Here is a 113,834-nt window from a genome sequence, read left to right as displayed (position 1 = left end):
GAAGTCGAGCGTCGCCCGCTCCAGCGACTTGCGCTCGCGCTTGCGCAGGGAGCCCACGGCCAGCACGCTCAGGCCCCGGCTCGTGAACACGTGCTCCGCGGCACGCCGCACGTCGGCACGAGTCACCGAGAGCAGCTGCGCTCGGCGCTCCGCGAGCTTGGGCGCGACGTCCGTGAGCACCCCGGACGCGACGAAGGTCGCCAGCTCACCCGGGTCGTCGAGCATCGCCTCGAAGTGCCAGCCCAGCCGGGCGCGCACCTTGTCGAGCTCCGCGTCGGTCGGGCCCTGATCCCGGAGCTCGCGTACCAGCGCGAACAGCTCCCCCAACAGCTCCTCCGCGCGTTCGTGGGTCGCCTCCGCCGCCAGGTCGAAGATGCCTCCGGAGACGTAGGCCTCGTAGCCCGCCGAGACGTCGTAGCAGAGCCCTTTCTCGTCGCAGATGCGGTGGTAGAGCCGCGTGGACATGCCGTCGTCGAGCACGCGGAGCAGGATGTCCGTCGCCGGCTCGAGCGGGTGCAGGTCGGGCGGCGCGCGGAACGCGACCCGGAGCTCGGTCTGGCTCCCGGCGTGGTCCACGTAACGAAAGCGCGGGGCGGTCTGCTCGGCCAGCGCCGGCGTGCTCGGCGCCGCGCCACGCGCGAGCCCCGCGAACACCCTCGCCACCTCGTCGAGCACCGCGCCGGCGTCCACCGGACCGGCGATGCAGAGCACGGTGTTGGCTCCGACATAGAGCGCGTCGTGGTAGCGGCGGAGCTTCTTCTCGTCCACCGCTTCCAGGTTTTCGGGCGTGCCGACGATGGGCCGGCCCAGCGGGTGATCGCCGAAGCACAGCGTCCGGATCAGCTCGTCGGCGCCCACGGGCTCGCCGTCGTCGTCCAGGCTCTCCAGGATCTCCTCGCCGACGATGCCCTTCTCGATCTCGATCTGGCTGAAGAGCGGCGTCCGGTAAACCTCCGCGAAGAGCGGCAGGGTCTTCGCGAACGACTCGACCGGCACGGAGATGGCCATGCTGCCGTGGTCCACGTAGGTCGAGGCTCCCAGCGTGCCGCCCAGGCTCTCGAAGGCGTCGGCCTGAGCGTGCGCGGAGGGGTGGCGCTCGGTGCCGCGGTACAGCATGTGCTCGAGGAAGTGGCTGACGCCGTTGTCCTCCGGGGGCTCGTAGGCCGGACCCGTGCGCAGCTGAGCGTTCACGACCACGCGGTGCACGCCGCGCATCGGCACCACGATGGCGCGCAGGCCGCTGTCGAGAGCGCGCTCCTCGAAGCGGAGCTCGTCGAGCTTCAACCGTCTCCCGAGCCGTCGTCGGCGGAGGTATCCTCGAGCAGCCGCTGGTCGTAGGTGATCTTGTCCTTCACCTTGCTGCGCAGCGCCGCGATGTAGCGCACGACGGCGTCCTGCTCCTTGGCCACCCGCAGGCCGCGCAGGATGGCCAGGCGGTCCTTGGCGAAGTCTTCCTTCTTGGCCAAGGTCTTCTCCTTGAGCTGGAGCACGGCGAAGCCCGTCGTGGTCCTGACCGGCTTGTCCACCAGCGCGTCCACGTCCTTCAGCTCGAACAGCTTGGCGGCCGGCGCCTCGCCGGGCATCGGGCTCTCGATGGGGCTGCCAGCGATGCTGAAAGGTGCGGTGATCTCCACCTTGGGGCGGAGCGCATCCTCCAACGCCGGCGGCTCGGCGGCGGGCTTCGGCGCCGCAGGCGCCTCGACCCCGGGCATCATCACGGGCTTCTTGGGCGCGCGCCGTCCGGCGTACTCGAGCGCCAGCTCCTTGGCGGCGTCCTCGAGCTTGGCGCCGCCCTTGGCCTTCTCGATCAGCTTGTCGGCGAACTCCTTGGCGAGCTCGGTGGCCATGGCCGGCACGGCCATGCGCCGCGCGGTCGCGCGCTTGCCGGTCTTCTCGACGTCTTTCTCCGCAAGAAGTCCGTGGAACTTGAGCACGTGGAAGCCGCGCTTCGACTCGAGGACCTCGGAGACCTGGCCGGCCTTCATGGTCTTGACGGCGTCGAGCAGCTCCTTGGCGCCGGGGCCGTAGCTCTCGTCCAGGCAGCCGATGTCGGCGGCGCCTTCGCTCGCGGACTTTGCCACGACTTCGAAGGCCTCGCCCTTCTTGATGCGGTCGAGCGCGCTCTGCACCTGCTGGCGCTTCTCGGTCTTGGTGGCGTCGCCGGACTCTTCCTCGACGGAGGCCACGACCTCGCTGACCAGCGGGCACTCCGCTTTCCAGCTGGCCTGAGCCTGCTTCCAGGCGTCATCGACCTGCTTCTGGTTCTTGAGCGCCCAGTCGTCCACGGCGCCGTCCGAGGCGTCCACCACCCACTTGCCGAACCACTCCCGTTGGACGGAGACGACGCGGGCCACGGCCTTCGAGCGCTCGCGCTCCCACTGCGCGTAGGCCTCGGTCTCGGAGACGCGGACCCGCGAGCGCACCAGATCGCGGACGCGCTGCGCCACCACCTCGCGGCGCTGCATCTCCTTGAACTCCTTGGGGCTGCGGTTCGTGGTGTTGCGCACGACCCGCTCGTAGATCTTGTAGTCGAACTCGCTCGTCTGGGCGCTCTTCACCGGCAGGAGCCGGACCATCTCCTGGCTGATCCCAAGCGAGTAGCCCAGCCAGTCCAGCTGGTGGTAGGGCACCGACACGCGGGCGCGGCCGGACGACAGCTCTTCGTCGAGCTCCTCCTCGCTCACCCCGACCCCGAGCCGCGCGGCCTCTTTGAGCAAGAGCTCGCGCTCGACGAAGCCGTCCATGACGACCTTGCGCAGGCCCATCTCCTTGACCTTCTTCTGCGGGAGCTCGCGGGGGACGATCAGCCCGAAGGCCGCGAAGTACTCCTTGCGGTCGATGCAGCTCTCCAGGAGCTTCACCGCGCACTCGCGGGAGATGCCCGCGCCGCCCTCGCGCCCGGGGCGGAACTCCATGATGAAGACGACGATGATCGCGAAGACGATCCCGCCGATGATGATCTGGCCGCCTCCACCTTTGCGAAAGAACGACAGCATGGCTCTGGGGTGCGCGCCTCGAGGGGGCGCGCGAAGGGCGACGGACCTACCACGCTCCCCCGGGCTGGTCTACGTCCCGCCTCGGGTCGCGACTTTCGGCCACTCCAGCGCGACCCGCAGCTCCGGCATCAGCTCCGCGGCGTCGCCGATGGCGCGCTCGTAGGCGACCTCGTACCAGGTGTCGAGCACGCGGGTCTTGTCGCCGGGGTCGTGGATGGGCACGACGGTGGTGCTCGCCTCGGTGTAACCCCGGAGCTGCCCAGGTTGACCCAAGCGGCGCGCGTGCCCGAACAATCCCTCTGGACTTTCACCTTGGAAATCACACGCTTGCGCGCGAAAGACGACCCGAATCCCCAGCGAGCCGTCCTGCGACAGCACGCTGACGCCGCTGTCCATGATCAGGTTGTCGCGAACGCGGTCGGCCAGCATCACTCGATCAACCAGCGTCCGGTAGATCTCGAGACCCTCGCTAAGCAGCAGCTTTTTCAGCTCTTGGGGGGTCGGGGGCGGCATGTGGCTTGCAGCGTGGTGGGGGAGCTTAGTCCATCCGGAGGCCGGGTGCCTTCCCAGTTTCTCGCGATGGTCAACGATTTTCGATGATTAGCGACAACCCCCGCTCTTCGAAGCCAGCGTTAGAAACTTCGCAGACCACGCTCCCAGCGTCAAGGCGGGTCGGACTCGGAGGTCATGCCGCGCGCTCCCGAATCTTCGCGCGGCGGACGCATCCGAGGAGGAGGTTTGATATGTTCACCCGGATCGTGAGCGGCCAAGACTCGACACCCCCGTCCGGAGCGGGGTCGAACGCGCACAGCACGCGCCGCCAAACCGGCGGGGCGCGGCGTGAGGCGTCCGACAGGGTCAGGCTCTTCGGCAAGGACTCGGAGGTCGAGGGCTGGACGCTCAACGTCAGCCGCGGCGGTGTGCGGATCATCGTCGAGGACCGCGTAGAGGTCGGCAACGAATACGAGATCTCGCTGGGAGACGAGGAGCATGTCCGCCGGCCCTGCCGCATCGTCTGGGTCCAAGAGGAGGCCGACGGGCAGATCTGCGGCGTGCAGTTCCTCGACACCAACACCGGGCCCCCGCCTCCAGGCACCATCCCGCCTGCGCCGGACTCGAAGAGCGGGTGAGCCGCGCGGTCGAGCTGCTCGGCGACGACGGACCGCTGGCGGCGTCGCTCCCGCACTACGAGTCGCGTCCCGGGCAGCTCCAGATGGCGGCAGCCGTGGAGCGGGCGCTCGCCGACCAGCGCATCTTGTTGTGCGAGGCAGGAACAGGCACGGGCAAGACGCTGGCCTACCTGGTTCCGGCCATCCTCAGCGGGAAGAAGGTCGTGGTCTCGACCGCCACGCGCGCGCTACAGGAGCAGATCGCGACCCGCGACCTGCCGCTGATCGAGGAGCACCTGGGCCTCGACGCCCAGGCCGCGGTGATGAAGGGGCTCGGCAACTACCTGTGCCTGCGCCGCTTCGAGGAGCAGCGCTACCAGACCTTGGATCCGTCCCGCGAAGCCGCGCTCGTGCACATCGAAGAGTGGCGACAGCGGACGCTGAGCGGGGACGTGAGCGAGCTCGGCGAGCTGCCGGAGGACGACCCCATCTGGCGCGACGTCACCTCGTCGAGCGACACTCGCGTGGGCCCGGGCTGCAAACACTTCGACGAGTGCTTCGTCACGCGCATGCGTCGCGACGCCGAAGCGGCGCGCCTGGTGATCGTCAATCACCACCTGTTCTTCGCGGATCTGGCGCTGCGCGGGCCGCACCCGGGGCGCGTCTTGCCGGACTACGACGCCGTCATCTTCGACGAGGCGCACCAGCTCGAGGACATCGCCACGGACTTCTTCGGCGTGCGGGTGTCGAGCGCGCGCATCGAGGCCATCCTGAAAGACCTGGAGCGGATCCTGGTCGGTGCGTCGGAGCCGGCTCTGGGCGCCGGCGCCATCCAAGGGGCGCGGCGCGCTTCGGATGCGTTCTGGGCGCGGCTCGCCGTGCAGGCCGAGGCGAGCACGAGCCCGGACGCCCGCGTCGCCATCGAGCGCGACGTCTGGAGCGGCGAGCTGGCGGCGCGCTGGCACGAGCTCGACTCCGCGCTCGAGGGCGTCGTCGGGCTGGCGGAGTCGACGCGCGGGCGCCTGACCGCGGGGAGCTCGCGCTTGCGCCAAGACCCGCGGGCCGTCGCCGACGCGCTCGAGATCGCTTCGCGCCGGGTGACCTCGCTGCGCGAGCAGCTCGCCGTGGCCATCGACGGCGGGCCGGGGCGCGTCACCTGGCTCGAGGCCGGCGCGCGGAGCTGGACCTTGTCCTCGACGCCGGTGGACGTCTCCGGGTTGTTCCGCGATCTGGTGTTCGAGAGCGTGCCGGCGGTGGTGCTCACCAGCGCGACCCTGGCCACGGGCGCGCTGCGCCCGGACGAGAGCCCGTTTGCGTACCTGCGCGCGCGCCTCGGGCTCGACGGTGACCGCGTAGAGGTGAACGAAGCGCTGATCGACTCGCCCTTCGACTTCCCGAACAACGCGCTGTTCTACACGCCGCGAGACCTGCCGGAGCCGAGCGACCCGGCGTTCATCGAGCTGGCGTCGCGCCGCATCGTGGAGCTCACGGAGCTCACCGACGGCGGCGCGTTCGTGCTCACGACCAGCCTGCGCTCGATGCGTGGCCTCCACGCCGCCCTGCGCGGCCGGCTCGGCGGGCGCGAGCTGCTGTTGCAGGGCGAGGCGCCCAAGAGCGCGCTCCTCGAGCGCTTCCGCAGCGACGGACGCGCGGTGCTGGTGGCCACGTCCAGCTTCTGGGAGGGCGTGGACATCCCCGGGCACGCGCTCCGGCTGGTGGTGCTGGAGAAGATCCCGTTCGCGGTGCCGACCGATCCCATCGTGCGCGCGCGCTCCGCGCGCCTGGAGGAGCAGGGCGAGAACCCGTTCATGAAGCTGTTCGTGCCCGCGGCGGCGCTGGCGCTGAAGCAGGGCTTCGGCCGCTTGATCCGCACGCGCGCCGACTTCGGCGTGGTGGCGCTGTTCGACGATCGCGTCCACCGGAAGAGCTACGGAAAGCGGGTGCTGGCGGCGTTGCCTCCGGCCCGGCGCACCGACGACCTCGCCATGGTGAGGCGCTTCTGGGCCGAGCGCTCGTGATAGAAGCGGACCGGGATGCTGCCCTTCGCAGACGCCTTCCGCGAGCTCGGCCTGCTCGGCCGGCTCGACGTGTTGCCCGTCCCGAGCGGCTACCCCAGCCCCAAGCACGTGAACCTGGTGCTCCGGCGCCATGCCGGGCAGACGACGCTGTTCGAGTGCGGGCCGGCGCGACCCGACGTGGTGGAGGAGACGCGGCGCGCGCTCGAGGCCCACGGCGTGCGCCGCCTCGACGCGCTGTGCCTCACGCACTGTCACGGTGACCATGCGGGCAGCGCGGGCCTCGTCGCCGGTCACGGGCGGCCGGCCGGTGAGCGCGCGCCAATCTACCTGCACTCGGCGGGCTATCGCTTCCTGACCCACCCGGAGGCCGCGTTCCTCAACGAGACCTACGAGATCTTCCAGACCCGTGCGCACTGGGGGCTGCACGAGTACAACGCCTTCAGCGACGAGCAGATGCTGAACAACGCGCTCCGCAAGCGCTTCAGCGGCTACTTCGCCAAGACGCCCAAGCGCGCGCTCTCGTTCGTGGACAGGGGCGCGCTTCCTCCGGGCATCTTGGCGCTGGCCACGCCCGGTCACTCGTTGGACTGCGTGCTCTACTACGACCCCGAGCTCGGCGTGGCGGTGCCCGGTGACACCATCATCTGCACCGGCCTCGTCGACAAGCCGGAGACGCTCGCATACGTGATCCCGATCTTCACCGTCGCCGGGCAGGCGTATTCGGCGGCGTACGAGCGCTTCCTCGACAGTATCCGCGTGCTCCGGCGCTTCTTCGAGACCCACGAGGTGCGCGCCGTGCTGGCGCCGCACGGCAAGTTCGCGGTGACGCGCCCGCTCGAGTGGGTGAGCTTCGCCGAGGCGTATTTCCAGGGCATCTACCGCGCGCTGCTCGAGGGCTTCTTCGGCGAGCCGGCGCGGCGCGCCGAGCCTTTCCGCGCTTGCGATCTGAACGCCTTCATCCCGAGCGCGGGCTCTCACCCGATCTCGACCCCGAGCCACACCTTCGGCATGTTGTGTACGCTGGCGGACGAGGGCTATCTGTCGCTCGAGGAGCACCCGCGCACGCGGCAGATCACCTTCCGACTCGAGGAGATGCCGCCGGCGGACTACGTGGAGAGGCGCCTCGCGGAGCCGGTAGAGAGGCTCGCGCTCCTGGGCTAAGGGAGACCCGGCAGGCAGTGCCCGGTCTCGGCATCCATCCTGCACAAGCCGACCTCTTTGCACTGCTTGGAGCGCCGGCAATCCTGCTGCGACCGGGCCACGCACGTCTTCAGCGTGGCGCTGTAGCCGCAGCGCCCCGCGTTCGGGCACACCTCGCCCTTTCGGCACAGCTCGGGGCTCGCGACGCAACCCGAGTCGGCATCGAAGTCGCACTCGCCATCCTCGCGGCAGGCCTGCGACGACTGGCAAGTCTCCCGGGTCGCCGTGCAGCGGCGCCCATCCTGCGAGGGCACGCAGCGCCCGGAGTACGGGCACTGGGAAGAAGCTCGACAGCTCTCGGCATCGACGCCGCACTTCCCGTCCGGCAAGTCGACGCACTTTCCGAACTTCGTGCAGTCGTCGCTCGAGGCGCAGCGCGGAGCAGCGGCAGCCGCCGATGCGGAGGGCGCCGGCCCCGCGCTGGCGGAGGGAGCCGCCTCGGGCGGGGCTGTCGGGGCCGCGGAAGGTGCTGCGACGGGCGTCGCTGTCGGTGCCGGAGTGACGGGTCCGTCAGGCGGGGGCGTGGCGGTGCCGCAGGAGAGGAGCCCGATCGTTCCGAGCAGTAGCGGCGCGGACGGAGGCCACTTCATGAGCCGAGCGTAGCGTCGAGCTCTACGATCTGGCGAGCGCGATCACGCCACGCGCGCTTCCAGAGCCCAGGCCGCCGGCGGCGGTGTGGAACGACGCCGCGCGGGCGGCGTGCTCGCGCGTTGGGCGCGCAGGGCGTTCAGGTCCACCTCCAGCAGGTGACAGCCGTTGCGAGCCGCCGCGCGTGCAGCGCGCCGCGCGTTGTCGCGCCAGGCCGCGGCGGCGCGGGCGCCGAACAGCTCGGTCGCCAGCGGCTCGAGCGGCCAGCGATCGCCGCTGAGCAGCAGCGCGAGCCAGTCGGTGAACTCCGCAGGTACGTAGCCTCCCGCCAGGCCGTCTCCTCCCCACGCCGGCAGCGCGCGCTCGGCGCCCGGCAGCGCGAGCCCCTGGGTTGCGTCGGCCGTGGAGCCGAGCAAGTGCCGCACCGCGCGCGACAAGTGGCGCACCGTTGCGGGAGCGGGCTGGCCGGTGAAGCGCTCCGGGTGCGCGAGCAGCCCGAGCGAGCGCCCGACACCCTCACCCCACGAAGGACCGAGCGTCGCCGCGAGCAACGCGACCTCGCTCCAGATGCGGCGCGCGTATTCGCTGGAGTCCTGCTCCGACCCGCTGTCGAGCGCGCGCGAGCGCAAGCTGAGCGCGCCATCGAGCCGCGCGGCGATGCCGGCCGCGCGTTGCACCGTGCGCTCTCGGTCACCGGTCGAGCCGGGCACACGTGCGGCCAGGCCGAGCGCGATGCTCTCGCGCTTGCGTGGCTCAGCGACGTAGCGCGCGACGCCGTCGAGCAGCGACGGTTCGACGAGCACGAGCAAGCGCTGCTGGGCCGACATGTGGGCGGATGTAGCAACGCCCGTGCCGCCCTGGCGCTTCCAGGGATCGCGGGGTTGCCGCGGCGACCGCCAACCAGAGGTTTGCCCCGCGGGTTGTCACAGGGCGCGCAACGTCTTGGCCGCTTCCGCCTCGAACCAGCGCTTCACCTCGGTCCAGTGCGCCCGAGTGAGGCCCCGCGGAAACGCGGTGTCGCCGTCCGCGTCTTCGAACCAAGTGAGAGCCCGAACCACGTGGTACAGGTCCGCCTCGGCGGTGCCGAACTTCTTCTGGTAGTCGCGCAGCGCGTTTCGCAGGGGAGACCGCGTTCGCGTGAGGATCTCGTGCAGGTCCCAGAAGTCGCGTCGCAGCCCCCGGCGCGCGATGGCCGCGAGCTTCATGACGGCCAGGTCTCGGAGACTCGCGATTCGCACGCCATCCGGGCCCGCCGCCGGCCGCGCGAGCGGGCGGTAGGGATACACCACGAAGTCGAGCACTGCGCCGCTCACTCTGACCTTCAACGTCGCGTCGGACTGAGCGACCACGGTGGCTCCGAGGTCGGCGATGGCTCGCCGCCGCAGCACGTCGAGGTCCAGCTCGGGCGTGCTCGAGAAGAAGTCGAGATCGTTCGAGCGACGGTGGCCGAGATGAAACGCCACCGCGACGCCGCCCGCGAGGTACAGCTGGTCGAGGATGCCCGAGCCGCTCAGTCGTGCCAGGGCGCGACGCTGCGCAGGCGAGAGCGGCGCGACGGCGCCCATGTCTCCTCCTTGGCGTTCAGGACGACGCGCCAGAACGCGAGAGTTCGCGCCGAGAGCTCGGCGTGTCCCCCTTCCCGAAAGAAGCGTCGGATGCGCGCAAGCCCGTAGCGCCGGATGCACCACCTCACGTCCGCCAGCGTTCCGTGCTCCAAGGCCCGCGCGAGGATCAGACGAGAGTCCCTCGTCGGCTCGAGAGTCACCAGATCGATGTCCGGGAACAGCGGGGCGAGGGCCTTCGGGAGCGACACGGAGGCTCGAAGTCTACCCTGCCGGGTGGTTCAACGCTTCCCGCGCTTCTTCTTCGCGGGCTTGGCCGTCTTCGCCCTCTTCGCGGCCTTGGCGGGCTTCGCAGCCTTGGGCTTCTTCGCGGCCTTGGGCTTCTTCGCAGCCTTGGGCTTCTCCGCAGCCTTGGGCTTCTTCGCAGCCTTGGGCTTCTTCGCGGCCTTGGGCTTCTCCGCAGCCTTGGGCTTCTTCGCAGCCTTGGGCTCCTTCGCAGCCTTGGGCTTCTTCGCAGGCTTGGCGGGCTTCGCAGCCTTGGCAGGCTTGGCGGGCTTCGCTGCCTTGGCAGGCTTGGCGGGCTTCGCTGCCTTGGCAGGCTTGGCGGGTCGCGGTGCGCTCTCTGCGTCGCCACGGCCCACCGTGCCACCGCGCCGGCGCGCGAGCGTCTCGTTCACCTTCGCGTCGAGCACCGAGAACTCGAACGGCTTGTCCACGTAGGCGTCCGCGCCGTAGAGCGGCGAGGTCATTTCATTCAGGTGCTCGCCGATGCCGGTGAGCATCACCACGCCGGTGTGCGCGAGCGAGACGGCCTCGCGGATCTTGCGACACACCTCCCAGCCGCTCATGCCGGGCATCATCACGTCGAGCACGACCAAGTCGGGCAGGTGCTCGTGCGCGAGCTCCCACGCTTCGTCGCCGTCCGAGGCTTCGACCACGCGGTAGCCCTTGCGCTTCAGATGCCCGACCACGAGAGCGCGCGTGCTCGGCTCGTCGTCCGCAACCAGAACCAGCGTCTTCGTCTCGTCGGCCATGCTCGCTCCTGTTCCCGAATCGGGGCCCAATGTGAGACCAGCGGCGCGCGTGGGGTCAAGCGCGTCACGCATTCCCGTAGCTGGCCGAAGCACGCCCGGGGCCGGCCCCGCCCAATGCGGGTCGCCCCCACCGGGTCCATGAAGGCGACATCCCTCCCCAAAAGGCCGCTAAGGCCCCGAACTCCCAGGCCTTCGGGCCGGCGCGCGGCGCTGATCGGGAGCGCCCCGGTGCGCGGTGGACGCGCTACCATTCCCCCCTAACCTCGGGTCCAGCGAAAGCGGACGGAACTTTCGTGCGTTACAACCGTCAAGTCGAGAGCCTCACGTGAACCCGTCCGACCGCGACGCCTCCCTTTCGAGCCTGCGGCGTACCGCGCTCTGGACCGCGCTCCGTCTGCGCATCGACCAGACACTGTCGCGGGCGTTCCTGCTTCTGCCGCTGCCGCTGCTCTTCGCGGTCGGGGCGCTGACCTACATCAAGGTGGCGCGCCCCGCGGCCGACACCATCCAGACGCTCGCCTTCGCCGGGATGGTGCCGCTGCTGGTGTTCCTGATCGGCACGGCTCACGCCTGGCTCAAGGCCCGGCCCGAGCACATCGGCGCCCTGGCCCTGGACCGCCACCACGGGCTCCACGACCGCATCACGAGCGCGCTCTCGTTCTCGGAGCTGCCGCCGACCGAGCGCTCGCCGCTGATGAACGCCGCCATCGAGGACGCCGTGGTGCAGGCCAAGCAGCTCAAGCCGCGCCGTGCCGCGCCATTTCACGTGCCGCGGGAGCTGCCGGTGGTCGGTCTCTTGATCGCGGGCCTGGTCGGCGTGGCGCTGCTCGAGGTGCGGACCACCAAGATCCTCCCGCCCGACAAGAGCTTCGAGCCCATGGTGATGAGCCCGGACGACATCGAGCTCTTCAAGGACATGGCGAAGGAGCTGGAGGAGAAGAGCAAAGACCCCGAGGTCCAGTCGGCGGTGCGCAAGTTCAACCAGCTCATCGAGGACATCGCCGATCGGCGTCTGGACCGCAGCGAGGTGTTCAAGCGCCTGGAGGAGATGGAGCGCGAGCTCATGAAGGGCGCCGAGGCGGACAAGGAGGCCCTGGAAGAGGGCCTGAAGAGCCTGGCCAACGAGCTCGAGAAGAGCGAGCTCTCCAAGCCCATCGCCCAGCCGCTGAAGCAGAAGAACCTGGCGGACGCCGAGAAGGCCATGCGCGAGCTGGCCGAGAAGCTGAAGAACAAGCAGAAGCCGCCCAGCAAGGCCGAGCTCGACAAGCTGCGCGAGGCGGTGAAGAAGGCCAGCGAGAAGAGCAGCGAGAACCTCAAGAAGCTGGAGGCCGAGCGCCAGAAGGCCGAAGAGGAGCAGAAGCGCCTGCTCAAGAAGAAGCAGGAGAACGACGGCGGCCTGTCGGAGAGCGACAAGAGCCTGCTCAAGAAGAAGGAGCGCCAGCTCGAGCGCCTGGACCGCGAGAAGGACCAAGCCAAGCGCGCGCAGCGCCAGCTCTCCAAGCTCGATCGCGAGCTGGCCAAGGCGGCCGAGGACCTGCTCAAGGAGATGGGCGCCTCGGCGGAGGACTTCGAGAAGGCCGCCGAAGACCTCAACCGCATGGCGCAGGAGGAGATGACCGATCAGGAGAAGGAGGAGCTCCGCCGCCGCCTCCAGGAGATGCGCGAGGTGATGCGCCAGCAGGGCAAGGGCGGCAAGGAGCGCATGCAGCGCATGCTCAAGTTCGGGCAGAAGGCCCGCGGCGGCAAAGGTGGCCAGCAGGGCGGCGAGGAAGACGGCGAGGGACAGGGCAAGAAGGGCCAGGGGATGAAGCCCGGCGAGGGTGGCGACTTGGTGATGGGGCCCGGCTCCGGCGGCAAGTCGATCCCGATCCCGGGCATGGGCCAAGGCCAGGGTCAGGGCCAAGGCCAGGGTCAGGGTCAGGGCCAAGGTCAGGGCCAAGGCCAGGGCGAAGGCGGCGGCGACAAGCCCGGCGGCGAGGGCGCCGGCAAAGGTGGCGAGAGCTGGGGCACCGGCCACGACGAGAACTTGAAGGGTGAGGCGAGCAACCTGAAGGGCAGCACCAAGGACGTCACCGCCGCGGCGCAGGACACAGGCCAGGGCGGCGCTTCCAGCCAGGTGATCTACGGCGCCGCGCAGCGCGGCTTCGTCGGTCGGGGCTACAAGAAGGTCTACACGGACTACAAGACCGTGGCCGAGCGGGTGATGAACGAGGACCAGATCCCGCCGGGGTATCGCTTCTACGTGCAGCGGTACTTCCAGCTCATCCGGCCCAGGGACTGATGCGGGAGCGCGCGCGACGGCGAGGGCGGGCGCGTGCTGCGCGCTCGCCCGATTGATTCACGGACTCGAAAGAGGGCAGATGTCGGAAGAAGAAGCCAAGGCAGATATCGAGAAGTTCCGCCAGAAGATCGGCGCGCTGCGCGAGGAGATCGCCCGCGTCATCGTCGGGCATCGCGAGGTCGTGGACGGCGTGATCACCTGCATGCTGGCCGGGTCCCACGCGCTGCTCGAGGGCGTGCCGGGTCTCGGCAAGACCATGCTGGTGCGTACGCTGGCCGAGTCGGTGGGCCTGAACTTCACCCGCATCCAGTTCACGCCGGATCTGATGCCGGCGGACATCATCGGCACGACGGTGATCGAGGAGAGCTCGAGCGGGAAGCACATCTTCGAGTTCCGGAAGGGCCCGGTGTTCGCCAACATCGTGCTGGCCGACGAGATCAACCGCGCCACGCCGAAGACGCAGAGCGCGCTGCTCGAAGCCATGCAGGAGCACCGCGTGACGGTGGGCCGCACGACCTACACCATCGAGGAGCCGTACTTCGTGCTCGCCACGCAGAACCCGCTGGAGATGGAGGGCACCTACCCCTTGCCGGAGGCGCAGCTCGACCGGTTCTTCTTCAAGCTTCAAGTGCCGTTCCCCAGCCGTGAGGAGCTGCACAGCATCATCGAGCGCACGACCACGGAGTACGTCGCGAAGGTCGAGCCGGTGGTGAGCGCCGAGGACATCTTGGGCATGCAGAAGCTGGTGCGCACCGTGCCCGTCGCGCGCCACGTGCAGGACTACGCGGTGCGCCTGCTCCAGGCCACGCACCCGGACGGTCCGGACGCGCCGGAAAAGGTGCGGCGCTTCGCCCGCGTGGGGGCCTCGCCCCGCGGCGCACAGGCGGTGCTCCTGGCGGCCAAGATCCGCGCGCTGTTCGAGGGGCGCTTCGCGGCCAGCGTGGACGACGTGAAGGCGAGCGCGGCCCCGGCTCTGCGCCACCGCATGCTGCTCAACTTCGAGGGCGAAGCGGAGGGCGTGAAGACGGACGACTGCATCCGGGAGATCCTCGAAGAGCTTCCCGAAGCCAAGACCTGAGCCGGCATGGGAGTCCTGGACGTCTTCAAGCGCGCGGCCGCGCCGGTCTCCCGGCGTCTGGGACCGGTGTCGCGGCGCTTCGGCATGCAGAAGCCGGAGAAGGCGGACCTCTTCGACGACGACTTCCAGAAGAAGCTCGAGACGCTGGCAATCGTCAGCCGCCGCGTGTTCGCCGGGCGTCAGCGCGCCGATCGCCGCACCAAGAAGAAGGGCAGCGGCATCGAGTTCGCCGATCACCGCGACTACACCGCGGGTGACGACTTCCGCAGCGTGGACTGGAACATCTACCAGCGTTTCGGCCGCCTGCTCGTGCGCCTGTACGAGGAGGAAGAAGACCTCAGCATCTACTTCATCGTGGACACCTCCACGAGCATGGGCTTCGGCGACGGCCGGAAGTTCGACCAGGCCCGGCGCCTGGCGGCGGCGCTCGCCTACGTGGGCCTGGCGAACCTGGATCGCGTGACCATCGTCGCGGCCACGGACGAGATCGTGGCGCGCATGCCCACCACCCGCGGCAAGGGGCGCATCTTCAAGGTCTTCGACTTCCTGCGCCGCATCCACTGCGACGGACAGACGGGCCTCGCGGACAGCCTGAAGACCTTCGTGGCGCAGCACAAACGCCGCGGCCTGGCCGTGCTGATCAGCGACCTATACGACCCGGCCGGCTTCGAGGCGGGCATCAACGTGCTCCGCTACAACAAGTTCGAGCCCTATGTGCTGCACATCGTCGATCCGGCGGAGGCGCACCCGACGCTCAAGGGCGACGTGCGCATCTACGACTGCGAGACGGGCGAAGAGCGCGAGGTGACGGTCACGGCGAAGATGCTGGAGCGCATGGAGCGTGCCTGGAACGAGTACAAGGACGAGATCGAGCGCTTCTGCACCAAGCACCAGGTGCCCTATTTCGCTGCTGACGTGGACACACCCTTCGACGAGCTGGTGCTCCGGGTGTTCCGCCGCGGAGGGTTTCTGCGCTGATGTTGTTCGCCGGCCTGCCCTTCGCGACGCTCGTCACCATCGCCGCCGTGGCCGGCGGGCTCACCACGCTGTTCTACATCCTGAAGCTGCGCCGCCGCCCGGTGGCGGTGCCGTTCAGCCGCATCTGGGAGCGCATCCTACGCGACAAGGAGGCGACCAGCTGGTGGTCGCGACTCAAGCGCCTGCTCTCCCTGCTCTTGCAGCTCGCGCTGCTCACGCTGCTCATCCTGGCGCTCGGGGATCCGCGCATCACCGGCAGCCTGATCCAGGGCCGTAACATCGTGGTGTTGGTGGACGCCAGCGCCAGCATGAAGGCCACGGACGTGAAGCCCACGCGCTTGGCTCAGGCCAAGAGCGAGGTGAAGAAGCTGGTGCGCGGGATCGGCGGCTCCGATCGCATGATCATCGCGCAGATGGACGCCGCGATCATGCCGCTCTCGACCATGACCGGCGAGGTCGGCGATCTGGACGTGGCGGTCGATCAGCTGCGGGCGACCGACACCCGCGCGGACGTGAAGCGCGGGCTGCGCTTCGCGCTCGACAGCCTGCGCGGGCTCAGCAAGCCGGAGATCGTGCTGGTCAGCGACGGCGCCGTGGGTGATCCCAAGCTCCTGAGCGAGGGGCTGGACTTCGAGGGCGTGGAGCTGCGCTACGTGCCGGTGGGCAAGAGCGGCAAGAACGTCGCGGTCACCGGCTTCTCGGTGCGGCGCTACCCGCTGGACAAGGCGCGCTACGAGGTGATGCTCGAGGTCACCAACACCAACGACGAGCCGGTGGACGTGGAGCTCACGCTGATCGGCGACGGTCAGACCGTGGACGTGACCCGGCTCTCGCTCCAGCCGAACGAGCGCCTGCCGCGCTTCTACAAGGATCTGGCCGGTGCCAGCCGCACGCTGGAGGCCAAGCTCAAGCTGGCCAGCGGCGAGAGCGACGACCTGCCCGCGGACGACCACGCCTACGCGCTGATGCCCGAGCGCCGCCGGGCGCGCGTGCTGGTGGTCACGCCCGGCAACACCTACCTGGAAGCTACGCTCCTGCTCGACGAGTACCTGGACGTGACCAGCGTCGCGCCCGCCAAGTACCCGCCGCCCGGCAACTTCGACGTCACCATCTTCGACGGCGTCGCGCCCGCGCTGGCGCCCAACACCGGCGGCTCGCTCTACCTGAACCCTCCGGACGAAGGCAGCCCGGTGAAGCTCGGACGCGGCCTCACGGAGTTCGGCTTCGACGTCTGGGACAAGAAGCACCCCATCGTGCGCTGGATGAGCATGGGCGACATCCAGGTCGCCAAGGGCTTCTCGTTCAAGCCGGAGAAGGAGGACAAGGTAATCGGCGCCAGCGAGGCTGGGCCCATCCTGGTCGCGGGCCGGCGCAGCGGGCGCAAGTTCGTGGCGCTGGGGTTCGATCCGCGAGACTCGGATTTCGTGCTGCGCGTGGCCTGGCCGCTCTTCGTGCTCAACACCATCAACGACTTCATCGAGGAGGACACCTCCTACGTTTCTTCGTTCTTCACCGGCGACGTCTGGCACATCCCGGCGCCGAGCGGTGCGGAGGTCGCGACGCTGAAGTCGCCGGACGGCAAGACGCACAGCGTGCCGATCAAAGAGGGCCGCGCCGTGCACCTGGGGGACCAGGCCGGGTTCTACGAGCTCGTCGTCAAGACCGAGCCGGAGCCGACCACCAGCATGTTCGCCGCCAACCTCTCGAACATCGACGAGAGCCGGATCAAGCCGAGCGACACGCTGGAGCTCGGCGGCAAGCCGACGGCGCTGCCCAGCGGCTTCGATCCGGGGATGCGCCGGGAGATCTGGCTCTACCTTCTGCTCGCCGCGCTCATCGTCTCGACCATCGAATGGTTCACGTATCACAAGAGGCTGACGGTATGAGCGTGGAGCAAGAGAATTGCGCCACGGCGCCACGACGCCACGAACGCCACGAAGAGAAGAGAAATTCTTTGTTCGGAGAGTTCGGAGCGCGCTTCGCGCCGTTATTGGAAATGCTGCCCGTTGCGTCGTTGCGTCGTTGCGTCGTTGCGCAGAATTGTGTTCGTGAGGGAAGCGCATGACCCCCCGCGTCAAGAAGCTCCTCTGGGGGGCGTTCATCCTCGGCGTAGGCGTGCTCTTGTTCTGGGCCTACCAGCGCTACGTCGTCGGGCCCCACGCGCCGGCCTTCAAGTGGGTGAGGGAGGGCAAGAACTACGAGCTGCTCGAGCCGCGCACGATCGGGCTGGTCCTGATCACGCCGCTGCTCCTGTTCGTCATCGGCCGCTCGCTCGCGGATCTGCCCTGGCAGCAGCGCATCTTGGCCGTGCTGTTCCGGGTGGCGTTCATCGCGCTCATATCGCTGGGGCTGGCGCGACTGGCGCGCACCGCCGAGACCTCGAAGGTGGCCACGGTGTTCGTGGTGGACGTCAGCGACTCCGTCGAAGATCCCTCGCTGGAGGACGCGAAGAAGACCATCGAGGCGGCCATCGACGCCCGCGGCAAGGAGGACGTGGTGCGCCTGATCACGTTCGCGAAGCGCCCGCGCCTGATCGAGCTGAAAGAGGAGGGCGGCAACCCGGTGGTCCCGCCCATCGAGGAGCTGCGCCACGGGACCAAGCAGGCGCTGGAGAAGCTCGGCGTGGACAAGCCCGGCGCCGGCAGCGACGTGCAGGCGGCGATGCAGCTCGCCTACGGCGTGTTCCCGCCCGGGTTCCTGAAGCGCGCCGTGCTCGTCACCGACGGCGTGGAGACGAACGGCGATCTGCTCGCCGAGTCGAACCGCGCCCGGGGCTTCGACGTGAAGGTGTTCACCGTGCCGTTCCGGCGGCCCCCACCGGGCGAGGTGGCGCTCCGCAACATGCAGGTGCCGGAGAAGGTGGACATCGGCCAGCCGTTCGAGGTCGTGGCCAACGTCTACTCCAGCCGCAAGACCACGGCCCGCGCCCAGCTCTACATGGGCGAGGCGCTGAACGGTCTGGACGGCGTGAAGGATCTCGAGCTCAAGGCCGGCGAGAACGAGGTCAAGTTCAAGAGCGTGGTGCGCGTCGGCGGCCAGGTCACCTACGCGCTGAAGCTCCAGGACATCAAGGACGACAAGTTCCCGGAGAACAACCAGTACGCCGTCACGGTGGACGTCCCGGGCCGCCCCACGGTGCTCTACGTCGAGGGCCAGCCGCAGCGCGCGACCTACCTCTCGGGCGCCCTCACCGCGCAGCAGTTCGACGTGGACGTGCGTACGCCGAGCGCTTTCCCCAGCAGCGTGAAGGAGCTCGAGCGCTACGACTTCGTGATCGTCTCCGACGTGCCGAAGGAGGCGTTCGGTGAGGCCAACCAGGACGTGCTCGAGAAATACGTGCGCGATCTGGGCGGCGGCTTCCTGTTCGCGGGAGGCGAGGCCGGCTACGGCCTGGGCGGCTGGGCCCACACCACCATGGAGCGCATCCTGCCCGTGCGCATGGACGCCGAGCGCAAGAAGGAGATGCCCAGCGTCGCCATGGCGCTGGTCATCGACCGCTCCGGCTCGATGACGGGCCTGCCCATGGAGATGGCGAAGAGCGCGTGCAAGGCCACGGTCGGCACGCTGGAGGGCGACGACCTGATCGAGGTCATCGCCTTCGACTCCACGCCCATCCGCTACGTGAAGTTCCAGCCCGCCCGCTATCGCAGCCGCATCAACAACGAGATCGCGCGCATCCAGCCCGGCGGCGGCACCGAGATCTTCCCGGGTCTCGACATGGCCTACCAGGACATTTCAGTGGCCCAGGCCCGGAAGAAGCACGTCATCCTGCTGACCGACGGCCGCGCCCCGACGCAGGGCCTGAAGGACGTGGTGCAGGCGATGATCGCGGAGAGCATCACCCTGACCACGGTGGGCCTGGGCGACGGCGCCGACCACGAGCTCTTGCGGATGCTGGCCGACACCGGCGGCGGGCGCTACCACGCGGTGCCGGACCCCAACAGCTTGCCCAAGATCTTCACGCGCGAGACCGAGATGATCGCGCGGCAGGCGGCGGTCGAGGAGTGGTTCCCAGTGCAGGTGGTGCAGAACGCCGACTTCCTCAAGGGCATCTCCATCGGCTCGGCGCCGCTGCTCCACGGCTACGTCGCGACGCAGATGAAGGAGGCCCCGGCGCAGCTGATCCTGGCCGCCGACACCGGCGAGCCGATCCTGGCGCGCTGGCGCGTGGGTCTCGGCCACACGCTGGCCTGGACCAGCGACGTGAAGAACCTGTGGGCCGTGGACTGGATCCGTTGGGCGGGCTTCGGGAAATTCTGGGGCCAGCTGGTGCGCGAGCACATGCGGCACAAGCACCGCCGCGAGCTCGACATGAAGACCGAGGTCGTCGGCGGCAAGGTGCACGCCGTGGTGGACGCCTTCACCGTGGACGAGCGCTTCGACAACGAGATCGAGAGCAAGCTCTTCGTGATCGGCCCCGAGCCCGGCGGCGAGCGCCGCGAGGTGCCGATGCGCCAGACCGCGCCCGGCCGCTACGAGGCCGATTTCCAGCTCGACAAGTACGGCTCGTTCTTGCTGCGTGCCGAGCACAACAAGACGAACAAGAAGGGCGAGGTCTCGAGCGTGGGTCAGAGCTTCGGCCACGTCTCGAACCCCTACCCGCGGGAGTACGCCAGCTTCGAGCCGGATCTGGAGCGCCTCTCACGCGCGGCGCTGGCCGGCGGCGGCAAGGTCGATCCGGAGCCGAAGGAGCTGTTCGATCCGGCGGGCGAGAAGATCGTCTACTTCGAGCAGCTCTGGAGCCGCTTCATCCTGGCGGCCATCGTGATGTTCTTGCTCGACCTGCTCGTGCGCCGAATCCGCATGTTCGATCGCAAGTTCGTGCCGAAGAAGAAGCGGCACGCGAGTTGAGCTTGATCTTGCCAGCAAGGGGCGGCGCAGTGTTGGACCTACGAACGGTGATCATCCTCGCCGCCGGCTTTCTCGCCGCTTGTTCGTCGAGCAGCGAGGACGCGGCGAGCTGCCCAGCTTGCGAAAAGGAATACACCGGGTGTTACGCCGAGGGCCAACAGGAAGCCGCCAATTTCCAGATCACCAAGCGAGGCGACGGCCAGTGTACCGGGAAATTCCAGAGCTCCCCGGTCCGGCTGGAGTGCACGCCGCTCAGGTTGTGCTTCGAGGCATCCGGCAACTGCCTCGACGCCGAATATGCGGACGGAATCCTGAAGGTCGTAGGATCGATGAAGTGCGATTGAACATCGGCCAGCGGAGGGCGAGGACTCGACCGGAGAGGCCTGGTCAACCTGACCCGATAGCCCCCTCGGAAGCTTCCGCAACGCCGCCGAGTGGGCGTGCGAGAGGGACGACGTCGCGAGGGTCAGCTCAGCCGGCGGCCCGCGCTCCCCGGGCCGCGTCACGATATGCATCTTTCTCTCATGCATGGCATACTGAGGTATGCATCGAACCACATTGGTCATCGACCCTCGGAAGCTGAGCAAGGCGCGGAAGCTCCTGGGAACCAAGGGCATCAAGGACACGATTGAACGCGCCCTGGACGAGGTGATTGCCTACGAGGCGCGACGCAAGGCCGTGGAGCAGCTGCGAACGATGGATGGTCTCGAGCTCGACGACCCCAAGGTCATGGCCCGCGCGTGGCGCTGACGTTTCTCGCGGACAAGAGCGCCCTCGCGCGGCTGGCCCGGCCGACGGTAGCCGCTCGTCTCGCGCCCCTCCTGGTGGGCGGCGACGTGGCGACTTGCTCGGTGATCGAGCTGGAGATCCTGTTCAGCGCCAAGTCCCATGCGGATCTCGTCGCCACCCGCAGCGTCCGGCGTGCGCTGCCCTCCGTCGACATCGAGCAGATGGACTTCGACCGAGCGATCGACGTTCTCGAGGGCATGGCGCGGGCAGGGCACCACCGCGCTGCCAGCATTCCGGACCTGCTCATCGCTGCCGTCGCAGAGCGGCACCAGCTAACGGTGCTCCACTACGACAAGGACTTCGACTTGATAGGGCGGGTCACCGGCCAGCCCACCGAGTGGGTCGTACCAGCGGGCAGCGTGCCATGACTACGCGATCACCCGGTTGGTGACGCGCGTCAGGGGGATGACGAAGTCGAGCTTCGTGACTTTGCCCTCGGGCGCCGAGGCGGGCGTGATGGTTGGCGTCGCCGTGACCCGCGCCTCGGGGTCGTCGCAGCCGATGTTCGGCCCGCCTGGGCCTCCGCCATCCTTCGAGCTCGAGCCGCAGCCGGCTGCGCCCAGCGTGACCAGCATCACCGCTATGGAGGGTCGCACTCCGGGGGGGGACATCACGGCTGACACGACTGCCCGGCGGTACTGCCGCGAAAGACCGCGCACGGCGGTTGCCTGCGTCGCGCGAGGCTTGAGGTGACGGCGGAGGAGAGTAGATTCGACGCCATGTTGCGCGCGTTGATCAGCGGAGCGATTGGGTTGTCGGTCGCGGCCTGCGCCACGGAGCGGAGCGCCTCGCCGGGAGCGCGGGGCGGCGAGAGCGCTTCGCCGCAGGCGGTGGGTCGCGCGCCGGAGCCGCGCGTCGAACCCGCGAAGGCGGCCAGCCGCGCCATCTGCCCGGCGGACGAGCCCCATACGCGGGTTGCCTTCGAGGAGGTCCGGGAAGGTGCCGCGCTCGTGCTGACGACCTCGGAGGACATCGGGGATCTCCGCCGCAGGGCCGCCGGGCTGTCGCTGCCCGACACCCTGGAGCGCTCGGAGCCGCGGCTCGACAACATCCATGCCGGTGTGCGTATCGTCTTCGAGGCCGAAGACGGCGCCGAGGTGTCCTCCCTTCGGCACGACGTGAACGAGCACGCGCGGCGGATCGTCGATGTGTGCGGCTTGGTGCTCGGGCCGCCGCACGAGCCAGCGAGCGGTCCAGCTCAGCCGCTCGAGCCACAGAAGAAGAGCGAGCCCAAGCGAGCCAAGGACGACAGGGGAAAGCCAGCCGACGCCAAGAAGCAGAACGCCGTCGCCGGCGGGTCGAAGGCGGACGCGAAGCCCAAGTCGAAGCCCGAGTTGGCCCCGAAGGCGAAGCCCAAGGAGCCGGCCAAGCCGGCGGAGGCGCCCAAGCCGCCGGCCAAGGAGCTGCCCAAACGAAAGCAGCCGGTGCCGCCGCTGCCCGGCATCCCACGGCAGCCGCTCCCGCCGTCGCCCGACGCAAGCTGAGCCTCGCGGCGGGTCACGCGAGCCTGCTCCGCTTCACGGATATCCGTACGGCGCCGCTACGCCGAGCGGGATGCCGGCGCCCCAGAAGGCCAGGAGGAACAGCGTCCAGCTCACGATGAACGCCACCGAGAACGGCAGCATGAGCGAGGTCAGGGTGCCGATCCCGGTGCCCTTCACGTAGCGCTGGCAGAACGCCACCACGAGCGGGAAGTACGGCATCAGCGGGGTGACGATGTTGGTGGTCGAGTCCCCGACGCGGTACGCGGCCTGGGTCAACTCGGGGGAAATCCCGAGCTGCATCAGCATGGGGACGAAGATCGGCGCGAGGAGCGCCCACTTCGCCGACGCCGATCCGATCACCAGGTTCACCGTCGCGCACAGGACGATGATCGCGAGGACGGTGACCGGTCCCGGCAGCGCCATGGACTTCAGCACCTCGGCGCCCTTGACGGCGAGCAGCGCGCCGAGCTGACTCTTGTTGAAGGCGTAGATGAACAGGGACGCGAAGAACGCCATCACGATGTAGTAGCCCATCGTGGACATGGTCTTGCTCATGCCGGCGATGGCGTCGCGGTGCGTCCGGAAGGTTCCGGAGGCGAAGCCGTGGGCCAGCCCGGGCAGCAGGAAGAGCAGGAAGATCAGCGGCACGATGGACTGCATCAAGGGCGCTGCGAACGCGGTCAGCTCCCCGGTGGGTGCGCGGAAGGGCGAGCTCTTCGGCACCGAGAGCGCGACCAGAGCCGCGATCCCCAACACGAAGGCGAGGCTGCCGGCCCTGAGGCCTCGCCGCTCCTCGGGGGTGGTCTCCGCCATCTTCGGCATGTCCGCCGGGTCGCCGTCGATGGCGATCTTCTTCAGCCGCGGCTCCACGATCTTGTCGGTGACGTACCAGGCGACGAGCACGATGAGCAGGCTGGAGACCGCGGTGAACACCCAGTTGCAGAGCGGGTTGACCTGGCGCTTCGGGTCCAGGATCTGCGCCGCCTCTTGGGTCAGCCCTTGCAGCAGCGGATCGAGCCCCGACGGCACCGGGTTGGCGGAGAAGCCCCCGGACACGCCGGCGAAGGCCGCAGCGATGCCCGCCAGCGGGTGGCGACCCGCGGCCGCGAAGATCACGCCGCCGAGCGGGATCACCAGCACGTAGCCCGCGTCCGCGGCGGTGTGGCTCAGGATCGCCACGAACACCAGCATCGGCGTCAGGAGCTTCTTCGGCGTGACCGCGAGCAGACGCTTGAGCGCGGCGTTGATGAAGCCGCTCTGCTCGGCGACACCGACGCCGAGCAACGCGACGAGCACCACGCCGAGCGGGTGGAAGCCCGTGAAGGTCTTGACCATGTCGGCCAGGAACGTGGTGAGCGAGGTGCCCGAGAGCTGGTTCACGACCTGGCGCGCCTGCATCCCGGTCTTCGACGGGACCTGGAACGAGTGGCCCGACAGGAGCGCGGACGCGACCCAGGTGAGGAGCAACGCGAGGACGAAGAGCAGCGCGGGATCCGGCAGCCGATTGCCGATGCGTTCGACCCAGCCGAGGGCGCGGTCCACGACCGACTTCGGGGGCTCCGGGGGATCTTGGGTCTCGAGCTCGGGTTTGCTGGCCACGGAGGGTCCATACCCCGAGCCCGCCGCAGTGTCTCCGGTCCCCGCCCCTAGCGCGTCCTGGGCAACGCCGCCACGAAGCGCGTGCCTCTTCCTGGCGAGCTCTCGACGCTGAGCGAGCCGCCGGCCCGCACGACGGTCGCGTAGACCAGCGCGAGCCCGAGCCCCGTGCCGTGCTGCTTGGTGGTGAAGTATGGCTCGAATACGCGCGCGCGCGTCTCATCGTCCATGCCCGCGCCGTCGTCCACGACCTCCAGGATCAGCCGGTCGTGGGTCACCAGATCCTCGGGGTTCGGCTCGCGGAGCACGATGCCCACATGGCCCGAGTCGGAGATTGCATCGCGGGCGTTCGCGGCCAGGTTCAGCAGGATCTGCTCGAGCTCCTTCGGGTCCAGAGACACGACCGCGTCCTCGGCGCGGTCCTCGATGGTCACCGTGGCTCGCCCGGCCAAGAGCGCGTTCAGCGCGGCGTGCTCGCGCTCGAGCAGCCGCCGCACGTCGGTGGGTCCGCCGGCCAGCGGGGCCGAGCGGCCCAGCTCGAGCAGCTGCGTGGCCAGGGTGTGAACCAGGTCCACCGCATGGCTGATGTCAACCGCCGCCTGCGCCACGCCCGGGTCCGCGTGCCGCGTCAGGCGCTCCGTCGCCAGCGAGAGGCTGGTGAGCACATTGTTGATGTCGTGGCCCACCGCGCGGGCCAGTCGCTGCAGCGCCTCCGTCTTCTGGCTCTCGAGCGCCTGCTCGTTGTGGGCCATCAGCGACGCCTCCAGCGTCAGACGGTCGGACTGCTCGAACAGCAGCGCGACCATGTCGGCGACGGTGCTCGCGAAGTCGATGTCCTGCTGTTGCCAGGCGCGCGCGGGACCGACGTGCTCGTGGCAGACCACGCCCACGATGCGCCCGCCGCGGATGATCGGCGCGTCGAGCATCGACGTGATGCCGTTCGGGGCCAGGTACCCGTCCGTCAGCTCGTGCGTGGCCGGATCGGTGCGCGCGTCGTCGGCGGCGATGGCCCGGCGCGAGGCGAGCGCCGCGAAGTAGTCCGGGTGATCCTTGGCGAAGAGCGAGGTCCCAGCCGAGAACGAGCGCGTGGCCGCGGTGTAGAGCTGCATGCAGTCGATGCGCTGATCGCGCGCGTCGAAGAGCCAGATCCCGACGCGCTCGACGTTCAACGCGCCGGCGCTGATCGCGAGCGCGTGCCGTGCGCCCACTTGACGCGCCTCGTCGCCTTCGACGCGCAAGCGCGCCAGCCTGAGCCTCGCCGTTTCGTAGCCTGCCCGCCCCATGAGGTGCCTTGGGCCGACTATACGCCTTTCCGTGCTACACCGCGCGAGTGGCTCGCCCCCACCTGTACGCCCAGCTTCCCGAGGATCTGACCGCGCACCTGGGGCGAGCCGGCGTGGCACTGACGGCGGACGAGGCCCGGCGCTTGATGGCCGCGGCGTTCGACTCGCGCCCGCCGAAGCAGCCGCTGTCGAAGGCCAAGCTCGAAGCCGTCGAGCGCGAGCTCGACGCGACTCGGCTCGAGCTCTTGGAGAAGGTCGAGAACCCGAGCGACCGTTTCGTGAAGTACCTGTTCCGCTCGCCGGACGGGGCGCTCTCGGAGGCGGTGCGCATCCCGCTGGAGAAGCCGGGGCGCTTCAGCGTGTGCCTGTCGTCGCAGGTGGGCTGCGCGATGGCCTGTCAGTTCTGCGCCACGGGCCGGCTGGGGCTCAGCCGCAACCTGGAGACCTGGGAGATGGTCTCGGCCTTCCTGCGGGTGCGGGACGAAGCGCCCGGACGCGTCGTCGGCGCGGTGTTCCAGGGTCAAGGGGAGCCGCTCCAGAACTACGACGCCGTCATCCAGACCGCGCGCGTGCTGTCGCATCCCTGCGGCGCGCGCGTCTCTGGGCGCTCGATCACGATCTCGACGGTGGGGCTGGCGCCGCAGATCCGCCGCTTCGCCGCGGAGCGGCACCCATACCGGTTGATCGTGTCCTTGACCAGCGCGCTCGAAGAGCGGAGGAAGAGGCTCCTGCCGGTCGCCGGCAAGGTCTCCCTCGAGGAGCTGGCGCGTGCCGTTCACGAATACGCCGCGGTCGCCAAGCACGGCCGGCTCACCCTGGCCATGGTGCTGATGTCCGGGGTCAACACGGACGCCTCCGAGGTCCGCGAAATCCAGCGCCTGTTCGGCGACCTGGACCTGCGCATCAACCTGATCGACGTGAACGATCCGCGCCCCGACGGCTTCCGGCGCGCCTCCGACGCCGAGCGCAAGGCCTTCATGAGCGAGCTCCAGCTGCTGAAGGCGCCCATCGTGCGCCGCTACTCGGGAGGCGCGGAGAAGCACGCTGCCTGCGGGATGCTGGCGGCCGAGCGGGTGGGGAGCGCCTGAGCTGGAGATCTAGAATCCCAACCGCCGCTGGAACGCCTGGACGCGGGGGATGGCCGGGTACTTCGGCGGGCTCCAGGCGTGCATGACCACCGTGCGGTCGAGCAGCGCCTCGCGGTAGACCACGACCAGGCGCACCGGCAGCCCGCCCTCGCGCTCGACCACGAAGGCGCTGGCGGGAGTGGTCTCGGGCGGGAACGGCGTCTTCGTCAGCGGGGACTGCGCGACCTCGCCGAAGCTCTTCCCCAGCGCCTGCATCTTGTCCAGCACCTTGGGGTCCTGAGTCTTCGAGTACTCCTCTTGAAGAGCCTGCATCTGCTTCGACAGCTGCTCCATGCGCTGCGTCTGATCCTGCGTGAGCGCGTTCCTCGCGTCCGCGAGCGGCGCCGGCGCCGTGGCGAGCTTCTTCTGGTAGTGTGCGAGCACGACGTCGAGGCCGTCGCCGGTGGCGTGGGCCGCGCTGAGCTCCGAATCGCCCGGTGGGTAGGGCGTGGCACCAGGGTAGGCCGCGTCGAAACCGAGCTTCGAGAGATCGACCGGGGCGGGTCGCTGCCACGGGTGGACCTCCACGCTGCTCGGATGACCGGCGCGGTACTGCATCGCCAGGGCGGCGTGCTTCGGCGAGCGCGCCAGCACCTCCGCGGCGAGATCGGCATTGGCCACGAAGGGGCTCATGATCAGCGGAGCCGCGCGCTCCGCGGCGCTCTCGCTCGAGCCGGCGAAGGGGCCGAGCACGCGCAGCCCGGCCGCCGTGACCAGCGGATCGGGGGACGCGAGGGCCTCCTCGGCCACCGGCACGCTGCGCTGGTCGCGGGTCGCCTCGAGCTCTTCGAGCAGCTCCACGACCGCCTCGCGCTCCAGCACGTAGCTCACGCAATCGCCGAGCGGCAGCTGGTCGAGGCAGGCGTGCCCCGCCGCCGCCGAGCCAGGCACGGCCGCGGCCCCGGCGGGGGTCTCCGCGCCGCGCGTCGCGCCGCCGCCGCCGCCGCACGCATAGCTGGCGAGCGAGGCCGCGGCGACGAGCGCCGCGCCCACGCTTGGCCGGAGCAGCAGGCGCAGCCGCATCAGTAGTACCTCGGCTGCTTCATCAGGTTCAGGGCCTTCACGCGCTCCCGGGCGTTCTTGAAGTCGTTCTCGGCCAGCTTCTTGGCGGTGGTGCAGCGCTGGCGCGCGCGCTTGCGCATCAAGCGCAAAGCGTCGGCCTCCCGGGCGTAGGCGTCGCGCTCGCTGTCGGCGCTGTCCTCGAGCTCGGCGCGGGCCCAGCCTCCCTCGTTCTTGGGCTTGATGAGCCCGCGCTTCTTGGCCTCGCAGCGGTCCTGGTGCTCCGACTCGTGCAAGACGGCCGCGATCACCGCCTCCTTGCACACGTTGGCCTTCGTGAGCGGGTGGTTCGGATCGTCGAACATCTTCGGGATGTCGGTGATCGAGAGCTTGGCCCCGTTGGCGTCGATGGAGCTCGTGCAGTCGGGGTGGGTGGTCAGATCCGGAACGTCGGGGTAGCTCTGGTTCGCCGGCAGCCCGAGCTTCTGCTTGGCAGCCTGATCCTGGTGCGCGGAAATGAACTGAGTGAACGCCTTCTCCAGGTTGTTTGGCGAGTCCCAGGCGCCCTTGGCGAAGGCCTCGTCGCGGTTCTTCTTCGAGTCGTAGAAGTCGCGACGCATCTCCGCTCGCGCGATCTGGAGCAAGAGCTCCTTCCGCGGCTTCGTGCAGCATTGCGCGACGCCCTGGCAGTTCCGAGGCGGCAGACAGTCGAACACAGCGCCGGCGTCCGACGGCGCCCCGAACGCGATCGCGCCCAACGCGACGAGAACGTGAACACCGAAACGCACGAGCTTCATCGCGGGCCGCCCGAGGCTAGGCTGGGGTCCAGGCGCAAGGCAAGCGCGCGCAGCTCGGAGTCGAAGGGATCGATGCGCCGCGCGCGGGCCAGAGCTTCACGAGCCTCGTCGGGGCGCCCCGCTTCGAGCAAGGCGACGGCCAGGTTGTGGTGAGGTCGGGCGTTGGACACGCTCTTGCGGGCCGCGTCGCGCCACAACGCCACGTCCGACGCGTAGAGCGCGCCGCGGCGCAGCGTGGCGCCCACCAGCAACACCGCGGTCAAAGCAACGCCCCCCAGCGCCGCCTGCCGCCAACGCGCCCGGCGAAACGCGGCGCGGAGGCCATGGGCCAGGAGCAGCGCCGCGCCGGCGAGCGCCGTCGCGAACGGGCGCTCGGTGAGCGGGTCGAGCTTGGGGATGACGCTCTGGGTGGGCAAGAGCGCGGCCAGCACGAGCGCGGCACCCACCGCGAGCGCGGGCCGACGCGCCCGCGCCGCCCAGACCAAGAGCGCACCGAGGCCCACGAGCAGCGCCGCGCCGAGCCAGAACGCCGGCGACGCAGCCGAGTGAGAGAGCGGCAGCCCGTGGTCGATCGAGAGAGCGCTCGGGCGAACGTAGAGCGAGAACCCGTGCGGCAGCGCTTCGACCTGCGCCGACACGCTGTAGCCAAAGGGACGCCCGTGCGCCGAGTAGTCGATGAGCTGGCGGTAGCGCGCGTTCTGCGCCACGAACGCGACGGCGAGCAGCACCACCGTGAGGCACGGCTCGAGCCGATGGGCCACGCTGCGGAGCGTGCCCCGGCGCGACAGCTCGAGCGCGGCCATCGGCAGCGCGAAGGCGATCGCCGTCTCGCGGCTCAGGCACGCGCCGAGCAGCAGCGCGGCGGCGAGCCAGCGTCGCCCCCGGAGCTGCGCGAGCAGGGCGCCAAGACCGAGGGAGAGCGCCATCGCGGCGCCGCGCCCGGCCAACGCCCAGACCATCTCGCCGTGGATGGGGTGTACGGCGAAGAGCAGCGCCGCAGCGAACGCAGCCCAGAGCCCCGCGCGCAGGCGCGCCGCCAGCAAGAACACGAGCGCGCTCGACGCCCCGTGGAACGCCGCCGACACCGCTCGGCGCAGCGCGGGCGCGTCGCCGAGACCCAGCGAGCCTTCGAGGGCGAAGCTGAGCTTCGAGAGCGGCCTCAGCGTTCGGTGAACGTGCTCGACGAACGCGCCGAGCGACTGGCTCGCCGGGTCGCTCACGGGCGTGACCCAGTCGTCGAAGTGGTACGGGCCCTCGACGCGAGCGAGGTACAGCGCTGCTCCGAACGCGAAGATCAATGCCGCGCGGGATCGGAGGGCCATGCGGGCTGCGAGCCTTGCGCGCGTCCGCCACCGCGCGCAAGGGGTTCCGTCACTTGCACACGCTGGCCTGGCAGGTCTTGTTGCCCACGCACACGTTGCCGCAGGTGCCGCAGTTGTTCTTGTCGGTGGCGGTGTCGATGCACACCGTGCCGCCGCCGGGGCAGAGCTTGGTGCCCGTCTTGCAGACGCACTGACCCAGCGAGCACATCCGGTCGGCCGCGCACGCGATGCCGCAGCCGCCGCAGTTGGTGTTCGTGCCCAGAGTCGTACAAACGCCGCCACACTCCGCCTGGCTCGTCGCGCACTTGCAGGTGCCGGCGTAGCACTGCTTGCCGCCGGTGCAGGCGTTGCCACAAGCGCCGCAGTTCGACTCGTCCGTCCAGGAGTCCACGCAGGTGGCGTTGCAGACGATGTTGCCGGGGGAGCCGCCAGGCGCGCACGCGCACTTGCCGTTCTCGCACTGCATGCCGGTGCCGCACGCGATGCCGCAGCCGCCGCAGTGGTTGTCGTTCCAGAGGATGCCCGTGCACTGCCCGCTGGTGCACTCGGCCTCGCCCGGACCGCACGCACATTTGCCGGCTAGACAGGATCCCGCGCAGCAGCCGAAGCCCTTGGGGCAGGGGTCTCCCAGCATGCCGCAGCAGGAGTCGCCGTCGCACTTGCCGCTGCAGCAGTCCTTCGCGTTGCTCCAGGTGCAGACGGAGCCCGCAGACAGACAGCTCGTGCCGCCACCGCTGGCGCCGCTGCCGCCCGCGCCGCTAGTGGCACCGCTGCCGCCCGCGGCGCTGCCACCGGTGCCGGACGTCGCCCCGCTGCCCGTGCCGCCGCTCGCGCCGCCGCTGCCCGCGCTCGTGCCGCCGGTCGCGCTCGTGCCACCGCTCGCGCTCGTGCCACCGCTCGCGCTCGTGCCACCGCTCGCGCTCGTGCCACCGCTCGCGCTCGTGCCGCCGGTCGCGCTCGTGCCGCCGGTCGCGCTCGTGCCACCGCTCGCGCCCGCATCGGCGTCATGGCTGGTCGAGCCGTCGCCCGAGCACCCGGCTCCCCACATCAGCGTCACGACCCCAACGAGCTTCGTCAGCTTGAGCATGGCGCACCTTCCCTCCCCAAGTGTATCAGCAGCCCGCGATGCAGTCCGTGTAGACCTTGCACTGGGCGTTGCACTCGGCGGCGATGCACGACTGGACGCTCTGGGACGCGACGCAGGTGCTGCAACCCGTGGAGATCGCGCCGCCCGTGCAGTAGGTCTCACACTGCTGGGAGCAGCTCGGCTCCTGACACACGCACTTCTTGATGGCGGTGACGAACAGCTGTTGGCCGGTCGCGTGCGAGGTCGCGCAGCAAGCGTTGCAGTCGGGTTGGCTCACGCAGGGGTCGCTGGCGTCGGGGAAGCCGCCGCCGCCCGTGCCTCCGCTGCCGCCGCTGCCTCCGGTCGGGAAACCGCCCACACCACCGCCGGTCCCCCCGGTCTTGCCTCCGCTACCGCCGCCGTCCGTGCCCCCGCTGCCGCCGCCGCCGCCACCGCTCGCGGACTGATCGGCCCCGGCGTCTTGCCCGGCGTTCGCCCCCAGGTCGTCCAGAGACGAGGTCAAGCTGCACGCCAGCGGGGCGAGCACCGCAAGGATGCTGAAGCGGCCGAGCTTCACGCTTCCAAAGCTAGCACGCGGGTCATTTCGGCGGTGGCGCAACCTTGGTCTGACAGCCGACCACGATGTCGATCTTCCCGCCGTCGTCGGCCTTGACCTTCTCGCAGGTAGCGCCGCACAGGAGCACCTTGGTCTTGGTGGCGTCCCACTGCCAGCCGTCCGCGCCTTGATCGCACGGGTTGTTGTTGTCCTGGAGGACCTCCCCGGCGCTGCCGCCGGTCGGCGTGAACGTCACGTTGACCTTGGTCGGGTCGATGCTACCGCCGTCCTTCGGGGGTGGCACCACGAACTCGCAGCTCAGTTTGTCCACGATGCCCTCGGCGACCTTGTTGAAGATGTCCGACCAGTCCGACTCGCAGATGCTGCGCTGGATCCCGCCGGTCAGCTTGCTCAGCTTCTGATACTCGAGCCCGGGCGCCACCGCGGCGTTGCCGCCGTCTTGTCCCGACGTGCTGCACGTCTTGGTCGGATCGGCGACGTCCAGCCCGACGATGGAGTGGAAGATGTACTTGCGGTTCTGTGCCGTGCCGAACATGCCGGCCGGTTGCGCGGAGCTCAGCGCCCAATTGTCGAAGCCGTTGGCATCCCAGCCGAAGAAGTCCGCTTCGTCGTCGGTCACCTCGACGAACACCTTGGTGGCGTCGAAGCGCGCCAGCTTGTTCCATGGACCCCCGGTCAGGTTGCAGTTGAAGAGCGGGGGGAACCCCGTCCCGGCGTAGCTGAAGGCCGCGGCATAGAGCGAGTTGGAGCTGTCCACCTCGCAGTCCAGGTGGGTGAACTTCGGCGGGTTGTTGCCGCAGGAAGCCCCGGCCAGCGGCGGATCGACGCACACGTCCAGCGAGCCGGTGCCGCGTGCCGAGATCATGATGACCTGCCAGTCGATGATGCTCTTCGAGATCGTGGGGACGAAGCTCTTGTTGATCTGATCGCGGACCTTCGCGATCTCGTCGCCCATCGAGCACGAGTTGTCCACCATCCACACCACGTCCACCGCGGGCTTGTTCGCCTGCTCGGTGTAGGTGGTGCACGCCGCATCCGGATCGCCGGTGTCATCGAGGCCGGTGTCGATCACCACACCGCCACCGCCGCCCGTTCCGCTCACGCCGCCGCCGCTGCCACCGCCGCCGCTCGAGCCGCCGCCCGTGCCACTCACGCCGCCGCCGCTGCCGCCACCGCCGCCGCCGCCGCTGCCGCTGCCGCTGTCCGTGGCCGAGCACGCGGCCGCGATCCCGGCAGCCGCGAGCACCCCCAACCCGATCGCCCCGAGGCTCGAACGCACCATCTTGCCGCGAAGCGTACAGGTTGCGCGATGTCCGGTCCACCGGCCGGCCATGGCTGCGCTGCGTCATGCGGCATGATGCGCGCGTGGATCCCGTGCGACTCGCCCTGCTCGGCCTCGCCGCCGCCGTGGCTGCGATCATCAACTCGATCGCGGGGGGAGGTTCCCTGGTGTCCTTTCCGGCGCTGCTGGCGGCCGGCGTGCCGCCGGTCCTGGCGAGCGCCACCAACACGGCAGCGCTCACACCGGGAGGAATCGCTTCCGCGATTGCCTACCGCTCCGAGCTCGGGCCGCGGGCGCGCCTGAGCTTCGCGCTCGCGGCGGTCTCGTCGCTCGGCGGGGTCGCGGGTGCGGTGCTCTTGCTCTCGGCGCCGCCCCGCGCCTTCGAGCTGGTCGTGCCGTGGCTGGTCCTCGCGGCCACCTTGCTGCTGCTGTTCCAGGAGCGGCTCACGCCGAAGGAAACGAGCGGGGCAGAGCGTCCGAGGACCAAGCTCCTGGTGGCGCTCGGCCTGACGTCGATCGCGGTCTACGGCGGCTACTTCGGCGCCGGTATCGGCATGCTCACACTGGCGCTGTTGGCGGCGCTCGGCAGCGCGAGCTTGCACCGCATGAACGCCATGAAGAGCGTGATCGTCGCCAGCATCAACGGTGCCGCGACGCTCTACTTCCTGGCGATGGGCCGAGTGGAGCTGGTCCCGGCGCTGGTGATGGCTGCCGGAGCGATTGCGGGGGGCTACACCGGCGCCGCCGTCGCGCGTCGCGTGAACCCGCGTCGCGTGCGCTGGGTGGTGGTGGCCATCGGCGTCGGGCTGAGCGGGCTCCTGGCGGTCAGGTACTACTAGTCACGAATGCATTACATGATGTAAAGTATACGTGTCATGTCATCCAACCGCGTCCGGGAGCTGCGGGAGGCCCGCGGGCTCTCGCAGATCGCGCTCGCCGAGCGCTCGCGGCTCACGCGCCAGAGCGTCGGCGCCATCGAGGCCGGGCGTGCGATCCCGGCGGTGGACGTCGCGCTGCGCATCGCGCGCGCCCTCGACTGCCAGGTCGAGGAGCTCTTCGGGCCCTCCGACGAGGCGCCGGCGCTCGACGTGGAGCTGGCCGCAGAGTCGGCGACCTCGAGGTTGGCGCTCGCGCTCGTCCGAGAGCGCTGGGTGGGTCTGCCTCTCGCCGGCGATGGGCTCCGTACGGCGGCGGACGCGCTGGTCGTGACGGCGCGAGGGCGGCGTGCGTCCGTGACGCCGCTCCGTCCGCTCGGCGAGTCGCGCGAGAACCTCGCGCTGATGGGCTGCGCCACCGGGCTCGGGCTCCTCGCCGATCGCCTCCACGGAAAGCGCGGGTCCGGCCGCTACCACTGGCTCCCCTCGTCGAGCGGGGCAGCGCTGCGGGCGCTCGCCAGCGGCTACGCGCACGTCGCCGGGGTGCACTCGGTCGCCGCTGGGGGCGAGAGCGACCCCAACGTCGCGGCGGTTCGCAAGAGCGTGGGGCGCGAGGCGCTCGTGCTCGTGACCTTGGCCGGCTGGGAAGCGGGGCTTCTGACCCGCGGCGACGACGGCCGCGTCCGCTCCGTCGCCGACGTCACTGCGCGAGGAGTGACCTTGGTCGTGCGCGAGAAGGGCGCCGGTGCGCGGCAGCTCCTGGAGCAACGAATGCGGGCGGCGGGGCTCTCGCTCGATCTGCTGCGCGGCCAGCTGGTCGCTTCGGGCCACCTCGACGTGGCGCGCGCCGTCGCCATGGGGGCGGCGGACGTCGGCGTGGCGACGCGCGACGCTGCGCTCGCGTTCGGCCTGCGCTTCGTGCCGCTGGCCGAGGAGCGCTACGATCTGGTGATCCCGCAGTCGCTCATGAGCGACGCCCGCGTCGAGCGCCTGCTCGACGTGCTGGTGTCCCAGGCCAGCCGGCGGGAGCTCGCGTCGCTCGGCTACGACGTGTCCAGTGCGGGCAATCGGGTCGCCGAGGTGAGCGCGGCATGAGGCTGAATCTGGCGGCGCTGGTCGTGTCGCTCCTGCTCTCGTTTGCCTGCTCGAAGCCAGACACGAGGGAGGGCGCGGCAGGTAAGAAGACGCTCGAGATCTTCGTCGGCTCCGCCTCCAAGCCCCCGACCGAGGCCGCCGTGCTGGCCTTCGAGAAGAAGGCCGGCGTGAAGGTCGAGGCTCACTACGGTGGCTCGGGCAAGATGCTGTCCGAGCTCAAGCTGGCGGAGCGCGGCGACGTCTATTTCCCGGGCTCTTCGGACTACATGGAGCTCGCCAAGCGGGAAGGGCTCGTCTTCGCCGAGACCGAGCAGCGAGTCGTCTACCTGATCCCCGCCATCAACGTGCAGAAAGGCAACCCGCGCGGCATCCGCTCCCTCGCCGATCTCGGCAAGCCCGGCGTTCGCGTCGGCATCGCTCGACCGGACACCGTGTGCGTCGGCCTGTACGCGGTGGAGATGCTCGAGGCCCAGCGCGTGGCGAGCCTGGTGCGACCCAACATCGTGACGCAGACCGAGTCCTGCGAGAAGACCGCGCAGATCCTCTCGATGAAGGCCGTCGACGCCATCCTGGGCTGGGAGGTCTTCGAGCACTGGGACCCAGCGAACATCGAGAGCATCTACCCGCCGCCGGAGCAGGTCACCCGCATCGGCTACATCCCCGCGGCCGTGGCGAAGGCCACGAAGAACCGCGAGCTCGCCGAGGCGTTCATCGCCTTCCTGGTCAGCGACGAGGGTCGAGCAATCTACAAACGCTGGAGCTACCTCACGACCGTCGAGGAGGCGCGCAAGCACGCCACCGCGACGACGCCGATCGGTGGCGAGTGGGAGCTCCCCGCGTCGTGGAAGTGAGGAGCTGGTTCTCCCTCTACCTGCTCGCCGGCCTGGGCGGGGCAATCGCGTGCATCGTGGCGATCCTCGCCGTGCAGCTCGCCTATCCGGCGGGCGCCGAGCAGCCGTGGGCGGGCTTCGCCGAGCCGGATGTCTGGGCCGCGGTGCGGCTGAGCCTCATGACCTCCACCCTCGCCGCGCTCTTGGCCATGGCGGTCGCGGTTCCAGCGTCCTACGCCCTCGCGCGCTGGCGCTTCGCCGGGAGGACGATCGTGGACGCCCTCCTCGACGTTCCCATCGTGCTGTCCCCCATCGTCGTGGGCGTGGCGCTGATCCTGGTGTTCCGGACCTCGGCCGGGCGGTGGTTCGAAGAACACGCGCTCCGGGTCGTGTTCGAGGTCCCCGGCATCGTCGCCGCGCAGTTCATCCTGGCGCTCGCGCTCCAGGTCCGCGTGCTCAAGGCCGCGTTCGAGGAGCTCGACCCGCGCTACGAACAGGTGGCTCGCTTCCTGGGGTGTACCCCGTGGGGCGCGTTCTTTAGGGTCACGCTGCCGATGTGCCGCACGAGCCTGCTCGCGGCCTTCGTCCTGGGCTGGGCGCGCGCCCTGGGCGACATCGGTGCCACGATGACCGTCGCCGGCTCGGTCCGCTTCAAGACCGAGACCATCCCGGTCGCCATCTACAACAACCTGGCGAGCGTGCGCATCGGCAAAGCGCTCGGCCTGTCGCTGCTCATGACCTTCATCGCGCTGTTCGTGCTCATCGTCGTCCGGGTGGTCGCGGCGCGGAGGAAGACGTGATCTCGCTCCGTGCCCTCGCGACGCACGCGGGGACGTTTCGCCTCGGTCCGGTCAGCCTGACGATCCGGCGCGGCGAGGTGCTCGTCCTGCTCGGTCCGTCGGGAGCCGGGAAGACCCTGCTGCTCGAGACCATGATGGGGCTCCGCCAGGCCGACGCGGGGCAGGTCGTGATCGCCGGTCGGGACGTGACGCGGCTTCCGCCGGAGCAGCGTGACCTCGCCTACCTTCCTCAGGACGTCGCGCTGTTTCCACACCTGTCGGTGCGCGACAACGTGCTCTTCGGGCGGCGCGTGCGCGGGACCCTGGCTGGTGCCGAGGCCGATCTCGAGCGCCTCGCGGACCTCTTGCAGATCCGTCACCTGCTGGGGCGCGCGACGATTGGATCCCTGTCCGGGGGCGAACGCCAGCGTGTGGCGCTGGCGCGCGCGCTGATCACGAACCCGAAGGTGGTGTTTCTCGACGAGAGCTTCTCCGGCCTGGATGCGCACATCCGCCGAGAGCTCCTGAGCCAGCTGCGCGAGCTTCAGCGGAGCCTCGAGCTCACCGTCGTGTACGTCACGCACAATCAGCGCGAAGCGTCCGCGATCGGAGACAGCGTCGCGGTGTTGATGGAAGGCAGCGTGGTCCAAGAGGCAGCCCCCGAGACCCTGTTTCGGCAGCCGGGCGATCTCAGGGTTGCCCGATTCATCCAGCTGTCGAACATCCTCGAGCTCGACTCGACGCATGGACCAGCGTGCTCCGTCAGCGGCGTGCCCCTCACGCTCTCGTCGGCGCCGCCAGAGGGGCGACGCCTGTGGCTCGGTGTCGCGGCCGAGGACGTGGTGCTGCTGCGCCCGGGTGAGGCCGAAGAAATCGGCATGGTCGCAAACGTCCTGCGTGGGCGCGTGCTGGGCATCGACGGGCGACACGCGACGATCGACGTCGTCGACGGTGAAGGACTGACGATCTCGTGCCAGCTGTCCGCGCGCGATCGCGCTCACATGGGAACGGGCCTTCGCGCGGGAGAGGAGGTGGCGATCCACCTCCCTCCGCAGGCGCTGTCCGTGTTTCCGGAGCGCGCTCCCTGAATCACGACGGTGGCGGCTGGAGCTGCGTGGCGCAGCCGAGCAGGATCTCCATCTTCGCGGCCTTGTCGGCCTGCACCGTCGAGCAGGTGCTGGGGCAGAGGGTGATCTTGCTGGGGCTGGTCGGGTTGTCGTAGTACCAGCCGCCGTTCGCGCAGTCCGCCGCGCCGCCGACCTGGCCCAGGGTCTGGGTGCTGCCGCCGCCCGGCGTGTAGTTCACGTTCACCTTCTTGGGGTCCAGGGTCGAGCCGTCCTTGGGCGCCGGCATCTGGAACTCGCAGGAGACCTGGCTGCCCTGGATGGCCTTGAGGGCGGCCAGGAGCTCCGCCTGGGCGTTCGCCGAGCTGCCGATGAAGATGCCCTTGTTGGTGCCGCCGGCCACCGCGATGGTGTCCATCTGGTTCTCTGCGGACCCCTCGAGGCCGACCGCGTAGGTGAGCACGCCGTGCGAGGTGCGCGCCGCCGACGCGAGCGCGGCGATGTTGTTGATGTCCTCGTCGCAGCCGTTCGGCAGGCCGTCGGTCACCAGCACCACCACGACCTTCTCGTTCGGGTGCGCGGCGGCGTGGGCCATGGCCCACTGCTCCGCGCCGCCCAGCGCCGCGAACATCGGCGTACCGCCGCCGTTGCCGGGCGCGCTGCTCTGCACGCCGCTGACCAGCGCCGCCTCCTGGGTGTCAGCCGGAGCAGGGTCCTTGGTCACCGCGCCGATGGGCACCAGGAGCTGCGAGCAGGCGTTGGTGTTGCAGCCCTGGTTGGTGCAGCCGGCCGCCGGCTGGTCGTGGGGGAAGAAGCGCAGCGCGATGCGCAGGCCCGCGGTCGCGGGATCCTGGAAGAACGCGATCAGCGCGTTGGAGGCCTGCGGCCACTTGTTGTTCTGGTTCATCGAGCCGGAGCGGTCGAACATCACCAGCATGTTGACTGGGACGAGGGTTGCCTCCTCGCTGGAAGTACCGCAGGCCGCGTCGGGGCTGATGGCGCCGCCGCCGCCGCCGTTCGCGGCGCTGCCGTCGAGGTCGAGGCCGCCTACCCCGCCGTTGCCGCCCAGGTTGAGGCCGCCTCCCTTCCCTCCGGTTCCGTCGTCGTTGCCGTCGTCGCCGCCGCACTGGACGAGGGAGAGCGAGGCCATTCCGGCGCAGAGCAACGAGGCGGTGAGCAGGGAGCGGTGCGACATCGAAGACCTCCAGGGGTGGACCACTGACTATTGTGGCCGCTCGTACCTTTTGCCAGGCGCGCCTCTGGCGGCTCAGTTCGAGACGGTGCCCGCTTGATCCCAACGGTTCGCGACGCTACTCCGGGGCTCGCGATGACCAAGACCCGGTGGATTGCGCTCTTTCTCCCCGCCGCCGTGCTCGCCGCCAGTTGTGGTGGTGCCGCGCCCTACACACCCGCACCCGTCGCTCCGGTGGTGAACCCATTGCCCGAAGAGGGGACCGCGAAGCCCACTGGCCCGGCGACCGTCGATGACGCGATCGAGTTCGTCAAGGACGTGAACGCGACGATCCGCGCGCTGGCGGCGGACGCGGATCGCGCGGCCTGGGTCAAGTCCACGTACATCACCCCGGACACCGAGCACCTCGAGTCGAAGGAGCGCGAGCGGGTGATGGAGTTCCTGACCCGCAAGGTGAAGGAGGCGCGGCGCTTCGAGGGGCTCGAGCTGCCCTCGGAGACCGCGCGCAGCCTGTACCTCTTGAAGTTCTCCGCGGGCCTGCCGGCGCCGAGCGACGCCAAGAAGCGCGCGCGCCTGGCCGAGCTCACCACGCAGCTCGAGAGCATCTACGGCAAGGGCAAGTACTGCTCGCCGAAGCTGAAGGGCAAAGGCGAGGACAAGAAGAGCGAGTGCCTGGAGCTGGACGAGCTGGGCAACGTGCTCTCCAAGGAGAAGGACTACGACCTCCTGCTCGAGGTGTGGAAGGGCTGGCACTCCATCTCGCCGCCCATGCGCTCGATGTACGAGGAGTTCGTCACGATCGGCAACGAGGGCGCCAGCGAGCTCGGCTTCGGCAACATGGCCGAGATCTGGAAGGGCGGCTACGACATGTCCGCCGCGGAGTTCGAGCAGGAGATGAACCGGCTCTGGACGGAGGTGAAGCCGCTCTACGAGAAGCTCCACTGCCTGGTGCGCGCGCGACTCTCCAAGCGCTACGGACCGGACAAGGTGAAGCCGGACGGGCCGATCCCCGCACACCTGCTCGGCAACATGTGGGCGCAGGAGTGGCAGTCGCTGTACCCGCTGGTCGAGCCCCACAAGGGGAAGGGCAACATCGACGTCACCCAGCAGCTCGAGGCGAAGAAGTGGGACCACCTGAAGATGGTCAAGACGGGCGAGGCCTTCTTCACCTCGCTCGGCATGCAGCCGCTGCCGAAGACCTTCTGGGAGCGCAGCCTGTTCACGAAGCCCAAGGACCGCAACGTGGTCTGCCACGCCAGCGCCTGGGACGTCGCGCTCTCGGGGGATCTGCGCATCAAGATGTGCATCCAGACCAACTTCGACGACCTCGTGACGATTCACCACGAGCTCGGGCACAACTACTACTACCAGCAGTACGGCCACCTGCCGCCGCTGTTCCAGGCGGGCGCCAACGACGGCTTCCACGAAGGCATCGGCGACACGTTGGTGCTGAGCGTGACGCCCGAGTACTTGAAGAAGATCGGCTTGCTCGATCGGGTGAACGACGACCCGAAGGCGGACCTGAACGTGTTGATGACGCGCGCGCTAGAGGGCGTGGCCTTCTTGCCCTTCGGCAAGCTCATCGACGAGTGGCGCTGGCGCGTGTTCGACGGCCGCACCAAGCCCAGCGAGTACAACAAGAGCTGGTGGGAGCTGCGCCGGAAGTACCAGGGCATCGACTCGGCGATCCCGCGCAGCGAGAGCGACTTCGACGCCGGCGCGAAGTACCACATCCCCGCCAACGTGCCCTACACGCGCTACTTCATCGCGCGTATCCTTCAGTACCAGTTCCACCGCGCGCTGTGCAAAGCGGCGGGGCACCAGGGACCGCTCTACAAGTGCTCCATCTACGGCAACGCCGCGGCGGGCAAGAAGATGATCGACATGCTGAAGCTCGGCGCCAGCAAGGAGTGGCCCGTGGCGCTCGAGACCATCAGCGGCGAAAAGCGCATGGATGCGACGGCGATCATCGACTACTACGCGCCACTCGCGGCCTGGCTCGACGAGCAGAACAAGGGTCAGAAATGCGGCTGGGACTGAGGTGAGCTTCGAGCGGCTGCGTCCGCGCCTGACGTCGGGTCGGCCCCTGGTGCTCGACGCCGACACTGGCGCTTGCTTCCGTGCCCGCGGCGTCGCCATCGACTCGCCGGGCGCGGTGGGCCAGCTGTTGCGCAGCCGCCCGGACGACGTGCTCGACCACTACCGGGCGGAGGTGAAGAGCCACGTCTCCATCCTCACGGCGCTCACTGCCGACACCACGCCACGGGCCCTGGCCGAGGTCGGCATGGAGCACCGCTCCGCGCTGCTCACGGGCATCGCCGTGGAGCTGGCGCTGGACGCCGCGCGCGCCGCGGACAAACCGGTGGCCGTCGCCGGGGTGCTCGGCAGCGAGATGGTGGCTGCGCTCCAGCCGCACCGAATGAGCGAGGAGCTGGCGGAGCACGCGGTCCGGATCGCGACCGCGGGCTGCGAGCTGATCCTGGCAAGGGGCCAGGGCTCGCGGCTCGAGCTGATGGCGGCGGTCGGCGCTGGGGCACAGACCGAGCTGCCCACCTGGGCCGTCGCCGAGTGTCTGCCGGGCGGCGAGCTCGCGCACGGCGGGCGGCTGAGCGAGCTGTGCGACGAGCTCGGCGAGGCGGGTGCCTCCGCGGTGCTCTTCGAGGTGTCGAGCATCGACGACGGCATCGCGCTGCTCGACCAGCTGCGCCAGCTCGGCCCTGCGCTCGCGCCTGGAGTGTTGCTCTCTGCCAGCGCCGACAGCGTGCGCGGCTTTCCCACGGCCGACGTCGATCCCGAGCGCTGGGCCGCTCGCGCGCTCGAGCTCGACTCGAACGGCGCGCGCATCATCGGCGGTGGCTCGGGCACGACGGAGGCGTACACGCGCGCGCTGGTGGACGAGCTGACGGCGCTCCACCCCTCGATTCCTGCGTCGCGCTGATTGTGGCACCATAAAAGGATGCGAGCCGGCGCGTCGCTCCTCGTGGCCTGCATCGCGGGCTTCGCCCCGCTGGCTTGCCTCGAGCTGAGCGACGTCAAGGAAGCCTCGAACGCCGGCGGCGGGGGCTTCGTCGGTAGCGGCGGCTCCGCCGGCAGCGCGGCCGGTGCCGGGGGTGGCGCGCCGGACGGGAGCGCGCCGGCGATTCGCGTGCTCTCCGGCACCGCCAGCATCGCCGCTGCCGAGCTCGGCACGAGCGCCAGCCTGGACCCAGTGAAGGCGGACAACGCCGTGTTGTTCTTCACCAGCGTGCACCTGGAGCCCAATCCAGGCCAGGCTCTGGTGCGCGGGGTGCTCTCGGCGGACGGCTCGAGCCTCGGCTTCCAGCGCGCCGCGACGGGCGGGAGCGTGAGCATCGCGTGGTACGTGCTCGAGCACCCCGAGTTCCGCGTGCAGCGCGGAGACCTCGCCCTCGGCGGAACGACCCAGGAGATCGCCATCGCCGACGTGGATCTGGCGCGGGCGTTCGCGCTCGCGAGCTTCAGCGCCGAAGGCAGCGATTTCAATCGCAACGACTTTGTCCGGATCGGCCTGCCCAGCGCGAGCAAGGCCGCAGTCAGCGTGTCGGCATCGAACCCGAACCTCCAGCTGGCCTGGCAGGTCGTCGAGGTCGACACGCAGTCGAACGTCTTCGGCGGCCAGCTCACGCTCGGCCAGGGCGACGCCGCGAAGGAGGCCGTGCTGCCGTCGCCCTTCGACATGGCGCGCTCCTTCCTCGTCCACAGCTGGACCGCCGACGGCCTGGCTGCCGCCAGCTCCGCGGCCAGCGCGCTCAGCGTGAAGGGTCGCTTCAAGAGCCCGACCGCCGTCGAGCTCACTCGCGGACAGACGGGGGCAACGTTGAACGTGGACTTCTTCGCCGTCCGCCTGGGCGGGGCGAACGTGTCGGCGCGGAACGTGACCCTGCAAAGCGGCGCGTCGAGCGGCAGCTTTCCGGTCGCAGCCTTCGATCCGAAGCGCACCTTCCCCGTCGTCTCCCGGCTCGGCGCGCGGGGCAACGCGGTCGCGCCGAGCTGGCCGGGCGTCGACAGCTACATCTTCAAGGCCAGCCTGAACCCGAACAACGACGGCGGGGCTTCGCTCGACGTGCTTCGCGGCGACTCCGCCACGGACTTCGACAGCGAGATCTACGTCGTCGCGTTCTGACGAGGTCACCTCCGCCTTCCGAGCGCGAGCGGCAACACGATCGGACGAGGCCGCTTGGGCTCGGCGGCGACTCCAATGCGCAGATGGAGATGTTCGCGGGGTAGCGCGCCCTCGCCGCGGTCGCGTGTAAGGCGGACGTGTGCCGGGTAGCCTCTGCGACGGCGACCATGGGGGCTCAGCAGCGTGCGTCGATGACTTCGGATGCCGAACCGGGCCGCCTTCGGGCGTCGTTCGCTCCGGCGGAAGCCTTCCGCAGAGAACTACCCTTTGCTCACGTCCGCGCAGACGGCCTGGACGCGACCTGGTTCGAGGAGCAGTGAGCGGCTCGGAAGCTCGCCATGGCCGTGGATTCGGGCGCTAGCCAGCCTTTGGGATCTGGCCGCGAGCCAGCCCGACTGGCGCACCCCGAGACAGGTGTGGGACACTCGTCCTCGGGTGGAGGAAGATCGCGATGTGCTCCGCGACGAGGTCACCGAACGCGCTCGGCGCGTCGCTCCCGAGACGACGCCGCGCGGGCGTCCGGCCGGCGTCTTCGGCCGCCTTGCGCTCGAACAGGCGCTTCGGAAACGTGGCCGCCAATCTCGGTGCTCGAGACGCTCAGCAATGTTGGCGCGTCACCTGTGTCGTCGTCGCATTCCTGTACGCTTGCGGCGGCGGCGATCAGGGAGCGGGCCCCAGCGATGGAGGCGTTGATGCCTCTCTGGGCGGCACGAGCTCGGGCGGTGTGGGAGGCGGTGGTGGTGTCGCGAGCGGCGGCACGTCGCCGGGTGGTGGCGGCACCAGCTTCGGCGGAGCCAGCGGCGGTGGCACCAGCGGCAGCGCCGGCAGCGCCGGTGGCAGCGGCAGCACCGGTGGCGGCGGTGGCAGCACCGGTGGCGGCGGTGGCAGCACCGGTGGCAGCGGCGGCAGCACCGGTGGCAGCGGCGGCAGCACCGGTGGCAGCGGCGGCAGCACCGGCGGCACAGGTGGTGTCGCGTGCGTGCCTGTCGACGGCGGCGCCGGTGCTGGGGGAACGGCGGGAAGTCCGGACGGCGGCGGCTGCGGCCCCACGCCGCTGGGGTTCACCGGCGCGTGCAAACCGGGCGCGCCGACCGCGTGCTGCGCGGCGACGCTCCCTGTAATGACGAGGCAGGGCTCGCTCCCGCCCAACTGGTCGTGCATCGGAGTCGGCGACGGCGGGACCGGTGGAGCCGGTGGAACCGGCGGCGGCGGTGGCCAGAACACCTTCAGAGTGGAGGATTGGTCGAGCTCGACGCCGGTCGGCGACATGGCGGTCGACTTGTTCGCCGGCGACTCGATTCTCGGCGCTACGCCGTTTCACTCCGGCTACTCCAAGGGTCCGAATCATCCTGGACCCGCAGCATTGGGCGTTGGCGAGCTCTACTTTCCGCATCCCGCCAGCGCGACGCTGTCCTACCTGGTCCACGAGGTTCCCGGCGTGACCAAGCCGTTCTACGGGTTCGGGTTGCCGGTCCCCGCCGCGCCGGGCCTGGTGACGGGAAGCGCCGTCTCGGCGACGCTGTACCAGCAGCTGGCGAACTTCTGCGTTCCGCTGGTCGGTTGGACGCCGCCGCCGGACCTCGCGCTCATCATGGGTCCCATCCGGGATTGCGATGGCAACGACGTCGGCGGGGCGCGCGTGAAGTTCTTCGACGCCCACCTCAACCAAGAGGTCGTGCCGGGCACGTGTCCTCGCGATGTTCGCTACGTCTACTTCGACGGAGCGCTCCCGAATCCCAAGTGCGAGTACACGTCGAGCACCGGGTCGGCGTTCATCATCGCGAACGCGCTCCAGAACGCCGCTTGCGCGACTCAGGGCAAGAAGCTTCGCCTCGAATTCTGGGGCCGCCTGCAGGCGTCGAACGCCGGCGCTGTGAAGTTCGCCGAACGGATGGTGGAGGTGTTTCCCGACACCATCAACCTCCACGTCATCCAGCCGAACGTGCAACAGTGAGACGAGGCCTGACGCAGCGCCGTTTCCGCGGCTCGAGGTCGGTGACGAGGGCTGACAGATTGCCGCCGAACTCCTTGTCGGCGAGCTGCGCTCCAGTGACCGCGGACGGCGCTGCGCTTGGCCGCGCGTTTGACCCGAGCGGCGGCGACTCGCCTCGCGGGACTGCCCCGAGCAAGCTGAGGTGCAAGTTCGGGAAGTGCACGCGCTAGCGCTGGCGACTTCGGGCGACGCTATCGCCAACTGGGCGGTACCGGGGTACCATCGAGCGCGGGTTGAGACGCGACTCGGCCGACGTTCGGCCGAGGAGGTGCGAGTGGGCGAATCCGACACCCCTTCTGAAGGTCTGCTGCTTCGGCCCGGCGGTGGTCCCCTCCGTGAGTCCATCTGGCCCAGCTCGCCGCCGACTGTCCTGGTGGTCGATCGCGACCGTGTCGCGGCCGAGCACCTGGCGCGCACACTCGACAAGTACGGCAGCGCCGTGGTCGTTCGTTCGACGCTCGACGAGGTCTGGCAAGAGCGGACATCGGACTTCGATCTGGTATTCCTGGAAACAGCGCTCGTGGGCGACCAAGGCGCAGAGGTCATCGCGCGGCTACGACGGGGCGGCCATACGGGAGGCGTCTGCTTCACTGGCCCCCCTGATCGACGGACCGCCGCAACTGCCCGGGTGGATGGCGCCGACGATTACGTCTCCAAGCCATTTTCTCGAACCGAGGTCGTGACCCACGCCATTGCGCTGATGCGCCGGCTCGGCGGGCGCGACACCGACACCTCCGTTCCTGGAACGTGGCCGGTCATCGCGGCGCGCCTCGCGCGCGCTCGTGCGGAAGTCGACGTTGCCCTGAGCCGCAGCCAGCGCCGCCTGCTCAGCCTGCTCACCCAGCGTCGGGGTGGCGTCGTTTCGCGGGAGGAACTGGCGGCGCTCGCGCTCGAAAACCCGCGCATCAGCCCATCAGCGGCGTACAAGCATGTGAGCCGTCTGCGGAGGACGCTGCGGCGCTTCGGCCTCACGGTGAGCGCGAAATCGGGGTGTGGCTACTACCTCGCACTGCGGGACTGAGCGCGCACATCCGCGCACATTCGTCAGATTTCTGTCCGTTGAAACTCGGCGCTCGACCCCGGACCATGAGTGGAACGGAGGTCGGGAGGATGCCGCGGATTGACGGACGTGGACCACGACGGCTGCTGGTCGCTCTGGGCAGCCTCGCAATCATGGCTGGTTGCGGGAGCTCTGGCGGTGGCGGCGGCGGGAGCGCCACGGGCGGCGCGGGTGGTGTCGGCACGGGCGGCACGGGCGCCAGCGTCGCCGGCACGCTGAGCGTGACCGTCACGAGCGCGTCGGTCACGAAGACACTCGAGTATGCCGGAGAAGACGTGTTGTGCCTGTATTCGACGACATCGGGTGAGCCCTCCCTCGGCATCTACGGGCAGAATCACCCGACGGAGAGCTTCCTGGCCGGGTTCGAGGGGATCTCGCTGCTGCCCCACCAGCGCACCGACACTTATGACGACGCGCTGGGCGCGAAGAACCGCCTCGTAATGACCATCGACGTCGATGCTCACAGCTACTGGTGGTTCAACGATTTCACCGCGGGCATTCCGTCGACCTGCAACACGAACTTCGCGGTGCTCGACGCCAGCACCGCCGCCGGTTCGGCAACCTGCAAGGACCTCGTCCCTCGGCAGTCATCCGCCGACTTCAGCGGGGACATCGAGAGCCCCGGTCCTCACGCGCAAGCGACCTTGTCGTTTCAGTGCTCGATCAAAGGTGCGCAGGGGATCGGCGGGGGCGGCGGCGCTGGTGGGACCGGTACGGGCGGAGCAGGCGGCGCCGGCGCGACGGGCGGAACAGGTGGAAGCGGCGGGGTTGGCGGACAGACCGGCTGTGGAGTCGAAATGAACACCCAGCCGTGCCAGACCTGCATGGACGCGAACTGCTGCAACGAACAGGCGTCCTGCAAGGCCGGCTCATGGTGCCAGAAGTACTTCGAGTGTTTCTCTCAGTATTGCCAGTCGGCCGCCGATCCCGGGCCTTGCGTGCAGCAGTACTGCTCCGCGTACATGAGCGGTGAGGCCGATGCCGTCGCGCTGTCGAATTGCTTCGTGAGCTACTGCGAAGCCGCCTGCCAGTAATCCGTCGCCGCCCGCTCGGCGCCACGAGGACGGGCTCGCGCGAGCATCACCGATCCGTGTCGCGGATCTCCGCGAGGCGATCCACGCGTGCGTCGCGATTCCATACCAGCTGGCCCTTCCAGCCGAGAGCGCGCACCCGTTGCCACGGGATCTCCCCCTCGGGATCGAAGGCGACGAGCCCCACCTCGGCCAGGTTCTCCTCGTGGTCGTAGTAGAGCACCACGAGCTCTGCGGGGTCGAAGGCCGGATCCCGGCGGATCCAGTCGTACGCCTCCCGCGAGGTCCGAAAGCGCGGTCCCTCTTCCGGATCGCTCATGCCCCGGGCGTGGCCGGTGGCGGCGACTCCGCCACGGACTTCGGCAGCGAGATCTACGTCGTCGCGTTCTGACGAGGTCACCTCCGCCTTCCGAGCGCGAGCGGCAACACGATCGGACGAGGCCGCTCGCTCTCGGGTCCGTTCTTGCGGGTGGGCGCGCCTCGGAACTCGTCGATCAGGTGGTAGTCGGCCTTGTAGTTGTCGGCCAGCCACTCCTCGCACTCGCGGCTCTTGTCGTCCCAGTACTGGTACTCGACCGAATACGAGAGGCAGGTGTCGTAGGCGGAGCGCGCCACGAGCTTCTGTGGCTCACTCATCCGATCGAGCTCGGCGTAATACGCCGCACGAAGCTCCGGGTCGCGCCGGATCGCGTCCGGGATGGGCGCCGCGCGAAACTCCTTCACGAACGTGCCCCACATGTGTCCGACCCGCGCCCCCGAGGCGATGACCCAGCGAGGCGGCGCGGCGGGCGAAAGGTTCGCGACCTTCCGGTACTCGACGCTGGCGTCCTCGATCAGCGGGCGCTTGGCCTGCACCCAGGCCTTCACCTTGGTGGCGACGTGCTCGCGCACGGCCTCCTTGGTGCCGGGACCCTTGTAGACGGGGAAGCGCAGCGCATCGACCCGCGCCTTCTTCTGCTCGGCGAAGAAGAACTGCGCCTCCCCCACCGCCTCCAGCGCCCTGCCCAGCTTGCGCTCGGCGACCTGGCTGTCCGGCTCGGTCGCGCGGATCTCCTGGGCGGCGCGCTTCGAGTCCGACCAGAGGGCCAGCACCCGCTGATACTCCCGCGCCGCTGCGACTGCCTGTCGCTGCTCGACGAGCGCGCGGCCGAGGAGCGCGTGCGCCAGCACACGCACGTCCAGGCCGGCCTGCTTGTCGATCAGGCCCATCGCGGCGGACAGCCGCTTCCTGGCCTCGTCCCACTTGCCGCGCTCGCCGAAGCTCGCGGCGACCGCGAAGCGCAGCTGTGCCGTCCTGGCCGGGTTCTTTCCACCGAACCAGCGCTCGTAGCGCTCGGCGTTGGCCAGCGCGCGCTCGGGTGCGCCCAGGCCCAGGCGCAACACCGCGGCGTCGAACAGCGCCTGATCCGCGTCCGGGCCGCACCTCGACTTCTGGCAGATCCTGTCGACGTAGAGCTCGTAGTGATCTGCCGCTCGATCGTAGACGGCGATGGCCTGATAGTTGGCGCCGGTGTCGAAGATGGCGCGCAGGGCGTGCTCGGTATTCGCCAGGCCGTAGCGCGGGTCGAGCAAGACCGCCCGGGCCTGCATCGCCTTCGCCAACAGGCGCGCGGCCTGGTACGCCCGCGCCAGATTGGTCAGGATCTCGGCGGCGCCGTCGCACTGCTTCGGCTTTTCGCCCTTCGCGAGCGGACCCTCGCAGTGGCCGCGCCAGAGCGCGAGGTAGCCGTCGCCGGCCTGGGTGTAGAGGGCGATGGCGGCGCTCGAGCCCGAGGGCAGCGCGTCGGCGCGCCGGACCAGCTGCTCCAGGCGCGTGCGCTCCACGCCGATGGCGACCCGGGCAAGGACCTCGCACTGCTCGGCGTCCACGTCCTTGCGCGAGCTCTTGCAGTAGAGCGCGGAGAGCTTCGGCACGTCCCTGGCCATGTCGTCGATGCAGCTCGCCCGCGGCGGCTCGGCGCGCGTGGCGAGCACGTTCAGCGCTTCGAGGTAGAGTTGCGCGGCGTAGATGCCGGCCTCGTGACTCGCGTGCTCGAGCGCTACGTGGCGGAAGGCGATCGCGGCCTCCTCCCAGTGCTGCGCCTCGTAGTAGGTCCGAGCCCGCGCGAGCTCGACCTCGACGTGCTGATCGACGCCAGCCTGGCCGGGATCGACCCAGCACAGGTAGCGATCGAAGGCGGCGAGCATGCGGCGATCGAGGGCACCGAGGGGCTTGGGAGCCAGCGTCTGCCAAGCAGGACCCTGGCTGGAGCCCGGACCGAGACCGCGTCCCTCCCGGTCCGATCGGCCCTTCCGTGCCTGATCCCTGAGCTTCTGATGGCACAGCAGGCTGGCGTAGGCCGCCTCGCTCGCGTCCGCGCCCTTGGGGTTGTCCTGGAACACCTCGTCGAAGGCCTTCGCACAGTCGTCCCAACGCCCCCGGGCGTAGTAGAGGTCGGCGCGCGCGTAGGCGATCTTGCCCAGGGTCGGCCAGTCTTGTCGCACGAAGCGCGGGAAGGTGAAGCGCGCGAAGTCCTGCTTGGCGAAGCTCGCCAGGATCTTCGCGTAGAGCTCCGCGGCTCGGTCCAGGGTGCGCGGGTCGTTGGTGCCGCGCACGCCACCCGAGCCCACCGCCTCCAGGTGCCAGGCCATGGCGGTCTCGCTCATCAGCTCGGCGGTCTGGTTCGCGCACGCGAGCTTCGTGGCGGCGGGAGCGTCGCTCTTGTCGAGCTTGTCGCGCTCGCCCAATAGCCGCGACAGCTCCCGGCCGATCGCGTCCTTGTCCGAGCTCTTCTGGGCCTGGGTCGCGAGGGTGACCTGACCCTGGTAGTGGCACTCCCGCGGTCCGGGGTTTCTCCGGGCGAGCTCCCGGTACAGCGTGACCGCCTCGGCGTAGCGCCCGATGTCCAGGTACGCGACGCCGAGCTCTTCGAGCAGCGCGAGCGTCTCCGCGCCGGCCAGCGGCTCGAAGAACGAGAACGCGCGCTCCGCCGCGCCGCTCGCGGCGTACACCGCCACGCTGTCACGACGGGCCGACCGGCCGAGCGCCCGCGCGTTGGGCAGCGAAGCGTAGCGCGTCCCCCACTCGATCACCGCCTTCAGCTCACTGAGCGCCCGAGGCAGGTCGGCTTGGTTCCAGTACACGTACGCCAGTTTGTGACGCGCGATGCCGTACACCGCGTTGCCAGGAGGAGGGTACTTGGCGGCTTCGCGGTACGCCTGCTCGGCCAGGGGCCACTTGCTCGGGTCTCCGATGGCTTCGTGGAAGAACAGCTCGCCGAAGGCCAGGTACGCCCGCGGCACGTAGCCGCTCTTCGGAGCCTTCTCGATCAGCTCGAGGTAGACCTTGCGCGCCGAAGCGGCGTCCCCCGCCTGCTCGTGCTCGTACGCCAGGTAATACAGCACCTCGTCGAGCTTCGCGTAGCTCGGGTGGTCGGCCTTGATGGCGCGGTACTGGCGGATGGCGTTGGCGCGAGCGGAGAGCACCGTCTTCTTCGCTCGCGCCGCTTCGGCGCGCGCCTTGGCCGTGGCCTTCGCGTTCTTGGCCTTGTGGCGCGCGATGTCGCGCTCCGCCTGGTCGCCCGCCGCGCGCGCGACCGCCTCGATCTCCGCGTAGTCGTCGGCCAGACGCTTCTGGAGCTGGAGGTGATCGGGGCTCTTCTTGCTCGTCCGCTTCAAGAGACGCTCGAGCCCGTGCGTTTCTTGGATCAGGAGCGACAGCGATCGCAGCTTCTTCTTGGCGTTGCGCGCGTCGCGATCGTCGGGGGGCACCGGCGGCGGAGGCGGGGGCTTTTCAGCTGCCTTCTTCGGAGCCGGCAGCGACTTCATGCTGACTGGAGCGCGCGCGCCGGCCCGCACCTTCTTGGCCTCGGCGGGGCAGCTCGTGAGCGCCGCGCTCGCCTCCGGACCCAGGCATTGACTCGCGCGCGCGCTGCTCGACAGCCCCGCGAGCGTTAGGCACACGCCGAAGACACACGTCCACTTCATCGCACGACCTCCGGTCTCCTCGGACCGCCGCCGAGCCGTTGTTCGTTCTCGGCGGGTTGGAACCCCGGAGCGCGCGCGTTCTTGGGCGGCTCGGCGGAGCGCCGAGCCCTTCGAAGGCCGAGCCTCAGCGCAGCGGGCCGAGCTTGGCGAGCTCGCAGCCCCAGGCGTCGCCCATGCTGCAGCCGAGCTTGACCAGCTTCTTGGCTTCCTCGCGCTTGCCCACGCCCCAGAGCACCACGCCGAGGCCCGTACAGTCTCGCGCCGTCCCCGCCTTGCAGGTCTCGGCCCAGGTCTGAACCGCGCCGTCGGCCATCTGCATGTCGACCTTGTACTTGTCGCCGTACAGCTCGTTGCGCAGGATGCAGGCCAGGAGCTCACCCGAGTTCGACGCGGCGCCCGCCTTGACGCTCAGCTCGCAGGCCTTCTGGAGCTCGGCGCCCGACCGCTTCGAGTCCTTCTTGCGACCGCCCAGGTCGTACATCAGCGCGATCCCTTGCACCGCGCAGGCCGAAGGATGGGCGTCGCAGGCGCGCGAGTAGATCTCCGCAGCCAGCGCCGCGTTCTTCTGCACGCCGCGACCGAACTCGACCATGTAGGCCAGGTTCGTGCACCCGGTCGGGACGTTGCCGTCGCAGGCGCGCTTGAAGAGCTGCACCGACTTGCGCTCGTCTTGGGTCAGGCCGCCGATCCCGCCGAGCATCATCACGCCGAGATCGCTGCACGCATGCTCGTCGCCGCCGTTGCAGCCCAGCTCCAGCAGCTTGACGCCCAGCGCCGCGTCCTTGTTCACCCCCATGCCCCACAGCGTGGAGCGCCCCGCGTTGCTGCACCCCATCGCGACGCCGTCCTTGCAAGCCGCCGCGTAGAGCTGCACCGCCTTGCCTTCGTCTTTGGCGACGCCGTTGCCGTTCTGGAGCATCACTCCCAGGTTGTAGCAACCGTTGCCGAGGCCGCCTTGGCACGCCTTGGCGAAGAGCTTCACGGCCTCGGTGGCGCTCGCGCTCACCCCTTGACCCGAGACGAACATGTTCCCGAGCGTGTCGCAGCTCTCCATGCTGCCGCGCTCGCACTGCACGCTGCAGTCCCGCACGTCTCCGAGCTTGCAGGCGTGGGGCAGATCCGCGGTGGGCTTGGTGCACTTGCCCTCGGCGAAGACGAACCCCTGGGGACAGACCTCGGCCTCCGAGGTCAGCTTGGCCTCGATTGCGGGCTTGTCGGCTGCGGGCTTGGTCGAAGCGCCTTCGTCCAGGCGCACCAGCTCGAGCCGGAGCAGCGCGCCGCACTGTGGCGGCGGACCGTTGGCGTCGGGGGAAGCCTGACGGCACGCCTCCAGCGCGCCGTCGATGCTCTGGAGCTGCTTGCTGTCCTTGAAGCTCGCGGAGACGCCGGCGCCGAAGACCTCGGCAGCGGTGCGGGCTTGCCCCTTTGCGGCGCTGCGCAGCGCGAAGGCGCCGATGGTGGCGCCGCGCACGAAGTGAGATGCGCCGGCACAGCTGCCCTTCAGATCCTTGCGCGAGGCGTTCGCCCAGGTCGTCTTCTTCTTGCCGACCATGATGATCGCGATGTCGATCTCGCTGCTCTTGCCCAGCTCGGCGCCCAGGCTGGCCAGGATGCCGATGCCGCCGGCGGGCAAGTTCGCCTTCACCTCGTCGGCGCTCTGGAGCTTGATGAGCTGCTCCTTGGTGTTCACGCCGATGAAGCCGTAGCTGCCGTCGATGTGGCAGTCCTTGAGCAGCCGGAGCCCGTTCGCGTCGTAGCCCACCACCGCCACGCCCTCGCGCATGGCCACCTCGAGGTCGCCGCGATGCTCGGGCTGCCAGTCCACGATCAGCGGGTGGCCCTTGGCCTCGATCACGTAGACGGCCTCGGATTTGCGGATGTCCGCCACGCTCGGACCGGATGCCCCGGGCCGGTTCGGGTCGGGACATCCGCCGAGGAAGAGCGCGGCGAGGGGCAGGGTGAGCAGGTGATACTTGTCGCGAAGCATGACCGCGGAGGCTAACTCGAACGCGCGCGAGGAGGCTAGTCCCTAGCGCGCGGCTCGTGCGCCGGTGACCAGGGCGCCCGACCGATCGTTCAGTTCGACACCGTCGGGTTCACCACGCCGAAGCCGCCCTTCCGGAGCGTGATGCGCTGACTCTTGCCGAGGCTGCGCGCGCCGAGCCACACCGTGTGCGTGCCGGGCTTCACCCAGACGCGGCCGAAGGCCACCCGCGCCGGCAGCGTGGACCAGCTGCGCGTGTCCGCGTGTCGGCTTCTCCTGCCTCCCCTCGCGTCGCTTCGCTCCGCGGTCCCCTCCTTAGCCGGTGAGCGCGAGCAGGAAGGTCCTGGCAACTCTCGCAGCGTCGCTCCTCAGGCTCGCGCTCACGCGGCTGGAGGGGACGCGTCGCTCTGCACCCGGCGACGATTCCGGGCGGATCTGCTGAAGGTGCGACGCGATGCTCGGTCACTATGCGCTCGGCACCTGCTGGACACCAAGATCTCGTCGGGAGCGTGCAGGAATGGACGGCGGAGTGTGAGACGCCCGGGAAGGGCTGTGCGATGCACGGCTTTGGCTCGATGGCCGTGACTGCCGTGACCTGCGATCCCGTCGTCCCGCCGGCGCACGATGTGTCGTACGACATCGGCTTCCGTTGCTGTGCTGACGTCGAGACGCAGTAGACGGAGCCGGGACAGCGGAAGTCGATCCGGGCCGCTGGGCCGCCCGCGCCCTCGAGCTCGACTCGAACGGCGCCCGCATCATCGGCGGTGGGGCGGGTACGACCGAAGAGTACACGCGCGCGCTGGTCGAGGAGCTGACGGCGCTGCACCCGTCGATTCCGGCGTCGCGCTGACGCTTCCGGGGTTCACCCGGACTCGCCGCGGAGACGCTCGAGGGCGGCCCGCAGCACGGCTGCGTCCGCCCGGTCGCGGTCTCGCATTCCCTGCTTGGTCAGGAGCAGGCCCGCGAGACCGAGCACCGGAATGGCAACCCCATCGACCTCTCGCGCTTCGATGTGCGGAGCCAGCTCCTCCCACCCGTGGCCACACGCGGCCGGCATCACGTCCACCGTGAACTCGTCGTTCACCCGGATGGCATACGGACCCTCGTCGACGAACAGGCGCTCCTGGCCGGCGAGGTCGCGCGCGGCATGGTCGGGGAGCTCCGAGAGCGCCGCTATCCATCGCCTTGCGTTCTCGGGTGACGGATCGACGAGCACGTCGACGTCCTCCGAGAAGCGCACGAAACCGTGGGCCGCGATGGCGTACCCGCCGATCAACGCCCAGGCGACCCCGTGCTTCGCGAAGAGCTCTGCCAAGCGAATCACGTCCTCCCAGGTGGCCGGACGTGTGAAGCGCTCGTCGTCAGCCAAGGATCACCGCTGGTTCTCGACGACCGCATCGACCGTCCAGCGCTGCCGGTCGGCGTTGGCTTCCTCGTGACTTTGGTAACGAAAGATGCCCTTCGGTGCGCGGGTGCGGTAGCGGGCCATGCGCGTCAAAGCGTCCCGTGCGGCCGGCGAGGGCGGCTGTCCGATGGGTGCCTGGCTCCGACGGCCGACGACCCGGATGAAGGTCTCCTCGTTCAGCGGATCGCGAATCACGCACCAAATCTAGCACGCCCCGCGGCGACTCGCTCAGTGCAGCGGTTGCGCGTGGGTGCCACGCGTTATGCCAAGCGCGACGAAGCTCATCGTCTGGGTTCCTAGCGTCCTGGGAGGTAGCTATCAGGGATTTCATCCCATCGTGGTCGGCGTCGCCGACATGACGGGCGACGGCAAGTCCGAAATTCTGGTTGTCGAGCCTGACAGCATGACCATCAATTGGATCACGTCCGAATCCGGATACACCAGCTTCCAGACGCGGACGATCGGCACGCAACGCGCGGTAATCCTGTAATGCATGGGAGTGAGCTCGACATGGCACACAAGAACCTCCTACTCATTCTCGCTTGCGCAGTCGTCGCGACGGCCTGCGGCAAGACCGGCGCGGACCAGGTGAAGGCGGAGCCCCTGCCCGACGCGCAGGTCGATGCGCCGAGTGACGCGCCGCCTCCCGATGCGAAGTCGGACGTTGCTCCACAGACCGCGTGCACGAAGGCGCTGCACGGGGCGAAGCTGGTGAAGCTCGCGACCAAGGCCGGGCTCGAGTACTGCATGGATCAGCGCGAGGTCACCGCCGGCGAGTATTCGGAGTTCATCCAAGCCAAGGGTGGCGACACGTCGGGCCAGATCGCCGCATGCGACTGGAACGTCGAGTGGATGGCGCCCTTCGTCAAGCCGGACGCCTCGGAGGTCGTGGAGGGGGAGTGCGACGCTCGCGGCTACGACCCGGTGAGCTTTCCCAATCGGGCCGTGGGATGCGTGGACTGGTGCGACGCGACCGCGTACTGCGCGTGGGCGGGAAAGCGCCTGTGCGGCCAGGTCGGCGGTGGAATGGGCACGACGCAGACCATGAGCGACCCCGACCAGAGCGAGTGGGCCAACGCCTGCACGGTCCAGGGGTCGAGTAAGTACCCCTGGGGCGACAGCTACACCGCGGGACGCTGCATCGACGCCGTCGCGATTCAGCAGAAGGGGCCCGCGGCGCGGGACGTCACCGACGTGTCCGGCAGCCTGTGTCATGGCGCGACCGGCGCCTTTGCGGAGATCTACGATCTCGTGGGGAGCGTCCAGGAATGGACGGCGGAGTGTGAGACGCCCGGGAAGGGCTGTGCGATGCACGGCTTTGGCTCGATGGCCGTGACTGCCGTGACCTGCGATCCCGTCGTCCCGCCGGCGCACGATGTGTCGTACGACATCGGCTTCCGTTGCTGTGCTGACGTCGAGACGCAGTAGACGGAGCCGGGACAGTGGAAGTCGATCCGGTGCGCTGGGCTGCTCGCGCGCTCGAGCTCGACTCGAACGGCGCCCGCATCATCGGCGGCGGAGCGGGTACCACCGAAGCGTACACGCGCGCGCTGGTCGAGGAGCTGACGCCGCTCCACCCGTCGATTCCGGCGTCGCGCTGACTCGCTCAGTGCAGCACCGTCAAGTTCACCACACCGAAGCCGCCCTTCCGGAGCGTGATGCGTTGACTCTTCCCGACGCTGCGCGCGCCGAGCCACACGGTGTGCGTGCCGGGCTTCACCCAGACGCGACCAAAGGCGATGCGCGCCGGCAGCGTGGACCAGCTGCGCGTGTCCGGCGTGTCGGCGGCGACCATGGTCGCCTGCGTGCCCAGGCTGAGCAGCATGCCCAGCGCGCCGCCGCCGGAGCCGCGCCGCACGACCTCCCCCGCCGCGACGCGTGCGATGAGCCGGGTGATGGCGCTGGCGACCACCGCACCCTTGGCGTTCTCCCAGGCGCGCTCGGCCTCCCGATCCACCGCGACGATGCCCTCCAGCCGCTGCCAGCTGCCGTCGAGGGCGAACTCCGGTACGTCGTACTTGCCGCGCGCCTTGCCGAGCTCCGGGTAGTTCACCCAGGTGACCAGGCCCTGGGCCGCGAGCGCGCTCGCGCGCTGTCGATCGTGCGGGGCGAGATCGCCGGAGACCCAGGTCAGCGCCAGACCGATGGGCACGCGTTTGGCGACCTTCGCCGGTACGCGCCCGAAGCTCACGATCACCAAGAGCTCGGCGAGCTCGCGCTTGTCCGGTGCAGCCGGCTTCGGCGGCGGCGCCTGCTCCGCCTCCTCTTCCTCGCCCTCGGCCGGCGGCTGGGGCGGCGGTGTCAGCGTCGGATCCTGCTCGCCCAAGATGGCGCGGATGCGCGGCGAGCGATAGCTCGCGCTCTCCGCCAGGCGCTTCACCGGCTCCTCCAGCGAGCGGTAGCTCCCGTACTTCAACGCCTCGTCGTAGTAGCGCAGCGCCTCCTGCGCGCGGCCGCTCTTCTCGAACACGAAGCCGGCGAGGTAGCTGCCCGCACCCACCAGGCTCTCGCTCGGGTCCTTGCGGTCCGCCAGGTACTTCTGCATCACCGCCAGGCGCCGCGCCTCGATGCGCCCGCCGGAGAGATCGCCGCGCACCAGGTAGTTCACCATGTTCATGGTGTTGATCATCAGCTTCTCGTAGGCCGGGGCACGGTAGGGTCCGGTGTCGTCCGAGAACAGGTAACGGCCCAGATCCGCGGCGGCGCCGCCCGACAGGTCCAGGATCTCGATCTGCTTGTCGGCCGTCTGAAGATCGCGGCTGGAGAGCTCGTAGCGATCGAGCTGTTGCAGCACCATGGCGCGATCGAGCACGAACAGGATCTTGTCGCCTCCGAGCTCCTTGGGCAGCTGCTCCGCGCGATCCACCTCGAGCGCTTCGTTGTAGAGCTCGAGCGCGCGCTTGGGCTGCCCGGCGTCCAGGGCGCTGCGGGCCTCCTTGGTCTTGTCCGAGTGGCTCGCGCAGCCCGCGAGCACGAGCGCTGCGACGGCGAGCCAGAGCTTCACTTCACGATGGCCTTGGTCAGGCTGGTCTTGTTCTGGAACAGGATGGCGCCGGTCTCCGCGTCCAGCACCTGCAAGAACAGGAAGTACTGCACGCGCCGCTCCTCGTCCTGCCGCTCGTCGGCGCTGAACACCTTGCCGGTGACGAAGTATTTCGCGCCGATCTGCTTGCCCCAGCGGGCCACCGCCGCGGGGTCGAAGGCGTCGGAGTACTGCCGGCGCACCTCCTCGACGATCTGCGGCTGGCGCTCCAGGCTCACCACCTGCACGTGCCCCGCGTTCACCAGCGTGGTCTCGATGTCGCTGAGCAGCGAGTCGAGCGCCGCGTCCACGTGCTCGCTGGTCTCGTTGCGGAGCGGCATCACCGCCAGCGTCGGGCGGTTCTCCTTCTGCCAGCGCTGGATCACCGCCGAGCTCTGCATCGCCTTCATGTTTTCTTGCAGCATCTTCTGAAGGTCGCGCTTGTCGAGGCCGGTGCTCATGGCTTCGTCGTCGAGCCCCTCGACTTGCTCGCCGCGCACGGCTTGCGGGCCACCGCAGGCGCCGAGCGCGAGACAAGAGAAGCAGGCGAAGAAAAGTCCGAGGCGAGCGAGCGTCATGGCTGAAGCTTGATACCGACCGGCCACGGGGAAAAGACCCGCGTTCACGCAAGGCTTGCGGGGCCCGTCGCGCCCGTTGATTCGCCGCTTCGTTCTGCTAGACCGGACGCCATGAGGCTCGCGCTCACGCTGGGCATTTCGTGCTGTGTCGCGCTCGCGGCAACCCGGGCGCTGGCGGAAGAAGCACCGAAGATCGACCTCCGAGTCGAGGAGCAGGCGCCGCCCGTGCAGCGTTCGTACCACGTCCACGACGGCTTCTACCTGCGGGTGAACCTGGGCGTCGGCGCGCTGGGCAACGACTACGATCTGGGACCGGGCTCCGCCGAGTCCCACGGCGGCAGCTTGGCGCTCGACGTGCTCGTGGGCGGCACGCCCAGCAAGGGCTTGGCGCTCGGCGGCGCGCTGCTCAACGAAGCCGGCGTCTCCCACAGCGTCGAGGTGCGAGGCCGCTCCCTCGGCGACACGAACGTGAGCTTCTCGCTGCTCGGCCCGTTCGTGGATGGCTTCTTCGATCCCAAGGGCGGCTTCCACATGGGCGCTGCGGTCGGCTTCGCCGCCCTCGCCGTCGAGGACCTGAGCGGCGAGGACGAGACCGACACGCTGACCGGCTTCGGCGGCGCTGCTTGGGCCGGGTACGACGCCTGGGTCGCGGACGAGTGGGCCATCGGCGGGCTGGTCCGCGCAGGCGGGGCCATCACCAAGAAGAGCGACGACGCCGGCGACATCACCGCGTCCACGTTCTCGCTGGGCCTGATGCTCTCCGTGCTCCATCACTGAGCAAGCGTCGGGTGTCTTGCCGGGCATCCGGCTTCCATGCTCGTCTCGCTTGCGGGCTCTGCGTGTGATACTCGCCGTGCGATAAAGCCGTATCCGCGCCATGGGCAAGATCGACCAAGACCCCGCCGCCGACCGCCCCGTCCGAGAGCTGGACGAGCTGGAAGAGGTGTTCCGTTCGGTGGAGAAGCCCAGGTCGGAGTGGCGCGTCGGCATCGAGGTGGAGAAGTTCGGCGTTGGCTCCCTCGACGGGCACCCGCTGCAATACGAGGGCGAGCACGGCGTGCTCCGGGTGCTCGAGGCGCTCGCTGCGCACGGCTGGGCCCCGCAGAGCGAGCACCCGGGCGGACCCGTCATCTCGCTCGAGCGTGAGCTGGCGTCGATCACGCTGGAGCCGGGCGCGCAGCTCGAGCTGTCGGGCGCTCCGGCGGAGAACATCCACCAGATCTGCGCCGAGCTCCGCGGCCACATGCGCGAGCTCGAGGAGATCAGCAACGAGATGAGCCTGTGCTGGCTGGGCGTGGGCTTCCACCCGCTCGCGCGGCAGGCAGAGCTGCCCTGGGTGCCCAAGCAGCGCTACGGCATCATGCAGCGCTACCTGCCCACGAAGGGCGCGGGCGCCCTCGACATGATGCGGCGCACGGCCACGGTGCAGGCCAACCTCGACTTTTCGGACGAAGCCGACGCCATGGCCAAGCTCTACGTGGGCCTGGTGTTGGCACCGCTGATCAACGCCATGACGGCGAACTCTCCGTTCAAGGAGGGCAAGCTCGCCGGCAAGAAGAGCGTGCGCGGCGAGGTCTGGCTGAACATGGACCCGAGCCGCTCCGGCTTGATCCCGTCCCTGTGGGGCAAGCCGGAGCTCCGCTATCGCGACTACGTGGAGTGGGCGCTCGACGCGGGGATGTTCCTGTTCAAGCGCCAGGGGCAGGTCGTGGCGAACACCGGCCAGACCTTCCGCGACTTCATGCAGAACGGGTTCGAGGGGCACCGCGCCAGCTACGCCGACTGGAAGCTCCACGTGAACACGCTGTTCCCGGAGGCGCGCATCAAGAGCACCTTCGAGGTGCGGCCCTGCGACTCGCTGCCCACGGATCTCGCCTGTTCGGTGCCCGCGCTCTACACGGGGCTTTTGTACGACGAGGCGGCGCTCGCGCGGGCGCGGGCCTTCGCCGCGACGTTCACGCTCGCCGAGGTGCAAGCGGCGCGTCCCGACCTGGTCCGACTCGGGCTCGGCGCCAAGATCGGGCAGCGCTCCGCCCGGGAGCTCGCCGTCGAGCTCATCGACATCGCGATGAGCGGGCTCGCGGCCCGGGCCCGCCAAAGCTCGTCGGGGCAGGACGAGCGCGTCCACCTGACGAAGCTCCAGAAGCTGGTCGAGGCAGGCCGGTCGCCGGCGGATCAGCTGCTGGAAGGGCTCTCCGACTCGGCGACCCCGAGCGAGATCCTGGCGCGGTGTCGCGCCTGAAGCGCTAAGCTCGCCGCGCCATGACCGACGAGGCGCGCCTGCTCGCCCTGCGCGGCGAGTTCCCCACGCTCGCGAAGAAGACCCACCTGATCAGCCACTCCCTGGGGGCGATGCCGCGCCGCGCGCGCGCCCACGTCGAGGCCTTCCTGGATCAGTGGGAGAACGACTCCATAGAGGCTTGGAGCCGACACTGGTTGCCTCAGGTCGAGGCGGTGGGCGATCTGATCGTGAAGGTGCTCGGTGTGGAGGCCGGCTCGGTCGTGGTGAACCAGAACGTCTCGACGGTGCAGGCGATGGTGGCCTCGTGCTTCGACTTTTCGCCGCCGCGCAACAAGGTCGTCTACACCGACATGAACTTCTCCACCGTGGACTACGTGTGGCAGGAGCAGCGCCGGCGCGGCGCCGACGTGGTGGTCGTGAAGAGCGACGGCGTCCACGCCCCGATGGAGGAGCTGCTCACCGCCATCGACGAGCGCACCCTGCTCGTGCCGGTCAGCCACGTTCTCTTCCGCTCCAGCGGCGTGAAGGACGTGCGCGCCATCGTGAAGAAGGCGCACTCGGTCGGCGCGCTGGTCCTCTTGGACGTGTACCAGAGCGCCGGCACCATCCCGCTCGCGCTCGCCGAGTGGGGCGTGGACATGGCCTGCGGTGGCAGCGTGAAGTGGGCCTGCGGCGGCCCGGGCTGCGCCTACCTCTACGTGAGCCCGAAGCTCCGCGAGTCGCTGCGCCCGGCCAGCACCGGCTGGTTCGGCCACGCGCGTCCCTTCGCCTTCGAGCCCGGCCCCATCACCTACGCGGACAATCGCTGGCGTTTGGTCGGCGGCACGCCCGCCATCCCGGCGTTGTACAGCGCGCGCGCGGGCTGGGAGACCATCCTCGAGGCCGGCGTGGAGAACATCCGCGAGAAGTCGCTGCGGCAGACCACGCTGCTGCGCTCCCTGGTGCGCGAGCGCGGCTTCAAGGTGAACACGCCGGAGAAGGACGACGAGCGCGGCGGCACCATCTGCTTCGATTTCGACGGCGCTGAAGCCGTGAGCAAGGCACTCCTCGCGCGGGACATGCTCCACGACTACCGCCCGCGCTGCGGCATCCGGGCGAGCCCGCACTTCTACACGACGGACGAGGAGCTCGAGCGCTTCGTCCGCAGCATCGACGAGATCCGGAAGCAGTGAGGTAGACATGCGTGTTTCGAGCGTCTTGGTAGTCGGGTGCTTCTTGGCCACATTGGGCGCCTGCGGGGGCTCCGGCTCGAGCGGCGGCGTCTCGGGCGCCGGCGGTGGTGGAGGTGCCGGCGGCGGCATGGGCGGCGGCCCGAGCGGCGGCGGCATGCCGAGCGGTGGCGGCATGCCCGGCGGTGGCGGTTTACCGGGTGGCGGCGGCGCGCCGAGCGGCGGTGGCGGCGGCAGCGGCGGCGGTTCGTGCGCGCCGGCGCCAGGCGACTACGGGACCTACCTGCTCACGTTTTCGACACCGCTCAGCCCGGACAAGCCGTTCCTGTTCGTGTCGGACGTGTCGGTCGAAGGTTCGCCGCCGAAGCTCGTGCTGACGGTCACGGCGCTGGACGCCTACGATCGCAAGACGCCGGCCGGCAGCGCCGTGGGGTTGTCCGGGAACCTCGGCGCCGACGGCTCCTTCTCGGCTGGAGTCGTCGGGCTCACGCTGCCAGGGAACGCGAACCCCATCTCCGGAAGCGAGGTCCAAGCGGACGTGACCTTGACCGGGAAGCTCTGCGGCCAGGAGGCCTTCTATTGCGGGACCGGTTCCGGGCAGCTCACCCAGCCGCTCAGCTTCGACTTGACCGGCTCGACCTGGACGCTGGACGAGTACGTCGGGAGCAATCCTCCGAACCCGCCGCTCATCGACTGCAACAAGACGCCGGCCGGTCCAGCTCCACAGTCGCCCTCGCCCTGAGCTTCAGCCGCCCAGCATCTTGTGCAGCGCGATGCCCACGCCAGTGAGGCTCTCGCCGGCGATGAAGCCGCTCGCCAGCACGATCAGGAAGCGCTCCGCCCAGGTCGGGCTGCGCTTGCCGACGAGCAGCGCGAGGCTCGCGCCGAGCAGCATGGACAAGCCCTGATAGGCCGGGATGACGAAGCCAAGACCCATACTCGACGGGCTCGGCACCCACTTGGCGAGCGCCGGCGGCAGCCGCTTCTCGAGGATCGCCAAGACGATGCCGGCGACCGCGCCGATCCACATCGCCGTCAGCGCGCCGGGCGGCATCGCCGCCAGGCCCTTCGCGAACAGCTCCGCCACCGCCTTCCAGGAAGCGACGGCGGGTGCCGGCCACTCGTCGGTGAGCAGCATGGTCTTGGCGTCCCGCACCAGCACCAGGTACGCCGCCGAGCCGATCAGCGCGCCGCTCAGCGTGCCGAAGAACTGCGCGATCGCCTGCCGCCGCGGGGACGCTCCGAGCAGGAGCCCGGTCTTCATGTCGTGCAAGAGGTCGCCGGTCTGCGAGGCCGCGCCTCCGGTCACGTTCGCGCTCATCAGGTTGGCGGCGAGTTTGCCGGGCTGGATGACGCCGAACATCAGCTGCGTGACTTTGCCCATGGCGCCCACGGGCGTGACGTTTGTCTCGCCGGTCACGCGCCCCGTGACGATGGCCAGGACGAAGGTCAGGAGCACGCCGAGCACCGCGGTCCAGGCGGCGATGGCGAAGAACGTGACCTGGGTGAAGGTCGCGAAGAGGGTCACCACGACCAGCGCGCCCAGGAACCATTTCATCGGTACGACGTCGGTGAGGCGCGAGCCCGCCGCCGCCACCTCGGTCTCGTCCTGCTTGCCCTTCGAGCCCGGCAAGAATGCCCGCACCATGGAGCGCCAGGAGAAGGCCAGGGAGGTGAGCGACGAGGTGACCATCATCGCCACCCCCGGCCAGAGCAGCCAGGACAGGAGCGGCGTGTACCAGGGCTTGTCGGCGATCTTCGGCGTGGGCAGCGCCCAGCCGTGCTCGAGCACGTAGGGCCCGAGCACGCCGTAGGCGACGACCGAGCCCAGGAACAGCGAGGCCGCCGCGCGGAACCCCACCAGCACGCCGACGGCGGCCATCAGCGGCGAAGGATCGATGGCGAAGCCCAGGTTGGTCAGCGAGACCTTGGCGATGCCTTTCGCGGCCACCGGCGCGGGCGCGGCCCAGGCGATGGGCGGGGCCCACTTCGGGATCTTCGCGTATTCGACCACCAGCGCGCCGGCGCTGGCGAGCACCGCGCCGATGCCCAGCACGCGCACGCGCGCCATGGCCTCCTTGCCCTTCGCGTAGATCTGTTTGAGCGTCTCCGCCGATGCCATGCCGCCGGGGAACGGCAGCTTGTCCACCACCAGGAGCTGGCGGCGCAGGCCGATGCCGGCGACGATTCCCACCAGCATCACGCTCGTCGTCCAGGCTGCCAGCACGTGCCACGAGTACTGGTAGCCGGTCATGATGGTGAGCGCGGGGATGGGCGCGACGAGGCCCGCGGACGACACGGCCGCCGCCGCAGAGGCCGAGGTCTGGTTCAGGTTGCACTCGAGGATGGTGAACTGCCGCGCACCCGCCACCTGGAGCCCCTTCCACAGCGCGAAGCCGAGCAGCGCCGCGGTCACGCTCATGTTCATGCCCCAGCCGATCTTCAGCCCCGCGTAGATGTTGCAGACCGACAGCACGCCGCCGAGCAGCATGCCGGTCAGGACGGCGCGGAGCGTGAGCTCGCGCATGTCCGCCGGGTGGATCGGCGCCTCGCTGGGGGTCGTCATGGGGAACCTCGGGCCGTAGCCGAGATCGGGGCCCGAGTCACTCAGCGTCCGCTACAGCGATCCACGTCGAGCTCGCTCTTGGCCCTGGCCACGCAACGCGCCTCGCTCTGCGTGGTGTCGCGGGACAAACACTCTTCACCCGCCTCGCGCACCCGCGCCGCGAACGCCGGGCTCTTCAGCAGGGCCTGGCGCCGGGCCTCCAACTCTCGGCGCTCCTCCGGATCCTCCGCCTCCTTCACCGCCAGCTCCAGCGCCAGCTCCTCGATGCGTCGCGCGGCGGCCTGGCACTCGGCCTTGCTGGCCACGCTCTCGGCCGGGAGCTGCCCCTGCTCGGAGCGAGGCTCCGCGACGCCCCGCGCCCCCACGGTCCCATCGGCGCCGCCGTGCTCGGTCCAGTCGCCGAGGATCTTCTGAGGATCCTCGGCCTCCTTCGTGGGGCAGCCCATGACCGCCAGGGGCAGCAGAAAGATCCAGGCCTTCATCCCGTCCGGCAAGGTACGTGCTGAGCCGCGCCCTGTCCAAAACCCGCCAAAAATGCGCTGCACTGCTCGTTGCGGCCGGCGAAATTTCGTGTACGAATCATTTCGCCGAGGGTATCGCCATGTGGAATCCGTACAGCGAAGAGCACGAGCACTTCAGGAAGACCGTCCGCCAGTTCGCCGAGAAGGAGATCGCGCCGTACTCCGACGAGTGGGAGAAGGCGAAGTACTTCCCCGACGAGCTGTTCAAGAAGGCCGGCCAGCTCGGCATCTTGGGAGCGCACTACCCGGAGGCGTGCGGCGGCTCCGGCGGCGACTACTGGTTCAGCGTGGCGAAGGCGCAAGAGCTGCCGCGTGGGCGCTCCGCCGGGGTGACCATGGCGCTGCTCGTGCAGACCGACATGGCGACGCCCGTGATCGCCGACCTCGGTACCCCCGAGCAGATCGACGAGTTCCTCAAGCCCGCCCTGTCCGGCGATCGCATCGCCGCCATCGGCGTCAGCGAGCCGGGGGCCGGCAGCGACGTCGCCGGCATCCGCACCGCGGCGCGGCGCGACGGAGGCGACTACGTGCTGAACGGGCAGAAGACCTTCATCACCAACGGCGCCCGCGCGAGCTTCGTCACGCTGCTCGCGAAGACCAACCCGGAGACGGGCTCCCACGGCTGCACGTTCTTCCTGGTGCCCACGGACGTGAAGGGCTTCAAGGTCGGCAAGCGCCTGGAGAAGATCGGCAACCACTCCTCGGACACCGCCGAGCTCTGGCTGGAGGACGTGCGCATCCCGGAGCGCTACCGGCTGGGCGAAGAGGACATGGGCTTCATGTACCTGATGCAGAACTTCCAGGCCGAGCGCCTGATCGGCGCCGTCTCCGGCATAGCCGGCGCGCGCTACGCCATCGAGTTCTCGCGCCAATACGGCGAGCAGCGCGTGGCCTTCGGCAAGCCGATCATCAAGCGCGAGGTGTGGCAGCACAAGTTCGTGAACATGTACACGAAGGTCGAGATGGCCCAGGCCTTCGTGGACAAGTGCGTGGACGCCTACAACACCGACAAATACGAGCAGAAGGGCAACGTCTCCATGGAGACGGTCAAGCTCATCAGCATGGCGAAGATCGTCGCCGGTGAGCTGGTGGCCGAGGTCATGGACACGTGCCTGCAGTTCCACGGCGGCTGGGGCTACATCGAGGAGTACCCCATCGCCCGCGCCTGGCGCGACGCGCGCTTGCTGAAGATCGGCGGCGGCACCAGCGAGACGATGACGTATTACCTGGCGAAGCTGATGGGGCTCTGAATCACCCCCGCGCGTCCAGCTCCGCACCGCACCGCCAGCACAGCTCGAAGTTCTCCGGGCTCTCGTCGCCGCAGCTCGGGCAGCGCTTGACGCCGTCGAGCTTGCTCTTCCGGCGCGCCTCGAACTCGACCACGGCGGCGCGGGCGCGCTCGACGTCGGCCTCGCGCTCGATCACCACGCGCGGTCGCGAGGCCAGGTAGGGCAGCTCGCCGTAGGCCGACAGGCTCATGGCGTTGTCGATGCGCGCGGGGATCCAGAGCTCCGTGAGCTGGTCGAGCAGAAGCTGCGCTTCCCAGAGATCCTGCGCGACGAACACCACGTGCACGGCGCGCGCGAGCATGGGCCGCGGGCCCGAGCGGGTCAAACGCGTGTTTTGGCTCGTCAGCTACGCCGCCTGCGCCAACCGGATCTTCTCGGCCTGGCCGGCGCGATAGAAGCGTCTGAGCGTGCGCAGCGCCGCGGGCGGATCCTCGCGGCTCACCAGGCGCGCCACGAAGCGCGCCGCCAGGTCGTTCGCCAGGCGGTAGCGCACGCCGTCCTCGGTGTCCGGCCCGTGCAGGTAGCGCACGCGCTCGTAGAGCTGATCGTGCAGCGCCGAGCTGTGCCGAGGCTCGAGCGGCTCGCCGGTGAAGGCCAAGAGCACGAACTTGTCCACCTCCGCCTGGAGCTCGAGCTCGAGCCGGGTCGCCGGCAGCTGCGTGCGCGCCCGCTCCGCGACGTAGACGAAATGGCTCACGCCCTCCACCAGCTGGAGCCAGGCGTCCGACGGGCCGTAGTGCGGCGCGCTGAGCTCCGTCGGATCCTTGACCGGCGGCAGCACCAGCGCGATCTCCAGCTCGTCGTCGCGCTGCCGGAGCACCAGCGTCTCGCGGGAGCTCTCCGCGCCCAGGCGCACGAAGTCGACGACGTCGGGGGCGCGCTCGAGACCGTAGACGCGCTCGATCTCGAGCTGGACGCTGCGCAGCGTGCGCTCCTGCGAGTCGCTCAATGCACCAGTCCCGTTCCGCGCAAGGGCACCATGCCTCGCGCCACCAGGGCGTCGCCCAGGGTGGACGAGCCGGTCTTGAGCCAGCGCTCGTAGAGCTTGACCACGGCGCCGTCGGTGCGCGCCGAGCGGGCGCGCAGGGACTCCGCCACGTCGGCCAACAGCGACACGAACATTCGGAACTTCTCCGCCAGCTCGGCGAACAGGTCCGGCGCGCTCAGGTCGTTGGCGCGCTGCCGCAGCATGGCCGAGGCGTTCTCGTAGGCGCAGGCGCCCAGCGTGCTCATGTAACGGGGCTCGACCCCTCGGGTCTCCAGGTGCTCGCCGAAGAAGCCGCTCACGTAGAGCACGCCGTCGCCCAGCACGCGCAGGCGCTCGAAGCGCTCGGGCCCGGTGCGCTGCATGGCCTCGTCGAGCAGCAGGGTGAGCGGACGCGAGAGCGTCTCCTCTCCGAGCTGCCCCGGCTTGGTGTAGTCGGCGAGCAGCGCGACCAGGTAGGCCTCGGCGGCGTCGGTCGCCTCGTAGCCCCGGGCGCGGATGGCCTCGGCCACGACGGGGCCGAAGAACGAGCTGACGTCGGAGGCCAGGTCGATGGTGGGCGGGTCGGTGCGGTCGGACATTACGGATTGCTCCTGTTCGGCCGGGGTCCGGCCGTCGGGGGGCTGTGGAGAAGTGGCGCCCGCTCACCCCGAGCCTTCCGGGGCTCTACCCGACATAACGTCGTGGTTTCGGTGACCTTCAGCGCCTTCTCCAACTAGCTTCCTTCAATATGTGGGACTGGCCCCGAACGGGCCAAGTTGAAGTGAGGGCGGACCGGATTTCCTCAGCACTCCCCCGCCGAGGCTGCCAAGACCTGCGCACCTTCACCCCCCCTTGACTCCATCAGCGCGGCGATTAGATTCCGGCCGCTGTTAGCACTCTCAATCAGTGAGTGCTAATCGCTAACTTAATGATTACCGGGGTTTGAACGGCGCGCTCGCGTCCCAGACCCCAAAAAACCCGGGGCTAGTCCCAGGGCCTTCGACCCGCAGCGATCCCCGCTGTGACCGCCCAGGGCCCCCGGCAAAGACCCAATCGAGGAGAGGAACGACCCATGAAGATTCGACCCCTGCAGGACCGCGTGATCGTCAAGCGCGTGAAGGAAGAAGAGAAGACCAAGGGCGGGATCATCATCCCCGACACCGCGAAGGAGAAGCCCATCGAGGGTGAGGTCATCGCGGTGGGCAACGGCAAGGTGGCCGAGGACGGCACCGTGCGGAAGCTCGACGTCAAGGCGGGCGATCGCGTGCTGTTCGGCAAGTACAGCGGCACGGAAGTGAAGATCGACGGTGAGGAGCACCTCATCCTGCGCGAGGACGACATCCTCGGCGTGATCGAGAAGTGAGTCGGACCCCCAGGATTTAGAGGAGAAAAGAAAATGGCTGCCAAAGAAATCGTTTACCAAGAGCACGCTCGCGCCCTGATCCTCGCCGGGGTCAACGCCCTCGCCGACGCCGTCAAGGTCACCCTCGGTCCGAAGGGCCGCAACGTCGTCCTCGAGAAGAGCTTCGGCTCCCCCACGGTCACCAAGGACGGCGTCACCGTCGCCAAGGAGATCGAGCTCGAGAACAAGTTCGAGAACATGGGCGCCCAGATGGTGCGCGAGGTTGCCTCGAAGACCAGCGACGTCGCTGGCGACGGCACCACGACCGCCACGGTCCTCGCCCAGGCCATCTTCCGCGAGGGCAGCAAGCTCGTCGCGGCCGGCCACAACCCCATGGAGATCAAGCGCGGCATCGACAAGGCCGTCGAGGTCATCGTGGCCGACCTGAAGAAGATGGCGAAGCAGACCAAGGATCCGAACGAGATCGCCCAGGTCGGCACCATCAGCGCCAACGGCGACACCACCGTCGGCAAGCTGCTCAGCGAGGCCATGGAGAAGGTCGGCAAGGAAGGCGTCATCACCGTCGAAGAGGCGAAGAGCGCCGAGACCTCCCTGGAGGTCGTCGAGGGCATGCAGTTCGACCGCGGCTACCTCAGCCCGTATTTCGTGACGGATCCGGAGCGCATGGAGGCCCACCTCGAGGACGCCTACATCCTGCTCAGCGAGAAGAAGATCAGCAACATGAAGGACCTGCTCCCGGTCCTCGAGGCGATTGCGCGTCAGCAGAAGCCGCTGCTCATCATCGCCGAAGACGTCGAGGGCGAGGCGCTCGCGACGCTGGTCGTCAACAAGCTGCGTGGCACGCTGGCCTGCTGCGCCGTCAAGGCCCCGGGCTTCGGCGATCGCCGCAAGGAGATGCTGAAGGACATCGCGACCCTGACCGGCGGTCAGGTCATCGCGGAGGAGCTCGGCCTCAAGCTCGAGAACGTCACCATCAGCGATCTGGGTCGCGCCAAGACCATCAAGGTGGACAAGGACAACACCACGATCGTGGACGGTGCCGGCTCGAAGGACAAGATCAAGGCCCGCCAGGGCGAGATCCGCGGCCAGATCGAGAACACCACCAGCGACTACGACCGCGAGAAGCTCCAGGAGCGCCTGGCCAAGCTCGTCGGCGGCGTCGCGGTGATCAAGGTCGGCGCTGCGACCGAGACCGAGATGAAGGAGAAGAAGGCCCGCGTCGAAGACGCCCTCCACGCCACCCGCGCGGCGGTCGAGGAAGGCATCGTCCCCGGCGGCGGCGTCGCGCTGCTCCGCGTCCAGCCGGTGCTCGACGCGATGCAGGTGAACGACGACCAGAAGTTCGGCGTTCAGATCATCCGCCGCTCGATCGAGGAGCCACTCCGCCAGATCGTGGCGAACGCGGGCGAAGAAGGCTCGATCGTCGTGCAGAAGGTCAAGGAAGGTAAGGGCAACTTCGGCTTCAACGCGGCCACCGGCAAGTACGGCGACCTCGTGGCCGAGGGCGTCATCGACCCGGCCAAGGTCGTGCGCTCGGCGCTCCAGAACGCGGCCAGCGTGGCGGGCCTCATGCTCACCACCGAGGCGCTCGTCGCGGAGAAGCCCAAGGAGGAGAAGGCTGCTGCCGGCGGTCACGCCGGTCACGGCCACGACTTCTGATCAAGTGGGCGTTTGGGGCCGCAGTCATGCTGGTGATTGGGGCCCCGGCCCCAAACACACCCCCAAACGCTCTTCGCCCGACCGGTTCGGGCGCTCTTGATACGAAGCCGCGAAGAGGCGGATCCCGAAGGGGGTCCGCCTTTTCTCTTTCACGCCGGCAAGAGCGCGAACAAGGCGGCCAGGTCGAGCTCGGCCGGCGTGCCGGGAACGGCGAGGCGATCGGCGGCGCCGAGCGTGAGGACCTGGCCGTAGCTGGAGACGCCGTCTGGGTCGCGGTGGACCAGGACCGAGCGCTGCTCCACGTCGAACAGCCAGTACTCGGGGAAGCGCGCCTGAGCGTAGATGCGTGCCTTGCGCCGATCGCGGGGCAACGACGAGCGCGCGACCTCCACCACCAGCAAGGTGTCCGCGGCGGTCGGGTGGCGAGTCAGGTAGTCCTCGGGGCGCCCACGGACCACGGCGACGTCGGGCTCGGGTTGGCTGTAGGGGCCGGCGTCCACTGGTGCGTGCGTGCGTGCGTTGTGGCCAGGACCCAGGGCCTGGAGCAGGCGCTCGCGCAGGAGCTCCGCGAAGCCAGCGTGGGGGGCGCCCTGCGGGCTCATGACGACGAGGTCCCCCTCCAGGAGCTCGAGGCCGGGCCCCTCCTCGAGGATGCCCGCGTCGAGCATGCGGTAGACCTCGTCCGCGGTGAACTTGCGGCGCGGCTCGTGGAACGGATCGGGGGACGCCACTGGGACGGTGAAAGCATAGCTCATCCGCCGACCCCATCGGCTGGCCCTCCGGGCCGGTTGCGTGCGGAAGATCGCACGCAACTTGGCCGGCGGTCGCGCCGAAGGAGGCCCAATGACCTCCCGAATCCTGTGCGTCGTCGCGGCCCTCGGTGTCTCCCTGCTCGGCTGCGGCTCCGCTGACGAGGCCCCCGCGGAGCGCGACCGCGCGAGCTACGAGCTCCACCCTTGGGTCACCGAGCTCGGCGACACCGAGCTCGACGCGCTGGTCGAGAGCGATCCAGCGTTCGGCACTCTGCGCTTCGCCGGCGTGCCGGAGCGCGTCGCCTCGCGCCAGCCGGGAGACGTATTGATCGCCGGAAAGAGCCAGCACACACCCAAGGGCCTGCTCCGGGCGGTCGTCTCCGTGTCGCACGAGGGCGGCGACACCGTGGTGGAGACCGTGCCGGTGCCGCTACCGCTCGCGTTCGCCAAGCTGCACGCGAAGCTCGCGGCCCGCGAGGTGAGCTTCACTGCCCGGCCCGCCGCGTCGAGCGAAGGGCCCACCTCGCAGCCCCAGTGGTCCAAGAGCGCGGTCGTCGGCGATCAGCGCGTGTTCGACCTCCAAGTGTACGACGTGGACCAGAACCCAAAGACCAAGAACGACCAGCTCTACGTCCACGCCGAGCTCGAAGGCAAGGTCGTGTTCACCGCCAGCGTCGATCTCGATTGGCTCGACAGCGCCGGCGCCATCAGCCACGCGAAGGATTGCCTGAAGAAGCTCGTCAAGGACCCGACGGCGATCCTCTCGAGCTGCGTGACGCTGCCGGACGTGAAGGTCGGCTTCGACGCTTCGCTCAGCGGCAACGCGCTGCTCGACGTGGACGGCGCCGCGAGCAAGCCCTACGTCTCGGAGCCCATCCTGCTGAACGACGAGCCGTGGGAGCTGCCGGAGCTATGGGTCGGGCCGGTGTTGCTCACGCCCAGCCTCGACTTCACCGCCCGCCTCGAGGGCGACTCCGCGACGTACTTCCACTCGCGCACGGAGCACGGCTTCGACGTCGGGGTCGCGGTGTCCGTGGGGACGAAGAGCGGCGTCTCCGCGCCGGCGCCCAAGCTCACCAAGAAGTTCTCGACGCCCACCGTCGAGGTGTCGAGCACTGGTCGCTCCAAGGCGAGCTTCGGCCCGCGGCTCTCGCTCCTGGCCTACGACACCTTTGGTCTCTCGACGGAGCTGCACGCCTTCGGCGAGCTCACGGCGGACCAAGGCAAGTCGCCCTGCTGGGACTACCGACTCGGGTTCGAGCTCACGCCCGCCATTCGCCTGACCATCCCCTGGAAGAAGTTCGGGCTCTCGAAGCTGGCCAAACACATGGGCTGGAACAAGGACTACGCCTACGGCGCCCTGGGCAGCGTGACGCTCTACGACGCGCACCCGTTCGCCGACCTGCCGAACGAGAAGCGCGCCTGCGCGCTGCCTCCACCGAGCGCGCTGCCGCTCGGCGAAGGCCCGACCAGCGCGACCTACCAGAACCCCACCTTCACGCCCTGGGCCAAGCGCCTGGGCGGCGTCCAGGCCACGCACCCGTTCGTCGAGAAGCCTGGGCAAGCCCGCGCTCTGGTGGAGAAGGCGCACGGCTCGAGCTGGGTGGTCTCGGGCGCGCACGTCGGCAGCGTGACGCACCTCTCGGACAGCGGCGGCGTGGCGTGGAACCGCCCCATCGAGCTCGGGCTGTTCCCCGACGAGGCCGCGCTCGCTCTCGAGCCGAGCGCGCGCGGCGCGCTGGCCGTGGCGACGAGTCCAATGCAGATCCTGGTCGCGTCGGACCGCTTCACGCTGGTGGCCCTCGACTACGACGGGAAGCTCGCCTGGCGGCGCCGCCTGCGCCTGCCGAGCGGGTTGCCGGGACCCGAGCTGCGCGAGCTCTCGGCGGTGGCGCTGACGCCGCTGCCCGGCGGCGACGTCGCGGTGCTCTACTCGCGCACGACTCCCGCGCACGTCGGCTCGGAGCTGGTGCTCGTCCGCGCCAGCGCCCAAGGCGCGGTGCGCTTCGCGCGTCGCATCGCGTTTCCGACCGGAAAGCTCTCGCTCGGCGGCGCCCTCGTGCCCGTCGGTCAAGATGTCGTCGTCGGTGGCCAGTCCTTCGACCCGAGCGAGGAGATCGCCTACTTCGCCCGCTTCGACGCAGACGGCGAGCTGGTCTGGGCGCGGCGCCTCGGCGCGTGCGGCTCGACCCGAGTGCGCATCGCGGACGGCACCCTGCGCGCGTCCGGCGACCTCGCCTTCATCGGCACCCACGAGATGAGCCCGGAGCGGACCTTCGTCGCCACGGTCTCGACGGACGGCGAGGCGCGGGGCGCCGCAGCGTTCTGGACCGGGTCGATCTTGCAGGACGTTACCGGTGTCGCCGTGCGGGAGCTGCCGACCTCCGGCTTCGTGACGTTGTCGCGGTTCACCCCCATGGTCGGCAACCGCATCGAGCTCGGGACTCACGACAGCCAGGCTCACCGCACGAGCGGCGACTCCCTCTCGATCGAGCTTCAGGCGGGCGGTGAGCTCGCGCACGTCGCGCCGTCCGGGCTGAGCCTCACCACCGACGGCGGCGCGCTCCTGGTCGCCCACGTCAGCGGCGACCAGGCGCTGAACGATCACGGCCTCTGGGTCGCCAAGCTCCCGGCCCGCACCTTCGAGCTTCCCGCCGGGCAGACCGCGGCGCAGGCTGCGACGTCGAGCTTCCCGAACGAGACCTGCTCGCTCGACGTCACCCCTGCGAGCGTGAAGAGCGAGGCGCTGGAGCTCGAGGAGGTGGACGCCAGCTGACGAGCCCGCTCAAGCGCGCCGCAGCGCGAGCCCGTCGCGGAGCCAGGCCATCGCCTCCTGCCGCGAGTAGAATACCCTGAGGTCGCTGCGCCCGCTCGCGCGCACCAGCACGCGGAGCACGACATCCATGCGCGGCGACAGCCCGACGACGGCGCTCCGCGCCAGGAAGCGGCGGTGCTCGGTCATCCTCTGCGCGTACACCCAGCGGGCGCGCATGGTCAGATCCTCGATGTCCGTGGCGTCGGTCAGGATGCAAGCCGGCGCGCGCAGCTGAAGAATGGGCACGAGCGCGGCGACGTACTCCTCCACGTCCGGCGTGTCCCCTTCGCCCCAGAGCGTCGAGACCACGACACCGTCGTCGATCTCGATGCGGAAGCAGCGGCCTGCGGCGAGCGGGAGCATCCCTTACCGCCGGCAGGATAGCCCGACTTCTGCTAGAATCCGCGCGCTGTGAAGGGCAGGGAGCGGCTTCGTTGGGCTTTCGCGTGGGCGGGCGCAGGTGCCCTCGCGCTGATCAACCACGCCTGCGCCGAGACCACCTGCGAAGAAACCCGTACGTGCACCGGCGCGAGCACGGGTGGCGCGGGTGGCGCGGGCGGTACGGGCGGCGCAGGCGCGTCCGACGCCGGCGGCACGGGCGGCATCCCTCCGGTCGGGAGCTTCGCGATCAGCGTCGAGAGCACGACGCTCACCCTGATCGACGGGGAGTCCCTGGAGGTCACGGTCACGATCACGCGCAACGCGATGACGGACCCGATCACGCTGGACTTCCTCGGACTGCCGACGGGAGCGACGGCGGACCCAGTCGTCGCGCCCGCCGGCTTCAAGTCGACGAAGGTGATCATCCAGGCGGACTCGGACATGGTCCACGGCCCGGCGAAGGTGACCCTCCGCGCCCAGGGCGGAGGCCAGGAGAAGACCTTGGACCTCGACCTGCTCGCCCGTGGACCTGCCGGAAGCGCCGACAACAGCTTCGGTGCTCAGGGAGTGATCACCGAAAACCCGTATGGCGCCTGGAGCCGCGGGCGCGCTGCGGCCCTCGCCCCGGATGGGAAGATCTACGTGGTCGGCGACGCCGGCTCGACCGCGGGGGACGTCAAGGCGTACTTCGTCGCGCGCTACTCCGACGCGGGCGTCCTCGATCCCAGCTTCGGCACGAGCGGCGTGGTCACGCGGCACACCACGGTCAACACGGGCGAGCACGTCGCGCGCGGCGTCTTCGTGGACGCGCAGCAGCGCGTCGTCGTGGGCGGGTACTTCACCGGCAACAACGTCTTCTTCGCGCGCTTCGACACCGCCGGGGCCCTCGACCCCAGCTTCGCCACGACGGGTGAGTTCGTTGGACCGGGCGGCAGCGTCTCCGCCCTCGCCCAGAGCGGCACCAAGCTCCTCGCCGCCGGCAAGAACGACCAGACGCCGGCCCACGCCCTGGTCGCGCGCATGGACGGCAGCGGGGCTCCGGACACGGCCTTCGGCACGCAGGCGCTCGTCATCATCGACACCGGCACCTCAGCGAGCGAGGCCGTCGCCGTGGCGGTGGATGCCGACAACAAGATCGTGCTGGCCGGAACGACGACCAAGCCGGGCACGCCGGTGTTCGTCGCGCGGCTCACCCCCGGCGGCGCGATGGACAGCTTCGGCACCGCCGGCGTCGCCTACCTCAGCCCGCTGAGCGGAGCCGAGACGACCGGACTGGTCGTGCGCCCGGACAAGCGCGTCGTCGTCGGGGGCGGGAACGCCGCCGGCGAGGACTTCGTGGTGCAGCTCGACGCTCAGGGCGCCGTGGACACGAGCTTCGGCGCGAGCGGCAAGGCGATGCAAGGAGCTGGGCGCATTCTGGCCCTCGACGGCGCCGGCCGCATCGTGACGGCCTCGAAGGCCGGAACGGCGTTGCGCTTGGGTCGGCTCCTCCAAGACGGGAGCGCCGACACCTCCTTTGGCAGCCTCGGGTATTCCTGGCTCACCTACCCGGCCGACCCCCACGCGGTCATCCTGCTCCCCGACGGCCGCGCCCTCGTCGTGGGTGTGAGCAAGGCGCTCTCCGAGGACAAGGTGTTCGTGGGGCGATTCTGGATGTGAGCTTCAGCGGCAGGCCTGCTGAGTATCGAGCAAGTCGTCGACCTTGGTGTTCGTGGTGCTGCAGGCAATCACTCCGGGCGACACTTGGAATGTCTGTTGCGTGCAGAGCTTGGCGGTGCCTTTTGCCCCACAAGCGACGCCGGGCGTCAGGAAGCCGATACCTATCCCCGGACAAGCGGTGAACGCCTCGCAGCTGAATGCCGCCGAGGTGCAGGGTGGCGTCGTGTCAACCGGGCAGAAAGTGGAGCTTGCGCAGATCTTGCAAGTTGCCGCGTTGACGATCGGGTATTGCTGGCTCTCCGTGTTGTCGCAGTTGTAGTCGTATCCGCCCTTGCCCTTGCGGGGCACGGTGAAGTACTTGGTCTGCCCCGGGAAAGCGTCCTTGTCTCCGTCGTCGCAATCCGTCGAGTTGGCCACGTAGCCGGTGGGCGTTTTAGTGGCGCAGCCCAGCTTCTTCACGCCCGCGTTGCCGAATCCATCGGCATCTGCGTCCTGGTACCAGAACACGCACGCCTCGCCGGTGCCGCAGGTTTGTCCGTTGCACTGACAGTTGCCGGTCTCGCACGAGAAGTTTGGTCCGCAGGCGCCAGCACAGCAGTTGCCAACGACGCACTTCCCGCTCTGACAGGCGCTGTCCTTCGGGCAGACGGCGCCGAGCGAGAGTTTGGTCACGCACTTCGGGGTGTCGCACCAGAAGGCGTTGAGGCACTGCGTGTCTGCGCTGCACGTGGTGAGGCAACTGGTTCCGGAGCACTGGTAGGGATCGCACGGCTTCGGATCCGACTTGCACGCTCCGGCCTTGTCGCAAGCGTAGGCGGTCTGCGTCGCGTTCGTGCACACCTGCGCGCCGCACGACTTCGAGCTGTCGGGGTAGGCGCAGGCGCTCTTGCCGTCGCAAGTCCCCGCGCAGGGGTCCGTCGGCGCGCCCGCGCCCACGCAGTCCCCTTCGGGGTCGGTGCCCTGCGTGTAGGGCGTGCACTCGCCTTCTTTTCCCGACACCTTGCAGCTCCGGCAATCCCCGACGCACTCGCTCTCGCAGCAGACGTCGTCCACGCAGTAGTTGCTCTTGCACTCGGTCTTGTTGGCGCAGGGCTGTCCGTTGTCCTTGCCGCTCGGGTTGCCGCCGGTGCCGCCCCCGCTCGAGCCCGCGTCGCCGCCGGTGCCGGTGCCCGCAACGCCGCCCGTCCCGGTGCCGGCCACGCCGCCGCCGCCCGCGCTGCCCGCGGTGCCCGCGCTGCCCGAGCTGCCGCCGCTGCCGCCTTGTCCGCCGGTCGTGCTGGCGTCGCCCGAGCTGCCGCCGGTGTTACTGCCGCCCCCGGTGCCGGTGAAGTCCTCACCGCTGGAGCAGGCGGGCATCGCAGCAACGGCCGCAGCACCCGCGAGCGCAAAGGTCAGCGTGAAGCGAACGAAGCTGTGCGAAGCGAAAGACATACTCCGGCCCATGAGCCCTCCAAGAGGTTCGAGGTTAGCGCCAGCCCTGCGCTCTGGCCACGCCGTTCGCGGGCGAATCGCGCGAAGAACGCGCGAGCACCTGGCCGATCGGCCAGGTGACATGTGCGCAGACATTCACAGCTCGAGGCCTGCGAGCACCATCGGCCTCAGGCCTGCGACGCGGATTGACGCTTCGTTGCCTCCGAACTCCACGCCCAACACGCGATAGCTGTAGGCCTGGAGCTGGAAGTCCACGCGCGCTCCGACACTGCCCAGGTTGTACAACAGGCCCGCGCCGACCGCCGCCTGCGCCCCGAGGTAAGGGCCGGGATCGGCCTGGCAGTCGAGCGCGTTGGAGCACAGGTCAGCGAGATCCTGCGCGTCATCGTCGAGGTCGCCGCTCGGGAACAACAGGCTGAGGCCGGCGGACCCGCGCAGCGTGAAGGCAATCTTCGGCGACAGGTCGATCAACCCTTCGAAGACGAGGTCGCCGCCGACGACGGTACCGAGCTCGTAGCGTTCCCCATCCATCTGGGTGCTGAGCGTCGGAATCATCTGGAGACCCGCTCCGAAGCGGGTGTTGCGCGACAGACTCGTGAGCCACTCCGAGCTCAACACCAGGCTCGGGTGCTCGTCGAAGCCCTCCGCCTCCGGCTGCGTCCCGCACTCGCCATCGCAATCCGGCGTCGCCGCGCCGACCCCAGAGTGGGTCCCGGCGCGAAACACCAGGACCGCGCCGCGGCGGCGGCCGAGGTCCGACGGTAGATTGACCGGTGGCGGCTCGTCGCCCGTGCTGGGGTGGTACGAGTACTCGTCAGTCGGAAACGGAGCGAGCCCCGCCTGCGGCTGAGCCAGCACGGGCGACGCGAACATCATCAGGCACGCGGTGGACATCAGGGTTCGGAGGTTCGTCATGTCCTGCTCCTTTCAGCGCGTGGTGACCCGGTTGCCCGCCAGCTCGCTGACGCGCTTACAGCCCTGCGGAATGCAGTGGTAGAGCGCGTAGGAGTCCTTGTTGATGACGACGCCGTTCTTGCTGACGTCGGCGCCCCGCTCACCCATCACGACCCAGACCTCGGCAGGCCCGCCGGCGGCGACGGCGCTGACGTTGCGGGTGGTCACCTGTGCGTTCGGCTGGCTGACGCAGCCCGCCCCGAAGACCGAGATTGCGATGAAGACCCCAAACTTCCCGAGTTTCGTCCACATGCCGGCCCTATCGGCAGGGCGGCCGGCGCAGTTGCGACCTTTCTTGGGGTCGCACTCTTTTCCGCAACTGGCGCCATGGGCCGGCCGAAAGAGGGAGCCATGAAGACCTTAGCGCACCTCGCCCTGTTCGTCTCGGCTCTGGCTTCGTCGTCGCTCGGCGCTGCCGGTTGTGCCACGGAGTCCGACTCCGGGCCGGCTGGCGCCAACTCCAGCCTCTCTCGCCAGTCGTTCTGCGCGAAGACAGTCTGCGAGAAGATCCACGACGATTGCATGAGCTACCTCGATGAGTGCTTCGGGCAGTGCTACGGCATGGGCCCCGAGTTCGCCTACCAGTGCGTGTCGGTCTGCAACAACTACCAGTGCACGCCGTGCACCGTGAACGAGTGCGACGAGCACGGCTACAAGTTCGAGATCGTCGCTCCTCCGGACCCGAAGGTGTCCGACGCCTGCGGGCGTTACGAGGCCAAGGCCGCTCAGTGCGGAGCAGACACGTCCAGGATCATCTGCGATCGGTTCTCCCGGCTCGAGCGCCCCGAGGCCGCCGCCGCGTACGACTGCTACGCCAGCCTGCCTTGCGGGAGCGAAGGCAGCAGCTGCGAACCCCCAGCGACCGACTGGGGCACCAACTTCTGCCTGGCCCTCAACGCGACGTGCGGCTTCTTCGACATGGGGTGCACCGTCGAGCAAATGGCCGAGCTCGATCTCGCCGCCGCCTGGCTGAAGGACGACGTGAGAGCCGAGGCCATGCGCTGCCTGAAGGAACCGTTGTGCAGCGACGTCTCCAGGTGCACGACCGCCTGGTTCGAGACGGTGTTCCCTTAGCACTCGTGCCGGTGCACGCGCGCTTCGCACAGGACGGAGCCGCAAGCGGCGCAGGACCAACTACGAGGAAGAGACTGGAATCCGGGCTCCGGCTCGCCCCACTCCACCACTCCGTCGTGGCATGTGTGTATGGAGCGGACCTGTTCCTTGAGCTCCCGGGGCCGGAGCGCGTTCTTGGCCGTCAGGTCGGCGCCGCACCCGCAGCGCACCGGGACCGCGACGGACCGGGACGAGATGAGTAGGTCGTCGATTGGAAGGATGGTTCGAGAGGAGCACCTCAGAACGCGAGCTCGTCCTCGACCTTGCCCGCCGCGCCGACCCCGGCGCCCGTCGTCTGGCCCAGGCCGTCCGCGCCACCGCTCGCCGCAGTCGAAGCCTTCGTCACGCTCCCGCCGGTGCGCACCGGCTTCGTCCCCACGTAGGCCACCCCGACGCTCGCGCCCCCGGCCGCGCCACCGCCCGGGCCGCCGTTCCCGCCTTTTCCGCCTTCGCCGCCCGCGCAGGCATCCGCGGACCCGCTGGCGCCAATCCCCTTCGGTCCCGCGCCTCCACCGCTCCCGCCCGGCTGCCCCGAGCCTCCGTCGCCGCCCTTTCCGCCGGTGCCGGCGATGAGCTCGCAGTTCGTAAGGGTCAACGTGGAGGCGACGCTCGCGATCGCGATGCTCGCGCCGCCGCCCTTGCCACCGCCGCCCTGCTTGCCGCCGCAACCGCCGCCGCCCCCGCTGCCACCGCTGGCACCGGTCTTCGTCGCTCCCGTGCCTCCGCAGGCCGTCGTGAGGAGCGGCGCCTTCGCACCGCCGCCCCCGCCGGCGCCCTGCCCGACGCCGCCCTCCGTGCCCGACTCAGCAGTCGCTGGAGCGAAGCCGCTGGCGCTCAGAGTCCCAATGGAATTGGAGCCTTTGCCGGGATTGCCGGGATTGCCGGGCGTACCATTTCCAGTTACGCAAGTGAAGGCGACCGAAGTCTCCCCGGCGCCGCCTTTTCCACCGGAGCCGAGGGGTAGGCCATCACTCCCGCCACCGCCCGGAGCCGTGATCCCAACCGCGCCGTCCCCGCCCTTGCCGCCGACGCTGCCGGTCGCGCTGCCCCCGCAGGACGTCGTCGACGCAGTGCCGCCTGCCGGTGTGGCCGCGCACGCGTCGGATCCCTTCTTGCCATCGGCGCCCTTCTCGGCGGGCGTCGTGGTCTCCGTGCCCGCGCTTCCCGCCATGCCGTTGCCCGCGACGAGCTTGCTCGCGCTGACGTTGATGTTCTTGGCGTTAGCGACCAGCATCGCGATGCTCGCGTCACCCGCTGACTTTCCGTCGGAGGCCTTCACCTCGAAGCTCTCGACAGCCAAGCCGTCCACGCCGTCGATCTTCCAGGCGGTGGCGTCACTCGACTCGACCTGGGCGCGGGAGGAGGTCGAGTACTTCCAATCGGCGCAATCGAAGCCGCCGTAGAGTCCGGAGGTGGTGGCGCTCGAAGTGATCGAGACGGTCTCCTTGTAGGCACCGTTCGTGTTGCAGACGAAGATCTTCTTCGAGCCGGCGCCTGCGAGCGCAGCGCCAATCGTCTTGTAAGGCGAGGCGCGCGACCCGTCGGGGCTGGCCGCGTTGCTTCCGGCATCGACGAACACACCAAACTGCTCGTCGATGAGACACGCTTCGGCTCCGGGCGACTTGCTGACGTCGCAGCCGCCACCGTCGCCGCCGGTGCCACCGGTTCCGCCGGTTCCGCCGGTGCCTCCCGTGTTCCCGGCCCCGCCCGTCCCTCCGGTGTTTCCGGTCCCGCCTGTGCCACCGCTCGCGCCGGTCCCGCCGTCGGTACCGCCGGTGCCGCAGCTCAGTGAGTCCTCGCACGAAAAGTCATCGCCGCCGCATCCCGCCAGCGCCAACGCGCTCGCGGCGGCGGACGAAGCGAAGAACACACCCAGGAAATGACGTCGAATACGCATGTGATTTTCGCCCCTCAGAAGCTACCCACCACCCCCATCATCGCGCCTCGTGACTGGGGAGTGGCAAAGATGTTCAAGCGCCCCGCCTTGGGACTGCTTTCATGTCCGGACGGCCAGACGAAGTATGTAACGGCCGTTGCGGCGAGCAACCCTCCGCTCGCGATGAACGCACCGGTCGAGATTCGCCCGGCATCGTCGCGGCGCTCGAGCGCGTCCGTCAAGTCAGCGCACTGCGCTGGCGCTGATGACCCGCTGCAGGCCTGCCCGCCAAACTTGGAGGAGAGCTCCGAACGCAGGCCATCGGCGTCGTCCTGCGCGCTGGACTTCTTCAGTGTGTAGAACACGCCGACGCCGGCAGCGACCACGGTGAGACCTGCGCCGGCGATGAGCGCCAAGGTTCTCGGCTTCATTCCGGACGAGTCGGCTTTGATTCCACCGCCAGCTCCTGGGTCAGGCTCCGAAGGTCCACCAGCTGCCGGGGCAGGCTCCGGCCCCACCGCCGCCGCCTCGCCTTCGATCGTGAGCTCGATCTCGCGCGCCTCGCCCACATCCATCGCGATCGTCTTCTTCGCCGACTTCTCGCCGATCTTCGCCTCTCTTCCTGCCCACCCTCGTCGCCGCTTCGCGGCGCCGGTCCCTCCCAAAGCCGTGCTGTGCGTCAAGAAGCTCTGTCCTGGAGGATGCCATGTAGAAGCCAATACAAAGCTGAAACCAGGTGAGTGACCCAGCGGGTTCGAATCCCGCCCAGCCAAGGGTGCGCCGCCATCTGGAAGCGAGCCTTGCGTGGCAACTCCAACCGAACAGGGAGGCTTGCTGCGAAGCGTAGGCAGCGAGGGTGCAGGCCGTGTGATTGGGCTGCGAAATTTGGGAAGTGGTGGGAGCCGACGGGACAGCACACCCCGGAAGGCAACATCGGTGAGGCAAGAGTCAGGGGCAACGCCCCGACGGCGCGTCCTCATCGGCCTGCCGCGGTCGGAGAGCACGGCATGTACAGCGAGGGTCACCAGGGAACTTGAGAGGTCCTGTTTGCTCCGGGCGACCGGAACCGCCAAGCGAGCGCAAGTGAGCAAGGTGGGGCAGCGGGAAGTCGGAGCACCGCCATAGTAGCGACGAAGCCGGGAAGCCGCCCAAGCGACCCGGCGGAGCGAAGGGCGGTGTCGGGAAAGCGTTTCACGGAACCGAGCGAGGGCAAGATGACCGAGACACCGAGCTTGACCACCATCTCAACGAAACTCGAGCGGATAGCAAAGCAGGCGCAGCAAGCGCCCGACATGGCATTCACGACGCTGGCGCATCACATCGACCTGGAGTGGCTGCGCGAGGCATACCGACGGACTCGCAAGGATGGGGCCGTGGGCGTCGATGGGCAGAGCGCGAAAGAGTATGCGGAAAACCTGGAGGGAAACCTCCGATCGCTGCTCGACCGCGCGAAGTCCGGAGCGTACCGCGCGCCGCCAGTGCGACGCGCACATCCCGAAGGGGACGGGAAGGAAACGCGTCCGCTGGGGATCCCGACTTTCGAGGACAAGGTTTTGCAACGCGCCGTCGCGATGGTGCTCGAAGCGATCTACGAGCAGGACTTCCTGAACTGCTCATTCGGGTTCCGTCCTGGGCGCTCCGCGCGCCAGGCGCTCGAAGAGCTTTGGACACCGGCGGTGAAGATGGCTGGCGGTTGGGTCGTGGAGCTCGACATACGAAAGTATTTCGACACTCTCGACCACGAACGTCTGCGGGAAGTGCTGCGCCGCAGGGTGCGAGACGGAGTCATTCTGCGTCTCATCGGAAAGTGGCTGAACGCGGGCGTGCTGGAGGACGGAGAGCTGAGCTACCCCGATGCCGGCACGCCACAAGGCGGGGTGATTTCGCCGATTTTGGCGAACATCTACCTGCACGAAGTGCTCGACGTGTGGTTTGAGCGAGAGGTCCGACCCCGACTTCGAGGGCGGGCACACTCGTTCGATACGCGGACGATGCCGCGATGCTGTTCGAATACGAGGACGACGCGCGGCGCGTGCTCGACGTGCTTCAAAAGGTTTGGGAAGTACGGGCTCGCGCTCCACCCGGACAAGACGCGCCTGGTGCCGTTCAAGCGGCCCGATCGCATCCGACCTGGTTCGCGCGGCGACGGCCGGGGACCCAGCGGGCCCGGGACCTTCAGCTTCCTCGGCTTCACCTTCCACTGGGGCAAGAGCCTCGCTGGCAAGTGGGTGGTGAGGATGCGAACAGCGAAGGACCGCCATCGCAGGGCGCTGGGTGCAATCACCCAGTGGTGTCGGCTACACCGGCACGAGCCCATCCGCGAGCAGCAACGTGTGCTGGCGGCGAAGCTCGCTGGACACTACGGCTACTACGGCCGTACAGGGAACTTTGGCCGTCTCTGGTGCTTCTACTGGCACGTGACCTGCCTGTGGCGGCGGTGGCTGTCGCGCCGCTCCGACAAGGCGTATTTGGACTGGGCGGCGATGAACAGGCTTCTGGAGCGCTACCCGCTCCCGAAGCCGTCGGTCGTGCGCGCACGTCTCGTAGCGAATCCGTGACCGAGGAGCCGGATGCGGGAAATCCGCACGTCCGGATCTGTGGGAGGCCCCGGCAGGTAACTGCCGGGGCCCACCCGACCGCGGCTTCGCCGCTGCGCGCGGCAGGGAGGGACTCTGCCCCGCTCGCGTCTTGGCGATCTCGCCCGCGCGCTGCTTCGCTGCGAGCTTCGGGACGATGTGCCGCATCGTCCTTCCGCCCGGCGTGACGGCCGGGCTCCGCTCCGCTGGCGCACGCTCTGCGCCACGCCGCGCGTGACGGGGAAGAGCTCGGTGCTTGGACGGCGGCAGCGTGCAGCGAAGCGGATGCTGGGCGGCGTGTCACAGATCGTGCGCCGAGGGGTCGCAAAGCCCGGCCGTCACGCCGGGAGGAGGAAGTCCCATGGCCCATCATCCCCGAAGCTCTCCGCTCATCATCGCACGAGCTCGCGAGATGCGCCTCGCGCTGACGGACACCGAGGAAATGTTGTGGCGGGAGCTGCGGGGCGGGCGGCTCGGGGTCGCGTTTCGGCGTCAGGTGCCGGTGGGGCGTTACGTGGTGGACTTCCTCGCCCCCTCGGTGAAGCTGGTCGTGGAGGTGGATGGCGGGTATCACGCGGCGCGCCGGGCGGCGGATGCGCGCAGGGACCGGTACCTCGCCAGGCTGGGGTACCGCGTCGTGCGGGTGGAGGCGGAGGTGGTGCGGGCTGACGTGGCGGAGGCGGTGGCGCGGGTGAGGGAGGCGATCGCTTCGAGGTGACTGCGACTTCGGTCTCAGCCGACCTTCACTTCTGCTCGAACTCTTTTGCTGCCAGTCCCGCGGAACCGTCCGGCGCCGGGTTCAGGCCCGACCCCTGTACCGCACCACCCGGTCCCTTCGCACCGCCGGTGCCCTCTTGAAGCGCGCCACCGCTGGGCTTGGTGCCGCTCCAGACCAGCGCGTAGCTAGGGCCGCCGGTACCGCCGGAGCCGGAGCCACCGGGCCCGCCGGTGCCGCCCGGGCCACCCGGTCCTCCGCTTCCAAGGCCGCCGCCGGCGGGGCCGCCCTGCCCACCGGACTTGCCGGTACCGCCGGCCGCCGCGCTTCCGCCCTTGCCGCCGTCGCCGCCCTTCTTCGACGTGAGCGTGGAGCCGGTGAGGGAGACTTCGCTCTGCCAGGACAGCAGCGCGACGCTCGCGCCGCCGCCCTTGCCACCGGTGCCCTTCCCACCGCCGCAGCCGCCCATGCCGCCGGCGCCGCCGGAGGCGCCGATGCAGCTGGCGGACGAGCTCGAGCTCGCGCCGCCGCCGCCGCCGCCTTGGCCGGGGAAGCCGTCGCCTCCGTCGTTGCCGCTGGCGACCGTGAACCCGGCAGAAGTGAACGTTCCGCCGGCAGCGGCGGCCGTTCCGAGCTGACCGGAGTTGCCGTTCGAGCCCGCGGAGCCGGCGACACCGTTGGCTGTTCCAGTCCCGGCGTCGCCGCCGTTGTTGACGCTGGCTGGACTGACGTTGGTCTGAGGTATTCCAGCGGACCCCTTCTCTCCGGCGGAGCCGATGTTCGCGGTGCCGCCCGTTCCGCCTTTCGAGCTGCACAAGCTAGGCGCCGTCCACGCACCCCCGAGTTGCGTCCCGGGTGCGCTTGTGCACGTTGCCTGCTTGCCGTTCTGCGCCGCCGTCGCATCCGCACCGTCCGCGCCCTGCGTTCCATCTCCGCCCGCGGCTCCCGCCTTCCCATCACCCGCGGTGAGATTCACCCCCGTAAACGCCACGCCCTTCGAGCCCGTGACGATTGCTCCGAAGCTGCTCTCGCCCGAGTTAGTCGCGTTCGCCGCGGTGATGTCGAGGTTCTCGACCTTGAAGCTCGTGGCGATGTTCGAGATCGTGAGGGCAACCGGAGCGCCGCTCACCTTGGCCTTCGCGGTCGCCGACCAGGCCCAGCTCGTGCAGTCGAACCCGCCGTAGATCCCGTGCTTGTCGTGCGCCGCGCTGACGGCCATGGTCGCGCTCTCAGTGATCCCCGTGCCGTCGTCGCAGGCGTAGACGTTCTTGCCTGCCGTTCCCGCCGTGGTCAGGGCCTTCCCGATCGTCTTGAACGGTTTCGACTTCGTTCCGTCGTTGGCGCTGTCGTCGCCGGTCGGCGACACGAACACGCCGAACTCGTCAGTGACGAGGCACGCCTCTTCGCTGGGGGTCTTGCTGGTGTCGCAGCCACCGCCATCGCCGCCGGTTCCGCCGGTGCCGCCGGTGCCGCCGGCTCCGCCGGTGCCGCCGGTGTTCCCCGTTCCGCCCGTGCCACTGGTCCCCCCGCTCCCCCCGCTCCCGCCGGTTCCGCCGTCGGTTCCTCCGGTCCCGGGCGGACAAGTCGCGTTTGCCTCGCAGGAGTCGAAGTCCTCTCCGCCGCACGCCACCGTGCCTGCCGCCCCAACCGCGATCGCGCCGAGCACAAAAGCAAAGCCCATCCTCTTCATTTGCTGGTCCCCTTGGTGTTCAGAAGCGGCCGAAGGCGCCCAAGCCCGCTGTGTGCTGGTCTAGTAGCGGATGTATCGCAGTCGAGCTCCTCGAGCTCGGCATCAGGAGGAACGCGACGAACGCCGCCGCACCCACGCCTGCGCCGATGAACCCGATCGTCGAAATCGTGCGGCTGCTCTGCGCGCGATCGTTGGCGTCGGCAAGGTCGGCGCAAATCGACGAGCTCGCTCCGGTTGCGCACCCGGTCGTTCCAAGTGTGTTGTCCGCCCGAAGCGCTTCGGCGTCATCCTTCGCCGACTGCTTCGCCATGTAGAAGCCGACGCCCACGCCAAGCCCGATCACCGCGACCGCTCCCGACGCGATCATGCCGATGGTCCGCACGTTGGAACCGCTCGGGGGCTTGACGTCCGCGGTCGCGCTTCCACCCGCGCTGGCGCTTCCGCTTTCACCCGGAGGAACCTCCGGCCCCACCGCCGCCGCCTCGCCTTCGATCGTGAGCTCGATCTCGCGCGCTTCGCCCACGTCCATCGCGATCGTCTTCTTCGCCGACTTCTCGCCGATCTTCGCCTCTCTTCCTGCCCACCCTCGTCGCCGCTTCGCGGCGCCGGTCCCTCCCAAAGCCGTGCTCGCGGCTTCGCCGCTGCGCGCGGCAGGGAGGGACTCTGCCCCGCTCGCGTCTTGGCGATCTCGCCCGCGCGCTGCTTCGCTGCGAGCTTCGGGACGATGTGCCGCAGCGTCCTTCCGCCCGGCGTGACGGCCGGGCTCCGCTCCGCTGGCGCACGCTCTGCGCCACGCCGCGCGTGACGGGGAAGAGCTCTGTGCTTGGACGGCGGCAGCGTGCAGCGAAGCGGATGCTGGGCGGCGTGTCACAGATCGTGCGCCGAGGGGTCGCAAAGCCCGGCCGTCACGCCGGGAGGAGGAAGTCCCATGGCCCATCATCCCCGAAGCTCTCCGCTCATCATCGCACGAGCTCGCGAGATGCGCCTCGCGCTGACGGACACCGAGGAAATGTTGTGGCGGGAACTGCGGGGCGGGCGGCTCGGGGTCGCGTTTCGGCGTCAGGTGCCGGTGGGGCGCTACGTGGTGGACTTCCTCGCCCCCTCGGTGAAGCTGGTCGTGGAGGTGGATGGCGGGTATCACGCGGCGCGCCGGGCGGCGGATGCGCGCAGGGACCGGTACCTCGCCAGGCTGGGGTACCGCGTCGTGCGGGTGGAGGCGGAGGTGGTGCGGGCTGACGTGGCGGAGGCGGTGGCGCGGGTGAGGGAGGCGATCGCTTCGAGGTGACTGCGACTTCGGTCTCAGCCGACCTTCACTTCTGCTCGAACTCTTTTGCTGCCAGTCCCGCGGAACCGTCCGGCGCCGGGTTCAGGCCCGACCCCTGTACCGCACCACCCGGTCCCTTCGCACCGCCGGTGCCCTCTTGAAGCGCGCCACCGCTGGGCTTGGTGCCGCTCCAGACCAGCGCGTAGCTAGGGCCGCCGGTACCGCCGGAGCCGGAGCCGCCGTTGCCGCCATTACCGCCCTCGCCGCCGCCACCACCCTTGGCGAGACCGCCCCCGGCAAGTCCTCCTTGACCACCGGCCTTGCCGGACCCGCCTGGTCCGGCAAGGCCGCCCTTGCCGCCGTCGCCGCCCTTCTTCGACGTGAGCGTGGAGCCGGTGAGGGAGACTTCGCTCTGCCAGGACAGCAGCGCGACGCTCGCGCCGCCGCCCTTGCCGCCCGTGCCCTTGCCGCCGCCGCAGCCGCCCATGCCGCCGGCGCCGCCGGAGGCGCCGATGCAGCTCCCCGACGCACTTGAGCTTCCACCGCCACCTCCGCCGCCTTGTCCAGGGAACCCGTCGCCACCGTCGTTGCCGTTGGCGACCGTGAACCCGGCAGAAGTGAACGTTCCGCCGGCAGCGGCGGCCGTTCCGAGCTGACCGGAGTTGCCGTTCGAGCCCGCGGAGCCGGCGACACCGTTGGCTGTTCCAGTCCCGGCGTCGCCGCCGTTGTTGACGCTGGCTGGACTGACGTTGGTCTGAGGTATTCCAGCGGACCCCTTCTCTCCGGCGGAGCCGATGTTCGCGGTGCCGCCCGTTCCGCCTTTCGAGCTGCACAAGCTAGGCGCCGTCCACGCACCCCCGAGTTGCGTCCCGGGTGCGCTTGTGCACGTTGCCTGCTTGCCGTTCTGCGCCGCCGTCGCATCCGCACCGTCCGCGCCCTGCGTTCCATCTCCGCCCGCGGCTCCCGCCTTCCCATCACCCGCGGTGAGATTCACCCCATCGTAAACGCCACGCCCTTCGAGGCCCGTGACGATTGCTCCGAAGCTGCTCTCGCCCGAGTTAGTCGCGTTCGCCGCGGTGATGTCGAGGTTCTCGACCTTGAAGCTCGTGGCGATGTTCGAGATCGTGAGGGCAACCGGAGCGCCGCTCACCTTGGCCTTCGCGGTCGCCGACCAGGCCCAGCTCGTGCAGTCGAACCCGCCGTAGATCCCGTGCTTGTCGTGCGCCGCGCTGACGGCCATGGTCGCGCTCTCAGTGATCCCCGTGCCGTCGTCGCAGGCGTAGACGTTCTTGCCTGCCGTTCCCGCCGTGGTCAGGGCCTTCCCGATCGTCTTGAACGGTTTCGACTTCGTTCCGTCGTTGGCGCTGTCGTCGCCGGTCGGCGACACGAACACGCCGAACTCGTCAGCGACGAGGCACGCCTCATCGCTGGGGGTCTTGCTGGTGTCGCAGCCACCGCCATCGCCGCCGGTTCCGCCGGTTCCACCGGTTCCACCCGTGCCGCCCGTGTTTCCGGTCCCGCCCGTCCCTCCGGTGTTTCCGGTCCCGCCTGTGCCACCGCTCGCGCCGGTCCCGCCGTCGGCACCGCCTGTGCCGCCGCAGTCGTTGTTCGCCTCGCAAGAGTCGAAGTCGTCACCGCCGCAACCGCCGACCACCGCCGCCGTCATGCCGACAGCCACGAGCACAAAAGCAAAGCCCATCTTCTTCATGTCGTCCCCTTCGATTCTCAGAAGCGCCCGTATGCACCGAGGCCAGCGGTGTGCTGATCCAAGATCGGATGAATGGCCGTGCCCTGCTTGCTGCCCGGCATCAGCATGAAGGCCACGAAGGCTGCAGCGCCCACGCCTGCTCCGATGAAACCAATCGTCGAGATTGTACCGTTGCTCTTCACGCTGTCGTTCGCGTCGGCAAGGTCCGCGCAGACTCCGGTCTTGCCGGTCTTCGGACAGCCGCCGGATCCTAACTGCTTCACCGCATCCGCCTTGTATCCCTCGGCGTCATCCTTCGCCGACTGCTTCGCCATGTAGAAGCCGACGCCGACACCGAGGCCGATCACCGCGACCGCTCCCGACGCGATCATGCCGATGGTCCGCACGTTGGAACCGCTCGGCGGTTTGACGTCCGCGGTCGCGCTTCCACCCGCGCTGGCGCTTCCGCTTTCACCCGGAGGAACCTCCGGCCCCACCGCCGCCGCCTCGCCTTCGATCGTGAGCTCGATCTCGCGCGCCTCGCCCACATCCATCGCGATCGTCTTCTTCGCCGACTTCTCGCCGATCTTCGCCTCGATCGTCGCCGCTCCCGGCTCGATGAACACCGGTCCCGGCAGCGGGGACTTGCCGACGGTCTTGCCGTTGACGGTGATCTCGGCGCCTTCGCTCACCTTGAGCGAGAGCGTTCCCACGCTCTTCTTCGCTTCCGCGAACCGCTCTTGCGTGCGCTTCTTGCTCGCCTCTTGCCCCGCGGGCCAGTTGCGCAAGCTGAACTCCAAATGCTCGGCCGCATCCCGGTACTTCCCCAGGTAGACCTCGACGTCACCTAGGTTTCCGGCGATGTCGTAGCTCTGCTTCAGCGCCCACGCTTCCTTGAACGCGGCGGCGGCCTCGTCCCACTTCTTCAGCTTGTAGGCTTCGTTGCCTTTCTTGAAGAGCTTGGAAGCTTCGTCGGGGGAGTCGGCGGTCGGGGTCTCGACGGGGGATTGAGCGAAGGCCGGGCTCGACGCGACGAGGGCGGCGGCGAGAAGCAGGGGGGTACGGACGCGGAGCTGCATGGGCCGGGCGGTGGCAAAATCCCTCAGGGCGACCGTGCTGGCAAGTTCCGGTGAGGTTGCGGGCGCGCGGGTCGCATATTGAAGTGGCAGGCGCGGGCGCCGGGCTCAGGCGGCTCAGGCGGCTCAGGCGGCTCTGGCGGCTCTGGCGCTCCAGCGCGCGCGCCGGCGTGCGCCGTGCAGCAGGATCGCTGCGGCCGTGATCGCGATAGCTGCCTCGGCGCCGGCCTCGGTGTGCCCGAGGACGCTGCAGCTGCAGCCGTCGCTGGAGTCCTCGCGGGCGCCGCCGCTGCCGCCACTGCTGGAGCTCGATCCGCCGGTGCCGGCCGACGAGCCGCCCGCGCCGGCGGTCGCGCCGCCCGTGCCGCCGGTGCCGTTGCCGCCGGCGCCGGTGCCTCCGGCGCTGCCGCCGGTGCCGCCGCTGCCGAAGCACTCTGGGCCGCCCTGGATCTGACCCCACTTCGCGTCGTACTGAGCGAGCACTTGCTCACACGCGGCGAGCGTCGCAGCCGACATTGCCTGGTCCAGCGTTGGCACCGGCAGGGGCCCGGGGACCGATGAGATCTCGGAGGCGGAGCAGGCGCTGAGCGGGATCGGGACGGTCGTTGAGCCGGCCGAGGCGACGAACCGGACCGTCGCCGGCCCGGTGCTGGGGATCCAGAGCGCGTAGACCGTGTCGGTGGGTCCGAGGCCGCCGGCGCCGAGGAGAGGGACGACGTCGTTGACGCTGACGTTCTTCACCGGGCCGAAGATCGCGGAGACCGACAGGCCTGTGCCGCCGTCGGCCAGCGTGCTGGGCGTGCCCTTGAGCATCCCGTTGTAGATGGCGGTCGCACACACGCAGGCGTTGGCCGGAGTGCCGCAATACGTGGGCTGGATGCGAGCGGCCTCTTCCACGGTGAGGCCGTTCGCGTCGAGCCAAGCGACGAGCTCGGGCACGCCGGCGAGGTCTCGGATGCGCGCGTAATTGGCGGAGCGAGCGACGTGCTGCACGAAGTCACGGGTCGCGGCGCCCGTGGCGTCCATCAGGTGCGCCATGGCGCAGCGGATCCCGCCTTCGTCGATGAAGTGCGGCAGCATGCGGCCAGGGAAGCGGCGATTCTTGGGGAACTCGGCGCGCCGGCGGTAGGCGTCGAGGCGCTCCAGGTGGGCGGCGCGGGCGCGGCGCGCGGCGCGGCCCAGGCGGGGTGGCGGGTGTGCGTGCAGATCGCGCAGGACTCGGACGAAGTGAGCGTCGAGTCGGGCGAGCTCGGCTCGCTCGGTCAGGAACGCGGGCACGGTCATGTGGTCCTCCCTCGGAGCGCACAGTGTGGCCCGAAGCTGCGCGCGCGTCACTCGGCGATCGCCGGGGCGGGACCTCCGGGGGACCAGGCGCATACGCCTGGGCGCTTGCCGCGCCAACCGAGTCTTCGCTCCTCTCCGGCCTGGATGACCCGTTCGACCGCATGATCGTCGCCGCAGCGCGCGCGACGGGGCGCCCGCTGATCAGCGCCGACGAGCGCGTTCAGGACGGCGATCTGGTCGCGGTGATCTGGGATTGACGGCGCGCTCGGGAGCAAGCCGGCGTCAGGTCTTGGCGTCGAGCGTGCGCAGCGAGGAGCCCCAGTCGAGCAGCGTCTCGTCGGCCGTGACGAGCGTCGCGCGGTGGGCTTGGGCTGTCGCGACGATGATGCGATCGGCGGGGTCACCGTGGAAGCCGCGCAGGCGGGCCGCGCCGATGGCGATGTCGCTGTCCACCTCGATTTCGACCAGGCCAAGCTTGGCTGCTTCGTCCCGGAGCGCATCCGCGGAGCGGAGTCCACGCAGGCGCTTCCTGGAGATCAGCGTCTCGATCTCCCAGTAGCTGAAGGCAGACACCGCGACGCTCGATCCCGCGGGGGCAAACGCGCGGTCGATGGCGCGCTTTGCACGAGGGCCGAGGTGGTCGTCTCCGGCGGCGAGCCAGACGAGCACATGGGTGTCGAGGAGCATCGCCGTCTTGCGTCAGCGCTCCGCGTCCCAGCGAGCGTCGATGGGGGCGACGATGTCGCCCACGACCTGGATGCGCCCGCTCATGAAGCCGAAGAGAGTAGGCGGCCGGGTGGTGGCGGCGACGAGCCGCGCGACCGGCGTGCCACGCTTGGTGATCACGATTGGGCGCCCGGTAGCCGCCACTCGGTCCATGAGCTCGAGGCACTTGGCCTTGAACTCGCCCGCCTTGACCACGCTCGGCCTCATGGTCACGAGCATGGTCACATTGGGCGGTGCGGTCAAGCCGAGCGCCGGGCGGTGATCGGCGGATCGCCGGGGCGGACGCGGGCAGGCGTCGGCGCCGCCCGCGTCCCGCCGCTCGGCGGCGAGCTCAGCGGCAGTTCTGCTGCGTTGGGCCCAGTCCGATGGTGCCGGAGGAGCAGAGCGTCGAGCAGGTGAACAGGTTCCCCGTCCCGCCGCAGCCGACTTCGACGCCGTAGGCGAAGGTGTCCTTCGGTCCGCCGCAGTTGTTCGGCAGGTTGCAGCTGAGGCCCATGCTCTGCAGCCCCAGCGTGCCGCAAGTGAGGGAACACGCGGCCGTGCTGGAGCCGTAGCCGTGGCAGTCGCGGCACGACGGGTTGGTGATGGTCGGGTGCTTCTTCTGCTCCGTGCCGTTGCAGTCGTAGTCGTAGCTGTTGTCGCCGCGGTGGAGCGGGAAGAACTGGGTCTGGCCGGGGAAGGCGTTCTTGTTGGCGTCGAAGCAGTCGTCGGCGTTCTTCACGAAGGTCTTGCCGCTGACCACCGGGGCCTTGCTGGAACAGCCGAGCATGGGCTTGGTCTTGTCGCCGAAGCCGTCTCCGTCGCCGTCCTCGTACCAGAGCACGCACTGGTCGCCGGCGGCGCAGGTCACGCCGTTGCACTGGCAGGTGCCGCTCGAGCACGAGAAGCTCGGGCCGCAGCTCGCGCTCGCGCAGCAGGACCCGTCCACGCAGGCGTTGCTCGTGCACTGGTTGCTGGCGGTGCACGCCGCGCCCAGCGCTTGCTTCGGCACGCAGGCGCCGGCCTTGCAGTAGGAGCCGGCGTTGGCGCACTGCGCGTCGGTGTCACACTTGGTCGCGCACACGCTGCCGCTGCAGGTGAAGGGCGCGCAGGACGTCTGCGCGACGAGGCACTCGCCCTTGCCGTTGCACGCGCTGCCGGTCTGCTTGCCGCTCACGCAGGTCGTCTGGCCGCAGGTCGTCTCGGTCCCGGGCATCTTGCAGGCGCCGCTGCCGTCGCACGCGCCGGCGCACGCCCCGGTGCCCTTCGCCGAGTCCAGGCAGTCCTGGTCGGGGTCGGTGCCGTCCGCGTGGGGCTGGCAGGAGCCCGCGTTGCCCGGCTGGTTGCAGCTCTCGCAGGGGCCGGAGCAGTCGGACTGGCAGCACACGCCGTCGGTGCAGAAACCGGTGGCGCAGTCGGCGTCGGCGCTGCAAGCGGAGCCCGCGGGCGTCTTGCCGCTGCCGGTCCCGCCGGTGGAGCTGCCGCTTGCGCCCCCGCTCGAGCTGCCGCTCGCGCCGCCCGATCCGCCGGCACCAGCGCCGCTGTCGGCGCCTCCGCCGGAGCTCGCGCCGCTCGCGCCGCCCGTGGCCTGGGAGCCGCCTGACGAGTTGCCAGCGGCTCCGGCCGCGCCGCCGTCGCCGGCCTCGTCTTTCGTTTCGAACTCGTCAGCGGCGCAACCCGCGTTGATGGACAGGGCTAACGCCAGGGCGAACGAGAGAGGGGACTTGATGCGAATCATGGAAGAGGCCTCCGTTGTGGTGAACGGCGCTCCTTCGGTCGTGGGCGGATCCCAGTTGCGCACTATTTCGGGTGCGCGGCGCCTCGAGCGCGCGCGGCGAAGCAGGACCCGGCAAAGCGCGAGCGGGGAGCGGGCGTCACTCGTTGATCGGCTTCGAGCGCGCGCGGCGACGCAGGACCCGACGACGCGAGCGTCACTCGTCGATCGGCTTCGAGCGCGCGGCGAGCCGGGAGTCCCGCGACGCGAGCGCCGCGGAGGGGGCGTCACTCGTTGATCGGCTTCGGCTGCTCGACGACGGGCTTCGGCTTGCGCTTGATCGGAGCCTCCGGCGGGTCCATGCCTTCGCTGTCTGGCGGCCTGAGCTTTGCGGGCCGGGCGCTCGACGTGGGCTCGGGGGAAGGCTCGGGCACGCGCAGCGGCGCAGGCGCGGGCTTGGGGGTGGGCGCGGGCGCCGGCGCGGCGGCGGTCGCGGGCGCGGCGCTCGGCGCGGCCGCCTCGGGGTCGCCTCGGACGATGTTGACCACGATGAAGCCGACGGCGACCAGGACCAAGAACACGATGGCGCCGCCGATGAGCAGGCCGGCGCGGCTCTTGGACGACTCGGCGTCCGAGAAGGACGCGGAAGATGGGCGCACGCTCGAGGTAGCGGCCGCGGCGTCCACGCCCATCAGCATCAGGTGGCGCTGGGCCTCCTCGCGCTCGAGCACGCGCATCGCCTTCTGGGTCTGCGCGCGGCGGGGGTCCGCCTCGGGCGCGATGCGGACGGGGATGTTCTCGATCGTCTTGTGCTCGACGGGCTTGGGGAGCTCGCGCGGCGGGACGTATTCACTGGCGTGATCCGGGGTGGGGCCGGCGAAGGGGGGCTCTCCTGCCACCGACACGAGGATCTCGTCGGTGTCGTGACCGAAAGCCGGCGAGCCCCCGATGGGTGTGTCGCCGAACGCCGGCGAGCCGTCCACTGGCGTGTCGCCGAAGGCGGGCGTGCCCTCGCGGGGCGTGTCGCCTCCGAAGGCAGGGTCGGCTGATGGGGCCAGCGGGGCCGGGACGGGCGGGCGGCGCTCCTCGCTCATCGGGGTCGGGTCATTCAATCGCTCAGCCGGGCCTTGTTGGCAAGTTCCACCGAGTCCCACGCGACGCCTCCGTAGAACCCGCTATCGGGTGCGCGCTCCGGACGGTTGCTAGGAATTTCGCGGGCTGGCGGGGGCCAGCGGCAGCCAGCGGCAGCCAGCGGTAGCTAGCGGTAGCCAACGGCTGCCAGCGGCAGCTAGCGGCAGCCTTGCTTGGTCGAAACGCCGGTGTTGGTCGTGGCCGAACACTGTTCGCAGGAGTAGAGCAGGCCGAGCTGCCCGCAGTCCACGCTCTGCTTGTAGCCGGACTTGGCGCCGGTGAAGCTGCATTTGTTCGTGGCGTTGCAGCCGAAACCGTAGGTGTTGATGCCCGGGAACACGCCGCACGAGTAGCAGATCGAGTCGATCTTCAGCCCGCAGTCGCCGCAGGTCAGGCCCGTGACGTCCGGGTACTGGAGCTCCTTGGCCAGGTTGCAGTTGTAGTCGTAGCTGCCGTCACCGCGGTCGGCGGTGAAGTAGGCGGTCTGGCCGGGCTTCGCGTTCGGGTTGGTGTCGAAGCAGTCGTCGCCGTTCTTGGCGTAGGTGGCGCCGTCGTTCGGGCCGGTGGTCTCGCAGCCCAGCTTGGTCTTGGTCTTGTCGCCGAAGCCGTCGCCGTCCACGTCGGCGTACCAGGTCGTGCACTTCTCGCCGGTCGCGCAGGCCGTCTTGTCGCACAGGCACTGGCCCGTCCAGCACGCGGACGGCGCGTCGCAGGCGGTGTTGCAGCAGACGCCGCTGACGCACACGCCGCTGGTACATTCGTTCGGCTGCGCGCAGACCTTGCCGTCGTCCTTCTTGGCCTCGCACTTGCCGGACGACGTGTTGCAGAAAGCCGTCGGGACGCAGTCGGAGTCGTTCTGGCAGCTACCGAGGCAGGCGCTGCCGGCGCAGATGAACAGGCCGCAGTCCTTCTCCGCGGTGACGCACGCGCCGGCGCCGTCGCAGCTGTCGGCGGACTGCTTGCCGTTCTGACAGCTCGTCGCGCCGCAGAGCTTCTCCGCGCCCGGGTACGCGCACGCGCCGGCGCCGTCGCAGGTGCCGGAGCAGGCGCTCGTGCCGTCGCCGCACTCCGCCTCGGGATCCGTGCCCGCGACGGCGAGCGTGCAGGTGCCCACCTTGCCGGAGCTCTTGCAGGAGCGGCAGGCCCCGGTGCAGTTGCCGTCGCAGCACACGCCGTCCACGCACCAGGTGCTCTTGCAGTCGGCGCTCGCGCTGCACGCCGCGCCGTTCTCCGCCAGCGTCGAGCCGCCGCCGGAGCCGGAGGCGCCGCTCTTGCCGCCGGAGCTCGCGCCGCCGCTGCCGGAGCTCGCGCCGGAGCCACCGCTGCCGCCGCTCGGGAGGCCTGCGCTTCCGCCGCTGGTCGTGGTGTCCGCGTCCTCTTCGGAGCCGGCGCAGGCCAGCGCGACCAGGACCAGAGCGAGCGGGGCGAAGCGGATTACGCGGGGCATCGACGACATGGACAGGATGAGCCTCTCGGGTTGGACGTGCAATCGCGGGGAAGATTCGCTCGTGGATCAGCGGCAGGTCTGCTGCGTCAGTCCCACGCTTTCGGGAATGATGTAGCTCGGGTGGCAGTCGTTGCAGCTCTTCAGGTCGGCCGCTCCGCCGCAGGCCACGTCCACGGCGAACACGGTCGTGTCCTTCGGTCCGCCGCAGTTGCCCGGGAGGTTGCAGGTGACGCCCATGCTCGCGAGCCCCAGCGTGCCGCAGGTCAACGAGCAAGCTGCCGACGACGAGCCGTAGCCGTGGCAGTCGCGACACACCGGCGAGGAGACGGTCGCGTACTTCTTCTCGTCGCTGCCGTTGCAGTCGTAGTCGAAGCTGCCGTCGCCTCGGTGCGTGCCGAAGAAGGCGGTCTGCCCGGGGAAGACGTTCTTGTTTCCGTCGAAGCAGTCGTCGCCGTTGATCGCGTACTTCTTGCCGCCGATGATCACGCTCCCGCTGCCGTACGCGCACGAGAGGATGCTCTTGGTCTTGTCCCCGAAGCCGTCGCCGTCGGTGTCCTCGTACCAGGGGACGCAGGCCATGCCGGGCGCGCACGGGGTATTCCCGCAGGCGCAAGTCCCGGTGGAGCAAGAGAACGGGGCGGGGCAGCTCGAGCTATCGCAGCAGACGCCGTCCACGCAATGGTCCGTATCGCACTGACTGTCGGCGGTGCACGGCACGCCGGGGCCGAACTTGTTGGCGCAGGAGCCTTGCTTGCACCAGGTCTTCGGGTCGGCGCAGTGTGCGTCACTGGTGCAGGTCGTGACGCAAGCACCGTTGTCGCAGGTGAACGGAGCGCAGCCCTTCTCGGTGGTCACGCACGCGCCCTGGCCATTGCACACCTCCGCCACCTGCTTGTCGCCCGAACAGGCGTTGGGGCCGCAGTGCGTCTCGGCGCTGGGCATCTTGCAGGCGCGATTGCCGTCGCAGCGCCCGGCGCAAGATCCGGTCGATGTCTGCTGCGAGTCCAGGCACTCGGAGTCGGGGTCGCTACCGGCCGGGTGCGGCTGACAAGTCCCGGCGCTCCCGGGGAGATTGCAGCTCTCGCAGGTACCCGAGCACTCGGACTGGCAGCACACGCCGTCGAAGCAAAGGCCGCTCGCGCAGTCTCCGGGATTGGCGCAGGCCAGGCCCGCGGGCGTCTTTCCGCTGCCGCCGCCCGTCGAGCCGATGCTTCCGGTCCCCGCGCCACCGCCCGCGGCCTTCCAACCGCCGCTCGCGCCGCTGGAGCCAGCGGCGCCCCCGGTGGAGCCCGTGTCCTTGGAGTCGAAATCCTCGAATGCGCAGCCAGCTACGAGGGTCAGGGCGAGCGCCAGGGCGCCGATGATACGAGCCATGCGAAGTCCTCCGGCTTTTGCGATGAGCGCGCGCCCTTCGGGCACGGGCCGTCGTGGGTTGCGCGATTTTTCTTCGACACGGCAGCGGTGTTTTTGGGAGACTCCCGTCACCCCGGGGAACGATTGGTGAACAGAGCTCGCCGCTGTCAGTTCGCGCTCACGGCCGTCGCCCTCGCCGCTTGCCTGGCGGGGACCGCGCTCGCGGAGCCCACCGCCGCGGAGGTGGCCGTGGCGCGCAAGGCCTTCGCCGACGCCACCGAGCTCGAGAAGGACAAGAGGTGGGCGGAGGCCGAGGCCAAGCTGCGCGAGGCCATCGCCATCAAGGAGACGCCCGGCCTGCGCTATCACCTGGGTTTCTGCCTCGAGAATCAGCACAAGCTGGTCGAAGCCCTGGTCGAATACGACCGCGCCGAGGAGATGCTGCGCCTCGGAGCCAAGGCGCCGGACGTATCCGAGCTCCTGGGCCCCGCGCGCGAAGGCGTGAAGAAGCGCGTCGCCGGCATCAAGCTCGAGCTGCCGGCGAAGGTGGACGGCGTCGTGATCGAGCTCGACGGGGTGCCGGTCAAGGCAGCGCTGATCGGCAAGGTGGTGCCGCAGAACCCGGGCAAGCTCGTGATCACCGCGAGGGCGCCGGGCCGCCAGCCCTACCGCCGCGAGATCGAGCTCGACGAGGGGGAGTCCAGGGAGCTGACCATCGACTTGCCCGAGAAGACCGCGGCGGCAGGACCGGCGGCGGCGGCGGAACCAGCGCCGGGCGAGAGCGCCGCCGGCGGCTCGACCAGCGCGAGCCTGGACAGCGCGAAGCCCAGCTCGACGCGCACCATCGTCTTGATCGGCGAGGCGGCGTTCACCGCGGTGGCGCTCGGCGCAGGCATCTTCTTCACGATCCAGAAGGGGAAGAGCCAGGACGAGATCGACGCGGCGGACGCGGAGCTGACGAAGGCCTCCGGATCCGGGAACGTCTGCGCCAAAGCGAGCCTGTCCGAACAGGAGCAGGACTACTGCGGCCGGCTCGAGAGCCTGACCGACCAGCGCAACCAGCAGGCGAACCTGGCGCTCGCCGGCTTCATCGGCGCAGGCGTGGGCGCCGCGGCCACCGTCGCGACCTTTCTCTTGTGGAAGCCGGCGCCGAAGAACCAGGCGGCGCTGCGCGTGACTCCCGTCGCCTCGCCGCGCACGCTCGGGCTCGGCGTGGTCGGGCGTTTCTGACGGCGCTCGCTCACTGCTGGGGCGACGCCGGGAACACCAGCACGAACGAGCTCGGGCTGGGGCTGAAGAGCACGACCTTCTTGCCGAGCTTCGCCTTGTCGTAGTGCTTCACCCAGGGCAGGCTGGTCCAGGTCTCGGTGTCCTTGATGTACTCGGGCACGATCAGGTCGAGCTCGACGTAGCGATCGCCGGTGGCCTTGGCGAGCTCGGGGCCGTAGCTCCAGGCCTCGCGCCCGGCGCGGGGCGCGGCGTCGTTGTGCAAGGCGCCGCCGTAGGCGACGACCAGGAGGTCCTTGCCGGCCTTCTTGTTGCGCTCGACCTCGGCGAGGGAGACCTCGCGGGTCAGCTTGGCGATGGTCTCGAGCATCACGCCGATGTCGCCGGCACCGGCCTGGGTGATGCGCGTCAGGTCCTCGCAGCTCGGGCGCAAGAGGTCCGGGACGATGCCGAGCTCCTTCGCGCGCTTGCCGAGCACGACGTACTCGTTCTGGTTGCTCTCGGCTTGCGGCTCGGTCACCGGCTTCTGCTGCTTCTGGACCTGCTTCGTCTCCTTCTGGCACTTGGGGTTCGGCAGCATCAGCTCGACGGCGAGGAAGCTGGCCTTGCCCTTCAGGGCGGGGAGCAGCTCGTCGGTGAAGCGCTTGGTGGTGGAGGTGACGCTCTCCGTGCCCTTCTGCGCGTGCGCCTCGCCGATGCCCAAGATCAGCGGCTTCTTCTCCAGCACGGCGGCGAAGGCCTGCTCGACGCTGTCGAAGGCGCGACAGCCGAGCTCGCCGCAGCTCACGGGTCCGGTCGCGGCCGGCTCGACGCTGGCGGTCGGCGCTGGAGCCGCGGCGGCGGTCGCGGGCGCCGAGGGCGGCGGCGGGGCGGGCTCCGCGGTGGGCGGGGGCTGGGAGCCGGTGCACGCGGTCAGCAGGGCGGCCAAGGTCAGGAGGCGGTGCGGCATGCGGGGTCCAGGTTAGACCAGGTCGGAGGCGCCGGCTTGGTGCGGATTTCGTGCGTGGCGGGGCTTCCGTGCTAGCGAAGGGCCCGGGCCATGCCGACGCCGGGACCGTCAGCCGTGCGCCGCCTCGCGGCAGGCGCTCTCGCCGCGCTGGGGCTGCTCGCGCTCCTGCCGGCCGCCGAGGCCGGTCCGAAGAAGCCCGCCTGCCCGGCGGGGATGGTCAGCATCGGCGGGCGCTTCTGCATCGACGCCTTCGAGGCCAGCGTGGACGTGGTGGACGTGCGCGGGCGCACGCTCCGGCGCCACTCGCCGTATCACACGGCGCCGGCGGACACGCGCCTCCTGGCGCGCTCGCGACGCGGGGTGGTGCCGCAGGCTCACCTGAGCCAGGAGCAGGCCGCGGCGGCGTGCGAGGCCGCGGGCAAGCGCCTGTGCTCGGACGACGAGTGGCTCGCGGCGTGTCGCGGCAAGACCCCGAGCCAGTACCCTTACGGGGACGAGCACGAGGCGGGGCGCTGCAACGACAAGGGCGTGTCGCCGCTGCGCGCGATTCACGGCAAAGCGGAGGGACTCGAGGTGTTCGGCATCGAGGCGATGAACGACCCTCGGCTGAACCAGATCCCGGGCAGCGTGGCGCGTACCGGGCAGTTCAAGCGCTGCAAGACCAGCGCGGGCGCCTTCGACATGGTCGGCAACCTCCACGAGTGGACCGCCGACGGAGGCGGAACGTTCCGGGGCGGGTACTACCTGGACAACGAGATCAACGGCAAGGGCTGCGAGTACGTCACCAAGGCTCACAGCACGAAGTACCGCGACTACTCCATCGGCTTCCGCTGCTGCAAGGGCGGCAGCGCGGCGGCCAAGACCGCCAAGGCGAACGGCGAGAGCGACAACGGCACCAAGAAGAACGGCAAGAAGCGCGTTCACGTGGTCGAGAGCGGTCAGACCTTGAGCGGCATCGCCCAGCGCTACGGCAGCGGCGTGGACGCCATCTGCGAGGCCAACGGAATCGACAAGAAGACGCCGATTCGCCCGGGGCAGGAGCTGACCATCCCGGACTAGGTCGACTTGCCCGGCACGATCGGATCGCGATCGACGGGAGCAGCGAATACCCACGAGAATGACCGGCGATGCCTGCCTGCTTGCGAAGACAGCCGTCTCGGCCTAGATCACGCGACACTTCGCGATGACTTGCTTCCGGCGGACCGGGCTCTTGGCGGCGGCGCTGTGCTCGACAGCCCTGCTCGCCGCAGCTTGCTCCGAGGACGGCGGCCCCGATTCGAAGCAGTGCAAGGTCGTTCCAGCGTTCCGGCTGACCTTGCGTGCAGCGTCCGGTCCGCTGCCCCCGGACACCATGCTGGAGGTGAAGTACGGCGCCGGGGTCGAGAGCTACCGGCTGGACCAAGGGGACACGGGGCAGGAGAACGTGCTCTGCCACACCGACGCCCCCGACGGCGGTGACGCGGGCAAAGACGTGAGCCAGATCGACTGCGAGCTTTGGACGCAGGGCGCGGCCAAGGTCACGCTCACCGCGACTGGCTACGACACGATCGTGAAGGATCTCGGCGCAAAAGAGGATCCCGACAAGTGCCTCGAGACCGTGACGGTGACCATCATCCTCGGTGACCTGGACGCCGGGACCTGAGCGAGCTTCGGGGTCCGGCACGGATGACACGCCGCCCCGGCGGCGTTAAGCACTCGGCCGGAGGGAACGATGACAGGTTCGGAGATCGTGACACGCGAGGGGTTCGGCCGCGCAGACGAGCTCGTCCCGCTCGCTGATCTGGATCAGGCCTGGCAGGTCAGCGGCCACGGGCCGAAGCTGCGCGCGGTGCGCAAGGCCGCCGAAGGCCTGCGCGAGCGCGTGGTGCGCGGCCCGCGGGTGGTCAGCGTGCGCTCGCTGCCCATCACCACGCTCGGCTACCCGACCAAGTACGCGTTCTGGAGCGCGCCGCTCTCGCCGGCGCCCTACGTGATCATGACGCATCGCTGCCTGCTCGTGCAGTTCCTGCAGCGCGGCGAGCTCAAGACGCTGCTCTTCAACCCCACCGACGACGTGGCGGCGCGCAAGACACCGTTCTTCGAGCGCACCATCCGGCAGGTCGGCGACTACATCGCCTTCAACCTGCTCTCGAAACGCTTCGACCCGCTGGAGCGCCAGCTCTCGGCCCTGGGCGTCACGCGCGAGTCGGTGGACTACGTCGCATTCGACCACTTCCACACCCAGGACCTGCGCAGCCTGCTCGGCACCACGGACGCCGCGCACCCGACGCGCTTCCCCAACGCGAAGCTCCTGGCGCCGCGCCCGGAGTGGGACGACTGGGACGACCTGCACCCGATGCAGCGCGCCTGGTTCGTCGCCGACGGCAAGACGGGCGTTCGCACCGACCGGGTGGTGCTCACCGACGGCGACCTCCAGCTCGGGGACGGCGTGATGCTCTTGCGCACGCCGGGCCACACCAGCGGCAACCAAACCCTGTTCTTCAACACTCCGGACGGTGTGTGGGGCTGCAGCGAGAACGGGACCGCCGCCGACAACTGGACGCCGCACGAGAGCCGCATCGCCGGCCTGGCGCGCACGGCGCGGCTCCAGGACCTGGACGTGATCCTGAACGCGAACACGCCGGAGTTGGGCGCGACGCAGTACACCTCGATGATCCTCGAGAAGACGCTGGTCGATCGCGTGAACCGCGCGCCGGGCTTCGTGCAGATGTTCCCTTCGAGCGAGATCACGCCGAGCCCGCTGGCTCCCGGGCTCAGCCCGACCATCGTGCACGGCGGTCTGGTGTACGGCGAGGTCACCCACGCCGAGGCCAAGCGCGCCGCCAAGACCAACGGCGGCGGAGTGGTGGCTCGGGCCTGATCGCTTCTACTTCTCGGGCGGCAGCGAGTTGATGTCCACGCGCGGGCCGTAGGAGCGCAGCACGGCGCGTTCGTGCCCGTAGTCGTCGCCCACGCTGCCCTCGGCGTCGAGGGAGACGATGCCGATGTCCGGGCAGAACACCGTGACCACGCGCTTCTTGACCGCCGGGCTCTCCTCGATGGTCTCGACGCAGCCCGAGAAGCGCCCCGCGGGGACCTCGACAGAGGCGTCGATGCTGCGCACCACGACCTCGCCGAACTGGCCCTTGAAGTGCGCGGCGACGGCGAGCGGAGCCTTGAGCAGCCAGCCGCCGTTGGCCAGGCGGATGCCCTGCTTCTCGAGGTCCAGGCGCTGGGCCTTTCCGCCCACGGTGAGCACCGCTTGGTTCGGGCGCGGGCGCTCGACGTGCATCATGAGCACGCCCTTCTCGCCGCTGTTCTCGATCAACGTCTCGAAGGCGTAGACCGTGTCGGCCTTCAGCGGCATGTAGCGCTCGACGTCGGTGATGGCGGGCTTCGTGGGCCCGAGCTTGCTGTCGTTCTGCGCGACCGGGCCGCCGCCGCAGGCGCAGGCGAGGCTCGCGGCGGCCACGAGCTCAAGGCTTGTGCGTGTACGCATGCATCACCAGGACGAACAGGAGGACGGCCGAGGCCAGGAGCAGGTACTTGATCAGAGGATCCGGATCGATTCGCCGGCGCAGCTCGAGGGCGGCGTCGCGCACGCGTTCATCTTCCGTGCGTTCGGCCAGCGCTGGTGCGTCGGCGCGTACCGTGGCGAAGTCACCGCGCTCGAACGCTTCGACCAGGCGATCCAGGTCGGGATCGCTGGGGAACGAGAGCAAGAAGCGCGGGCGCTCGCGACCGGCGGCGTCGAGCTCTGGGCGCGCTGGGGCGCTGGCGACGGGCTCGGGCGGTCGCTTCTTCTTCTTGCGCTTCTTCCGCTGCTCGGGCGGCGGCTCGCTAGGGGTCTCGTCGGCGTCTTCGGACATGGCTCAGAACTGGAAGTAGACGAAGGGTACCGCGTCCGCCGTGGCCATGGCAGAAAGCGCGAGGCCCACGCAGAACAGCGCCATTCCCTGGGCCGGCGCCGGCATTTCGCAGAAGATCCGCCGGGCGCGCTGGTACGCGCGTTCCGGCGTCCAGTGCGAGACCAGGCCCAGGGCGAGCATGCCCACCACGGGCGCCGGCAGGTTGGGGTGATAGCTGGTGAGCGTGCCGAGCTGGGTGAACACCGTGGCCGCCTTGGCGAAGGTCTCCGCGCGGAAGAAGATCCAGGCCGCGCAGACCAGGTGGAAGGTGCCCAACACCGACAGCGCGTGTACCCACGGTGCGCTCCGCTTGGGGACGTCGAGGCGCCCGCGCCACTCGGTGTAGGCCCGCGTCACCGCCAGCGCGGCGCCGTGGATGCCGCCCCAAACCACGAAGGTCCAGCTCGCGCCGTGCCAGAGGCCGCCGAGCAGCATGGTGAGCATCAGGTTCACGTACGTGCGGACCTCGCCCTTGCGATTGCCGCCCAGCGGTACGTACAGGTAGTCGCGCAGCCAGGTGGAGAGCGAGATGTGCCAGCGGCGCCAGAAGTCCTGGATGTTCGGCGCCTTGTAGGGCGAGTCGAAGTTCAGCGGGAAGCGCACGCCGAGCAGGAGCGCCGAGCCGATGGCGATGTCGGTGTAGCCGGAGAAGTCGCAGTAGATCTGCACCGCGTAGCCCAGCACGGCGGCGTAACACTCGAGCGCGGAGTACTGGATCGGAGCGTCGAACACCCGATCGACCAGGTTCAGCGCGAGGTAGTCGCCGATGGCGATCTTCTTCAGCAGGCCGGTCGCGATCAGGAACAGGGCCTCGCTTCCCTCGGCGACGTTCCAGCGCGCGGGGCCGGCGAGCTGTGGCAAGAGGTCGCGCGGGCGCACGATGGGCCCCGCCACCAGGTGGGGGAAAAAGGCCACGAACGCCAGGTACTCGACGTAGCTCTTCTGCGGCTCGATATGGCGCCTATAGACGTCGATGACGTAGCTCATCGACTCGAAGGTGAAGAAGCTGACCCCGACCGGGAGCGCGATGCGCAGCGCCACCTCCGGCACCTGGACGCCGACCTGGGCGAGCACGGCGCTGGCGGTATCGATGCCGAAGTTGAAGTACTTGAAGACGCCGAGCACGCCCAGGTTCAGGATCACCGTGCCGATCAGCCATAGCTTCCGGGCGCGCTCGGTCCTGGCGCGCGCGATGGCGTGGCCGAGCAGCCAGTCCACGGTCGACGAGCCCCAGATCAGCGGCAAGAAGCGCCAATCCCAGTGCGCGTAGAAGACGTAGCTCGCGCCCAGGATGAACAGGAGCCGCACCTTCTTGGCGCGGACCAGCGCGAACAAGAGGACGGGGGCGACGAGCGCGCCAGCCACGCTCAGGGTCGACAGCTTCGGTACCGGCAGACCGATGGTGGCCAGGCCCAAGGTCAGCGGATCGCGGCCGAAGTCCCGGAAGGTGAGCCAGCAGAGCGCCGCGAAGTTGACCAGCACGGCAACGGCGGCGACCCGCGCCGGCGGCACGGCGTCGTGCTGCTCGCGGCGGCAGAGCGCGAAGGTCAGCGCGAAGGCGCTGGCCGAGATGCCCAGGCTCGTGGGCGTGAGCGGCCGCGACAGCGCGTAGGCGCCCAGCGCGAACCACGGCAGGAGCAACACCCAACGACGGCTGGCGATCACCCACGCCACCACGAACACGAGGGCGAAGAACTTCGCGTAGGCGAGGGTGTTGAAGAGCACGGAGGGGGCCTACCATAGCCCGCAATCGGCCTCGTGCTTGACGGCCGACCTCGCGAGGGGAACCTTATCGCCACCGTGCTGAAGCGCGCGTTGTTCGGTCTGGTCAAAGGCGTCGTGGTCGGCGGAGCGCTGGGCGCTCTGGTGGTCTTCGGCCTGGGCATGCCGGTGTTCGCGGCCTGGGCCGCCTACGTCGCGGCGGTGCTCTCGGGCGCGCTGACGGGCCTGTTCGCGGGCCGGGCCATCTGGGAGCGGGACGCGCGCATCGAGGCGGGGCTCAAGGCCGGGGTCGGCGCGCTGATCGGGGCGGCGGCCATGTTCGCGATCCGCAAATGGCTGAACGTGAGCCTCGATCTGGGAGAGCTGGGCCGGGGCACCGTGGGTCAGCTGCCCCTCGCGAGCTTGCCGCTGATCTCGACGGCGCTCGCGCTGTTCTACGAGCTCGACAACACCGGGGAGCCGCCGGCTCCGGCGGAGAAGAAGCGCGTCGCCGGCGACGGCGCGGCGGAGGCGCCCCCGCGCGCAGCGCTCGACGAAGCGCTGGAAGAAGAAGAGGCGGAAGCGGAAGCCGCGCAGAAGGCCACGAAGCACTGAGGTCATGCCCCCCGCTCGAATCGTGTTGTGGGTCGCGAGCATCGGCGGGCTCGCGCTGCTCGGGCGCACGCTGCTCGTCGAGCCGCTGCCGACCTGGGTCGCGGTATGTGCATTTTTGTCCTACGCCGCGCTCTGCACGGTGGGGGTGCTCTGGCCTCAGCTCGAGATGTACGGCGACGTCGAGTGGCGGGGCGAGCCCGGCCAGAAGGCCGTGGCCCTGACCTTCGACGACGGGCCGAACCCGCGGACGACCCGTAAGGTCCTCCAGATCCTGGAGCGGGGGGGACACCGGGCCACGTTCTTCGTGGTGGGCAGGAAGGCGCTCGCGCACGCCGACGTGGTCCGCGAGATCCACGAGGCGGGGCACGAGCTCGGCCTGCACGGCTTCGCCCACGACCGACTGTACTCACTGAAACCCCCGAAGTACGTGGCCGACGACATCGCCCGCACGCAGCAGGCGGTCGAACAGGCCGTCGGCACCCGTCCCGGCCTGTTCCGGCCGCCGGTCGGCTACCTGAGCTCGCGCACGGCGGCCGGAGCCAAGCGGGCCGGCGTGCGGGTCATCGCCTGGTCGGCGCGGGGCATGGATGGTCTGGGGCCGGCGGACGCCGACGTGGTCTACCGGCGCATCGAGGAGAAGCTCGTCGACGGCGCCATCGTGCTGTTGCACGATTCGGCGGAGCGAGACGATTTCGAGCCAGCGAGCGTGGAGATCCTGCCGCGGCTGCTGGAAGAGCTGGAAGACCGAGGGCTCCGGACGGTGACGGTCTCGGAGCTGCTCGACGGAGCAGAGGGCAAACAAGACGCATGAGCTCCGAGGTCCGATTCGAGCGCGACGCGCGCGGCAAGTGGCGGGCGCACACCAGCCTGCGGGGCCGCGCGCTGATCGCGCATGGGCTCTTGAACAAAGGCAGCGCCTTCTCCGCGGAAGAGCGGCGCACGTTCCAGCTCGAGGGGCTGTTCCCGCACGCCGTCTCGAGCGTCGGCCAGCAGGTGCTGCGCGCCATCGACAACGCACGCAACAAGACGGAGGCCCTTCAGCGCTACGTGTTCCTGACCTCGCTCCAGGACCGCAACGAGACGCTCTTCCACCGCGTGGTGCTGGAGAACCTGGAGGAGCTCCTGCCGGTCGTGTACACGCCCACGGTCGGGCAGGCGTGCCAGCACTACAGCCGGCTGTTTCGGCGGGGTCGCGGCGTGTGGATCACTCCGGAGCACAAGGGCCGCGTGCGGCAGGTGCTCTCGAACGCCGCCACGGGTGACGTGCGGCTGATCGTGCTCACCGACAACGAGCGCATCCTGGGCCTCGGCGACCTGGGCGCCGGTGGCATGGGCATCCCCATCGGCAAGCTCGCGCTCTACACCGTAGCGGCGGGGATCCACCCTTCCCAGGTCTTGCCCATGAGCCTGGACGTGGGTACGGACAACCAGAGCCTGCTCCGCGATCCACAGTACCTGGGGTTCCGGCAGCCCCGGCTGCGCGGCGAGCCTTACCTCGAGCTCGTCGAGGAGCTGGTCGCGGCCATCCGCGCCGAGATGCCGAGCGCCGTCCTTCAGTGGGAGGACTTCAAGAAGGGCAACGCCTTTCTGTTGATGGAGCGCTACCGCGATCGGCTGCCCTCCTTCAACGACGACATCGAAGGCACCGCTGCGGTCGTGATGGCGGGTGTCCTGGCTGCGTGCCGCGCCAAGCGCGAGACCCTGGCGCAGCAGCGCATCGTGATCCTGGGCGCCGGCGCCGCCGGGGTCGGCACCGCACGGCAGTTGATCGCGGCGTTCGAGCGCGCCGGCCCGCAGCCGGGCGCGAAGCACGCGCCGGTCGCCGTGCTCGACAGCTGTGGCCTGGTCGTCGAAGGCCGGAACCTACGCGACGAGTACAAGCGCAGCGTGGCCTGGTCGGAGCAGGAGGCCGAGGCTGCGGGGCTGGACGCGGAGCGGAGCAAGAGCCTGCTCGAGGTCGTTCGGGCGCTGCGACCCACGGTGCTGATCGGCGCCTCGGCCACCCCCGGACTGTTCACCGAGAGCGTGGTGCGCGAGATGGCGCGGACCTGCGAGCGTCCGATGATCTTGCCGCTCTCGAACCCCACCTCGAAGTGCGAGGCGAGGCCCGAGGACGTGCTGCGCTGGTCGGAGGGCCGCGCGCTGGTAGCTACCGGCAGCCCGTTCCCGCCGGTGACGGTCGAGGGCAAGAGCCGGCGCATCGCGCAGGCGAACAACGTGTTCGTGTTCCCGGGGGTCGGCCTGGGCATCCTGGCGTGCGGCGCGCGTCGGGTGTCGGACGCGATGTTCCTGCGCGCCGCCGAGACCTTGGCGACCTGCGTCGGCGCCGCGGATCTGGCCGAAGGTGAGCTGTACCCGCCCCAGCGCGAGCTGCGGCAGATCGCGCGGGCGATCGCCGAAGCCGTCGCGCGTGGGGCTCGGGACGAGGGAGCGTGCGAGCCGCTCACGGACGACGAGATCGCGGAGCGCGTGGGGCGCGAGATGTGGTTCCCGGAGTACCCGGAGCTGGTCGCGGAGTGAGGGCTCAGTCCGCGAGCGCGAAGCTCACCAGGGTGGAGACTCCGGTGCTGGTCGAGGCCAGCGCGAACAGGGAGCTGCCGTTCTCGGCCAGGCCGCGCACGCGCCTCGCCTTCAGCTGTTCGGTCCAGATCGGAGCGGCGTCGTTCTCCAGAGGCAGAGCCCAGGCGACGACGCCGGCGTTGCCGCTCGCTTCGTCGTCGGGGAGCGCGGCTCCGCTCACCCCGCCGGCGTAGAGTCGCGAGCCGACCGCGACCACGGCGTGGAGCGCCTCTGCTCCCGGACCGGGATCCCAGCGTGCGAGCTTCTCGACGGCGCCGCTCGAAACGTCGAGCCGAGCCACGAAGCCGAACGGCTCCCCGGCGCCGGCCCGTGCGTGGCCGACCAGGTATGCCGACGAGTCGATGACCAGGAGATCTCGCGCGCTCGCGGAGTCGGCGCCGGGCAGCGCGAGCTCCGGCGAGGTGAAGCTGGGAGCGCCGCAGCCGCCGGCGCCCACCCGGGCCACGCGCAGCTTGCCGCCGAGCTCGAGCACGAGCAGCGCGCCGTCCGAGAGCGCTGCGACCGCGGTGGCGCTCGTGGCTCCGCTCGCGAGCGCCGAGCAGGCGGCGCCGGACGAGAGTCGAGCGAACCAGGCGCCGCTGGTCTTGGAGCTGCCCACGGCCCAGGCCCCGGCGCCGCTCGCTGACACGTCGTTCACCACCGAGTCCGGCGGCAGCGAGCCGAGCGCGTGCGTGGCCTTCGCGGTGCCGGTTCCGAGCTCGAGCTCCGCCAGCGACATCTGGCCTTCGTTCGCGCCGGCTAGCACCAGCACGTCCCCGTTTGCCGCGGCGGCGCCGAGCGACGAGCCCTTGTCGGACAGCGGTAGGATGGCGTCCGCCAGCGTGCCGCCGCAGGCGTCCACCGGCTGCACCAAGCCTTGCGCAGGCCGACCGTCGTCGTCGTCGCTCGTACCCACTGCGTACACTCTGGCGGCGGCCGCGACCAAGGCACCAGGTGACGGGATGGAGAGGCTCGCCTGCCACGCCCCGCAGGCCGGCTCGCAGCTCCCGCTCGGGCCTTCCTTCGTGCCGGGCGGGCACGGGTCCTTGCAGCCGTCTTCGTGGCAGCTCGAGGCACCCGCTGCGCCTTCGCCGTAGTCGAAGGCGTCGGGCGTGCACGCGAAACCCAGACAAGCCAGCAGCAGCGGCCGAAGCTGCCAATCCATGATGGATGACATATTATCCGAGTTGGCCGAAATCGGGTACGTCCCTGTCGGCTTCCGGACAAATCCGGAGAGGCGCCGTGATGGGACCCGGGAGCGTGATCTCGAACAAGTACCGCCTGGTGCGCTGCCTGGGAGAAGGCGGCATGGGGGCGGTGTGGGAAGCGCTGAACTTGCGCACCCAACGCTCGTTCGCTCTGAAGCTCGTGCGAGGCGAGAGCGAGATCCTGCCGGAGCTCCGCGAGCGCATGCTGCGTGAGGCCAGCGTCGCGGGGCGGCTCGAGCACCCGAACGTGATCGAGGTCTACGACGTCGGGGAGACGGAGGAAGGAGATCCCTACCTGGTGATGGAGCTGCTCAAGGGCGAGAGCCTGGCAGAGCTCCTGGACCGGCGCGGAGCGCTGGACTCGACGCGCGCCGCGGCAGTCGGCGCGGAGGTGGCGGCGGCGCTCGCCGCGGCGCACGCGGCCGGCGTCGTGCACCGCGATCTGAAGCCGGCCAACGTGTTCCTGCACGAGGACGCGGGCCACGGCCGGGTGGTCAAGGTGCTCGACTTCGGCGTCAGCAAGCTGCTCGCGCAGGAGAGCCCGTCGGCCACGGTGACCGGCTCGCCGATCGGCACACCGGCCTACATGAGCCCGGAGCAGGCGGAGGGCAGCCGCGACGTCGATCAACGCACCGACCTCTGGGCGCTCGGCGTGCTGCTCTTCGAGATGGTCGCTGGGCGCCTGCCCTTCGAGGGCACCACGGCCTATGCCGTGGTCGGTGCCGTGCTGCACGCGCCCATCCCTCGCCTGAAGGACTGGGTCAAAGGCGCGGACGCCAGGCTCGACGCCGTCGTCGCCCGCTGTCTGGAGCGCGATCCCGAGCGGCGCATCGCCTCGGCGCGGGAGCTCGGCGCCGAGCTCGAGTCGCTCTTGCCCAAGCGCGCCAGCGCGGTGGTGGCGGACTTCGACGAGGACGCCACGCTCTCGCGCAAGGTGGCGCGCGAGGTCCCGCCCAGCGAGATCTCCGACACGGCGACGACCGCGGTGGTCGGACCGCGCGCGCCAGTGCTGGCGGCGACGCCCGCCGCGCTCGGACCAAAGCGCGCGCTACCGAAGCAAGCGCTGGCGGCGGCCTCGGTGGTGCTGCTCTTCGTCGTGGGCATCGTCGGCGGGACGCTCTGGCGGCGCTCGGCGGCGCCTGAAGTGGAGGCCGTCTCGACGAGCGCGCCGAGCGCGGTCGCGCCGACAGCCACGCCGTCGCTCGAGCCCGCGCCGAGCAGTGCGGTCGCGCCGGCGCCGAGCGCTTCGAGCGCGCCGCCGGAGAAGAAGAACCTGCGACGCGTCGCGCCTTGTCCGAAGGACAAGCTCCTGATCGACCCCGTGACCGGCAAGCCGACCTGCGCGCGCCGCTGACTCAGAACGCCCAGCGCACGCGCGCGCTCGCGCTGCGCGGCGAAGGGTCGATCCCGACGGCCACCGGCCGGGCATCGCTGCTCGAGCTCGAGCCGAGCACCCACCACACGCCGCCGGCGATCAGCGCGCCCGCGCCGACGCCGAACGCGACGTTGCGCCAGGTCTCTGCCTTCTGCGCGTCGTCTTTGAGCTCCTGGTGCGCCGGGTCGTTCTCCAGCGCAGGTGGGCAGCTCCAGCCCCCGCCGGTGCGCGTGCAACCGGCCGCCGCGTCGTCGAGCTTCTCGTTGCGACGCAGGTGGAACACACCACCCACGACCAGCGAGGCGACGCCGACACCGGTCACGATCAGCGCGCCTGCCGGCGGTCCGTTCGAGGTCTTGGCGTGGCGCTCGGGCGCCCGCGGCTTGGGCGCGGGGGCCACCGGCGCGGGAGGCTGCGGCCGCTCGAAGCGCACCTCCAGCGTCTGGCGTTCGCCCTCCACCGCCTGCAACTGCCGCACGAACGGCTTCTCTCCGGCGGCGGAGATGGTCAAGCGATGCGGACCCGGATCGAGCTCGAGCTCGCCTTCGACGATCTCCACCGGGCGGTCGTCCACGCGCGCTTCGACCTTCGCGGCGTCCGGCGGCAGCTTCAGTCGCAAGCGCGGCACGCGGGGTCCCACGCTGGCGAGCGCGTCGTCCGCCAGGCGCCGCACGTCGTCTGCGCCTTCGCGCTCCGCCAGCGCGCGCGCGCTGACGAAGTGGCGCTTGGCGCTGGCGATGAGCCCCAGGTTGCGCTCCGCCTGTGCCAGGTTGAACAAACCCACGGGTGTCGCGCGGAGCTCCACCGCCGACTGGAACTTGCCCCGCGCCTCCGCCCACTTCCCCTGCGACGCGAGGTCGGCTCCCTCCTGGTAGAGCTGAGCGGCCGTGTCCGCGCTCTCCTGCGCCGCAGCCGTCACCGGCACGAACAGGAGCGAGGCGACCAGCGCGGTGACGAGACGCATCGGACTCGACCTTCGCCGGTTTGGCAAAAGCGGATCGCGATCCGCGCAGCGCCTGGCGTTTCCTGAGTGCATCTCCCGAGCCCGACCTCGGATGCTATCACGGCCGGCGGCTCGAGGTCGCGGCGTCGGCCCGGGGCAGCTCGAGGACGAAGCGGGCGCCGGTCGTGTAGGTCTCGTCGAGCGCGATGCTGCCTCCGGCCGCTTCGACCAGCCCGCGGCACACCGCCAGGCCCAGGCCCGTACCTTTCCCGACGTCCTTGGTGGTGACGAAGGGCTCGAACAGACGGTCGCGCACCGCCGCAGCCACGCCTGGGCCGGTGTCCTCCACCTCCAGCCGGACGCCCGTGGCGACGGGCTTGGCGCGCAAGCTCACCTTGCCGCCCGGTCCGCAAGCGTCGGCGGCGTTCAGCACCAGGTTCAGCACGACCTGCACCATGTGCTCGCGGCTCAGGGCGACGGGCGGCAGCTCCGGGAACACGTCCACGGCGAGCTCCACGTCGTGCAGGGACTTCTGCGGCGTGACCAGCGCCACGGTGTCGTAGATCGCGGCCTCCACGCTGCCCGGGTTGACGTCGTCTTCGTCCTGCTTGTTCCCGGGGCGCGCGAACTGCAAGAGGTCCTTCAGGATGCGATGGATGCGCTCGCTCTCCTTGCGCATGCGCTGCAAGAAGTCGCGCTGCTCCTCCGGCTCCAGCCCGCCTTCGAGGAGGATCTCCTGCATGCCGATCAGCGCCGCGATGGGGTTGCCGATCTCGTGGGCCAGCCCCGCAGCCAGGCGCCCCACCGAGGCCAGGCGCTCCGAGCGCACCAGGCGATCTTGCGCTTCCTTCAGCCGGCGCGTGGCGCGCTCGACCTCGTCGATCTGCTTGCGCAGCGCGTCCTCGTTGGAGATGAGCTTCTCGGTCATCGCGCGCAGGTTCACGCCCAGCTCGCCCAGCTCCCGGGCGCCACGGGTCGGGACCTCCAGCCGCCGCGCACCGCCCGCCACGCGCTCGGCGGCGCGTGACAGCTGATCGAGGGGGCGCACGATCAACCGCGTGAGGGCGAAGTAGGCCAGGACCAGCAGCGCCAGCGCCACGACCAGCGTGTAGAGGCCGACCAGGCGGACCAGGGGTGCCGCGCGGGCGGACTGATCGTCCGTACGCACGACCGCCACCACCGCGCCTTGGGCATCCGGGACGGTCACGGCGATGGCCCTGCCGTGGCTGGTGGTGACGTCGAACACTCGTTCGCTGGTGGCGTCGAGCGGGGCGCCGAGCGCGAGCGCCGCGACGGGGTCCCCGACGCGCAGGACGGGCTGGCCCGACTTGTCGTAGACGCCCAGGGCCTCGACGCCCTCGGTGCCGATCTCCGCCTCCAGGAGCGCCGACAGCTGGTCGGGCGAGCGTTTGTTCCGGGCCTCACCGACGTGTCCGGCCACGGCGCGGCCCAGGGAGCGGGCGCTGCTCTCTCGCACTTGCTGAAGTGTCAGCCGCGTGTAGGTCGCCACGGCGAAGAACAGCGGCACGAAGGCCAAGAGCATCAGGCCACCGAGCAGCATCAGGATCTGGAGTCGCAGGCCGGGCTTCACCGCCCGAGCATTGTCGCCCATTCTCGGGCGAAACGCCGCATACCGCTTTGGACGCACGTGTCTCCGGAAAGTGGGCCGGGAGGGCCCGCGTCTGATAGCCGCGTGCTCGAATGGATCCGCTCGTCCGAGTCTCCCTCCGCGCGCAACGAGCACTGAACCAGGCATCGGGGCTCGGGCTCAGCGTCGGCTTCGGCGCCTACCTGGTCTACAGCGTCGCGGAGACGCCGGGCGTCGTCTACGACGTGTGCGTCGGAGCGCTCCTCGTCGGTGCCATCGCCCTGGCGGTAGTGCGGCGCCTGCGGCGCCTGGACCCGGACGCCACCACGCGGCTCGATCTGGAGCTCTTCACCCACCTGGTCGTGCTCTCCTTTGCGCTGGTCACGCAGGCACCCGGCAAGCTCGACGGGGCGTTCCACCCGGCGGTGTACGCGCTGATGATGGTGGCGGCGGCGTTCGCGCGTCCGCCGGCGGCGCTGGGAACGGCGGCCTTCACCATCCTGCTCGAGTCCGGGCTGCGGGTGATCGGGCTCGGGCAGAGGGTGGAGGAGTTCTGGCCGAGCCTGGCCTTCGTCGGCCTGTTCGCGTTCTTGAACCTGAGCCTGTTCCGCGCGGAGATCGCCCGGGTGCGGCGCCTGTCACGCCTGCACATCGAGGGCGAGATCGAGCGCATGAAGAACGCGGCACGCTCGTTCCGACTGATCGGCGCGCCGAGCGCGGCGCTGGAGCGGGGTTCCATTCCGCCTCGCAACGAGGAGGAGCGGCTGCTCCGCTCGGGTGTGGACGAGATCCACCAGGCGCTGGCCTTCGCGCTCGATCTGCTCCGCCGCACGCTCGGGCTCCGCACCGCGGTGCTCTTGTGGCTGGATTCGGGCGGCCAGAACCTCCACCTTCAGGAGATCTCCTCCAGCGACGACGGCATCGTGCCCGGGCCGTTCTCGGCCAAAGACGGAATCTTCGCCGCGGCCTTGGGCGAGCGCACGCCGGTCTCGCTCCACGGCGCCAAGGCCGCTCAGCACACGCCGTATTACGCCGAGCTCCCTCGGGTGGGGTCCGTGTGCGCGGCGCCGCTGGTCGAGCACGGCCATCCCCGGGGTCTCCTGGTGGTGGATCGCGAGAGCCCCGAGCCCTTCACCGCACAGGAAGAGGAGCTGCTCGCCAACGCGACCGTGTTCCTGCTGCGGGCCATCGAGAACGAGCGGGTGTTCGTCCAGCTCGAGCGCGCGAAGATCGAGCAGGGCAAGCTCTACCGGGCGGTGGACACGCTCAACACCGCCCACACCGAGAAGCAGGTCATCGAGGCCTGCGTGGCAGCAGCGCGGGAGTTCACGGCCTTCGACTTCGCGGTGGT

104 protein-coding genes and 2 pseudogenes (2 of these 106 cut by a window edge) are annotated in these 113,834 nt (G+C 69.7%); 51 read left to right on the top strand and 55 right to left on the bottom strand.

What is annotated here, in order from left to right; genetic code table 11:
• The 3 genes from HS104_02630 to HS104_02620 all read right to left on the bottom strand — a co-directional run.
• Positions 1-1,215, bottom strand: partial view of an insulinase family protein gene (locus HS104_02630; protein ID MBE7478873.1) — the 5' portion only. Its footprint begins 6 nt before the window's first position; the window shows 1,215 of its 1,221 coding nt (coding positions 1-1,215); its start codon is at positions 1,213-1,215; its stop codon lies beyond the left edge, outside the window.
• A gap of 65 nt (positions 1,216-1,280) precedes the next feature.
• Entirely contained in the window at positions 1,281-2,996 is a 1,716-nt protein-coding gene (locus tag HS104_02625; GenBank protein ID MBE7478872.1) for a SurA N-terminal domain-containing protein, read from the bottom strand.
• Positions 2,997-3,065: 69 nt separating this feature from the next.
• Positions 3,066-3,509, bottom strand: coding sequence for a hypothetical protein (locus tag HS104_02620; protein MBE7478871.1), 444 nt, complete (start codon positions 3,507-3,509; stop codon positions 3,066-3,068).
• A 230-nt stretch (positions 3,510-3,739) separates the two neighbouring features.
• On the opposite strand from HS104_02620, the gene HS104_02615 reads away from it, so the two are divergent.
• The 3 genes from HS104_02615 to HS104_02605 all read left to right on the top strand — a co-directional run bounded on the left by HS104_02615 (position 3,740) and on the right by HS104_02605 (position 7,284).
• A complete protein-coding gene (locus HS104_02615) occupies positions 3,740-4,126 on the top strand; it encodes a PilZ domain-containing protein (GenBank protein MBE7478870.1) in 387 nt (128 codons plus the stop codon).
• An 83-nt stretch (positions 4,127-4,209) separates the two neighbouring features.
• Positions 4,210-6,123, top strand: coding sequence for an ATP-dependent DNA helicase (locus tag HS104_02610; GenBank protein MBE7478869.1), 1,914 nt, complete (start codon positions 4,210-4,212; stop codon positions 6,121-6,123).
• 15 nt (positions 6,124-6,138) lie between these two features.
• Complete coding sequence (locus HS104_02605; protein ID MBE7478868.1) at positions 6,139-7,284, top strand: MBL fold metallo-hydrolase; 1,146 nt, start codon at positions 6,139-6,141, stop codon at positions 7,282-7,284.
• Here the strand turns inward: HS104_02605 and HS104_02600 are convergent.
• The 5 genes from HS104_02600 to HS104_02580 form a co-directional block, all read right to left on the bottom strand.
• Positions 7,281-7,913, bottom strand: coding sequence for a hypothetical protein (locus HS104_02600; protein MBE7478867.1), 633 nt, complete (start codon positions 7,911-7,913; stop codon positions 7,281-7,283). The two genes, HS104_02605 and HS104_02600, sit on opposite strands and share 4 nt — an antisense overlap.
• 42 nt (positions 7,914-7,955) lie before the next feature.
• Positions 7,956-8,738 (bottom strand): hypothetical protein, encoded by a 783-nt coding sequence (locus tag HS104_02595; GenBank protein ID MBE7478866.1) that lies wholly within the window; start codon positions 8,736-8,738, stop codon positions 7,956-7,958.
• Between the two features lie 96 nt (positions 8,739-8,834).
• Positions 8,835-9,476, bottom strand: a complete 642-nt coding sequence (locus HS104_02590; GenBank protein ID MBE7478865.1) for a nucleotidyl transferase AbiEii/AbiGii toxin family protein — start codon at positions 9,474-9,476, stop codon at positions 8,835-8,837.
• Positions 9,422-9,724: a hypothetical protein gene (locus HS104_02585; protein ID MBE7478864.1), complete on the bottom strand. Its 303-nt coding sequence runs from the start codon at positions 9,722-9,724 to the stop codon at positions 9,422-9,424. Before HS104_02585 ends, HS104_02590 begins: the two co-directional genes overlap by 55 nt.
• 30 nt (positions 9,725-9,754) lie before the next feature.
• The gene (locus HS104_02580) at positions 9,755-10,507 is read right to left on the bottom strand and encodes a response regulator (protein MBE7478863.1); all 753 of its coding nucleotides are present in this window, start codon (positions 10,505-10,507) and stop codon (positions 9,755-9,757) included.
• 325 nt (positions 10,508-10,832) lie between these two features.
• Here HS104_02580 and HS104_02575 point away from each other — a divergent pair, with 325 nt between their 5' ends.
• The 8 genes from HS104_02575 to HS104_02540 all read left to right on the top strand — a co-directional run bounded on the left by HS104_02575 (position 10,833) and on the right by HS104_02540 (position 20,852).
• Positions 10,833-12,788 (top strand): hypothetical protein, encoded by a 1,956-nt coding sequence (locus HS104_02575; GenBank protein MBE7478862.1) that lies wholly within the window; start codon positions 10,833-10,835, stop codon positions 12,786-12,788.
• A gap of 79 nt (positions 12,789-12,867) precedes the next feature.
• Entirely contained in the window at positions 12,868-13,866 is a 999-nt protein-coding gene (locus HS104_02570; GenBank protein MBE7478861.1) for a MoxR family ATPase, read from the top strand.
• Positions 13,867-13,872: 6 nt separating this feature from the next.
• Positions 13,873-14,844 (top strand): DUF58 domain-containing protein, encoded by a 972-nt coding sequence (locus tag HS104_02565; GenBank protein MBE7478860.1) that lies wholly within the window; start codon positions 13,873-13,875, stop codon positions 14,842-14,844.
• The gene (locus HS104_02560) at positions 14,841-16,730 is read left to right on the top strand and encodes a VWA domain-containing protein (protein ID MBE7478859.1); all 1,890 of its coding nucleotides are present in this window, start codon (positions 14,841-14,843) and stop codon (positions 16,728-16,730) included. The genes HS104_02565 and HS104_02560 overlap by 4 nt, the downstream gene beginning before the upstream one ends.
• A 175-nt stretch (positions 16,731-16,905) precedes the next feature.
• Entirely contained in the window at positions 16,906-19,695 is a 2,790-nt protein-coding gene (locus tag HS104_02555; GenBank protein MBE7478858.1) for a VWA domain-containing protein, read from the top strand.
• 29 nt (positions 19,696-19,724) lie between these two features.
• Positions 19,725-20,039, top strand: coding sequence for a hypothetical protein (locus HS104_02550; protein MBE7478857.1), 315 nt, complete (start codon positions 19,725-19,727; stop codon positions 20,037-20,039).
• Positions 20,040-20,238: 199 nt separating this feature from the next.
• Positions 20,239-20,445 (top strand): type II toxin-antitoxin system VapB family antitoxin, encoded by a 207-nt coding sequence (locus tag HS104_02545; protein MBE7478856.1) that lies wholly within the window; start codon positions 20,239-20,241, stop codon positions 20,443-20,445.
• Positions 20,436-20,852 carry a PIN domain nuclease gene (locus HS104_02540; GenBank protein ID MBE7478855.1) on the top strand — a complete coding sequence of 139 codons (417 nt, stop codon included), beginning with the start codon at positions 20,436-20,438 and terminating at the stop codon, positions 20,850-20,852. Before HS104_02545 ends, HS104_02540 begins: the two co-directional genes overlap by 10 nt.
• On the opposite strand, the gene HS104_02535 is transcribed toward HS104_02540, so the two are convergent.
• On the bottom strand, positions 20,853-21,080 hold the full coding sequence (locus tag HS104_02535; GenBank protein ID MBE7478854.1) for a hypothetical protein: 228 nt from the start codon (positions 21,078-21,080) through the stop codon (positions 20,853-20,855).
• Positions 21,081-21,203: 123 nt separating this feature from the next.
• Between HS104_02535 and HS104_02530 the strand changes: the two genes are divergently transcribed.
• On the top strand, positions 21,204-21,968 hold the full coding sequence (locus HS104_02530) for a hypothetical protein (GenBank protein MBE7478853.1): 765 nt from the start codon (positions 21,204-21,206) through the stop codon (positions 21,966-21,968).
• A gap of 33 nt (positions 21,969-22,001) precedes the next feature.
• Here the strand turns inward: HS104_02530 and HS104_02525 are convergent, their stop codons facing one another.
• Both HS104_02525 and HS104_02520 read right to left on the bottom strand, forming a co-directional pair.
• Positions 22,002-23,567, bottom strand: a complete 1,566-nt coding sequence (locus HS104_02525) for an AbgT family transporter (protein MBE7478852.1) — start codon at positions 23,565-23,567, stop codon at positions 22,002-22,004.
• Positions 23,568-23,614: 47 nt separating this feature from the next.
• A complete protein-coding gene (locus tag HS104_02520) occupies positions 23,615-24,802 on the bottom strand; it encodes a GAF domain-containing protein (protein MBE7478851.1) in 1,188 nt (395 codons plus the stop codon).
• Positions 24,803-24,894: 92 nt separating this feature from the next.
• On the opposite strand from HS104_02520, the gene HS104_02515 reads away from it, so the two are divergent.
• Complete coding sequence (locus HS104_02515; protein MBE7478850.1) at positions 24,895-25,935, top strand: radical SAM protein; 1,041 nt, start codon at positions 24,895-24,897, stop codon at positions 25,933-25,935.
• A gap of 9 nt (positions 25,936-25,944) precedes the next feature.
• Here the strand turns inward: HS104_02515 and HS104_02510 are convergent, their stop codons facing one another.
• Genes HS104_02510 through HS104_02490 form a run of 5 tightly spaced genes read right to left on the bottom strand, consistent with a single transcriptional unit; the run spans position 25,945 to position 30,456 of the window.
• A complete protein-coding gene (locus HS104_02510; protein MBE7478849.1) occupies positions 25,945-26,997 on the bottom strand; it encodes a hypothetical protein in 1,053 nt (350 codons plus the stop codon).
• Positions 26,997-27,770: a hypothetical protein gene (locus HS104_02505; GenBank protein ID MBE7478848.1), complete on the bottom strand. Its 774-nt coding sequence runs from the start codon at positions 27,768-27,770 to the stop codon at positions 26,997-26,999. The genes HS104_02510 and HS104_02505 overlap by 1 nt, the downstream gene beginning before the upstream one ends.
• Entirely contained in the window at positions 27,767-29,092 is a 1,326-nt protein-coding gene (locus tag HS104_02500; GenBank protein ID MBE7478847.1) for a hypothetical protein, read from the bottom strand. Before HS104_02500 ends, HS104_02505 begins: the two co-directional genes overlap by 4 nt.
• Positions 29,093-29,141: 49 nt before the next feature.
• On the bottom strand, positions 29,142-30,179 hold the full coding sequence (locus HS104_02495) for a hypothetical protein (GenBank protein ID MBE7478846.1): 1,038 nt from the start codon (positions 30,177-30,179) through the stop codon (positions 29,142-29,144).
• A gap of 25 nt (positions 30,180-30,204) precedes the next feature.
• Positions 30,205-30,456: a hypothetical protein gene (locus HS104_02490; GenBank protein MBE7478845.1), complete on the bottom strand. Its 252-nt coding sequence runs from the start codon at positions 30,454-30,456 to the stop codon at positions 30,205-30,207.
• 82 nt (positions 30,457-30,538) lie between these two features.
• Between HS104_02490 and HS104_02485 the strand changes: the two are divergent.
• Positions 30,539-30,613, top strand: a pseudogene (locus HS104_02485) (energy transducer TonB).
• A 144-nt stretch (positions 30,614-30,757) separates the two neighbouring features.
• Here HS104_02485 and HS104_02480 read toward each other — a convergent pair.
• The gene (locus HS104_02480) at positions 30,758-31,807 is read right to left on the bottom strand and encodes a hypothetical protein (GenBank protein ID MBE7478844.1); all 1,050 of its coding nucleotides are present in this window, start codon (positions 31,805-31,807) and stop codon (positions 30,758-30,760) included.
• A gap of 7 nt (positions 31,808-31,814) precedes the next feature.
• Between HS104_02480 and HS104_02475 the strand changes: the two are divergent.
• From HS104_02475 to HS104_02450, 6 genes and pseudogenes are all read left to right on the top strand, one after another.
• Positions 31,815-31,922, top strand: a pseudogene (locus HS104_02475) (DUF2497 domain-containing protein).
• A 178-nt stretch (positions 31,923-32,100) separates the two neighbouring features.
• Positions 32,101-32,856: a sulfite exporter TauE/SafE family protein gene (locus tag HS104_02470; GenBank protein ID MBE7478843.1), complete on the top strand. Its 756-nt coding sequence runs from the start codon at positions 32,101-32,103 to the stop codon at positions 32,854-32,856.
• A gap of 27 nt (positions 32,857-32,883) precedes the next feature.
• Entirely contained in the window at positions 32,884-33,987 is a 1,104-nt protein-coding gene (locus HS104_02465) for a helix-turn-helix domain-containing protein (GenBank protein MBE7478842.1), read from the top strand.
• A complete protein-coding gene (locus tag HS104_02460) occupies positions 33,984-34,838 on the top strand; it encodes an extracellular solute-binding protein (protein MBE7478841.1) in 855 nt (284 codons plus the stop codon). The genes HS104_02465 and HS104_02460 overlap by 4 nt, the downstream gene beginning before the upstream one ends.
• Entirely contained in the window at positions 34,829-35,617 is a 789-nt protein-coding gene (locus HS104_02455; protein ID MBE7478840.1) for an ABC transporter permease, read from the top strand. Before HS104_02460 ends, HS104_02455 begins: the two co-directional genes overlap by 10 nt.
• Positions 35,614-36,684, top strand: a complete 1,071-nt coding sequence (locus tag HS104_02450; protein MBE7478839.1) for an ABC transporter ATP-binding protein — start codon at positions 35,614-35,616, stop codon at positions 36,682-36,684. Before HS104_02455 ends, HS104_02450 begins: the two co-directional genes overlap by 4 nt.
• A 1-nt stretch (position 36,685) precedes the next feature.
• Here HS104_02450 and HS104_02445 read toward each other — a convergent pair whose 3' ends face one another.
• The gene (locus HS104_02445) at positions 36,686-37,855 is read right to left on the bottom strand and encodes a VWA domain-containing protein (GenBank protein ID MBE7478838.1); all 1,170 of its coding nucleotides are present in this window, start codon (positions 37,853-37,855) and stop codon (positions 36,686-36,688) included.
• Positions 37,856-37,987: 132 nt separating this feature from the next.
• On the opposite strand from HS104_02445, the gene HS104_02440 reads away from it, so the two are divergent.
• The 6 genes from HS104_02440 to HS104_02415 all read left to right on the top strand — a co-directional run bounded on the left by HS104_02440 (position 37,988) and on the right by HS104_02415 (position 46,080).
• Positions 37,988-39,892 (top strand): M2 family metallopeptidase, encoded by a 1,905-nt coding sequence (locus HS104_02440; GenBank protein MBE7478837.1) that lies wholly within the window; start codon positions 37,988-37,990, stop codon positions 39,890-39,892.
• Position 39,893: 1 nt separating this feature from the next.
• Positions 39,894-40,790 (top strand): homocysteine S-methyltransferase family protein, encoded by an 897-nt coding sequence (locus HS104_02435; GenBank protein MBE7478836.1) that lies wholly within the window; start codon positions 39,894-39,896, stop codon positions 40,788-40,790.
• An 18-nt stretch (positions 40,791-40,808) separates the two neighbouring features.
• Complete coding sequence (locus tag HS104_02430) at positions 40,809-41,993, top strand: hypothetical protein (protein ID MBE7478835.1); 1,185 nt, start codon at positions 40,809-40,811, stop codon at positions 41,991-41,993.
• Between the two features lie 568 nt (positions 41,994-42,561).
• Positions 42,562-43,947 (top strand): hypothetical protein, encoded by a 1,386-nt coding sequence (locus HS104_02425; protein ID MBE7478834.1) that lies wholly within the window; start codon positions 42,562-42,564, stop codon positions 43,945-43,947.
• Positions 43,948-44,260: 313 nt separating this feature from the next.
• Positions 44,261-45,007 carry a response regulator transcription factor gene (locus tag HS104_02420; protein ID MBE7478833.1) on the top strand — a complete coding sequence of 249 codons (747 nt, stop codon included), beginning with the start codon at positions 44,261-44,263 and terminating at the stop codon, positions 45,005-45,007.
• 152 nt (positions 45,008-45,159) lie between these two features.
• Entirely contained in the window at positions 45,160-46,080 is a 921-nt protein-coding gene (locus HS104_02415) for a hypothetical protein (GenBank protein MBE7478832.1), read from the top strand.
• A 46-nt stretch (positions 46,081-46,126) separates the two neighbouring features.
• Here the strand turns inward: HS104_02415 and HS104_02410 are convergent, their stop codons facing one another.
• The 5 genes from HS104_02410 to HS104_02390 form a co-directional block, all read right to left on the bottom strand.
• On the bottom strand, positions 46,127-46,396 hold the full coding sequence (locus tag HS104_02410) for a DUF504 domain-containing protein (GenBank protein ID MBE7478831.1): 270 nt from the start codon (positions 46,394-46,396) through the stop codon (positions 46,127-46,129).
• Positions 46,397-46,473: 77 nt separating this feature from the next.
• On the bottom strand, positions 46,474-50,043 hold the full coding sequence (locus HS104_02405; GenBank protein MBE7478830.1) for a hypothetical protein: 3,570 nt from the start codon (positions 50,041-50,043) through the stop codon (positions 46,474-46,476).
• A 124-nt stretch (positions 50,044-50,167) separates the two neighbouring features.
• Positions 50,168-52,030, bottom strand: coding sequence for a sel1 repeat family protein (locus HS104_02400; GenBank protein MBE7478829.1), 1,863 nt, complete (start codon positions 52,028-52,030; stop codon positions 50,168-50,170).
• 859 nt (positions 52,031-52,889) lie between these two features.
• Positions 52,890-53,396, bottom strand: a complete 507-nt coding sequence (locus HS104_02395; GenBank protein ID MBE7478828.1) for a nucleotidyl transferase AbiEii/AbiGii toxin family protein — start codon at positions 53,394-53,396, stop codon at positions 52,890-52,892.
• A 3-nt stretch (positions 53,397-53,399) separates the two neighbouring features.
• Positions 53,400-53,627 (bottom strand): hypothetical protein, encoded by a 228-nt coding sequence (locus HS104_02390; GenBank protein MBE7478827.1) that lies wholly within the window; start codon positions 53,625-53,627, stop codon positions 53,400-53,402.
• A 142-nt stretch (positions 53,628-53,769) separates the two neighbouring features.
• Here HS104_02390 and HS104_02385 point away from each other — a divergent pair, with 142 nt between their 5' ends.
• From HS104_02385 to HS104_02375, 3 genes are read left to right on the top strand one after another with little or no spacing between them, the layout of a single operon-like run.
• Positions 53,770-53,922, top strand: a complete 153-nt coding sequence (locus HS104_02385; protein ID MBE7478826.1) for a hypothetical protein — start codon at positions 53,770-53,772, stop codon at positions 53,920-53,922.
• 20 nt (positions 53,923-53,942) lie between these two features.
• Positions 53,943-54,860: an SUMF1/EgtB/PvdO family nonheme iron enzyme gene (locus HS104_02380; GenBank protein ID MBE7478825.1), complete on the top strand. Its 918-nt coding sequence runs from the start codon at positions 53,943-53,945 to the stop codon at positions 54,858-54,860.
• A gap of 14 nt (positions 54,861-54,874) precedes the next feature.
• On the top strand, positions 54,875-55,033 hold the full coding sequence (locus HS104_02375) for a hypothetical protein (GenBank protein MBE7478824.1): 159 nt from the start codon (positions 54,875-54,877) through the stop codon (positions 55,031-55,033).
• 5 nt (positions 55,034-55,038) lie between these two features.
• Here HS104_02375 and HS104_02370 read toward each other — a convergent pair whose 3' ends face one another.
• A complete protein-coding gene (locus HS104_02370; protein ID MBE7478823.1) occupies positions 55,039-56,436 on the bottom strand; it encodes a hypothetical protein in 1,398 nt (465 codons plus the stop codon).
• Positions 56,433-57,032, bottom strand: coding sequence for a penicillin-binding protein activator LpoB (locus HS104_02365; GenBank protein MBE7478822.1), 600 nt, complete (start codon positions 57,030-57,032; stop codon positions 56,433-56,435). The genes HS104_02370 and HS104_02365 overlap by 4 nt, the downstream gene beginning before the upstream one ends.
• 111 nt (positions 57,033-57,143) lie before the next feature.
• On the opposite strand from HS104_02365, the gene HS104_02360 reads away from it, so the two are divergent.
• From HS104_02360 to HS104_02345, 4 genes are all read left to right on the top strand, one after another.
• On the top strand, positions 57,144-57,809 hold the full coding sequence (locus HS104_02360; protein ID MBE7478821.1) for a hypothetical protein: 666 nt from the start codon (positions 57,144-57,146) through the stop codon (positions 57,807-57,809).
• A gap of 100 nt (positions 57,810-57,909) precedes the next feature.
• Positions 57,910-59,274 (top strand): glutamate--cysteine ligase, encoded by a 1,365-nt coding sequence (locus HS104_02355; GenBank protein MBE7478820.1) that lies wholly within the window; start codon positions 57,910-57,912, stop codon positions 59,272-59,274.
• A gap of 20 nt (positions 59,275-59,294) precedes the next feature.
• The gene (locus HS104_02350; protein MBE7478819.1) at positions 59,295-60,446 is read left to right on the top strand and encodes an aminotransferase class V-fold PLP-dependent enzyme; all 1,152 of its coding nucleotides are present in this window, start codon (positions 59,295-59,297) and stop codon (positions 60,444-60,446) included.
• 7 nt (positions 60,447-60,453) lie between these two features.
• Positions 60,454-61,185: a hypothetical protein gene (locus HS104_02345; protein MBE7478818.1), complete on the top strand. Its 732-nt coding sequence runs from the start codon at positions 60,454-60,456 to the stop codon at positions 61,183-61,185.
• A gap of 3 nt (positions 61,186-61,188) precedes the next feature.
• Here HS104_02345 and HS104_02340 read toward each other — a convergent pair whose 3' ends face one another.
• Both HS104_02340 and HS104_02335 read right to left on the bottom strand, forming a co-directional pair.
• Positions 61,189-63,009 (bottom strand): OPT/YSL family transporter, encoded by a 1,821-nt coding sequence (locus tag HS104_02340; GenBank protein MBE7478817.1) that lies wholly within the window; start codon positions 63,007-63,009, stop codon positions 61,189-61,191.
• Positions 63,010-63,050: 41 nt separating this feature from the next.
• A complete protein-coding gene (locus tag HS104_02335) occupies positions 63,051-63,491 on the bottom strand; it encodes a hypothetical protein (GenBank protein MBE7478816.1) in 441 nt (146 codons plus the stop codon).
• Positions 63,492-63,610: 119 nt separating this feature from the next.
• Between HS104_02335 and HS104_02330 the strand changes: the two genes are divergently transcribed.
• Positions 63,611-64,780 (top strand): acyl-CoA dehydrogenase family protein, encoded by a 1,170-nt coding sequence (locus tag HS104_02330; GenBank protein MBE7478815.1) that lies wholly within the window; start codon positions 63,611-63,613, stop codon positions 64,778-64,780.
• 1 nt (position 64,781) lies between these two features.
• Here HS104_02330 and HS104_02325 read toward each other — a convergent pair whose 3' ends face one another.
• From HS104_02325 to HS104_02315, 3 genes are read right to left on the bottom strand one after another with little or no spacing between them, the layout of a single operon-like run.
• Positions 64,782-65,120, bottom strand: coding sequence for a DUF2007 domain-containing protein (locus HS104_02325; GenBank protein MBE7478814.1), 339 nt, complete (start codon positions 65,118-65,120; stop codon positions 64,782-64,784).
• A 45-nt stretch (positions 65,121-65,165) separates the two neighbouring features.
• Positions 65,166-65,744, bottom strand: coding sequence for a hypothetical protein (locus HS104_02320; protein MBE7478813.1), 579 nt, complete (start codon positions 65,742-65,744; stop codon positions 65,166-65,168).
• 20 nt (positions 65,745-65,764) lie between these two features.
• Positions 65,765-66,385 carry a hypothetical protein gene (locus HS104_02315; GenBank protein MBE7478812.1) on the bottom strand — a complete coding sequence of 207 codons (621 nt, stop codon included), beginning with the start codon at positions 66,383-66,385 and terminating at the stop codon, positions 65,765-65,767.
• Positions 66,386-66,858: 473 nt separating this feature from the next.
• Here HS104_02315 and groES point away from each other — a divergent pair, with 473 nt between their 5' ends.
• Both groES and groL read left to right on the top strand, forming a co-directional pair.
• On the top strand, positions 66,859-67,149 hold the full coding sequence (groES, locus tag HS104_02310; GenBank protein ID MBE7478811.1) for a co-chaperone GroES: 291 nt from the start codon (positions 66,859-66,861) through the stop codon (positions 67,147-67,149).
• A gap of 33 nt (positions 67,150-67,182) precedes the next feature.
• Complete coding sequence (groL, locus tag HS104_02305; protein ID MBE7478810.1) at positions 67,183-68,808, top strand: chaperonin GroEL; 1,626 nt, start codon at positions 67,183-67,185, stop codon at positions 68,806-68,808.
• Positions 68,809-68,957: 149 nt separating this feature from the next.
• Here groL and HS104_02300 read toward each other — a convergent pair whose 3' ends face one another.
• A complete protein-coding gene (locus HS104_02300) occupies positions 68,958-69,563 on the bottom strand; it encodes a Uma2 family endonuclease (GenBank protein ID MBE7478809.1) in 606 nt (201 codons plus the stop codon).
• 88 nt (positions 69,564-69,651) lie between these two features.
• Between HS104_02300 and HS104_02295 the strand changes: the two genes are divergently transcribed.
• Entirely contained in the window at positions 69,652-72,336 is a 2,685-nt protein-coding gene (locus tag HS104_02295; protein MBE7478808.1) for a hypothetical protein, read from the top strand.
• A 9-nt stretch (positions 72,337-72,345) separates the two neighbouring features.
• Here the strand turns inward: HS104_02295 and HS104_02290 are convergent, their stop codons facing one another.
• Positions 72,346-72,738, bottom strand: coding sequence for an STAS/SEC14 domain-containing protein (locus HS104_02290; GenBank protein ID MBE7478807.1), 393 nt, complete (start codon positions 72,736-72,738; stop codon positions 72,346-72,348).
• A gap of 48 nt (positions 72,739-72,786) precedes the next feature.
• Here HS104_02290 and HS104_02285 point away from each other — a divergent pair, with 48 nt between their 5' ends.
• Positions 72,787-74,415: a hypothetical protein gene (locus HS104_02285; protein MBE7478806.1), complete on the top strand. Its 1,629-nt coding sequence runs from the start codon at positions 72,787-72,789 to the stop codon at positions 74,413-74,415.
• A gap of 3 nt (positions 74,416-74,418) precedes the next feature.
• Here HS104_02285 and HS104_02280 read toward each other — a convergent pair whose 3' ends face one another.
• The 3 genes from HS104_02280 to HS104_02270 all read right to left on the bottom strand — a co-directional run bounded on the left by HS104_02280 (position 74,419) and on the right by HS104_02270 (position 77,052).
• Complete coding sequence (locus tag HS104_02280; GenBank protein ID MBE7478805.1) at positions 74,419-75,846, bottom strand: hypothetical protein; 1,428 nt, start codon at positions 75,844-75,846, stop codon at positions 74,419-74,421.
• 135 nt (positions 75,847-75,981) lie between these two features.
• Positions 75,982-76,761 carry a hypothetical protein gene (locus HS104_02275; GenBank protein MBE7478804.1) on the bottom strand — a complete coding sequence of 260 codons (780 nt, stop codon included), beginning with the start codon at positions 76,759-76,761 and terminating at the stop codon, positions 75,982-75,984.
• A gap of 12 nt (positions 76,762-76,773) precedes the next feature.
• Positions 76,774-77,052, bottom strand: a complete 279-nt coding sequence (locus HS104_02270; GenBank protein MBE7478803.1) for a hypothetical protein — start codon at positions 77,050-77,052, stop codon at positions 76,774-76,776.
• Between the two features lie 99 nt (positions 77,053-77,151).
• Between HS104_02270 and HS104_02265 the strand changes: the two genes are divergently transcribed.
• Complete coding sequence (locus tag HS104_02265; GenBank protein MBE7478802.1) at positions 77,152-77,874, top strand: hypothetical protein; 723 nt, start codon at positions 77,152-77,154, stop codon at positions 77,872-77,874.
• 277 nt (positions 77,875-78,151) lie between these two features.
• On the opposite strand, the gene HS104_02260 is transcribed toward HS104_02265, so the two are convergent.
• Together HS104_02260 and HS104_02255 are read right to left on the bottom strand one after the other, a co-directional pair.
• Positions 78,152-79,810: a hypothetical protein gene (locus HS104_02260; GenBank protein MBE7478801.1), complete on the bottom strand. Its 1,659-nt coding sequence runs from the start codon at positions 79,808-79,810 to the stop codon at positions 78,152-78,154.
• A 14-nt stretch (positions 79,811-79,824) separates the two neighbouring features.
• Entirely contained in the window at positions 79,825-80,472 is a 648-nt protein-coding gene (locus tag HS104_02255) for a hypothetical protein (GenBank protein MBE7478800.1), read from the bottom strand.
• 531 nt (positions 80,473-81,003) lie between these two features.
• Between HS104_02255 and HS104_02250 the strand changes: the two genes are divergently transcribed.
• Both HS104_02250 and HS104_02245 read left to right on the top strand, forming a co-directional pair.
• A complete protein-coding gene (locus HS104_02250) occupies positions 81,004-82,347 on the top strand; it encodes a hypothetical protein (GenBank protein ID MBE7478799.1) in 1,344 nt (447 codons plus the stop codon).
• Between the two features lie 379 nt (positions 82,348-82,726).
• A complete protein-coding gene (locus tag HS104_02245; protein ID MBE7478798.1) occupies positions 82,727-83,083 on the top strand; it encodes a DUF559 domain-containing protein in 357 nt (118 codons plus the stop codon).
• Positions 83,084-83,108: 25 nt separating this feature from the next.
• Here HS104_02245 and HS104_02240 read toward each other — a convergent pair whose 3' ends face one another.
• Both HS104_02240 and HS104_02235 read right to left on the bottom strand, forming a co-directional pair.
• Positions 83,109-84,761: a hypothetical protein gene (locus HS104_02240; GenBank protein MBE7478797.1), complete on the bottom strand. Its 1,653-nt coding sequence runs from the start codon at positions 84,759-84,761 to the stop codon at positions 83,109-83,111.
• 28 nt (positions 84,762-84,789) lie between these two features.
• Complete coding sequence (locus HS104_02235) at positions 84,790-85,152, bottom strand: hypothetical protein (protein ID MBE7478796.1); 363 nt, start codon at positions 85,150-85,152, stop codon at positions 84,790-84,792.
• 546 nt (positions 85,153-85,698) lie between these two features.
• On the opposite strand from HS104_02235, the gene HS104_02230 reads away from it, so the two are divergent.
• A complete protein-coding gene (locus HS104_02230) occupies positions 85,699-86,055 on the top strand; it encodes a DUF559 domain-containing protein (GenBank protein ID MBE7478795.1) in 357 nt (118 codons plus the stop codon).
• 25 nt (positions 86,056-86,080) lie between these two features.
• Here HS104_02230 and HS104_02225 read toward each other — a convergent pair whose 3' ends face one another.
• From HS104_02225 to HS104_02185, 9 genes are all read right to left on the bottom strand, one after another.
• Positions 86,081-87,733: a hypothetical protein gene (locus HS104_02225; GenBank protein MBE7478794.1), complete on the bottom strand. Its 1,653-nt coding sequence runs from the start codon at positions 87,731-87,733 to the stop codon at positions 86,081-86,083.
• Positions 87,734-87,759: 26 nt separating this feature from the next.
• Entirely contained in the window at positions 87,760-88,800 is a 1,041-nt protein-coding gene (locus tag HS104_02220; GenBank protein MBE7478793.1) for a hypothetical protein, read from the bottom strand.
• 123 nt (positions 88,801-88,923) lie between these two features.
• Complete coding sequence (locus tag HS104_02215) at positions 88,924-90,081, bottom strand: hypothetical protein (protein ID MBE7478792.1); 1,158 nt, start codon at positions 90,079-90,081, stop codon at positions 88,924-88,926.
• Between the two features lie 282 nt (positions 90,082-90,363).
• Positions 90,364-90,768: a type II toxin-antitoxin system VapC family toxin gene (locus tag HS104_02210; GenBank protein MBE7478791.1), complete on the bottom strand. Its 405-nt coding sequence runs from the start codon at positions 90,766-90,768 to the stop codon at positions 90,364-90,366.
• Positions 90,769-90,780: 12 nt separating this feature from the next.
• The gene (locus HS104_02205) at positions 90,781-91,026 is read right to left on the bottom strand and encodes a type II toxin-antitoxin system Phd/YefM family antitoxin (protein MBE7478790.1); all 246 of its coding nucleotides are present in this window, start codon (positions 91,024-91,026) and stop codon (positions 90,781-90,783) included.
• A gap of 112 nt (positions 91,027-91,138) precedes the next feature.
• Positions 91,139-92,524 (bottom strand): hypothetical protein, encoded by a 1,386-nt coding sequence (locus tag HS104_02200; protein ID MBE7478789.1) that lies wholly within the window; start codon positions 92,522-92,524, stop codon positions 91,139-91,141.
• Between the two features lie 263 nt (positions 92,525-92,787).
• A complete protein-coding gene (locus HS104_02195) occupies positions 92,788-93,594 on the bottom strand; it encodes a hypothetical protein (GenBank protein MBE7478788.1) in 807 nt (268 codons plus the stop codon).
• A 194-nt stretch (positions 93,595-93,788) separates the two neighbouring features.
• A complete protein-coding gene (locus HS104_02190) occupies positions 93,789-95,087 on the bottom strand; it encodes a hypothetical protein (GenBank protein ID MBE7478787.1) in 1,299 nt (432 codons plus the stop codon).
• A 57-nt stretch (positions 95,088-95,144) separates the two neighbouring features.
• The gene (locus HS104_02185) at positions 95,145-96,452 is read right to left on the bottom strand and encodes a hypothetical protein (GenBank protein MBE7478786.1); all 1,308 of its coding nucleotides are present in this window, start codon (positions 96,450-96,452) and stop codon (positions 95,145-95,147) included.
• Between the two features lie 126 nt (positions 96,453-96,578).
• Here HS104_02185 and HS104_02180 point away from each other — a divergent pair, with 126 nt between their 5' ends.
• Entirely contained in the window at positions 96,579-97,661 is a 1,083-nt protein-coding gene (locus HS104_02180; protein ID MBE7478785.1) for a hypothetical protein, read from the top strand.
• Between the two features lie 10 nt (positions 97,662-97,671).
• Here the strand turns inward: HS104_02180 and HS104_02175 are convergent, their stop codons facing one another.
• Positions 97,672-98,445 carry a hypothetical protein gene (locus HS104_02175; protein MBE7478784.1) on the bottom strand — a complete coding sequence of 258 codons (774 nt, stop codon included), beginning with the start codon at positions 98,443-98,445 and terminating at the stop codon, positions 97,672-97,674.
• 252 nt (positions 98,446-98,697) lie between these two features.
• Between HS104_02175 and HS104_02170 the strand changes: the two genes are divergently transcribed.
• From HS104_02170 to HS104_02160, 3 genes are all read left to right on the top strand, one after another.
• Positions 98,698-99,666 carry an SUMF1/EgtB/PvdO family nonheme iron enzyme gene (locus HS104_02170; protein MBE7478783.1) on the top strand — a complete coding sequence of 323 codons (969 nt, stop codon included), beginning with the start codon at positions 98,698-98,700 and terminating at the stop codon, positions 99,664-99,666.
• Between the two features lie 124 nt (positions 99,667-99,790).
• The gene (locus tag HS104_02165) at positions 99,791-100,249 is read left to right on the top strand and encodes a hypothetical protein (GenBank protein ID MBE7478782.1); all 459 of its coding nucleotides are present in this window, start codon (positions 99,791-99,793) and stop codon (positions 100,247-100,249) included.
• Between the two features lie 69 nt (positions 100,250-100,318).
• Positions 100,319-101,467: a hypothetical protein gene (locus HS104_02160; GenBank protein ID MBE7478781.1), complete on the top strand. Its 1,149-nt coding sequence runs from the start codon at positions 100,319-100,321 to the stop codon at positions 101,465-101,467.
• A gap of 6 nt (positions 101,468-101,473) precedes the next feature.
• Here HS104_02160 and HS104_02155 read toward each other — a convergent pair whose 3' ends face one another.
• The 3 genes from HS104_02155 to HS104_02145 are packed head-to-tail and all read right to left on the bottom strand — an operon-like array spanning position 101,474 to position 103,874.
• A complete protein-coding gene (locus HS104_02155) occupies positions 101,474-102,058 on the bottom strand; it encodes a hypothetical protein (GenBank protein MBE7478780.1) in 585 nt (194 codons plus the stop codon).
• A 4-nt stretch (positions 102,059-102,062) separates the two neighbouring features.
• A complete protein-coding gene (locus HS104_02150) occupies positions 102,063-102,455 on the bottom strand; it encodes a hypothetical protein (GenBank protein ID MBE7478779.1) in 393 nt (130 codons plus the stop codon).
• 3 nt (positions 102,456-102,458) lie between these two features.
• Positions 102,459-103,874 (bottom strand): MBOAT family protein, encoded by a 1,416-nt coding sequence (locus HS104_02145; protein MBE7478778.1) that lies wholly within the window; start codon positions 103,872-103,874, stop codon positions 102,459-102,461.
• Between the two features lie 420 nt (positions 103,875-104,294).
• On the opposite strand from HS104_02145, the gene HS104_02140 reads away from it, so the two are divergent.
• From HS104_02140 to HS104_02130, 3 genes are read left to right on the top strand one after another with little or no spacing between them, the layout of a single operon-like run.
• Positions 104,295-104,810 (top strand): hypothetical protein, encoded by a 516-nt coding sequence (locus HS104_02140; protein MBE7478777.1) that lies wholly within the window; start codon positions 104,295-104,297, stop codon positions 104,808-104,810.
• Between the two features lie 4 nt (positions 104,811-104,814).
• The gene (locus HS104_02135) at positions 104,815-105,621 is read left to right on the top strand and encodes a polysaccharide deacetylase family protein (GenBank protein MBE7478776.1); all 807 of its coding nucleotides are present in this window, start codon (positions 104,815-104,817) and stop codon (positions 105,619-105,621) included.
• Positions 105,618-107,330, top strand: a complete 1,713-nt coding sequence (locus tag HS104_02130; protein ID MBE7478775.1) for an NAD-dependent malic enzyme — start codon at positions 105,618-105,620, stop codon at positions 107,328-107,330. The genes HS104_02135 and HS104_02130 overlap by 4 nt, the downstream gene beginning before the upstream one ends.
• Before the next feature lie 4 nt (positions 107,331-107,334).
• Here HS104_02130 and HS104_02125 read toward each other — a convergent pair whose 3' ends face one another.
• Entirely contained in the window at positions 107,335-108,534 is a 1,200-nt protein-coding gene (locus HS104_02125; protein MBE7478774.1) for a hypothetical protein, read from the bottom strand.
• An 80-nt stretch (positions 108,535-108,614) separates the two neighbouring features.
• On the opposite strand from HS104_02125, the gene HS104_02120 reads away from it, so the two are divergent.
• Positions 108,615-109,931, top strand: a complete 1,317-nt coding sequence (locus HS104_02120; GenBank protein MBE7478773.1) for a serine/threonine protein kinase — start codon at positions 108,615-108,617, stop codon at positions 109,929-109,931.
• Position 109,932: 1 nt separating this feature from the next.
• On the opposite strand, the gene HS104_02115 is transcribed toward HS104_02120, so the two are convergent.
• Both HS104_02115 and HS104_02110 read right to left on the bottom strand, forming a co-directional pair.
• Entirely contained in the window at positions 109,933-110,916 is a 984-nt protein-coding gene (locus tag HS104_02115; GenBank protein ID MBE7478772.1) for a hypothetical protein, read from the bottom strand.
• A gap of 97 nt (positions 110,917-111,013) precedes the next feature.
• On the bottom strand, positions 111,014-112,486 hold the full coding sequence (locus HS104_02110; GenBank protein ID MBE7478771.1) for a HAMP domain-containing histidine kinase: 1,473 nt from the start codon (positions 112,484-112,486) through the stop codon (positions 111,014-111,016).
• 110 nt (positions 112,487-112,596) lie between these two features.
• Between HS104_02110 and HS104_02105 the strand changes: the two genes are divergently transcribed.
• On the top strand, positions 112,597-113,834 hold the 5' portion of the coding sequence (locus tag HS104_02105) for a diguanylate cyclase (GenBank protein MBE7478770.1). It continues 895 nt past the right edge of the window; 1,238 of the gene's 2,133 nt are visible here — the first part of the coding sequence; its start codon is at positions 112,597-112,599; its stop codon lies off the right edge, out of view.

It is taken from the genome of Polyangiaceae bacterium (assembly GCA_015075635.1).
Classification (GTDB): domain Bacteria; phylum Myxococcota_A; class Polyangia; order Polyangiales; family Polyangiaceae; genus JADJKB01.
This window is presented reverse-complemented; position numbering and strand designations above follow the sequence as displayed.

Excerpts from the sequence above, each read along its gene's own strand:
- HS104_02570 (MBE7478861.1), top strand. The coding sequence starts at position 12,868 with ATGTCGGAAGAAGAAGCCAAGGCAGATATCGAGAAGTTCCGCCAGAAG.
- HS104_02160 (MBE7478781.1), top strand. The coding sequence starts at position 100,319 with ATGACAGGTTCGGAGATCGTGACACGCGAGGGGTTCGGCCGCGCAGAC.
- HS104_02230 (MBE7478795.1), top strand. The coding sequence starts at position 85,699 with ATGGCCCATCATCCCCGAAGCTCTCCGCTCATCATCGCACGAGCTCGC.
- HS104_02545 (MBE7478856.1), top strand. The coding sequence starts at position 20,239 with ATGCATCGAACCACATTGGTCATCGACCCTCGGAAGCTGAGCAAGGCG.
- HS104_02580 (MBE7478863.1), bottom strand. The coding sequence starts at position 10,507 with ATGGCCGACGAGACGAAGACGCTGGTTCTGGTTGCGGACGACGAGCCG.
- HS104_02365 (MBE7478822.1), bottom strand. The coding sequence starts at position 57,032 with ATGACGCTCGCTCGCCTCGGACTTTTCTTCGCCTGCTTCTCTTGTCTC.
- HS104_02125 (MBE7478774.1), bottom strand. The coding sequence starts at position 108,534 with ATGGATTGGCAGCTTCGGCCGCTGCTGCTGGCTTGTCTGGGTTTCGCG.
- HS104_02300 (MBE7478809.1), bottom strand. The coding sequence starts at position 69,563 with ATGAGCTATGCTTTCACCGTCCCAGTGGCGTCCCCCGATCCGTTCCAC.
- HS104_02600 (MBE7478867.1), bottom strand. The coding sequence starts at position 7,913 with ATGAAGTGGCCTCCGTCCGCGCCGCTACTGCTCGGAACGATCGGGCTC.
- HS104_02415 (MBE7478832.1), top strand. The coding sequence starts at position 45,160 with ATGGCTGGTTGCGGGAGCTCTGGCGGTGGCGGCGGCGGGAGCGCCACG.
- HS104_02205 (MBE7478790.1), bottom strand. The coding sequence starts at position 91,026 with ATGCTCGTGACCATGAGGCCGAGCGTGGTCAAGGCGGGCGAGTTCAAG.
- HS104_02275 (MBE7478804.1), bottom strand. The coding sequence starts at position 76,761 with ATGACGAACCTCCGAACCCTGATGTCCACCGCGTGCCTGATGATGTTC.
- HS104_02430 (MBE7478835.1), top strand. The coding sequence starts at position 40,809 with ATGCGAGCCGGCGCGTCGCTCCTCGTGGCCTGCATCGCGGGCTTCGCC.
- HS104_02495 (MBE7478846.1), bottom strand. The coding sequence starts at position 30,179 with ATGCTCAAGCTGACGAAGCTCGTTGGGGTCGTGACGCTGATGTGGGGA.
- HS104_02590 (MBE7478865.1), bottom strand. The coding sequence starts at position 9,476 with ATGGGCGCCGTCGCGCCGCTCTCGCCTGCGCAGCGTCGCGCCCTGGCA.
- groES (MBE7478811.1), top strand. The coding sequence starts at position 66,859 with ATGAAGATTCGACCCCTGCAGGACCGCGTGATCGTCAAGCGCGTGAAG.
- HS104_02405 (MBE7478830.1), bottom strand. The coding sequence starts at position 50,043 with ATGAAGTGGACGTGTGTCTTCGGCGTGTGCCTAACGCTCGCGGGGCTG.
- HS104_02290 (MBE7478807.1), bottom strand. The coding sequence starts at position 72,738 with ATGCTCCCGCTCGCCGCAGGCCGCTGCTTCCGCATCGAGATCGACGAC.
- HS104_02280 (MBE7478805.1), bottom strand. The coding sequence starts at position 75,846 with ATGTCTTTCGCTTCGCACAGCTTCGTTCGCTTCACGCTGACCTTTGCG.
- HS104_02225 (MBE7478794.1), bottom strand. The coding sequence starts at position 87,733 with ATGGGCTTTGCTTTTGTGCTCGTGGCTGTCGGCATGACGGCGGCGGTG.
- HS104_02240 (MBE7478797.1), bottom strand. The coding sequence starts at position 84,761 with ATGGGCTTTGCTTTTGTGCTCGGCGCGATCGCGGTTGGGGCGGCAGGC.
- HS104_02185 (MBE7478786.1), bottom strand. The coding sequence starts at position 96,452 with ATGGCTCGTATCATCGGCGCCCTGGCGCTCGCCCTGACCCTCGTAGCT.
- HS104_02565 (MBE7478860.1), top strand. The coding sequence starts at position 13,873 with ATGGGAGTCCTGGACGTCTTCAAGCGCGCGGCCGCGCCGGTCTCCCGG.
- HS104_02200 (MBE7478789.1), bottom strand. The coding sequence starts at position 92,524 with ATGATTCGCATCAAGTCCCCTCTCTCGTTCGCCCTGGCGTTAGCCCTG.
- HS104_02620 (MBE7478871.1), bottom strand. The coding sequence starts at position 3,509 with ATGCCGCCCCCGACCCCCCAAGAGCTGAAAAAGCTGCTGCTTAGCGAG.
- HS104_02410 (MBE7478831.1), bottom strand. The coding sequence starts at position 46,396 with ATGAGCGATCCGGAAGAGGGACCGCGCTTTCGGACCTCGCGGGAGGCG.
- HS104_02530 (MBE7478853.1), top strand. The coding sequence starts at position 21,204 with ATGTTGCGCGCGTTGATCAGCGGAGCGATTGGGTTGTCGGTCGCGGCC.
- HS104_02510 (MBE7478849.1), bottom strand. The coding sequence starts at position 26,997 with ATGCGGCTGCGCCTGCTGCTCCGGCCAAGCGTGGGCGCGGCGCTCGTC.
- HS104_02130 (MBE7478775.1), top strand. The coding sequence starts at position 105,618 with ATGAGCTCCGAGGTCCGATTCGAGCGCGACGCGCGCGGCAAGTGGCGG.
- HS104_02625 (MBE7478872.1), bottom strand. The coding sequence starts at position 2,996 with ATGCTGTCGTTCTTTCGCAAAGGTGGAGGCGGCCAGATCATCATCGGC.
- HS104_02440 (MBE7478837.1), top strand. The coding sequence starts at position 37,988 with ATGACCAAGACCCGGTGGATTGCGCTCTTTCTCCCCGCCGCCGTGCTC.
- HS104_02220 (MBE7478793.1), bottom strand. The coding sequence starts at position 88,800 with ATGCAGCTCCGCGTCCGTACCCCCCTGCTTCTCGCCGCCGCCCTCGTC.
- HS104_02345 (MBE7478818.1), top strand. The coding sequence starts at position 60,454 with ATGCGTGTTTCGAGCGTCTTGGTAGTCGGGTGCTTCTTGGCCACATTG.
- HS104_02445 (MBE7478838.1), bottom strand. The coding sequence starts at position 37,855 with ATGTCGCACCGCTCCCTGCTCACCGCCTCGTTGCTCTGCGCCGGAATG.
- HS104_02150 (MBE7478779.1), bottom strand. The coding sequence starts at position 102,455 with ATGTCCGAAGACGCCGACGAGACCCCTAGCGAGCCGCCGCCCGAGCAG.
- HS104_02270 (MBE7478803.1), bottom strand. The coding sequence starts at position 77,052 with ATGTGGACGAAACTCGGGAAGTTTGGGGTCTTCATCGCAATCTCGGTC.
- HS104_02215 (MBE7478792.1), bottom strand. The coding sequence starts at position 90,081 with ATGACCGTGCCCGCGTTCCTGACCGAGCGAGCCGAGCTCGCCCGACTC.
- HS104_02190 (MBE7478787.1), bottom strand. The coding sequence starts at position 95,087 with ATGTCGTCGATGCCCCGCGTAATCCGCTTCGCCCCGCTCGCTCTGGTC.
- HS104_02500 (MBE7478847.1), bottom strand. The coding sequence starts at position 29,092 with ATGGCCCTCCGATCCCGCGCGGCATTGATCTTCGCGTTCGGAGCAGCG.
- groL (MBE7478810.1), top strand. The coding sequence starts at position 67,183 with ATGGCTGCCAAAGAAATCGTTTACCAAGAGCACGCTCGCGCCCTGATC.
- HS104_02360 (MBE7478821.1), top strand. The coding sequence starts at position 57,144 with ATGAGGCTCGCGCTCACGCTGGGCATTTCGTGCTGTGTCGCGCTCGCG.
- HS104_02265 (MBE7478802.1), top strand. The coding sequence starts at position 77,152 with ATGAAGACCTTAGCGCACCTCGCCCTGTTCGTCTCGGCTCTGGCTTCG.
- HS104_02325 (MBE7478814.1), bottom strand. The coding sequence starts at position 65,120 with ATGCTCGCGCGCGCCGTGCACGTGGTGTTCGTCGCGCAGGATCTCTGG.
- HS104_02260 (MBE7478801.1), bottom strand. The coding sequence starts at position 79,810 with ATGCGTATTCGACGTCATTTCCTGGGTGTGTTCTTCGCTTCGTCCGCC.
- HS104_02330 (MBE7478815.1), top strand. The coding sequence starts at position 63,611 with ATGTGGAATCCGTACAGCGAAGAGCACGAGCACTTCAGGAAGACCGTC.
- HS104_02170 (MBE7478783.1), top strand. The coding sequence starts at position 98,698 with ATGCCGACGCCGGGACCGTCAGCCGTGCGCCGCCTCGCGGCAGGCGCT.
- HS104_02195 (MBE7478788.1), bottom strand. The coding sequence starts at position 93,594 with ATGAGCGAGGAGCGCCGCCCGCCCGTCCCGGCCCCGCTGGCCCCATCA.
- HS104_02135 (MBE7478776.1), top strand. The coding sequence starts at position 104,815 with ATGCCCCCCGCTCGAATCGTGTTGTGGGTCGCGAGCATCGGCGGGCTC.
- HS104_02295 (MBE7478808.1), top strand. The coding sequence starts at position 69,652 with ATGACCTCCCGAATCCTGTGCGTCGTCGCGGCCCTCGGTGTCTCCCTG.
- HS104_02340 (MBE7478817.1), bottom strand. The coding sequence starts at position 63,009 with ATGACGACCCCCAGCGAGGCGCCGATCCACCCGGCGGACATGCGCGAG.
- HS104_02120 (MBE7478773.1), top strand. The coding sequence starts at position 108,615 with ATGGGACCCGGGAGCGTGATCTCGAACAAGTACCGCCTGGTGCGCTGC.
- HS104_02335 (MBE7478816.1), bottom strand. The coding sequence starts at position 63,491 with ATGAAGGCCTGGATCTTTCTGCTGCCCCTGGCGGTCATGGGCTGCCCC.
- HS104_02555 (MBE7478858.1), top strand. The coding sequence starts at position 16,906 with ATGACCCCCCGCGTCAAGAAGCTCCTCTGGGGGGCGTTCATCCTCGGC.
- HS104_02505 (MBE7478848.1), bottom strand. The coding sequence starts at position 27,770 with ATGAAGCTCGTGCGTTTCGGTGTTCACGTTCTCGTCGCGTTGGGCGCG.
- HS104_02615 (MBE7478870.1), top strand. The coding sequence starts at position 3,740 with ATGTTCACCCGGATCGTGAGCGGCCAAGACTCGACACCCCCGTCCGGA.
- HS104_02245 (MBE7478798.1), top strand. The coding sequence starts at position 82,727 with ATGGCCCATCATCCCCGAAGCTCTCCGCTCATCATCGCACGAGCTCGC.
- HS104_02210 (MBE7478791.1), bottom strand. The coding sequence starts at position 90,768 with ATGCTCCTCGACACCCATGTGCTCGTCTGGCTCGCCGCCGGAGACGAC.
- HS104_02350 (MBE7478819.1), top strand. The coding sequence starts at position 59,295 with ATGACCGACGAGGCGCGCCTGCTCGCCCTGCGCGGCGAGTTCCCCACG.
- HS104_02460 (MBE7478841.1), top strand. The coding sequence starts at position 33,984 with ATGAGGCTGAATCTGGCGGCGCTGGTCGTGTCGCTCCTGCTCTCGTTT.
- HS104_02250 (MBE7478799.1), top strand. The coding sequence starts at position 81,004 with ATGACCGAGACACCGAGCTTGACCACCATCTCAACGAAACTCGAGCGG.
- HS104_02115 (MBE7478772.1), bottom strand. The coding sequence starts at position 110,916 with ATGCGTCTCGTCACCGCGCTGGTCGCCTCGCTCCTGTTCGTGCCGGTG.
- HS104_02380 (MBE7478825.1), top strand. The coding sequence starts at position 53,943 with ATGGCACACAAGAACCTCCTACTCATTCTCGCTTGCGCAGTCGTCGCG.
- HS104_02605 (MBE7478868.1), top strand. The coding sequence starts at position 6,139 with ATGCTGCCCTTCGCAGACGCCTTCCGCGAGCTCGGCCTGCTCGGCCGG.
- HS104_02315 (MBE7478812.1), bottom strand. The coding sequence starts at position 66,385 with ATGTCCGACCGCACCGACCCGCCCACCATCGACCTGGCCTCCGACGTC.
- HS104_02610 (MBE7478869.1), top strand. The coding sequence starts at position 4,210 with ATGGCGGCAGCCGTGGAGCGGGCGCTCGCCGACCAGCGCATCTTGTTG.
- HS104_02165 (MBE7478782.1), top strand. The coding sequence starts at position 99,791 with ATGACTTGCTTCCGGCGGACCGGGCTCTTGGCGGCGGCGCTGTGCTCG.
- HS104_02400 (MBE7478829.1), bottom strand. The coding sequence starts at position 52,030 with ATGCTTCGCGACAAGTATCACCTGCTCACCCTGCCCCTCGCCGCGCTC.
- HS104_02355 (MBE7478820.1), top strand. The coding sequence starts at position 57,910 with ATGGGCAAGATCGACCAAGACCCCGCCGCCGACCGCCCCGTCCGAGAG.
- HS104_02595 (MBE7478866.1), bottom strand. The coding sequence starts at position 8,738 with ATGTCGGCCCAGCAGCGCTTGCTCGTGCTCGTCGAACCGTCGCTGCTC.